The 115,343-nt window shown below is 35.5% G+C and carries 121 protein-coding genes, 1 tRNA gene, 2 pseudogenes and 1 other annotated feature (2 of these 125 cut by a window edge); of the genes and pseudogenes, 93 read left to right on the top strand and 31 right to left on the bottom strand.

What is annotated here, in order from left to right:
- A protein-coding gene (locus tag KGF86_RS09465; RefSeq protein WP_211741693.1) for a CotY/CotZ family spore coat protein crosses the window boundary here: on the bottom strand, positions 1–312 show its 5' portion. It extends 180 nt beyond the left edge of the window; 312 of the gene's 492 nt are visible here — the first part of the coding sequence; it begins with the start codon at positions 310–312; its stop codon lies off the left edge, out of view.
- Between the two features lie 225 nt (positions 313–537).
- On the opposite strand from KGF86_RS09465, the gene KGF86_RS09460 reads away from it, so the two are divergent.
- The 4 genes and pseudogenes from KGF86_RS09460 to KGF86_RS09445 all read left to right on the top strand — a co-directional run.
- The gene (locus tag KGF86_RS09460; RefSeq protein ID WP_211741692.1) at positions 538–753 is read left to right on the top strand and encodes a hypothetical protein; all 216 of its coding nucleotides are present in this window, start codon (positions 538–540) and stop codon (positions 751–753) included.
- A gap of 87 nt (positions 754–840) precedes the next feature.
- Positions 841–1,038 (top strand): hypothetical protein, encoded by a 198-nt coding sequence (locus tag KGF86_RS09455; protein ID WP_211741691.1) that lies wholly within the window; start codon positions 841–843, stop codon positions 1,036–1,038.
- A 72-nt stretch (positions 1,039–1,110) separates the two neighbouring features.
- Positions 1,111–1,383, top strand: coding sequence for a hypothetical protein (locus tag KGF86_RS09450; protein WP_211741690.1), 273 nt, complete (start codon positions 1,111–1,113; stop codon positions 1,381–1,383).
- A 181-nt stretch (positions 1,384–1,564) separates the two neighbouring features.
- A pseudogene (locus KGF86_RS09445) lies at positions 1,565–2,182 on the top strand (nucleoside deaminase); the annotation flags it as partial.
- Positions 2,183–2,472: 290 nt separating this feature from the next.
- Here the strand turns inward: KGF86_RS09445 and KGF86_RS09440 are convergent.
- The 6 genes from KGF86_RS09440 to KGF86_RS09415 all read right to left on the bottom strand — a co-directional run bounded on the left by KGF86_RS09440 (position 2,473) and on the right by KGF86_RS09415 (position 8,658).
- On the bottom strand, positions 2,473–3,174 hold the full coding sequence (locus KGF86_RS09440) for a YetF domain-containing protein (protein WP_425516481.1): 702 nt from the start codon (positions 3,172–3,174) through the stop codon (positions 2,473–2,475).
- 88 nt (positions 3,175–3,262) lie between these two features.
- Complete coding sequence (locus tag KGF86_RS09435; protein WP_211741689.1) at positions 3,263–3,688, bottom strand: GNAT family N-acetyltransferase; 426 nt, start codon at positions 3,686–3,688, stop codon at positions 3,263–3,265.
- On the bottom strand, positions 3,685–4,203 hold the full coding sequence (locus KGF86_RS09430; protein WP_211741688.1) for a YjcG family protein: 519 nt from the start codon (positions 4,201–4,203) through the stop codon (positions 3,685–3,687). Before KGF86_RS09430 ends, KGF86_RS09435 begins: the two co-directional genes overlap by 4 nt.
- Before the next feature lie 110 nt (positions 4,204–4,313).
- Positions 4,314–5,042 carry an alpha/beta hydrolase gene (locus tag KGF86_RS09425; RefSeq protein ID WP_211741687.1) on the bottom strand — a complete coding sequence of 243 codons (729 nt, stop codon included), beginning with the start codon at positions 5,040–5,042 and terminating at the stop codon, positions 4,314–4,316.
- 63 nt (positions 5,043–5,105) lie between these two features.
- Positions 5,106–6,938, bottom strand: a complete 1,833-nt coding sequence (locus KGF86_RS09420; RefSeq protein WP_211741686.1) for an ABC transporter ATP-binding protein — start codon at positions 6,936–6,938, stop codon at positions 5,106–5,108.
- Complete coding sequence (locus KGF86_RS09415; protein ID WP_211741685.1) at positions 6,928–8,658, bottom strand: ABC transporter ATP-binding protein; 1,731 nt, start codon at positions 8,656–8,658, stop codon at positions 6,928–6,930. Before KGF86_RS09415 ends, KGF86_RS09420 begins: the two co-directional genes overlap by 11 nt.
- A gap of 394 nt (positions 8,659–9,052) precedes the next feature.
- Here KGF86_RS09415 and KGF86_RS09410 point away from each other — a divergent pair, with 394 nt between their 5' ends.
- Positions 9,053–9,895 carry an N-acetylmuramoyl-L-alanine amidase gene (locus KGF86_RS09410; RefSeq protein ID WP_211741684.1) on the top strand — a complete coding sequence of 281 codons (843 nt, stop codon included), beginning with the start codon at positions 9,053–9,055 and terminating at the stop codon, positions 9,893–9,895.
- Positions 9,896–10,017: 122 nt separating this feature from the next.
- On the opposite strand, the gene KGF86_RS09405 is transcribed toward KGF86_RS09410, so the two are convergent.
- A tRNA-Val gene (locus tag KGF86_RS09405) sits at positions 10,018–10,090 on the bottom strand.
- Between the two features lie 419 nt (positions 10,091–10,509).
- Here KGF86_RS09405 and proC point away from each other — a divergent pair.
- The 9 genes from proC to KGF86_RS09360 all read left to right on the top strand — a co-directional run bounded on the left by proC (position 10,510) and on the right by KGF86_RS09360 (position 17,657).
- On the top strand, positions 10,510–11,304 hold the full coding sequence (gene proC, locus KGF86_RS09400) for a pyrroline-5-carboxylate reductase (protein ID WP_186869980.1): 795 nt from the start codon (positions 10,510–10,512) through the stop codon (positions 11,302–11,304).
- A gap of 450 nt (positions 11,305–11,754) precedes the next feature.
- Positions 11,755–12,063 carry a hypothetical protein gene (locus KGF86_RS09395; RefSeq protein ID WP_211741683.1) on the top strand — a complete coding sequence of 103 codons (309 nt, stop codon included), beginning with the start codon at positions 11,755–11,757 and terminating at the stop codon, positions 12,061–12,063.
- A 16-nt stretch (positions 12,064–12,079) separates the two neighbouring features.
- Positions 12,080–12,757, top strand: coding sequence for an MOSC domain-containing protein (locus KGF86_RS09390; protein WP_343221443.1), 678 nt, complete (start codon positions 12,080–12,082; stop codon positions 12,755–12,757).
- Positions 12,758–12,887: 130 nt separating this feature from the next.
- The gene (locus KGF86_RS09385) at positions 12,888–13,349 is read left to right on the top strand and encodes an NUDIX domain-containing protein (RefSeq protein WP_211741682.1); all 462 of its coding nucleotides are present in this window, start codon (positions 12,888–12,890) and stop codon (positions 13,347–13,349) included.
- Positions 13,350–13,691: 342 nt separating this feature from the next.
- A complete protein-coding gene (locus KGF86_RS09380; RefSeq protein ID WP_246521444.1) occupies positions 13,692–14,306 on the top strand; it encodes a class I SAM-dependent methyltransferase in 615 nt (204 codons plus the stop codon).
- A gap of 18 nt (positions 14,307–14,324) precedes the next feature.
- Positions 14,325–14,792 carry an NUDIX domain-containing protein gene (locus KGF86_RS09375; RefSeq protein WP_186869984.1) on the top strand — a complete coding sequence of 156 codons (468 nt, stop codon included), beginning with the start codon at positions 14,325–14,327 and terminating at the stop codon, positions 14,790–14,792.
- 695 nt (positions 14,793–15,487) lie between these two features.
- Complete coding sequence (locus KGF86_RS09370; protein ID WP_211741681.1) at positions 15,488–16,003, top strand: hypothetical protein; 516 nt, start codon at positions 15,488–15,490, stop codon at positions 16,001–16,003.
- Between the two features lie 60 nt (positions 16,004–16,063).
- Positions 16,064–16,798, top strand: a complete 735-nt coding sequence (locus KGF86_RS09365) for a DUF3784 domain-containing protein (RefSeq protein WP_211741680.1) — start codon at positions 16,064–16,066, stop codon at positions 16,796–16,798.
- 34 nt (positions 16,799–16,832) lie between these two features.
- Positions 16,833–17,657 carry an SDR family oxidoreductase gene (locus tag KGF86_RS09360; protein ID WP_211741679.1) on the top strand — a complete coding sequence of 275 codons (825 nt, stop codon included), beginning with the start codon at positions 16,833–16,835 and terminating at the stop codon, positions 17,655–17,657.
- 58 nt (positions 17,658–17,715) lie between these two features.
- On the opposite strand, the gene KGF86_RS09355 is transcribed toward KGF86_RS09360, so the two are convergent.
- Positions 17,716–19,185 (bottom strand): multicopper oxidase family protein, encoded by a 1,470-nt coding sequence (locus KGF86_RS09355; RefSeq protein WP_211741678.1) that lies wholly within the window; start codon positions 19,183–19,185, stop codon positions 17,716–17,718.
- 463 nt (positions 19,186–19,648) lie between these two features.
- Between KGF86_RS09355 and KGF86_RS09350 the strand changes: the two genes are divergently transcribed.
- Positions 19,649–20,050 carry a hypothetical protein gene (locus tag KGF86_RS09350; protein WP_211741677.1) on the top strand — a complete coding sequence of 134 codons (402 nt, stop codon included), beginning with the start codon at positions 19,649–19,651 and terminating at the stop codon, positions 20,048–20,050.
- A gap of 256 nt (positions 20,051–20,306) precedes the next feature.
- On the opposite strand, the gene KGF86_RS09345 is transcribed toward KGF86_RS09350, so the two are convergent.
- The 5 genes from KGF86_RS09345 to KGF86_RS09325 all read right to left on the bottom strand — a co-directional run bounded on the left by KGF86_RS09345 (position 20,307) and on the right by KGF86_RS09325 (position 25,343).
- On the bottom strand, positions 20,307–20,996 hold the full coding sequence (locus tag KGF86_RS09345) for a hypothetical protein (protein ID WP_211741676.1): 690 nt from the start codon (positions 20,994–20,996) through the stop codon (positions 20,307–20,309).
- A gap of 22 nt (positions 20,997–21,018) precedes the next feature.
- Positions 21,019–21,909 (bottom strand): ATP-binding cassette domain-containing protein, encoded by an 891-nt coding sequence (locus tag KGF86_RS09340; protein ID WP_211741675.1) that lies wholly within the window; start codon positions 21,907–21,909, stop codon positions 21,019–21,021.
- 52 nt (positions 21,910–21,961) lie between these two features.
- Entirely contained in the window at positions 21,962–23,122 is a 1,161-nt protein-coding gene (locus KGF86_RS09335) for a hypothetical protein (RefSeq protein WP_211741674.1), read from the bottom strand.
- Positions 23,123–23,149: 27 nt separating this feature from the next.
- On the bottom strand, positions 23,150–24,379 hold the full coding sequence (locus KGF86_RS09330) for an ABC transporter permease subunit (protein ID WP_211741673.1): 1,230 nt from the start codon (positions 24,377–24,379) through the stop codon (positions 23,150–23,152).
- A gap of 253 nt (positions 24,380–24,632) precedes the next feature.
- Complete coding sequence (locus tag KGF86_RS09325) at positions 24,633–25,343, bottom strand: Crp/Fnr family transcriptional regulator (RefSeq protein ID WP_246521494.1); 711 nt, start codon at positions 25,341–25,343, stop codon at positions 24,633–24,635.
- Between the two features lie 195 nt (positions 25,344–25,538).
- Between KGF86_RS09325 and KGF86_RS09320 the strand changes: the two genes are divergently transcribed.
- The 12 genes and pseudogenes from KGF86_RS09320 (at position 25,539) to KGF86_RS09265 (ending at position 33,679) form a co-directional block, all read left to right on the top strand.
- Complete coding sequence (locus KGF86_RS09320; RefSeq protein WP_186869995.1) at positions 25,539–26,093, top strand: histidine phosphatase family protein; 555 nt, start codon at positions 25,539–25,541, stop codon at positions 26,091–26,093.
- Positions 26,094–26,106: 13 nt separating this feature from the next.
- Positions 26,107–26,570 (top strand): annotated as a pseudogene (locus KGF86_RS09315) (P-loop NTPase family protein).
- A 1-nt stretch (position 26,571) separates the two neighbouring features.
- The gene (locus KGF86_RS09310; RefSeq protein ID WP_211741672.1) at positions 26,572–27,156 is read left to right on the top strand and encodes a GNAT family N-acetyltransferase; all 585 of its coding nucleotides are present in this window, start codon (positions 26,572–26,574) and stop codon (positions 27,154–27,156) included.
- Positions 27,157–27,185: 29 nt separating this feature from the next.
- Positions 27,186–27,674 (top strand): GNAT family N-acetyltransferase, encoded by a 489-nt coding sequence (locus KGF86_RS09305; RefSeq protein WP_211741671.1) that lies wholly within the window; start codon positions 27,186–27,188, stop codon positions 27,672–27,674.
- A gap of 14 nt (positions 27,675–27,688) precedes the next feature.
- Positions 27,689–28,090, top strand: a complete 402-nt coding sequence (locus KGF86_RS09300) for a VOC family protein (RefSeq protein WP_211741670.1) — start codon at positions 27,689–27,691, stop codon at positions 28,088–28,090.
- Between the two features lie 173 nt (positions 28,091–28,263).
- Positions 28,264–28,554, top strand: a complete 291-nt coding sequence (locus KGF86_RS09295; protein WP_211741669.1) for a HesB/YadR/YfhF family protein — start codon at positions 28,264–28,266, stop codon at positions 28,552–28,554.
- A 64-nt stretch (positions 28,555–28,618) separates the two neighbouring features.
- Entirely contained in the window at positions 28,619–28,792 is a 174-nt protein-coding gene (locus KGF86_RS09290; RefSeq protein WP_186870001.1) for a hypothetical protein, read from the top strand.
- A 129-nt stretch (positions 28,793–28,921) separates the two neighbouring features.
- Positions 28,922–30,094 (top strand): hydroxymethylglutaryl-CoA synthase, encoded by a 1,173-nt coding sequence (locus KGF86_RS09285; protein ID WP_211741668.1) that lies wholly within the window; start codon positions 28,922–28,924, stop codon positions 30,092–30,094.
- Between the two features lie 115 nt (positions 30,095–30,209).
- Complete coding sequence (locus KGF86_RS09280; RefSeq protein WP_211741667.1) at positions 30,210–30,866, top strand: ribonuclease H family protein; 657 nt, start codon at positions 30,210–30,212, stop codon at positions 30,864–30,866.
- A gap of 238 nt (positions 30,867–31,104) precedes the next feature.
- Entirely contained in the window at positions 31,105–31,926 is an 822-nt protein-coding gene (locus tag KGF86_RS09275) for an SDR family NAD(P)-dependent oxidoreductase (RefSeq protein WP_211741666.1), read from the top strand.
- 78 nt (positions 31,927–32,004) lie between these two features.
- Positions 32,005–32,745: a YkgJ family cysteine cluster protein gene (locus KGF86_RS09270; protein WP_211741665.1), complete on the top strand. Its 741-nt coding sequence runs from the start codon at positions 32,005–32,007 to the stop codon at positions 32,743–32,745.
- 70 nt (positions 32,746–32,815) lie between these two features.
- On the top strand, positions 32,816–33,679 hold the full coding sequence (locus KGF86_RS09265) for an AraC family transcriptional regulator (RefSeq protein ID WP_186870006.1): 864 nt from the start codon (positions 32,816–32,818) through the stop codon (positions 33,677–33,679).
- Between the two features lie 47 nt (positions 33,680–33,726).
- On the opposite strand, the gene helD is transcribed toward KGF86_RS09265, so the two are convergent.
- From helD to KGF86_RS09250, 3 genes are all read right to left on the bottom strand, one after another.
- On the bottom strand, positions 33,727–36,000 hold the full coding sequence (gene helD / locus KGF86_RS09260) for an RNA polymerase recycling motor HelD (RefSeq protein WP_211741664.1): 2,274 nt from the start codon (positions 35,998–36,000) through the stop codon (positions 33,727–33,729).
- 208 nt (positions 36,001–36,208) lie between these two features.
- A complete protein-coding gene (locus tag KGF86_RS09255; protein ID WP_211741663.1) occupies positions 36,209–36,586 on the bottom strand; it encodes an SLAP domain-containing protein in 378 nt (125 codons plus the stop codon).
- Positions 36,587–36,718: 132 nt separating this feature from the next.
- Positions 36,719–37,501, bottom strand: coding sequence for a nucleotidyltransferase domain-containing protein (locus tag KGF86_RS09250; RefSeq protein WP_211741662.1), 783 nt, complete (start codon positions 37,499–37,501; stop codon positions 36,719–36,721).
- Positions 37,502–37,606: 105 nt separating this feature from the next.
- On the opposite strand from KGF86_RS09250, the gene KGF86_RS09245 reads away from it, so the two are divergent.
- The gene (locus KGF86_RS09245) at positions 37,607–38,032 is read left to right on the top strand and encodes an OsmC family protein (protein WP_211741661.1); all 426 of its coding nucleotides are present in this window, start codon (positions 37,607–37,609) and stop codon (positions 38,030–38,032) included.
- Between the two features lie 240 nt (positions 38,033–38,272).
- Here KGF86_RS09245 and KGF86_RS09240 read toward each other — a convergent pair whose 3' ends face one another.
- Positions 38,273–38,740, bottom strand: coding sequence for a CBO0543 family protein (locus KGF86_RS09240; protein ID WP_211741660.1), 468 nt, complete (start codon positions 38,738–38,740; stop codon positions 38,273–38,275).
- Positions 38,741–38,963: 223 nt separating this feature from the next.
- Here KGF86_RS09240 and KGF86_RS09235 point away from each other — a divergent pair, with 223 nt between their 5' ends.
- From KGF86_RS09235 to KGF86_RS09215, 5 genes are all read left to right on the top strand, one after another.
- The gene (locus tag KGF86_RS09235) at positions 38,964–39,554 is read left to right on the top strand and encodes a TetR/AcrR family transcriptional regulator (protein WP_211741659.1); all 591 of its coding nucleotides are present in this window, start codon (positions 38,964–38,966) and stop codon (positions 39,552–39,554) included.
- A 140-nt stretch (positions 39,555–39,694) separates the two neighbouring features.
- Entirely contained in the window at positions 39,695–40,036 is a 342-nt protein-coding gene (locus KGF86_RS09230; RefSeq protein ID WP_211741658.1) for a DMT family transporter, read from the top strand.
- A complete protein-coding gene (locus KGF86_RS09225) occupies positions 40,036–40,347 on the top strand; it encodes a DMT family transporter (RefSeq protein ID WP_211741657.1) in 312 nt (103 codons plus the stop codon). The genes KGF86_RS09230 and KGF86_RS09225 overlap by 1 nt, the downstream gene beginning before the upstream one ends.
- A gap of 129 nt (positions 40,348–40,476) precedes the next feature.
- A complete protein-coding gene (locus KGF86_RS09220; protein ID WP_211741656.1) occupies positions 40,477–41,775 on the top strand; it encodes an IS91 family transposase in 1,299 nt (432 codons plus the stop codon).
- A 334-nt stretch (positions 41,776–42,109) separates the two neighbouring features.
- A complete protein-coding gene (locus KGF86_RS09215) occupies positions 42,110–43,060 on the top strand; it encodes an RNA polymerase sigma factor (RefSeq protein ID WP_211741655.1) in 951 nt (316 codons plus the stop codon).
- A gap of 137 nt (positions 43,061–43,197) precedes the next feature.
- Here the strand turns inward: KGF86_RS09215 and KGF86_RS09210 are convergent, their stop codons facing one another.
- The gene (locus tag KGF86_RS09210) at positions 43,198–43,788 is read right to left on the bottom strand and encodes a cell wall hydrolase (protein WP_211741654.1); all 591 of its coding nucleotides are present in this window, start codon (positions 43,786–43,788) and stop codon (positions 43,198–43,200) included.
- Positions 43,789–44,095: 307 nt separating this feature from the next.
- Between KGF86_RS09210 and KGF86_RS09205 the strand changes: the two genes are divergently transcribed.
- Positions 44,096–44,572 (top strand): hypothetical protein, encoded by a 477-nt coding sequence (locus KGF86_RS09205; protein WP_211741653.1) that lies wholly within the window; start codon positions 44,096–44,098, stop codon positions 44,570–44,572.
- Here KGF86_RS09205 and KGF86_RS09200 read toward each other — a convergent pair.
- Together KGF86_RS09200 and KGF86_RS09195 are read right to left on the bottom strand one after the other, a co-directional pair.
- Positions 44,557–44,781, bottom strand: a complete 225-nt coding sequence (locus tag KGF86_RS09200) for a hypothetical protein (protein ID WP_211741652.1) — start codon at positions 44,779–44,781, stop codon at positions 44,557–44,559. The genes KGF86_RS09205 and KGF86_RS09200 overlap by 16 nt on opposite strands.
- Positions 44,782–44,869: 88 nt before the next feature.
- The gene (locus KGF86_RS09195) at positions 44,870–46,141 is read right to left on the bottom strand and encodes an ATP-binding protein (protein ID WP_211741651.1); all 1,272 of its coding nucleotides are present in this window, start codon (positions 46,139–46,141) and stop codon (positions 44,870–44,872) included.
- A gap of 155 nt (positions 46,142–46,296) precedes the next feature.
- Positions 46,297–46,523, top strand: a binding site (T-box leader).
- 44 nt (positions 46,524–46,567) lie between these two features.
- Here KGF86_RS09195 and argS point away from each other — a divergent pair.
- The 12 genes from argS (at position 46,568) to KGF86_RS09135 (ending at position 57,649) form a co-directional block, all read left to right on the top strand.
- Entirely contained in the window at positions 46,568–48,250 is a 1,683-nt protein-coding gene (gene argS, locus KGF86_RS09190; RefSeq protein ID WP_211741650.1) for an arginine--tRNA ligase, read from the top strand.
- Between the two features lie 122 nt (positions 48,251–48,372).
- Entirely contained in the window at positions 48,373–49,011 is a 639-nt protein-coding gene (trhA, locus tag KGF86_RS09185; protein WP_186870020.1) for a PAQR family membrane homeostasis protein TrhA, read from the top strand.
- A gap of 322 nt (positions 49,012–49,333) precedes the next feature.
- Positions 49,334–50,317 (top strand): metal-binding protein ZinT, encoded by a 984-nt coding sequence (locus KGF86_RS09180; RefSeq protein ID WP_211741649.1) that lies wholly within the window; start codon positions 49,334–49,336, stop codon positions 50,315–50,317.
- Between the two features lie 108 nt (positions 50,318–50,425).
- Positions 50,426–51,442 (top strand): CobW family GTP-binding protein, encoded by a 1,017-nt coding sequence (locus tag KGF86_RS09175; RefSeq protein ID WP_186870022.1) that lies wholly within the window; start codon positions 50,426–50,428, stop codon positions 51,440–51,442.
- Between the two features lie 44 nt (positions 51,443–51,486).
- A complete protein-coding gene (locus KGF86_RS09170; RefSeq protein WP_186870023.1) occupies positions 51,487–52,686 on the top strand; it encodes a GTP-binding protein in 1,200 nt (399 codons plus the stop codon).
- 27 nt (positions 52,687–52,713) lie between these two features.
- Complete coding sequence (gene rpsN / locus KGF86_RS09165; RefSeq protein ID WP_211741648.1) at positions 52,714–52,983, top strand: 30S ribosomal protein S14; 270 nt, start codon at positions 52,714–52,716, stop codon at positions 52,981–52,983.
- 284 nt (positions 52,984–53,267) lie between these two features.
- On the top strand, positions 53,268–54,119 hold the full coding sequence (locus KGF86_RS09160; RefSeq protein ID WP_186870025.1) for a DUF72 domain-containing protein: 852 nt from the start codon (positions 53,268–53,270) through the stop codon (positions 54,117–54,119).
- Positions 54,120–54,286: 167 nt separating this feature from the next.
- Positions 54,287–54,787, top strand: a complete 501-nt coding sequence (locus tag KGF86_RS09155; protein WP_186870026.1) for an RNA polymerase sigma factor — start codon at positions 54,287–54,289, stop codon at positions 54,785–54,787.
- The gene (locus KGF86_RS09150; protein WP_211741647.1) at positions 54,777–55,940 is read left to right on the top strand and encodes an anti-sigma factor; all 1,164 of its coding nucleotides are present in this window, start codon (positions 54,777–54,779) and stop codon (positions 55,938–55,940) included. Before KGF86_RS09155 ends, KGF86_RS09150 begins: the two co-directional genes overlap by 11 nt.
- A 127-nt stretch (positions 55,941–56,067) precedes the next feature.
- Entirely contained in the window at positions 56,068–56,679 is a 612-nt protein-coding gene (locus tag KGF86_RS09145) for a class I SAM-dependent methyltransferase (RefSeq protein WP_211741646.1), read from the top strand.
- Between the two features lie 30 nt (positions 56,680–56,709).
- Positions 56,710–57,252 (top strand): GNAT family N-acetyltransferase, encoded by a 543-nt coding sequence (locus KGF86_RS09140; protein ID WP_211741645.1) that lies wholly within the window; start codon positions 56,710–56,712, stop codon positions 57,250–57,252.
- A 91-nt stretch (positions 57,253–57,343) separates the two neighbouring features.
- Positions 57,344–57,649 (top strand): MGMT family protein, encoded by a 306-nt coding sequence (locus tag KGF86_RS09135; RefSeq protein WP_186870030.1) that lies wholly within the window; start codon positions 57,344–57,346, stop codon positions 57,647–57,649.
- Between the two features lie 51 nt (positions 57,650–57,700).
- Here KGF86_RS09135 and KGF86_RS09130 read toward each other — a convergent pair whose 3' ends face one another.
- Entirely contained in the window at positions 57,701–59,257 is a 1,557-nt protein-coding gene (locus tag KGF86_RS09130) for an ABC-F family ATP-binding cassette domain-containing protein (RefSeq protein ID WP_211741644.1), read from the bottom strand.
- Positions 59,258–59,436: 179 nt separating this feature from the next.
- On the opposite strand from KGF86_RS09130, the gene KGF86_RS09125 reads away from it, so the two are divergent.
- The 3 genes from KGF86_RS09125 to KGF86_RS09115 all read left to right on the top strand — a co-directional run bounded on the left by KGF86_RS09125 (position 59,437) and on the right by KGF86_RS09115 (position 62,876).
- Entirely contained in the window at positions 59,437–60,285 is an 849-nt protein-coding gene (locus KGF86_RS09125) for a DegV family protein (RefSeq protein ID WP_211741643.1), read from the top strand.
- A gap of 248 nt (positions 60,286–60,533) precedes the next feature.
- The gene (locus KGF86_RS09120; RefSeq protein WP_211741642.1) at positions 60,534–61,994 is read left to right on the top strand and encodes a vWA domain-containing protein; all 1,461 of its coding nucleotides are present in this window, start codon (positions 60,534–60,536) and stop codon (positions 61,992–61,994) included.
- 54 nt (positions 61,995–62,048) lie between these two features.
- A complete protein-coding gene (locus KGF86_RS09115; protein WP_211741641.1) occupies positions 62,049–62,876 on the top strand; it encodes a hypothetical protein in 828 nt (275 codons plus the stop codon).
- A 111-nt stretch (positions 62,877–62,987) separates the two neighbouring features.
- Here KGF86_RS09115 and KGF86_RS09110 read toward each other — a convergent pair whose 3' ends face one another.
- Complete coding sequence (locus tag KGF86_RS09110; protein ID WP_186870036.1) at positions 62,988–63,302, bottom strand: hypothetical protein; 315 nt, start codon at positions 63,300–63,302, stop codon at positions 62,988–62,990.
- A 108-nt stretch (positions 63,303–63,410) separates the two neighbouring features.
- On the opposite strand from KGF86_RS09110, the gene KGF86_RS09105 reads away from it, so the two are divergent.
- From KGF86_RS09105 to KGF86_RS09095, 3 genes are all read left to right on the top strand, one after another.
- Positions 63,411–63,884: a DinB family protein gene (locus tag KGF86_RS09105; RefSeq protein ID WP_211741640.1), complete on the top strand. Its 474-nt coding sequence runs from the start codon at positions 63,411–63,413 to the stop codon at positions 63,882–63,884.
- A 277-nt stretch (positions 63,885–64,161) separates the two neighbouring features.
- Positions 64,162–64,539, top strand: a complete 378-nt coding sequence (locus tag KGF86_RS09100; RefSeq protein ID WP_211741639.1) for a CopG family transcriptional regulator — start codon at positions 64,162–64,164, stop codon at positions 64,537–64,539.
- An 8-nt stretch (positions 64,540–64,547) separates the two neighbouring features.
- Positions 64,548–65,309, top strand: coding sequence for a metallophosphoesterase family protein (locus KGF86_RS09095; protein WP_211741638.1), 762 nt, complete (start codon positions 64,548–64,550; stop codon positions 65,307–65,309).
- Positions 65,310–65,389: 80 nt separating this feature from the next.
- Here KGF86_RS09095 and KGF86_RS09090 read toward each other — a convergent pair whose 3' ends face one another.
- Positions 65,390–66,808, bottom strand: coding sequence for a TcaA 3rd/4th domain-containing protein (locus KGF86_RS09090; protein ID WP_211741637.1), 1,419 nt, complete (start codon positions 66,806–66,808; stop codon positions 65,390–65,392).
- Positions 66,809–67,349: 541 nt separating this feature from the next.
- Between KGF86_RS09090 and KGF86_RS09085 the strand changes: the two genes are divergently transcribed.
- The 20 genes from KGF86_RS09085 to KGF86_RS08990 all read left to right on the top strand — a co-directional run bounded on the left by KGF86_RS09085 (position 67,350) and on the right by KGF86_RS08990 (position 85,967).
- A complete protein-coding gene (locus KGF86_RS09085) occupies positions 67,350–68,477 on the top strand; it encodes an AAA family ATPase (protein WP_211741636.1) in 1,128 nt (375 codons plus the stop codon).
- 49 nt (positions 68,478–68,526) lie between these two features.
- Complete coding sequence (locus KGF86_RS09080; protein WP_211742013.1) at positions 68,527–69,702, top strand: TadA family conjugal transfer-associated ATPase; 1,176 nt, start codon at positions 68,527–68,529, stop codon at positions 69,700–69,702.
- Positions 69,703–70,671, top strand: coding sequence for a type II secretion system F family protein (locus KGF86_RS09075; RefSeq protein WP_246521442.1), 969 nt, complete (start codon positions 69,703–69,705; stop codon positions 70,669–70,671).
- Between the two features lie 94 nt (positions 70,672–70,765).
- Positions 70,766–71,542 (top strand): type II secretion system F family protein, encoded by a 777-nt coding sequence (locus KGF86_RS09070; protein WP_186870042.1) that lies wholly within the window; start codon positions 70,766–70,768, stop codon positions 71,540–71,542.
- Positions 71,543–71,587: 45 nt separating this feature from the next.
- Complete coding sequence (locus KGF86_RS09065; protein WP_186870043.1) at positions 71,588–71,782, top strand: Flp1 family type IVb pilin; 195 nt, start codon at positions 71,588–71,590, stop codon at positions 71,780–71,782.
- A gap of 13 nt (positions 71,783–71,795) precedes the next feature.
- Entirely contained in the window at positions 71,796–72,407 is a 612-nt protein-coding gene (locus tag KGF86_RS09060) for a TadE/TadG family type IV pilus assembly protein (RefSeq protein WP_186870044.1), read from the top strand.
- A gap of 29 nt (positions 72,408–72,436) precedes the next feature.
- Positions 72,437–74,653, top strand: a complete 2,217-nt coding sequence (locus KGF86_RS09055) for a DUF5702 domain-containing protein (RefSeq protein WP_211741635.1) — start codon at positions 72,437–72,439, stop codon at positions 74,651–74,653.
- A gap of 29 nt (positions 74,654–74,682) precedes the next feature.
- Positions 74,683–75,330 (top strand): DUF4352 domain-containing protein, encoded by a 648-nt coding sequence (locus KGF86_RS09050; RefSeq protein ID WP_186870046.1) that lies wholly within the window; start codon positions 74,683–74,685, stop codon positions 75,328–75,330.
- 99 nt (positions 75,331–75,429) lie between these two features.
- Positions 75,430–76,044: a DUF4352 domain-containing protein gene (locus KGF86_RS09045; protein WP_186870047.1), complete on the top strand. Its 615-nt coding sequence runs from the start codon at positions 75,430–75,432 to the stop codon at positions 76,042–76,044.
- 24 nt (positions 76,045–76,068) lie between these two features.
- Positions 76,069–76,659 (top strand): hypothetical protein, encoded by a 591-nt coding sequence (locus KGF86_RS09040; RefSeq protein WP_186870048.1) that lies wholly within the window; start codon positions 76,069–76,071, stop codon positions 76,657–76,659.
- A 24-nt stretch (positions 76,660–76,683) separates the two neighbouring features.
- Complete coding sequence (locus tag KGF86_RS09035) at positions 76,684–77,211, top strand: A24 family peptidase (protein ID WP_186870049.1); 528 nt, start codon at positions 76,684–76,686, stop codon at positions 77,209–77,211.
- 30 nt (positions 77,212–77,241) lie between these two features.
- On the top strand, positions 77,242–78,795 hold the full coding sequence (locus KGF86_RS09030; RefSeq protein WP_211741634.1) for a DUF6382 and FHA domain-containing protein: 1,554 nt from the start codon (positions 77,242–77,244) through the stop codon (positions 78,793–78,795).
- Positions 78,792–79,718, top strand: a complete 927-nt coding sequence (locus KGF86_RS09025) for a PP2C family protein-serine/threonine phosphatase (protein WP_186870051.1) — start codon at positions 78,792–78,794, stop codon at positions 79,716–79,718. The genes KGF86_RS09030 and KGF86_RS09025 overlap by 4 nt, the downstream gene beginning before the upstream one ends.
- Before the next feature lie 4 nt (positions 79,719–79,722).
- Positions 79,723–80,613, top strand: a complete 891-nt coding sequence (locus tag KGF86_RS09020) for a serine/threonine-protein kinase (RefSeq protein WP_211741633.1) — start codon at positions 79,723–79,725, stop codon at positions 80,611–80,613.
- A 23-nt stretch (positions 80,614–80,636) separates the two neighbouring features.
- Positions 80,637–82,034, top strand: coding sequence for a type VII secretion protein EssB/YukC (locus KGF86_RS09015; protein ID WP_211741632.1), 1,398 nt, complete (start codon positions 80,637–80,639; stop codon positions 82,032–82,034).
- A gap of 607 nt (positions 82,035–82,641) precedes the next feature.
- Positions 82,642–83,400, top strand: coding sequence for a MerR family transcriptional regulator (locus tag KGF86_RS09010; protein WP_186870054.1), 759 nt, complete (start codon positions 82,642–82,644; stop codon positions 83,398–83,400).
- Positions 83,401–83,624: 224 nt separating this feature from the next.
- Complete coding sequence (locus KGF86_RS09005) at positions 83,625–83,765, top strand: YpzI family protein (protein ID WP_064965382.1); 141 nt, start codon at positions 83,625–83,627, stop codon at positions 83,763–83,765.
- Positions 83,766–84,112: 347 nt separating this feature from the next.
- Positions 84,113–84,325, top strand: coding sequence for a PepSY domain-containing protein (locus tag KGF86_RS09000; RefSeq protein WP_186870055.1), 213 nt, complete (start codon positions 84,113–84,115; stop codon positions 84,323–84,325).
- A gap of 472 nt (positions 84,326–84,797) precedes the next feature.
- Positions 84,798–85,262, top strand: coding sequence for an NUDIX hydrolase (locus KGF86_RS08995; RefSeq protein ID WP_186870056.1), 465 nt, complete (start codon positions 84,798–84,800; stop codon positions 85,260–85,262).
- Between the two features lie 165 nt (positions 85,263–85,427).
- Positions 85,428–85,967, top strand: coding sequence for an STM3941 family protein (locus KGF86_RS08990; protein WP_186870057.1), 540 nt, complete (start codon positions 85,428–85,430; stop codon positions 85,965–85,967).
- A 27-nt stretch (positions 85,968–85,994) separates the two neighbouring features.
- Here the strand turns inward: KGF86_RS08990 and KGF86_RS08985 are convergent, their stop codons facing one another.
- Positions 85,995–86,912 (bottom strand): SDR family oxidoreductase, encoded by a 918-nt coding sequence (locus KGF86_RS08985; RefSeq protein WP_211741631.1) that lies wholly within the window; start codon positions 86,910–86,912, stop codon positions 85,995–85,997.
- Between the two features lie 139 nt (positions 86,913–87,051).
- Between KGF86_RS08985 and KGF86_RS08980 the strand changes: the two genes are divergently transcribed.
- The 8 genes from KGF86_RS08980 (at position 87,052) to KGF86_RS08950 (ending at position 93,195) form a co-directional block, all read left to right on the top strand.
- On the top strand, positions 87,052–87,219 hold the full coding sequence (locus KGF86_RS08980; protein WP_186870059.1) for a hypothetical protein: 168 nt from the start codon (positions 87,052–87,054) through the stop codon (positions 87,217–87,219).
- A 166-nt stretch (positions 87,220–87,385) separates the two neighbouring features.
- Positions 87,386–88,216 carry a mechanosensitive ion channel family protein gene (locus KGF86_RS08975; protein WP_211741630.1) on the top strand — a complete coding sequence of 277 codons (831 nt, stop codon included), beginning with the start codon at positions 87,386–87,388 and terminating at the stop codon, positions 88,214–88,216.
- 149 nt (positions 88,217–88,365) lie between these two features.
- Positions 88,366–89,565 (top strand): alanyl-tRNA editing protein, encoded by a 1,200-nt coding sequence (locus tag KGF86_RS08970; protein ID WP_211741629.1) that lies wholly within the window; start codon positions 88,366–88,368, stop codon positions 89,563–89,565.
- 469 nt (positions 89,566–90,034) lie between these two features.
- Positions 90,035–91,864, top strand: a complete 1,830-nt coding sequence (locus KGF86_RS08965; RefSeq protein ID WP_211741628.1) for a MotA/TolQ/ExbB proton channel family protein — start codon at positions 90,035–90,037, stop codon at positions 91,862–91,864.
- Positions 91,854–92,546, top strand: a complete 693-nt coding sequence (locus KGF86_RS08960) for an OmpA family protein (RefSeq protein WP_186870063.1) — start codon at positions 91,854–91,856, stop codon at positions 92,544–92,546. Before KGF86_RS08965 ends, KGF86_RS08960 begins: the two co-directional genes overlap by 11 nt.
- A gap of 96 nt (positions 92,547–92,642) precedes the next feature.
- Positions 92,643–92,792: a hypothetical protein gene (locus KGF86_RS08955; protein WP_211742040.1), complete on the top strand. Its 150-nt coding sequence runs from the start codon at positions 92,643–92,645 to the stop codon at positions 92,790–92,792.
- A 34-nt stretch (positions 92,793–92,826) separates the two neighbouring features.
- On the top strand, positions 92,827–92,955 hold the full coding sequence (locus KGF86_RS19310; protein WP_222619035.1) for a DUF6254 family protein: 129 nt from the start codon (positions 92,827–92,829) through the stop codon (positions 92,953–92,955).
- 27 nt (positions 92,956–92,982) lie between these two features.
- Positions 92,983–93,195: a hypothetical protein gene (locus tag KGF86_RS08950; protein ID WP_186870064.1), complete on the top strand. Its 213-nt coding sequence runs from the start codon at positions 92,983–92,985 to the stop codon at positions 93,193–93,195.
- 294 nt (positions 93,196–93,489) lie between these two features.
- Here the strand turns inward: KGF86_RS08950 and KGF86_RS08945 are convergent, their stop codons facing one another.
- Together KGF86_RS08945 and KGF86_RS08940 are read right to left on the bottom strand one after the other, a co-directional pair.
- On the bottom strand, positions 93,490–94,644 hold the full coding sequence (locus KGF86_RS08945) for a dicarboxylate/amino acid:cation symporter (protein WP_211741627.1): 1,155 nt from the start codon (positions 94,642–94,644) through the stop codon (positions 93,490–93,492).
- Between the two features lie 305 nt (positions 94,645–94,949).
- Positions 94,950–95,777, bottom strand: a complete 828-nt coding sequence (locus KGF86_RS08940) for an FtsZ/tubulin family protein (RefSeq protein ID WP_211741626.1) — start codon at positions 95,775–95,777, stop codon at positions 94,950–94,952.
- Positions 95,778–96,016: 239 nt separating this feature from the next.
- Between KGF86_RS08940 and KGF86_RS08935 the strand changes: the two genes are divergently transcribed.
- From KGF86_RS08935 to KGF86_RS08920, 4 genes are all read left to right on the top strand, one after another.
- The gene (locus tag KGF86_RS08935; RefSeq protein WP_186870067.1) at positions 96,017–96,418 is read left to right on the top strand and encodes a MarR family winged helix-turn-helix transcriptional regulator; all 402 of its coding nucleotides are present in this window, start codon (positions 96,017–96,019) and stop codon (positions 96,416–96,418) included.
- 17 nt (positions 96,419–96,435) lie between these two features.
- The gene (locus tag KGF86_RS08930; RefSeq protein ID WP_211741625.1) at positions 96,436–97,650 is read left to right on the top strand and encodes an MFS transporter; all 1,215 of its coding nucleotides are present in this window, start codon (positions 96,436–96,438) and stop codon (positions 97,648–97,650) included.
- A 137-nt stretch (positions 97,651–97,787) separates the two neighbouring features.
- On the top strand, positions 97,788–97,937 hold the full coding sequence (locus KGF86_RS08925) for a hypothetical protein (protein WP_186870069.1): 150 nt from the start codon (positions 97,788–97,790) through the stop codon (positions 97,935–97,937).
- A 268-nt stretch (positions 97,938–98,205) separates the two neighbouring features.
- On the top strand, positions 98,206–99,069 hold the full coding sequence (locus tag KGF86_RS08920) for an NAD-dependent epimerase/dehydratase family protein (protein ID WP_211741624.1): 864 nt from the start codon (positions 98,206–98,208) through the stop codon (positions 99,067–99,069).
- A gap of 476 nt (positions 99,070–99,545) precedes the next feature.
- Here the strand turns inward: KGF86_RS08920 and KGF86_RS08915 are convergent, their stop codons facing one another.
- A complete protein-coding gene (locus KGF86_RS08915; RefSeq protein ID WP_186870071.1) occupies positions 99,546–100,412 on the bottom strand; it encodes a proline iminopeptidase-family hydrolase in 867 nt (288 codons plus the stop codon).
- Between the two features lie 120 nt (positions 100,413–100,532).
- On the opposite strand from KGF86_RS08915, the gene KGF86_RS08910 reads away from it, so the two are divergent.
- Positions 100,533–101,285 carry a DUF4181 domain-containing protein gene (locus tag KGF86_RS08910; protein WP_211741623.1) on the top strand — a complete coding sequence of 251 codons (753 nt, stop codon included), beginning with the start codon at positions 100,533–100,535 and terminating at the stop codon, positions 101,283–101,285.
- 239 nt (positions 101,286–101,524) lie between these two features.
- Here the strand turns inward: KGF86_RS08910 and KGF86_RS08905 are convergent, their stop codons facing one another.
- The 3 genes from KGF86_RS08905 to KGF86_RS08895 all read right to left on the bottom strand — a co-directional run bounded on the left by KGF86_RS08905 (position 101,525) and on the right by KGF86_RS08895 (position 105,250).
- Positions 101,525–102,877 carry a TldD/PmbA family protein gene (locus tag KGF86_RS08905; RefSeq protein WP_211741622.1) on the bottom strand — a complete coding sequence of 451 codons (1,353 nt, stop codon included), beginning with the start codon at positions 102,875–102,877 and terminating at the stop codon, positions 101,525–101,527.
- Positions 102,878–104,272 (bottom strand): TldD/PmbA family protein, encoded by a 1,395-nt coding sequence (locus KGF86_RS08900; RefSeq protein WP_211741621.1) that lies wholly within the window; start codon positions 104,270–104,272, stop codon positions 102,878–102,880.
- A 150-nt stretch (positions 104,273–104,422) separates the two neighbouring features.
- A complete protein-coding gene (locus tag KGF86_RS08895; protein ID WP_211741620.1) occupies positions 104,423–105,250 on the bottom strand; it encodes a TetR/AcrR family transcriptional regulator in 828 nt (275 codons plus the stop codon).
- Between the two features lie 106 nt (positions 105,251–105,356).
- Between KGF86_RS08895 and KGF86_RS08890 the strand changes: the two genes are divergently transcribed.
- The 8 genes from KGF86_RS08890 to KGF86_RS08855 all read left to right on the top strand — a co-directional run.
- Entirely contained in the window at positions 105,357–108,437 is a 3,081-nt protein-coding gene (locus KGF86_RS08890) for an efflux RND transporter permease subunit (protein WP_186870076.1), read from the top strand.
- 158 nt (positions 108,438–108,595) lie between these two features.
- On the top strand, positions 108,596–109,816 hold the full coding sequence (locus KGF86_RS08885; protein WP_211741619.1) for a DUF819 family protein: 1,221 nt from the start codon (positions 108,596–108,598) through the stop codon (positions 109,814–109,816).
- A 696-nt stretch (positions 109,817–110,512) separates the two neighbouring features.
- The gene (locus tag KGF86_RS08880) at positions 110,513–111,079 is read left to right on the top strand and encodes an NADPH-dependent FMN reductase (protein ID WP_186870078.1); all 567 of its coding nucleotides are present in this window, start codon (positions 110,513–110,515) and stop codon (positions 111,077–111,079) included.
- Between the two features lie 108 nt (positions 111,080–111,187).
- The gene (locus KGF86_RS08875) at positions 111,188–113,140 is read left to right on the top strand and encodes a GTP-binding protein (RefSeq protein ID WP_211741618.1); all 1,953 of its coding nucleotides are present in this window, start codon (positions 111,188–111,190) and stop codon (positions 113,138–113,140) included.
- 16 nt (positions 113,141–113,156) lie between these two features.
- Positions 113,157–113,723, top strand: a complete 567-nt coding sequence (locus KGF86_RS08870) for a GNAT family N-acetyltransferase (RefSeq protein WP_211741617.1) — start codon at positions 113,157–113,159, stop codon at positions 113,721–113,723.
- Between the two features lie 52 nt (positions 113,724–113,775).
- Entirely contained in the window at positions 113,776–114,495 is a 720-nt protein-coding gene (locus KGF86_RS08865) for a DsbA family oxidoreductase (protein WP_211741616.1), read from the top strand.
- Positions 114,496–114,641: 146 nt separating this feature from the next.
- Positions 114,642–114,917 carry a hypothetical protein gene (locus tag KGF86_RS08860; RefSeq protein WP_211741615.1) on the top strand — a complete coding sequence of 92 codons (276 nt, stop codon included), beginning with the start codon at positions 114,642–114,644 and terminating at the stop codon, positions 114,915–114,917.
- 156 nt (positions 114,918–115,073) lie between these two features.
- Positions 115,074–115,343: the start of a DUF6612 family protein gene (locus tag KGF86_RS08855; RefSeq protein WP_186870083.1), read on the top strand. It continues 555 nt past the right edge of the window; only the first 270 of its 825 coding nucleotides appear in the window; it begins with the start codon at positions 115,074–115,076; the stop codon falls past the right edge of the window.

The raw sequence follows: 115,343 nt of genomic DNA, 5'->3' as shown, positions 1-115,343 counted from the left end.
GTCTGTTACAGTTTTCACACGGAAGATAAAGCTAGATTGAAGCTTACCGATAGTTCCTAATCCGTTCCCACGTCTTGCACCAAATCCTTTAAATGGCTTGCAATCACCTGCGCAGTATAAAATGACAGGTACCGTATCCAACCCATTACCTGGATCTGTTTCACCTAATAAATCATTGATTGATTGCTCACAACTAGTATCACAGCAATTTTCAATAACATCGTTTTGAGCATCTACAATATCACGAAGAATCTCACAAACGCAGTTTTCTTTTGCTGATACACCTTCTACTCTACCATGGCCACAACCCATGAAACATTTCTCCTTTCTAAAGCTAATTGACTATTGTCTCTAATAGAATATGTACATCGTGTTATATGGTGTGGGCGACTGTACGATAAATATTTTTAGGTATTTATCCATGTTTAATGAAGTAAAACAATCAAATAAATAGGAATAAAAAGGGCACTTGACCATACCCATTTTAAATAATGACATAGACTAATATCGAGCAAATATCATGGAGGAGTGACATTCATGTCAGAGAATAATAGAAGAGTAATTCGTGTTAAAGACCTTGTTATTGAAGCAGAAAATGTCATTATTAGACCGGAAAGAAAACGAGATCGTTTCTTTGGTGGATTCAGACAAGACGAAGGTAATGAAAGATATGAGTCAAGCAGCATAGATAACCGTGACCATGATGAATTAGACGATGAAAGAAAAGGTCGCGGACCATTTTCTTGGATTTAACGTATTAACATTAGTTTGCCACCATCCATAACTATAAGCAGCTTAATTGCTGCCTTTTTTTTGCTTATAAAGGAATGGAGGGAAGAAATGGATAGAGAAAAATTCATGAAAAATCTCGAAATTATAGAAAGACACCTTGAAAAGAATGAAAAATGGTTGCAAAGTCCGGAAAAGAAAAAGGTACTATTTGAAAAGGAAATGATTGCGTGGAATACACGTTTTATGAAGAATATGACAGATATTGAAAATTGGATAAAGGATTTTGAAAAAAGAATGGGGGAGTAAGTATTATAGAACAGACATAAACTAATAGAAAATTACGAATAACTTTACAAATAGGGTTGAGGAGGTAGAAATATGGGATATATATTACCAATTCAACAACATGAGTATTCCGATTATCAAAGAAGAATGGTAACGAATAAAAGAACAATTACGACCGTGGAAAAACCATATAAAGCTGGATTACAGGCAAAATATGAAGAATTACAGCATCAAGAAGAAATTAGGAATAATAAAGTAGACTTGATTCTAAATGAAGTGGAGCAATCTGTTTCCGAATTTAGTGAAGTCGATGCTATCTATACAGAGATTACAGGTTTAGGGCAATTTATTAATGAACGTATTTAGTAGGTTGGATGATGTGTATGGCGTGTAGCTTAACTTAGTTCAATGTAATTAAGCGCACTTTATATAGAAGTATTTTTCTTTTATTTCATTATGTTATAATTTTTATAAAATAATGAAAATAAAGAGGGATACGTATGAGATGGTGTGATTTGGAGAACCATGGAAAAGAAGTTTCTTACAAGCTTGGGAGGCATATTGTCATGGGTCTATCCCAATAGGTGCAGTACTTGTTAACCAGGATGGAGAAATTATGTTAGAAGGAAGAAATAGAATACATGAAAAAACTGCCCCAGCAAAGCAAATTTGTTCCAATCGTTTAGCACATGCTGAAATGAATGTATTACTACAATTAGAGCTAAGTGATTATAACCAACTCGAGGGGGCAGCAATTTATTCCACAATGGAACCATGTATTCAATGTTTCGGTGCCATTATCCTTTCCAAAATCAAACAGGTTTACTTTGCTGCTTTAGATGATAAGCTTGCAGGTGGTACAACGATTAAGGATCAACATGGTTTTATTGCGTCGAGAAATATCAAGGTAAATGGGCCACATCCTATTTTAAGTGAAATTCAAATGATATTAAGAACGGATTTCTTGTTGCGTTATGAAAATGCTCGTTCTGCAGAATTAATTGCTGCACATGCGATTGATTATCCAATAGGAGTTTCACTAGGAAGGGATTATTTTGCTTCTAATAAACTTTTGTACATAAAGGATGAACCGAACACATTTCCGAAGATGTTTGATGAAATGGTGGTTGATATTAGAAAAATGAAAGAAGAGGTTAGGACATAACTAATAGAATTAAATGTAAAACCGAATGATACACGATACTAGCTCCGAAAATATACGTAGACTCCTGCGGGAGGAAAGGGCAAGGTTGAGACCCCTAAAGAAGTAGCACGAGGAGGCTAAGGCAGCCGCCCGGCGGTAAAGAAGACACTGCGAGGTTCTCTCGAGCAGATGTCGCCCCTGTACTGGAAGCAACCGCAAGTATATTTCCGGAGCGTGGTCGTAGCTCATCATTCGGTTTTACTTTAAGATTCATCCTTTTGTCCCAGTCTCCTATCAACTTCGCCATCATGCTATTTCTTTTGTTTTCCTCGATTAATAAATGGTAACACTAATAATTCCTCATCCTTCATGTATTCAGCATAAAAAACATCCTTTACATTATCGTATCCTTGTTCTTTTAACTCATCCATTAGCCATTCCTCGGTCAAGTTTCTTTCCTGTAAGTTGTCATAAATGATTTCCCCATCATTAATTAACGTTACAGAAAGATTAGCAGGTTGAGGTGCTAGCTTCATATCCTTCCGTGTAGGCGTTTGGAAATCTGACTTTTTTAATACAGATAATGTACCATTCGTTTCTAATATAGCATACTCCACCTCTCGTAAAGTGAATACATCTTTACCACGGAGCATATGCTGCAATTGATTGATGTCTAATTTATTCTTTTTCATCACATCTCTAATTAATTTTCCTTTACGTATCACTATTTCTGGTGATCCCTCTAATAAAGGTCTTGTTGACTTGAATTTTTGGGTGATAATTTCTGTGACATATAATAAACTACCCCATAATAATAGAACATACCCAATTTGTAATATACCTGAGTTGTCATCAAATAAAGCATTCCCAACCAATTCACCAAGGATGATTGCTGAAATGAAGTCAAAGGCAGTTAGTTGTGATATTTGTGTTTTTCCTAGAATTTTTGTCAGGAGAAATAGAGCAAAGAAACCAAAAATAGTGTCCACTAGCATTTGAGAATATGAAGGCACAATTAACCGTCCCCTTTCCACTAATAGGGTTTCCCAATTGTGCTATGTAATGCGTGAAAATAAAAAAACAGCTCGCCCAGCGAACTGTTTATTGCAATTCTTTTATCATTGTCACATGTGGTATTCCAGCATCCATAAATTCACCTGAAACAGTGTGGTAGCCTAATTTTTTGTAAAATTCCTCAGCATGGGTTTGGGCATTTAATTTGGCTTTGAAATAACCTTTTTCTTTAATTGTCGCTTCCATGGCTTCCATCATGGCTCTTCCAAACGATTTGCCACGGTATTCTTTTAAGATACAAATCCGTTCCAGTTTACCGTATTCTTCAACAAATCGTAATCTGCTAGCAGCAATAGGGTGTTCATCCATGAATCCAACGAAATGAATCGCTGTTTCATCGAATTCATCCAGTTCTTCTTCTGGCGGAACCTGTTGCTCCTTCACAAATACGCTTGTACGCACGTCATATGCCTGTTTCTTTTCTTCAGCTGTTTTAGCTATTTTGATGTTCATACAAGTTCCTTCCCAAATACGAATGATTCATAAACCGTCCAAGAACCATTTTCTAATTGATAAAGAAGCTGGAAGCGATCAACTACTTCTTCGAACTGGAAGCTTTTCATTTTCAATTGACCCAAAATATCCGAGTATTCATCATCTAATAATTTTTGGCCAATCGTAATATGAGGTACAAATGTATAGCGCTCGTTTTGTGGGAATTTTCCCGTATGAAGATTTTCATATAACGCTGTAAGTTCTGGTGTAGGTTCTACTTTTAAGTATATGGTGTTCGTCACAGGAACAAAAGAACTCACTTTATTAATTCGAATAGTAAAGGCTTTTGTTTTGTTAGCAACACGTTTTAGTTCTGGTATTAATTCCTCAATCATATGATCATCTGCTTCAAAAGCTTCTTTTATCGTGATATGTGGTGGAATTAATGGATAATGCGGATCATAACGCTTCCGATACGAGTTAGCTTCATCTTGAATTTTTTTGGATGGAAAAATTGCGATACCGTATTTCATGTAAAAACCTCCTATTCATTTATCCGTATGAGTACATTTGTACATTTTAATTTATACCAAAAACTGCTGTAATGAAAGTGTTTTTTTACCTATTTACAACAACCCGTAAATTAGTCAGTAAAAATGGTTTTTAAAGCATGTTTCATATCTTGTTGCCAATATTTCCAGGTGTGTTCACCATTAGGAATTTCCTTATAGTGATAAGTTAATCCTTTCTGGTCTAACAGCTCTTTTAATTTTCTATTTGGTGTAAGAAAATCTACATCGTGCTCCCTCGTCGTTTGAACACTAGTTTCTGCTAATCCAATGGTGTGGTAAATATCTAATGCCTGAATGTTAGTAGCCTTATCAACTAATGATAGTACGATATCATCGACTAGAGGTGATTGGATAATCACTTTTCCAAACGTATTCGGATACTTAATCGCCAGCAGTAATGCAAAGGTACCAGCTAACGAATCTCCCATTAACGCTCGGGCGCCTCCCATATGATAGGTAGGGAGGAAGTCGTCTAATAATGGTACAACTTCTTTCATTATAAAATGACAGTAGCTATCATATTGTTCACCAGACGGATGGTATTTGTTTAACCGATCATAGCGGTCTTTATAATGAATACCGACAAAAATAGTATTTTCAATTTCCGCCTCATCGTGCAGTTGGTCACTAACTGTTGCTACTCTTCCTAACTGATAATAGTCATTGCCGTCTTGCATGATACAGATATGATATTTATACAATGGTGAAAAAGCCTCCGGCAAATAAATCTTCAGTGTCATGGTTTCACCGAGATAACTACTATTTATTTCTCTTTCTAGCATTTTACCTTTTCTTGCCAATATATTCACCCCATAAGCATTTAACATAGAACTAGTTTATCACGAATTGCTTGCATTGTAATCTTAACTGCCGACTACTTCACGAAGCTGTCCTTTGTATAGGTTATAATAGTTTTCTTTTAAGTCTAATAATTCATTGTGATTCCCTTTTTCTAAAATAGCTCCATGCTCCAACATCACAATTTGATCTGCTTCTTGAATGGTGTTTAAGCGGTGAGCAATAATGAAGCTAGTTCTACCCTTCATTAATTCTTTCAACGCTTCCTGGATTTTTAATTCGGTGATGGTGTCAATATTACTAGTTGCTTCGTCTAGAATAAGTATAGTAGGCTCAGCGATAAAGGCTCTAGCAATAGTAAGTAATTGCTTCTGTCCTTGACTAATTCCACTGCCTTCTTGGTCTAGTATGGTGTCGTAGCCATCAGGTAATTGGACAATAAAATCATGGGCATTTGCTTTCTTCGCTGCTTCAATGACATCATCGTCAGAAGCAGTTAATCGACCATATCGTATGTTTTCCCTAATCGTATTATGGAACAGGAAGGAATCCTGTAGTACAAATGCCATATGTGAACGAAGGCTAGAGCGTTTTATATCTTTTAAATCGATACCATCAAGTGTAATACGACCATGATCATAATTATAAAAGCGAGAGATTAGGTTAATGATGGTCGTTTTACCAGCACCAGTATGACCAACAAAAGCTACGGACTGGCCAGGTTTTGCTTCAAAGCTAACATTGTCAATGATAGTTTCTTCTTCATAGCCGAAAGACACATTCTCAAACTTGAAATGGCCATGAGTACGATGTAATTCAATTGCTTTGTCTTCATCTTGTTCTTCTTCCTCTTCGTCAATTACATTAAATACGCGCTCAGCACCCGCAACCGCAGAGAGAAGCAGGTTGAACTGGTTAGAGAGTTCATTTAACGGTCGAGTAAATTGGCGAGCATATTCGGTGAAAATGACAATAGTACCAACTGTTACTAGTGTAGTATTAATGGCAAGTATACCGCCAACAAGAGCAATCATCCCGAAGCTTAGAAAGTTCAACATGTTCATTACCTTTGGGATAAATCCAGAAATGGTTAATGCCCAAAATCCTGAGTGGTTCAAATCTTTATTTTTGACTTCAAACTCATTGATTACTCGTTCTTCCTGTGAATAGGTTTTAACGACGTGCTGTCCGGACACCGTTTCTTCTACATAGCCGTTTAGTTCACCAAGTCTTTTTTGCTGTAATTTATATAGTGGCCCAGTGCGTTTGGTAATCCAGCGGGTTGCAAAAAACATTACCGGAATAATGGTCATCGTAACGAGTGTTAATAATGGACTTAAGTAAAGCATGACCCCAACCGTACCTAGTAATGTTAATATACTAGAAAATACTTGAATAACAGATTGGTTTAATGTGTTATTAACATTATCGATGTCATTCGTAATACGGCTCATTAGTTCCCCATGCTGCCTTTTATCGAAGTAGGCGATTGGCAATCGGTGAAACTTATGGAACAGTTCAGATCGTAAATCATATACCGTATTTTGAGCGATACCAATCATCCAATAATTCTGCAGGAACACGGATGAAGAATGTAATAAATAGACGAAGAGAAGACCAATTATGAGCATGCCTAAGCCTGCTACTTCCCTATCTACTATGAAATCATCAATTGCCTTCCCGACCATAAATGGTCCAAGTAGACTCATGGCAGAACTAATTAGTACCATGAAGATAACGAACCATAGCTTCGCTTTCTCACGAGCAAGGTAGGACCATATTCGCTTAATTGTACCCCATGTATTCTTTGCCCTTTTTTTCGTTACTTCTTCGGAAATATTTTCGATCGGTATTTTCTCATATTGAAAAGGATCTTTAAGCTGCTGTTTAATGGACATTCAGATACTCCTTTCCAAATTGTGATTCCACAATTTTTCGATATAACTCAGACTTTATTAGAAGTTCTTCATGCGTACCAATGTGTAGCATTTTTCCTTCGTCTAATAGTAATATTCTATCGGCATTCATTGCCGTAGATACTTTTTGCGTGATAATGAATAGTGTATTAAGATCGTCTTGAATCGCATCTAGCAACTTAGCTTCTGTAGCTAAATCCAGTGCACTTGTACTATCATCAAGCATAAGGATTTTAGGCTTGCGAATTAGTGCTCTGGCAATCGATATACGCTGCTTTTGCCCACCAGATAGGTTTACCCCTTTTTGACCGATTTCTGTTTGGTATTGATTTGGAAGCTCCATAATCGTTTCATGAATTTGGGCATCCTGTGCTGCTTTGATAATTTGTTCTTGTGTTGCATTTTCTTTACCCCAGGATATATTGTCTATAATTGGCCCACTAAATAGTAATGGGCTTTGTGGTACATAGCCAATTGCCTTTCGTAGCGCATCTAATTTATAGGATGTGATTGGTTTATCATCAATGAAAATAGCGCCACCCGTCACGTCGTATAGTCTTGGAATCAGTTGAAATAAAGAAGATTTCCCAGAACCAGTAGCACCGATAATAGCAAGCTTTTCACCTGGTTGAACGGTAAAGGAAAGGTTGCGAATAACCGGTTCTCGTGAAGTAGGATAATGGAAGCTAACATCTTTAAATTCAACTTTTCCATTGGTTACACTTTGTATTTCTGTTGCATCTTCGGAATCAAGTAAGTCTACTTTTTCTTCTAGAACCTCACTGATTCTTTCTGCGGAAGCTTTCGTACGAGAGATAGCCATTATAATGAAAGAAAACATTGATATTGCCATCGCTACTCGCATCGCATAGTTTACAATTGCTACAACATCCCCGACCTCTGCTGTACCAGCAACAGACTGTACATTTCCAAACCAAAGAATGAAAATAATACTCAAGTTCATGACAAATAGTAAGATTGGTGTGGAAGCTTCTACAAAACGAAATGTTTTCCGGGTCGTATCGCGTAAGGTAGTATTCGAAGCTGTAAAACGATTTTCTTCATGGTCTCGTCTAAAGAAAGCTTTAATCAATCGCATGCCTGCAAGGTTTTCTTGCATGACACGGTTTACATGGTCAATACTGTTCTGTACGCGGTTAAACATTTTAGAAGCAATTTTTAGTACCCATACTAAAAATACAATCAGAAGTGGTACGGTGATTAAAAAAATAACTGCTAGCTTTGGATTAACAATAAACGCCATTATTACACCGCCGATAGTGATAAGTGGTGCTTTTGCCATAATCCGTAACCCCATGAAAATCGTATTCTGAATCTGCCGAACGTCGTTTGTGAACAGGGTCATGAGATGGGAGGTTGGAAAACGATTTAAATTAGCAAAGGAGAATTCCTGTATTTTCCGGAATAGTCTTTCACGAAGGTCGTGCGCAAACCCCCAACTCACATGGGAAGAATAAAAGGAATTAATGATTCCAGAAATAAATGAGAATAATGCAAGACCAATCATAATGCTGCCCCACATTACAATATTGTTTAAATCCTGGTTGATTACGCCATCGTTAATCATTTTTCCAAGGAAAAATGGTAGTAGTAATTCGACGACAAGTTCAACGAGCATGAGTAAAAAAGCAACAATTGCGGGTAATTTATATGGTTTTAAGAAGGAAAAAACTGTTTTCACGTGAAATATGCCCCCGTTGTCGAAATTATGAATTTTTTAAATTTAAAAATATAATGCTTTTTTATTATAAAGGATAATTTGATTTAGTTCCAAGAATTTATTTCGTGTTTTGAAATAAATGGCGGAGAAGGGAAGGGGAATGGTTGTTCCGTGAATTCCTAAAATGAGAGTTGCCCATCTATTAATATGGGTGAAAGGACACCATTTCCTAATTACTGAATCTAGTGTATTTTATCATGATGAATAATTTATCAGAAGCTAGATTGTTTCTTGATAGAATGCTGTTGGTTGAGTGTAATGCAGTTATAGAAATAAAACCAACTGATGTACTAGGTGGCTGGTCCAATCGGGCAAGCCACTCTTTTAATATAAAGATAGTAGGAGGGGATTTGAAATGTCTAAAATTTATTTAGATCCAGGTCATGGTGGAACAGACCCAGGAGCGGTAGGGAACGGATTGCAAGAAAAAAATGTCAATCTAGCAATCGCCCTAAAAGTTCGCGATATTCTTAATCGTGACTATGACGGCCATAGTATTCGCATGAGTCGTACTAGTGACACTTCACGCACGCTAGCTCAGCGTACAAATGATGCAAATAGCTGGGGAGCAGATTATTTTGTATCTATCCACATTAATGCTGGTGGGGGTACTGGTTACGAAGACTATATTTATAATGGCAGTGTTTCCAGTAATACAGTCACCTACCGTGATAGGCTTCATGCGGAGATCATGCGGCAAGTGGATTTTGTAAATCGTGGAAAGAAAAGAGCAAACTTCCATGTGTTACGTGAGACCAATATGCCAGCTGTACTAACTGAAAATGGCTTTATTGATAATGCAAGTGATGCAGCTAAGCTAAAATCTGATGCTTATTTAACCCGCATTGCCCTAGGCCATGCTAATGGTATTGCTCAAGCTCTAGGATTAAGACGAAAATCGAATGGCGGTGGTCCTGGTACGTACACCGTACAATCTGGTGACACACTGTGGAGTATCGCCCAAGCCCATAATATGACAGTGCAACAATTAAAAGATTTAAATGGATTAACAGACGACACAATCTACCCAGGTCAAGTGCTAATTGTTAGTGGTGGGACAGTATATTACACGGTTGTAGCTGGTGATACATTATGGAGTATTGCACAGCGCTATAATACTACTGTCAATGCCTTAAGGAGCTTGAATGGATTGACAAGTGATGTTATCCATCCGGGAGATCGATTGAGGGTTAGGTGAATGTGCTGTTGAAGTGAATGTGTATCAGCAAACAAAAAGATCCTGTGTAAAATTGTCTGTAAGTAAATAAATAAAAACAAAGCGATTCCTATACGAATTAGGAATCGCTTTGTTTGAAGTGATGATTCCGATTGGGCTCGAACCAACGACCTCCACCCTGTCAAGGTGGCGCTCTCCCAGCTGAGCTACGGAATCATAATCTTTATTGAATAATTATATGGATTCTATCTTTACATGTCAATAAGAAAATGGCTCGACTTAGGTTTGTTATCTTGATGTTAATTAAATCGCGCGACAAGAATGGATTTTCGCACGAGAAAAAGGAAATTCGCGCGTAATCTGATAGAATCGCGCCAGATTAATAGAAAATCGCGCTATAAATCAGGTGTGGCGCGATTTTTAATACATGTGGCGCGATTATTGTGATGTTCGCGCGATATGAAGTAAACCTGGCGCGATTTCTTACGTTTTCCGCGCGAATTTAGACATCTCTAAGCGACCGCATAATGTAAGAGCCTATAACTTAATAAATATATCTACTGCTCTCCCATTGCTATAAAACTAGCAATATACTAAAATATACCTTTATGACATCAGTGGAAAGGATTTTTTACGTGGAACGAAAAATAGGGTTTATTGGTAGTGGGAAAATGGCAGAGGCGATTATCGGGGGGATTGTGAATTCCGAGTTTGTGCTACCGGAGAATATTTATGCATCCAATCGTACTATGCCAAAATTATTAGATTTAAACGTAACGTATGGAATAAACGTTGCGGAAAATAACCAAGATGTTGTGAACAAGAGTGATATTGTTTTTCTTTCAGTTACACCTGATAAATATCCTCTAGTAATAGATGAAATAAAGGATGTCGTGCAAGAAGAGACAATTGTGATTATCATTGCTGCTGGACAATCGATAGCCCAAACTGAAGAACAATTTAATCGCAATATAAAGTTAGTTAAAGCAATGCCAAATACACCTGTACTAGTCGGCGAAGGGTTAACCGCTATTAGTTTTAACCAACTTGTTACACCTGAAGAGCAAATTGAGGTAACACGGTTATTTGAATGCTTTGGTAAAGCAGAGACTATAGATGAAAGTCTAATGGATACGGCTAGTGCGGTAGGTGGGTCATCTCCAGCGTTTGGATATATGTTTATCGAAGCATTAGCAGATGCGGCAGTTGTGAATGGGATGCCACGTGATAAGGCATACCGAATAGCTGCACAAGCACTTTTAGGATCAGCGAAAATGGTATTAGAAACAAATGAACACCCAGGTAAACTAAAAGATGATGTTTGTTCACCAGGTGGTACAACAATTCAGTCTGTAGCTGCTTTGGAAGAAAATGGGTTCCGTTCAGCTATCATAAAAGCGGTACAAGCCAATATAAATAAAATGAGATAAATGAAAAAGGAAGAATCCATGGAGTTGTATCCCTAACTATTAGTTGGTACCATCCATTTGGATTCTTCTCTTTTTTGCTAGTATATAGTTACTAGCAATTACAGGAATATCAACCCCTATTTTTTTCGGAGTAGTACTCGAATAATCCACTGCTACTTGCTTTCTAATATAAAATGATATAGAGTCATTAACCCTCAAACCACCAGATGAAATAAGTCCAATACACCATATTTTTCCATTACTAGCCAATTTTTTCCCAGTGAAATTCCATTCAATAAAACCTAAAATTTAGCTCGATTCTATATTTAAAGAAAGTGTTAAATAGTTGGTAATTACTTAAGCTATTTTGCAAACAAATTAATCCGAATCGATAAATGATTCTAAAAAATGTGGTAATATTATAGTGATTACTAATTAAACGTAGCATGTTCCGTAAAGGAGAGTAATGTAATGGTAAGAATGAGTCTAGAGTTAGTTCGGATAATTTTTCTTTTGGCCCTCTTTGGAGTGGTTGGTGGCTATATTATAGGAAGTGTTTATACAACATTTCAAATTTCATCAGATTATAGTCTATTTGGCTCAATAGGGATACTCTTTCTGTTTTTTGTATTGTATCGGAATAAGCTCCAATTTTCAGGTTGGTATAATGGGTTGAGAAGAAATAAGTTATCAAGAACGATAACCAATGGATTAATTATGGTTGCTGTTTTTTTAATGATCATTCCATTTATTTTATCTTGGTTAAATTATCATATTTAGCGAAAGGAGATGGAGAGTGAATACACCATATGTTCAAAATTTATTAGTAGGTAAAGTAAAGCAAGTCGCTGATCCGAATGCTATTAATCCATTAGAGAAAGCATGGGAGAGCGGCATGTTTAAAGAAAGCACAGAAATGCCTGTTTGGTTAAGTAAATCCGGGTTATATGGTGATGAAGTAGCGGATAAGAAAAATCATGGGGGCCAAGAGAAGGCGATCTTTGCATATCCAGTAAGTCACTATGATTATTGGCAAGATGAACAACATATAGAAGGTATCCATATAGGTGGTATGGGGGAAAATCTAGCAGTGGCTGATATGGATGAATACACCGTTTGTATTGGTGATACATATCAATTTGGTGAGGCGGTCATACAAGTTTCTCAACCTAGAAAACCTTGCTGGAAACCAGCACGTCGCCATCAAACAATGGACTTAGCAATGCGAATACAGAAAACGGGAAGGACAGGCTGGTATTTTCGCGTTTTGCAAGAGGGGTTCGTTAAAGCAGGAGCAGAACTAGCCTTGTTAGAACGACCTCATATAGAATGGTCCATTGCCAATTGTAATGAAGTCATGTATGAAAAAAAGAATGATCTGGAGCTAGCGAAAAAGTTAGTAAAATGCCATTTATTAGCTGATAGTTGGAAGCAGCCTTTAGTGAAGCGTTTGGAAGGAAAAGCTTCCTCTTGAATCGATTGATAAGTATAGTCAAATTCAAAAGAATAAATAGGTAGAACACTAAAAATGAAATCGTACAGAAATATAGTTGACTGTACGATTTTCTATTTATACCAATAGCCTGTTGCAGGGGAGTAGGAGAATGGGAATAAGAAATTCAGCAAAAGCAATTATTATGGAAGAAAATAAGCTATTAACCATAAAAAAAGAAGACAAAGATGGCTACTATTATTTACTTCCTGGTGGTGGACAAGAACATGGAGAAACACTTCATGAAGCTGTAAAACGAGAGTGTATGGAAGAAGTTAATGCAGATGTTGATGTCGGTAGCCTGTTATTTATTCGGGAATACATCGGGAAGAATCATGAACATGCCGAGTTTGATGCAGAGGTACATCAAATCGAGTATATGTTTTTATGTAGCGTGACTGGTAGTAGAGGTCTGGGGAATGGAATAGTGCCAGATGAGGGGCAAATTTCTGTGGAATGGTTGCCATTGGAAGAGTTAATGCATCATAGACTTTATCCGCAAACCATGAGAGAGAAACTCATAGACTATACAAAAGGAGTAGAATTTCCAGTTTATTTAGGAGATATAAATTAAGGGGAAAAGGAGTGTGTTATTCATTGGTTCGTGCTATCTTTTTTGACTTGTATGAAACGCTTATCACGGAATGGGAAAAATGATCAAAAGAAGGCCTCCTATTCTGTAGGAGGATTGGGAATTGATGAAGGGCTGGATTTTTTGGACCAATAAAAAACTATGGAGGATGATAGTAAGGTGATAAGATTACCTGATCCTACAAACCATCCGGACTGGATTAATCCTCATTCGCTTGAATGATATAAACAACTTGGTGAACAATATGGGGTTTATCATTATCCGTGGAAATCGTTAATAGAAGCTCCAAACGGTGAAACCATCTTTGATGAAGAAGTGTTACAGTTGGTGAAAAATAAGAAGGTACTGGATGTTGGCTGTGGTCATGGACATTTTACAAAGAAATGTAGTATGCATGCCAAGGAGATAATTGGATTTGATGTAACGGATCAATTTATTTCAGCTGGTAATTTACATAAGAAGCGTAATGTTTCATTTGTAGTTGGAAACACCAAGAATGGACTTCCATTCGATACGAATAGTTTTGATTGCGCATACATTCGTAAAGGGCCAACCTCCGCCTATACAAGATTAGCCGACATAGTAAAAAATGGTGGAAGAGTAGTAGGCCTACATCCTGGAGATTCGTCAGGGCAAGAGTTAATACAGTGGTTCCCGAACTTATTTAAGCAGGGGAAAGTAACTATTAAGGATGTTCTAGAAGAAAGATTAGCAAAAAGTAATTTTACAGAGGCAAGCATAGAAGAGATAAATACTATTGAATATATAGAATCACCTATAGATGTAATAAAAATGCGCTGCTTCGGTCAAAAGAACACTATATTTTTACAACTGAGCAATGAACATTTCGAGGAGATTAGTAGAATATTTGATGATAATGCTACTAGTAAAGGGCTACCTGTTACCTTCTCACGGTATATTGTTCGGGCAATAGTTTAATAGATAAGGGGGGAGAAGATGGAAAAGCCTTTTCATCATTTAGCTAGAGGTATCTTAATAAAAGATAATAAATTATTAGTTGGAAAAGCGAAAGGATATCAGAATACTTTTTTACCAGGAGGACATATTGAATTCGGAGAAAGTGCAAAGGATGCATTAGTAAGGGAGATAAGGGAAGAACTGGGGATGCGATGTACAGTGGGAGAATTCCTTGGTTTAGTAGAGCATAAGTGGATGAATCAAGGTATATTGAATTGTGAAATAAACCAGCTGTTTAACATTGAGATGGAGGACTTAGCAATGGAAAATCCTCAATCGATAGAAGAACATATTGAATTCTTTTGGGTATCGGTATATGAGCTAGAACGCTATCATTTACAGCCGTTTCTCTTACGTACCATGATTAAAGGGTATGTTGAAGGAAATAAAGTAATTAGGTGGGCAAGTTCTTTAAATAATGAAATTGACTCACTTAATAGGAATTAAGGTTTAGGAAAGAGGAGGATTGATATGTTATAACGGAGGGGTGGCTTATGAAGCAAGATCAACAACAATTTATCACCGATGTTTATCACTTTATGTGTGAAATGATTATAGTAAGTATCTTACTTCTCTTACCAATACATTATTATTACCATTGGGTTCCAGCTTGGAGTATGTTGGTAGTCATTGCCCTCCTTTGTATACTTTTCGTGGTTTTAGAAAAGCAAGATTTAAACCATAGCTATTATTATTTCACCTTACTTCTATTAATTCCAACTTTTCTATATTTTCGATATCCTCTTTTACTTAGCGTGTTCATTTCTTGTATCGTTTTATGGAGATACTTTCGTATACGTCACGTTTTAGTAATAGGGAGGGAAGCGGCTTATCTATTATTAACGCCTACACTTTCAATTGTAGTATTTCTAATTACGAATAACCTTTATTCCATTATGGGATTGTTTCTCCAGTTACTTGTAATAATCATTGGTTTTATGTGCAGTAACATATCGGTATTGGAGAGAAGCGAGAGGACTTTGCTTTATTATAAAGGGGTTATATATTTATTACTATTGATGAGTTGTGGAGGTATGATTGCATATTGGATTAGTTCGCAAACGTATCTAGTGAAAATTTGGGACTCTACTATATACTTCTTATTTTCCCTAATTGGCAGAGTTCTATTCCTTGTACCATTTATGGAAAACAATAATAATGAAGATGAAATCGACATAGGAACAGGTATAGAGTCATTAGAAAACGTGTCAACGGAGTTACCTATAGTTTCATTCATCTTAGGTGGATATATGGGTATTGGTGTCATTCTTGCGATTTTTGGGCTTATCATGATCATTCTAATATTTAAAGGAGATAAATCATCAAAAGCTGGTATAAAAGGAATTACCATTGCTTCAGGTAAACATCGTGGTGATGTACATTTTCCTGAAGAACAAAAAGGTTTACTAACTTGGTGGAAAATCAGTAAAAAACACCCAGTCCGAATCTTGGTTCATAAGTTTGAACGAAAAGCAATTAAGCATCAGCTGGGAAGAAAGACCACGGAAACAATTGATGAATGGTTGAAACGGATTGGTTTGAACGTTGATGTGCACGTGTATCAAAAAGTACGTTATGGAGAAATGGAAGTATCGAAACAAGAGGTGGAGGTATTACGACGTGAGATGGAAAGATTTAAAGAATTACTAAAAAAGTAGATGGAAAAGGTATTATATAATTGTTTAACGGTGTAAACATAGCTTATTGAGGTGGTAATGATGACTACTAGTATGTTAATCTTTATCGTGGTGATGGGTTGGATACTAATTATACATGGTGGAATGACCTATTTAATTGTTAAGAAGAAGGAATATAGTTTAATATCAGGTTTTTATAATCGTCCAAAGGAAGAACAGGAGTATTTAATAGAAAATGGTTATATAGAAAAACTTGGGAAGATATTCGTGTACTCGTTTTATATACTCCTATTAGCTATATTGCTAACGGTTTTTCGTGTTCCATATGGTCCATTAATTGGATTTAGTTTATTTACCGTTTTCTTACTAGGTGGGTTAATATATCTTCAAAAGTATGAGCTCCCCCATAAAAGGAAAAAATCGCTTTGGATTATTGTCGTTATATCAACTATAACGGTAGGAATTATCGCTGTAGGAGTATTTATCGGAAGTACAAATAACGATATCATCATAGAAAACGAAAAATTCATTATTTCCGGTATGTACGGAGATGAATGGGCTATTGATGACATTGCTAAGGTGGAATTACTAGATGAGCTTCCCGCGGTTTTGAAGCGGACAAACGGTTATTCTTCTGAAAATGTTCGGAAAGGACAGTTTAAGCTGGAGGATCCATATGGACAAGGGAAGTTATTCGTAGCCGGCAAGGAAGGTCCTTTCCTATATATTGCCTTTGATGATAGTTATGTTATTTTGAATCGGGAGAGTAAGCAAGAAACAGTAGATATTTATGAAAAACTAATACAGGAACAATAGGTTGTCAAGTTCATGCTAGAAATGGAGAAATGTCATGAAGGTAGCATTTGTAACAGGAGCCAATGGTGGCTTTGGAAAGCTTATCATTATAGAGCTATTAAAGGCAGGGTATCGTGTAATTGGAGCAATGAGAAATCAAGCTAATCAAAAAGAAATAATGGATATGGCTAGAGAAATTAATTTAAACCAACAGTTAGAAATAGTCGAGATGGACGTGACAGATGAGGAAAGAATTAAAGAAGTAAGCAAATGGATATCGGATCACTTCGGTCAGCTCGATGTTCTTATTAATAATGCAGGATACTCACAGGGCGGATTTACTTCTGATTTAACGATGGAGGAATGGGAAAATCAATATGATACGAATGTAATGGGTGTTATTCGAACGACATTCCACTTATTGCCCTTATTGAGAAAGTCAACACAAGGAAAAATAATTAATATGAGTAGTGTTAGTGGATATTTTGGATTTCCTGGAATGGGTCCTTATTGCTCTTCAAAATTCGCTTTAGAAGGTTATAGTGAAAGCTTGCGTATGGAACTTCTTCCAATGCGTATCTATGTATCTCTAGTAGAGCCTGCTTCATTTAAAACGGGTATTTGGGAGAAGGGATTAGAAGTAGGGGAGAGAATTGGTAATGATACGATAAAGAAAAATGCTTATGCATTTGCCAAACAATCCTATCAAAATGCAGGGGATCCAATAGAAGTAGCCAAGCTAGTACGGAGAATTTGTGAAGCAAATCGTCCAAAATTTCGCTACCAGGTTGGAAAAGGTGCAAAATCGCTATGGTTGATGAAGAAGTTTATTCCATGGACATGGATTGAGAAGACGGTAATGAGAAAGCTTAATAGATAAAAAGTCGCAGTGATGATGATATCCTGCGACTTTTGAATACGAAAAATTGCAAAGGGATCTATTTCACCTCATACTGTCCCATCATCCCAGCATCTTCATGTTCCAGAATGTGGCAATGGTACATAAATATCCCTTTGTGGTTGAAGGTTGTAATAATTCGCACCGTTTCACCTGGTTCTACCAAAATCGTGTCTTTCCAGCCGGTTTCATTTGCTGGAGGTGGGTTCCCATCACGGTCGATGACCTGGAATTGGACACCATGTAAATGGAATGGATGTGCCATTCCACCCTGTACTCCGGTACGTTTATTACTTACTTTCCAAATTTCCGTATCGTTTAAATTTACAACTTCATCAATGACGCCCATATCCATTGATTTATCATTAATGGTTAGGGTCGATCCTACACCAGCCATAACCATTTCCCTGGTCACTACTGCATCAGCAGGATCAATAGTATCAATCTCAGTTAATTGTTCTGGGATTGGATACGCTTCTGATTCTGTATTCGTTACGTGGAACTTCATAACTTCTACTTCATCTGCTGAAATCGTTTTTCCTAGTTCAGAGACCGTATCCATTAACGTAATTTCATCACCAGTCTCAAATGCAGAAAAATCTACTAATATTTCAGCACGCTCAGCAGGACTCAAGGTTAAGGAAGTCATTTCTACTGGCTTTTCTAAGAAACCACCATCACTAGCAATTTGGTAAAATTCTTGCCCATTATGAAACTCAAAATGATAGGTTCGACCATTGGAACCATTGAGAAGGCGTAAACGAACCATTCCTTTTGGAACCTCTAAGTAAGGAGATATTGTGCCATTGACAAGGTAAACATTTCCATATAGCCCCATCATCATGTCATTCATTCCAGGGTCATACTGCATATTGCCACTAGCATCTAATTGCTTATCTTGAATAATTATTGGAAAATCATTTACCCCATAATCTTTAGGGATTGGAAGACTGTCCGATACGGCATCTTCAATGATAAATAACCCTGCTAGTCCTTCATAAACTTGTTTTGCTGTTGCATGCATCATATGCGGATGATACCAGAGTGTTGCTGCTGGTTGTTCAATCGTGAATTCCGGTTCCCATGTCTCCCCAGGGTTAATCCCTGAATGTGGACCACCGTCATTTTCCCCATCCACACGGAGCCCGTGCCAGTGAAGCGTAGTTGCTTCTCGTAAGTCATTCTTCATGACTACTTTAACACGATCTCCTTCATGAACTTTAATAACAGGTCCAAGAATGTTTCCATTGTATCCTAAGGTTTCAGACTCAATCCCATCAAGGATTTCCGTCACACCGTGCTGTGCGGTTAGATGGAATTCCGCTAAGTTCGGATCTGGATTGACATCCTCCAATAATGGGGGGATAGGTAAAGGCTTCGATTCTACTAAATTAGATAAATCATTTGGATTAGATGAAGATGTATCATCTTTCGATAGGTACAGAAGAAGTAAGGTAACACCAATCACTACTATCACGATTGCTGCTATGTAAACATAAGCTTTTTTCATTACAAAAATTCTCCAATCTTATCTATTAATGGATAGAGTACATGAGATTCAAACGTTGGGCGAAATAATAAAAGATGCTCGATAAACATAAAAATACGCGCGATACATACTAGAAGTCGCTCGAAAATACGTAAAACAAGCGTGAACCAGAGTAATAGTCGCCCGAGCAGAACTAATGCGAGCGCCCCAAAAAGAAATCGTGCACCATCTATAGAAACGCTTTCTTATAATAATGTTGGATAGAACTTAAAAAGAAATCACCTTCTATTTTAACTGGTAGAAAGGTATTTTTCGACTATAATCGTAAAATTGATTACCAATTTCCTAAGTGAAAGAAGTAACGGTTTCTATTTTGTGACAAGTTCGTGAATTGGTGTTTAGCTGTGACATATGTCACAGCTAATAATAGATTGATTAGTTATGATAAGGGTGTAAGAAGAATTGCGCTTAGGAGGAATTAAAAATGAATAAAAGATTATTAATGGCATTACTATTTTCTTTGATCTTAGTTTTAACAGCATGTGGAGGAGGGGATACAGATTCTAAAGAAGATGATGCATCAACAGACTCATCCCAAAGTACGGAAGCAAATATTCCAGATGCAAATAATGAAGTAAATCTAGTAGCAACCAATTTTAGCCTAGGTCAAGATGTATACACTGTAAAAGCAGGTGAAGAAGTAAAGGTTACCCTTACAAATGAAGAAGGTCATCACGGAATTTCTATTGATGAATTTGACGTTGAAATCCAAGGTGATGGGGAAGCAACATTTACACCAACTGAACCAGGAGAATATAAAATATATTGTAATATTATGTGTGGAACCGGCCATGATGAGATGGTAGCAACATTAATCGTGCAATAATATCGTATTGTAGTTTTAGTAAAGAACACCCTAAACAGGATTAGAGTACCTGTATAGGGTGTTCCTTGTTCTTTTTCGATAAAACAAGTTAGAAGGGAAATTGTTTCGACATAACATGTTCACAGACTATGCTTCCTACGTAGATTCAATCATTAAGTATAGAATGTTAAGTCATTGATTGAAGTTGAAGATTAATAGAAAAATCAAACAAAAAAAGGTGAAATACTATCACAGTAGTTCCCACCTTTCCTCTTTCTTATTTTGCTTCAAATTGCAGTAGGGATAAGCCGCTTACGCGTAGCTTTTGTCCCTCTATTAATTGAATGTCAACCTTAGAAGAAGCGTCTAGAAACTCAAAAACTCTTGGTGACTTTCCTTCCTCATAAACATGTAAATCTCCAAACCCATACTCGGGGGCATAAACGGAATATTCTCCTGCTTCAATATCTTTTCCAACTTCCCAAATACCTGCGGAAAGCTGATTCGAAAATTGTGTATCGACAGGGGTGATTATTGCCTCATTTATGCCATCTAGATGAACCGAATGCGAGCCATTTAAGTCTACCGTAACACTCTCAACCCCATACCAGGAATCAAAAACTTCACTAACCAAAAGTACATTGTCTTGATCATAAACCAGTACCCTTCCAGATTGAGGAGCCATCACTTCCGACCATAATGGAGCAATCGAATATCTTCCTTCCTTAGGAATAATGTCTGGCATATCTTTTAGGACCGGGCTAATGATAATTTCTTCTGCTTCAGCATTACTACGGTCAATTGTATCGTAGATAGTATCACTAACTTCTCCAATAATTTCATCTTTTTCTTTGTCGATGATTTCATTATTTTCTTGATATCGTAATACCTTCTCCGAGGGTTGTTCACTACACCCTATTAAAACGAATAAACAAGTTATAAAACAGAGGAAAAGCATTCGTTTCATTATTTATTTCCCTCCTAAAAATCTAAAATTCATGATAGTATTTTTCATAGTATTCAGCGGTTCCAAGTGGTCCTATTGTAAGTTCTTTTCCTTTATAGGCAGACAGTTTTATAACCCATTCCTTCTGTTCTTCTTCCGTCATATTTTTAATCGGAATACAACATAGATGATTCGCGATAAAAAGATGATCCTCGGGTAATGTATAAGCTAAATTTTCATATTGATCAGGTGTTAAGTCAACCTTCAAGTACTCATCTGTAGTATCAGTTAAGACTTGTTGATGAATGATATCGCCACCCTTTAAATATAGGACACGGTCCGCATATAAATCGAGATTCGAAAGTAAATGGGAGGCAACAAAAATCAGCTTACCTTCTTGCTTCATATGCATTAATTTTTTGGATATGAGTGATACATTCGCCACGTCCAGCCCGTTCATCACCTCATCCATAAGCATAACTGGGGTATCCGCTGCAGCAATCATGGCAAAGCATAATCGTTGTCTCATTCCTAAAGAATAGGTTTTTACTTTCTTTTTAACATACCTCTCCATTTGTAGTTGTTCATAAATCTCTTTGACATGCTTCGTTGTACCTTTCCACATATTGGCATACAGCTTCATGTGATCAACACCAGATAATTCTTCAAATAAATCTCCCTGGTCCGGAAATGTAGCCAATTGTTTATGAATAGCTATTTCTTTTCCTTCCGTCTTGTATTGGAGATCTCCGTTAAACGTAACATTCCCTTTATTTGGTTTTAAGAAGTTTGATATGACGTTAAATAGGGTTGTTTTACCCGTACCGTTTGGAGCAACAAGTCCAATAATTTCTCCACTCTTGGCTTCTAGTGAAAGGTTCTCTAATACTACTTTGTCTTTATATTTAACTGTGATATTTTCCAGTTTTAACATGTCAATCCTCTTTTCTATTGCCATTTTTAAGGCGATCTTTTTAAATAAATGATTAGAATGCTTTTTCTAAAGGCATGTTTTTTGGCACGCGATGATAGGCAAACTTATTAATAGCATAAATAATGCTAATGATTACGATTGTTATGATTCCTAAGATGGCCATTGCATTCCAGTAATCAATGAAACTATTACCTAATTCCGTGGCAAGGTCACCGGAGAGAACCTTGTACATATCGATGAATTTTATCGGATGTAAAAAGCTTGCTTTCAATCCCGCCGCCATTGCAATATCAGGGAGGATAAATATCCCTAAACCAATGAGTATATTAGCGAATGCATTCTTAAATAGCATATTTAGTAAAATGGATAGTGATAATAGTAACAATGTAATTAGAGCAAGGCCTAAAAACATATACAGGAGATATTGACCAGTAGATAAAGCGATATAATTCCCATTCTTATAAACTAATATCGGAAAAGAAAAATCTCCTGCTTCAAATTTTCTAAACACATAGATTGCTCCGAAAGAAAATCCTACTAGTAAAAACGTATAAATATGAACGAAATGGATTACGATTTTACTTGTAACTTTACCTATAAACGATAAAGGAAAACCTTTCATCACGGATTGATGATTTCTTTCATATAGGAGCATTTCACTTCCGCTGATTAGAACAATTACAAGAAATAATAATCCCGAGAACATAGAAAGGACATTTGTAATATAATGATTCGTTGAATAAGAGTCAGGCTCAATAGGTAGATCATTGTCTTTAATATAATGTAATAATGCATCCTCTTTTAAAATATCTTCCTTAGGTACAATTAAATGATTAGGAATTCCAGCATTCCCTAGATCATGTACTGCAAGCCGTAACTGGTTAATTTCTAATCCATTTTCTATATATTGTTCACTATCATGACCGCTCCCAATAAACCACACTTGCATACCTAATAGTGATTGGATTTGCGTGTGATAATTGTACACTTCTGCAACCTCAGGCAGATCATGACGCAAAAGATCAAGGTGCTCGAAGACTGCATAGGATGTTTGTGTTTCTATTCTTTTCTGATCATCTAATGCTTCTGGCTGATCTTGACTATAGTACATAAAGAATAAAACGAAAAAGGCAAGAAGGAATGCAGCTATAAACCAACTTTTTCGGTTCTGTAATAATAATTTTGTTTCAAAGAGGGTAAACTTCCAAAACATATCGACTATCCTTTCTGACTAATGACATCATGCCGCTTTGCGGTAAAAACGACGTTTGCTTACCATTCGAGATACTACAAAAAGACTAATTTCTAAGAATAGAATTGTACATAGTAACACTAGAATACCTTTTTCATACGTAATGGATTCCAAATGTACTAAATAGTATTTTTCACCTGAGATGACTCTACCAAAGTCAAAATACGTCAGTGGCAGATTACTTATTTCAATGCCAAAAAGCTCTGTTAATGTTCTAGAGTAATAGATTCTTTCAGAGAACAAGATGAGCGTACTAACCATTAAAACAATCCATGCATTTTTAAAAAGTAGACTAAGTAGTGCATTTAACCGGATAAATAGGTATATAAGTATCGGTATAATTCCAAGTGCTAGTAGTAGGAACTTGGCAATTGAAATCGAATCAAACTCGCTAAACCGATAACCGAAGTATTCATCCGGTTCAGAACTAGGTAGCGTAATTGGAACAGATAATTTAAAAGAGCCAAATCCACTTTGAATAGAAATTATCACTGCTGCTAAAAGTAATAATCCGAATAAAATTAATAATGTATAACCAAACGCTACAGCTGATTTAACATTGATTAAACGATACCAACCAATAGGTAAACCTTGCAGTATAGTTCGGTGCTGCCTATCCTTCGCTAACATGTCACTACTAAAATAGATAGCACAAAATAGCACAATAAATGCGGTTGTACCAAGAAGAAAATTGGTAATGGTTTGTAATGCGGTCTTTTGCTCAATCATCTCATAGGTAATCGGAATATTTGCATCTAGATAACCTTGGTAACGAAGGTCTGTTAAACTATAATTGCGGCTATCATCTAGTCCTGGATAAGGGGCATCCCCGATTAACATCCAATCTCTGCTAGCACTAGTGGTATTATAATCAAAGCCTTTCATTCTTAATTGGGTAAAGCGATTAAAGTTCTTATCTTCAAAGGCATTTACCATTCTGGATTGGACTTTTAAGGAATACATATAGCTTGCAAACGGGGATCCTGTCCTTTCACCATAGCCGGTACCTCCCCGATTAATCATTCCTTGGGTTATGGCTTCTAAGTTACTAATCTCCTTCTTCATTTCCTCTGCATTAAAAGAATCAGGAGTTTCTTGCGTTGGTAGAATTAAAAGTGCGTAGGTCAATATTAAACTGACAAGCGCGATTATAAATAATATGTTCTTTTTGTTTCTCAACATCATTTTGAATTCGTGAATCATCATTGATTTAGTCATTATTGATTACTCCTTTTAATGCGCTAAACATCGGATTGTTCTATTTTTGTGTAGAATTAGAATTTTATAAAAATTATTCTTGAATCTAATATTAAAAGTAATTGTTTGAAAATGCAAATAAAAATTTAATAAGCTTGTAATATTATAGGAATATTATGTAAGTAATTGTATTGGTATTCATAAAATCTAGGAGAAATAAAAAAGCCTACCTTTAAAATGGTAGACATCTCTATATTTGATGGCGACTAATTATTTAATTAATATTACATATTTCAAGTGGACAGTTTTCGCAGCCGATCTCCATTTTAAGGTAGTCCATATCTTTAATGAAGATTTTTCCTGACTTATCCATAGAAATAACATTTAGCTGTCGTAGCTTAACAAGCATTCTATTAATACTTTCACGTGTAGCGGCACAGAAGTTAGCTAATTCTTGGTTAGTAAGTACGACATCAATTAATATTCCGTCATCGTGCTTTAATCCATAGCTGTTTGCTAAGCGAATTAAAGTAGAATATAGTGCCCCCTTTTTCCCATTTAATAGCAGGTCTCTCAATTTGGATTGAAACTTACGCATTTGTGTGCTTGACCACTTCATATACTCAAGGGTTAGTTCGCTATTAGATAATAAAGCATTTTCTAATTCGTCTTTTCTAATTACTTCTACTTCACCTGTAGTTAGTACCTTACCACTTAGTAAATATTTAGGATCGTCACTAAAAAGGGATAGTTCACCGACCATATCACCATGATTACAAATACGCAGAATTAGTTCCTTCCCATCAGTAGTTAGTTTAGAAACCTGTAATAGTCCAGATTTAATAATAAATATTTCATTTGCTTGTAACCCTTCATGGAATAAAAAAGTGTCTTTATATATTTTTTTCGTCGTACTAATAGAGTCTAATAGATTTCTTAAATCTATTGAAATGGACAAATGTTTACCGCTTTTTGAATCCAACATGAGACTAGAAATCATCAAAAACATCCCCTTGATAAAGATGTGGTAAATTACATCTTTAGTGTAACACTAAATTTACTGCTGCTATTCCGAGACTCGTTACGATATTGTGAAAAAGCACATCGTGTTTTAAGGTATATCCATTATTATTTGTTTATTATCAGAATTCTGTTACTATTTTACTGTAGGGGTGAGGGAATGAACCATAATATATACTTAGTTAGACATGCACATTCAGTTTATACGCCAGATGAATTACATAGACCATTATCAGAAAGAGGGGAAACTGACACAAAAAGGGTTACACAAATACTAAAGGAAGAACATATCGATTATGTTTATTCCAGTCCGTATAAAAGAGCAATTCAAACGGTACAAGGAGTTGCTGATTTTTTACGTGTAAACGTATTGATAGAAGACCGTTTTAAAGAACGAAGGTTAGCAAAAAAACCAGTAGCTGATTTTACACATGCAATAACAAAGGTTTGGGAGAATGATAGCTTCTTTTTTAAAGGCGGTGAGTCAAATAAAATGGCTCAGCAAAGAGGGATACAAGGATTAATGAAGGTGATAGAAGATCATCCGGGAAAAAATATCGTAATTGGTACACATGGCAATATAATGGTATTGATGATGAATTATTTTAATGAAGCATATGGTTTTCAATTTTGGCAAGAGCTGGACATGCCTGATATATACAAACTAACATTTACTAATTCTAGGTTAATAGAGGTAACAAGATTATGGAAATAGGGCAGGTGTTAAGGTGAATCGAATAGTCGTTATCGGTTCTGGTGGATCAGGAAAATCGACATTAGCCCGTCGGTTAGGGCAGGTTCTTGATTTAAAGGTTTACCACTTAGATACGCTTTTTTGGAGACCTGGCTGGACTGGTACTTCAAAAGAGGAACAAAGAGAAGTGGAACATTGGACATAAGGTTCAACAGGGCTGACACGATCATTTTCCTAAATATTTCAAGATATATTTGTATGCTTCGTGTGCTTAAAAGAAGACTACAATATGCTAAGACATCACGTCCTGATATGGCAGAAGGATGTGAAGAAAAGTTAAGCATCGATTTTCTGAAATGGGTTTGGAAATATCCAAAGGATAAACGGCTAATGATCTTGGATAAATTAAACATATTATCCGGAGAGAAACAAGTCATCATTCTCAACTCAACAAAGAATGTAAAGAATTTTATAAATCAAGTGGAAATGGAGAAGTGAAATGGAAATAAGAAATTATCAATCCTCCGATGAACAAGGGTGGGTGAGGTGTCGTGTGCTTTCATTCTTGGACACCGCCTATTTTGATAATGTATTAAAGGAAAAAGAACAGTATGAAAATCCTGCTATTGAGCTAGTAGCAATAGAAGACGGTCAAATAGTCGGATTATTAGATATCGAATACGAATTGCAAGAGGGGACAGTTTGTTCCCGGGGGACCGGATTAGGAGGGATGATATGGCATATTGCTGTTCATCCAGATTATCGTAGAAGGGCGATTGCTTCCGAGCTTCTACGGAAAGGAGAAGAATTAGCAAGGAAGGAGAAGTTAAATCGATTGGAGGCCTGGACAAGGGATGATCAGTGGGTCCATACCTGGTACGAGAAGAATGGGTTCCAACAAGTTGATTCCTATTTACATGTATATCTAGAAGGAGAGACAGAGTTAAAAGGGAACATTTCGAGTACCCTTCCGAAGTTATACCCAGTTCTTAGCTTCGCACATTATGGAGGCAATCAAAAGGATAATATAAAAAAGCGCTTCAAGCGGGTCCATGACTGTATCTGCTTTGAAAAAATATTGTAATAAAATTGGGAGGTTAATTTCTGTAAGCTATGATCCAAATAAAAAAAGCAAATACAACCCATGTTTCAGGAATTGTAAAAGTATGTACGGAAGCTAATTGGGCTACCTATCATAACATATATTCGAAGGAATATATCGAGTCAATCATTGCTACGTATTATCATAATGAACGGATTTTAGAAGAAGTTTCGAGCTCATCTAAGGATTGGGGCGGATATTTTGTTGCCTTAGATCAAGATGAAGTAGTTGGTGTTACTGGTGGAGGTATGATTAGTGATTTGGATGCAGAGGTTTATGTATTGTACTTAGACCCTCATCGAAGGAATGAGGGTATTGGAAGTCTGCTACTAAATGCTGTTACAGAACAACAAAAAGAGTTTGGCGCGAGAGTTCAGTGGGTGTCTGTCCAAAAGGGGAATATGAAAGCAATACCTTTCTATGAAGCAAAAGGATTTAAAGTAATAACAGAAGAAGAGTCGGATGGATACCAATCACTACGTTATTCACGACAAATATAATGAGGAGAAATTAAATGGATCATTTTATTAAACGAGTTGGAACAACATATATACCAGTCCGGGATCCAGAACAGGCTTCAAAATGGTATCAAGCTAAACTTGGTGCAAAAGAAAACTATTGTGATGAAAATAAGTCAATATTAGACTTTGCAAATCAAAGTTTTTTCCTTGTGAAATCTATAAAAGGGGAAAAGGTTGGGTTTCAGGATTGGAATGGGAGAGAGCATTTCTCTTTAACCTTTGAAGTAGATGGACTGGAACAATTAAACGCGTTTCATGCCTTCTTAAAAGCAAATGGAGTAAAAGTTGGAGAAATAGAGGACCGAGGACACCCAGGAAATAACTTTGTGTTTTTTGATCAAGATGATAATATATTTGATGTATGGAGTGAACTTAGTCCGAGTTATAAAAAATAATAGATATCCAGACCTCTCTATACGTATTTGGGGAGGTTTTTCTATACGGTAAGATAAGCTTTACAGACAAATTGTCATGTTATTTTCATATCGACCAAGTCATATACTCCATATTTTGAGTTAAGCTATAGTAGAATAAGAATTGTAAGAAATATAAGGATTGAGGTGTACCAATGGGGTTACAAGTAACAGAAGATGCAGCGAAATGGTATATAGACGAAATGGGCTTAGAAGAAGGTGATTATGTTCAATTTTTCCTTAAAATCTACGGTGGTATTAAAACGGAACATCCTAATTACTTTCTAGGAATATCGGTTGGATTAGATGGCGAAATAGCAGCGAAGCAAGAGGTAACTGGGATTACCTTCTATTTCGGTGAGAAAGATGCCTGGTTTTTAGATGAATTTGATATGAAGGTAGTCATGGGCGAAGATGAAGTAGAATATCAATTCACAGCAAGGTAGACAAGAAATAAGTTAATCTTTCATGGACATAATAATTCTTGACCATATTTTGAGGAGGATTAGGATGTCAGAAGAAAATAAGAATAAAAACCGAGATACAGGTAGACAGAAGAACCATGGTATTAAATATAATACGGAACCAGAACGAAACGGAAAACAGGATGTCGAAATAGCTAGTGATAGTGAATTCTTAACTCTAGATGGGAAGAAAAACAAACGTAAAAGAGATAATGGCTAGTTTCCAAATGGAGCTTGTTCCAATGTTACCCGGACAAGCTCCATTACTAATTTCAGAAATTATATTTGTGTGATTATTCACAAACAGATATAATGGGGGAAGAGAAACTGTTTCAAAGGAGAAAAAAACATGAAAATTGGTATAGACAAAATTGGTTTTTACGCACCACATATTTATGTAGATATGGAGAAATTAGCTGAAGCAAGAAACATAGAGCCAGCTAAGTTTACGATTGGAATTGGACAAAGTCAAATGGCTGTAGCGCCAATTACTCAAGATTCTGTTACACTAGCTGCAAATGCAGCACTTGAAATAATAGATGACGAGGATAGAGAGAAAATAGATTTTGTTATTTTTGGATCTGAGTCAGGGATTGATCATTCTAAATCTGGTGCAGTGTATGTCCACCAGTTATTAGGACTACAACCTCAAGCCCGTGCAGTAGAAGTGAAGCAAGCTTGCTATGGAGCTACTGCTGGGATTCAAATGGCCAAAGGGCACATTGCCTTAAATCCAGAAAGTAAAGTGTTAGTATTAGGTTCTGATATTGCACGATATGGTTTAAATACGGCAGGAGAATCCACACAAGGTGCTGGCGCCGTAGCGATGATTATTAGTGCTAACCCTCGTATTATGGAACTTGAGAATCATAATGTGTATTTAACAAATGATATTATGGATTTCTGGAGACCTATATATTCAGATAAGGCATTTGTAGATGGGAAATTCTCCAATGAACAGTATATTTTGTTCTTTAATAAAGTATGGGAAGCGTTTAAATCAAAATCAGGTTTGAATCTTTCTGATATGGAAGCAATTTGCTATCATTTACCATATACAAAAATGGGCTTAAAGGCGTTACGAACTGTTATTGATGAAGCCCCTGAAGAAGTAAGAGAACGTTTATTAGAAAACTACCAAATAAGCACACAGTATAACCGTAATGTTGGAAACATTTATACTGGATCATTATATTTAAGCTTACTTTCTTTACTGGAAAATAAGGAAGATTTAAAAGAAGGCGTACGGATTGGAATGTTTAGCTATGGTTCAGGTGCAGTAGGAGAATTTTTCACTGGTGTTCTTCAACCAAATTATCGAGAGCACCTTCACATTGAAAGCCATCAACGTATATTCGATACACGTAAGGAAGTTACTATTGAGGAGTATGAGGCTATATTTGAGGAAACATTACCGCGAGATGGAGCAGATATCGAATTAAATATTGAACAGGATCCTGCTAGCATCGTGTTAAGTGGAACAGTTGATAATAAAAGGCAGTATGTAAATAAAAATAGTTAAAAAGAAAAAGAACTCTAGCATTGCCTGGAGTTCTTTTATAATGTGCAAAATGGTATGATGTATTTGTTTCAGTGGAAAATATAATTATTAAAATTATAAAGAGGATGATTTTTTCATGAAAATCAAAATGGAAATGATTTATAAGACGCCAACGGGAACAGAGACTTGCTTTTACTCGGATGAAATGAATCCTGAAAAAGCGCTCTTACTAGCAAAGGACCTTGAAAAAACAGGTCGGGTAAAGGAGCTAATTTTCTATGATAATTATGATACCACGTGGATGTATAAAGAATTGAAGAAATATGTAGAGAGTGTTGATTCTGAACCACATAACGTGGTGGTCTTTTTTGATGGCGGGTTTGATTTGGAAACCAAAAAATCTGGTTTAGGTTGTGTCATATATTATGAACAAGACGGGAAACAATATCGTATTAGAAAAAATGCTTTAGTAGAAGAGCTGAATACAAATGGTGAAGCAGAATATGCCTCGCTTTATTTTGCAATTGGAGAATTAGAGTTGCTTGGTGTTCATCACTTACCAGTAACATTTACAGGAGATTCACAAGGCGTTATGAATCAATTAAAAGATGAATGGCCGTGCTATGAGGAAGAATTATTACGCTGGATAGAACGAATCGAGAAAAAGCTTGAACAGTTGGGGATTACACCTGACTACAAGTTAATTCCTAGGAAAAAGAACCGTGAAGCAGACCATTTAGCCACGCAAGCAATGAATGGAATTGAAATAGCAAGCAACAGTGAACTGACTTAACCTATTCCATTAGCAGGATTAGCATTTTAAAATAAGCATCTGATTAGATGTTTATTTTAAAAATTTATAAAAGTGACAATACAATGAATGTTATCAGAATGATAGTTCATTTCTTGAACATTATATTATAATAAAATGGAAAGCTCCCATTCGTAAACTACTCAAGTCAATCATGATTAACCCTAAAAATGTAAGCGCTTAAAACGAAGGGGATAAATAAAAAAATGGAGGGGTAGTCATGAGTTCGAATAAGATGGTTGCTATTGTTACGGGTGGTGCATCAGGAATAGGAAAGGCAATTTGTATGGAACTAGTAGAAAATGATGTGTATGTGATTATCGTAGATATTAATGAATCGGAAGGGAATAAATTAGAAAAGGAACTGAACGAAGATAGGAATCGATCCAGATTTGTAAAGGTTGATGTAACCAGCTATTCCAGTGTTCACGAATGTATTCATGCAGTATATGCAGAATTTGGAAGGTTAGATTATTTATTTAACAATGCAGGTATTGCAATGTACGGTGAACTAGATGAAATGTCTATTACCGATTGGGAAGATATCATAGATATTAATGTGTGGGGAGTGGTATATGGAACACAGATTGGCTATTCTATTATGAAAAAGCAAGGATTCGGCTACCTTGTTAATACTGCTTCTGCTGCGGGACTTGGCCCATCCCCAATCTCATCCGCTTATGCTACTACAAAACATGCTATTGTAGGGCTTACTACATCCCTCCATTATGAAGCCAAAGAATTTGGTGTTAACGTTACTACTCTTTGTCCTACCTTTGTTGATACTCCAATCTTTGATAAAGCTAAATCCTTTAATATTAATAAATCTATCATGAAGAAACAGTTAGATAAGCAGAAATTGATGTCACCGAATAAGTTGGCGAAGATCACATTGAACGGAGTTCATAAAAATAAGCCAGTCGTGTGTCCAATGCCACTTCGGAATACAATGGATATCATTTTTACGATTTTCCCACCATTACACAATAGGTTAATGGATGCTGTATGTAAAGTGAGTAGGAAGGCTAAAGCCACAGAATAAAACAGTTTACAATTAACGGATAGTAATTGAGAGTGGTTTAAGGTAGAATGTATGGTAGAAATTTATGGGAGATTAGTTATGACAAATCAATATTTAGCTCTTGAAGAAATTCAAGAAAAATGTAATCAGTTAACAAATGAATATGAAGTAGATGAAGAAAAGTTTTATTCTATTGTGGAGAAATGGGCAGAAAAGGACGTTCAATTAGAACAAAAGCTTCTATCTAGTTTTACTGAATTACTAGATGTTGTAAGTTCTGAGATTACTAATATGGAGAAGCATGTTGGATTAGCCCCTACATGTCGATTAGGCTGTTCATTTTGTTGTTATTTTCCAATTATTATTAATGAAATGGAAGCCAAATTTATGAAGCAGGCAATAGAGAATTTTCCAGCAGAGCGAAAAAAAGCAATTCGCAATCATCTCATCCATTATTATGACAAATATGGGGACCAAATAAGTGAAAATAATAAGCTTGATTTTGCGAATGATGCTGATTTTAAATTGAAGTATCGTAAATCACTAACACCATGTCCAATGTTGAATACGGAAACTAATCAATGTATAGCCTATGAAATTAGACCGATTCCTTGTCGGACATATATGAATTATACTAACCCTACTGTATGTAAAACGAATCTTATGCCGAAAGAAACCATTAGTTTTGAGTTCCTCTATTCTGAATACATGGGGGCCTTAAATGAATTCCTCCAGTTCTTGTATGAAGAAGGGGATACAGGCTTTGTTCAGTATCCAGATGATTTATATAAGCAGGATTATTTGACGAATTGGATGAAGGATCTTATCAATCTGTCTTAAGTGAGCATGGGTAGACAGGAAGCGACTATTCCAAGCTGATAGACTACTAGTAGTGAAGGGAGTAGGGATTATGGAGAGGCTACAAAGAATGGTTGAAAGTATTGCGTATATAGAGGATAATCTTGAAGCCGAACTAGTCATGGAAGATATCGCAAGGATAGCTTATATGTCTAAGTTTCATTTTCAGCGCATGTTTACAATGCTGACTGGATTTACTGTAAGTGAATATATTCGAAATAGACGTATTACGAAAGCGGCTCAAGAGCTTATAAATTCTAATGCTAGAGTGATTGATATTGCTTTGAAGTACGGGTATGAAAGTCCTGAAGCTTTTACAAAAGCATTCCGAGGTATACATGGTATTAGTCCCTCTATGGCTAAGAAGAATAGCCATTCTTTAAAGGCCTATCCTAAGCTTTCTTTCCATATTCAGATAAAGGGAGATGTCGAGATGGAGTATAAGATTGTTGAAAAAGAGGCATTTACGGTAGTGGGAAAAAGTATTAATACAACGACAATAGGAGGAGATAATCATCGTGCTATTGCTGCATTTTGGGAAGAATCAAATTCAAATGGATTTTCCGAGGAGCTTGCAAAAAACTGTGGAGAGTTAGGTTTGTTAGGCATTTGTCTCGACTTCGATCATCAATTGGAAAACATGACCTACTTGATAGCTGCTGAAAAGAATATTGAGGTGGTTCCAACTGATTGGATAGAAAGAGAGATTTCAAGTGCAACTTGGGCAGTGTTCCCCGTTCATGGTGCGATGCCAGATGCAATGCCAAAAGTTTGGCAAAGAATATTTACAGAATGGTTCCCTTCAACAGGTTATGAACATTCCGGTGGACCGGAGATGGAAGTTTATCTAAGTAATGGGGACCCATCCTCAGACAAGTATTATAGTGAAATATGGATTCCGATTAAAAAGAAATAAATGAAAAGAGTATGTCACCAAGTAAAGTTTGGTGACATACTCCTTGTTTAATTTAATGCTTCTTGTATGAAGATACATGGTGTTCCCTTTGTTAAAATGGTTAACGAATGCATTGCTCTGGTGCAAGCAGTGTAAAACAGTGTTCTATCCAATTCCTGGTCATAATGCTCCTTTGAAGCATCCGGAATAATTACAGCATCAAATTCTATTCCTTTTGCTAAATAAACCGGTACTACTACGATACCTTTTTCGAACGAATAAGTATCTTCTTTAATTTGTTTCAGTGAGACTTTATCCTTTAACATCTCATATAATTCATTACTTTCTTTTAGCGTTTTACAGATGACAGCAATGGTCTCATAGTTTTTTGCCTTCAAGTCTTGTATGAGTTTTTTCAAATTTGTTGATACATCACCTTGACTTTCTATGATCTGAGGTGGTTCTCCATCTCTTTCAAATGGCTCAATCATATCGCCGCCAGGAGCGAATTTTTTCGTGAACTCAACAATTTGCTTAGTGGAACGATAGCTTTTCGTAAGGACAATCCGTTCGTGATTTTCGGAGATATACTCTGGAACTAAAGGATTTTCTGTCGAAGCATAAGTGTATATAGCTTGATTAATATCTCCTAATAGGGTCATTCGCGTATATGGGAAAATTTCTTTCATGTACGAGAACTGGAAAGCGGAGTAATCTTGTGCCTCATCAATAAATAAGTGGCGGATTGACCTATTTTCCTTATCTCCTAACAGCTTTCCTCGGAAATAACGATATGGTGTAGCATCCTCCCACGTTAAATGTTTATTCGTTAGGTATTGCTTTGTTAATTCCTTTATTTTGTCCCAATTATCTGGAAGAAAGCTTGTTGTCCAATTCATAAACAGCTGCTGGTATGTTGTTAGTGTATTAACAAAAGCATACTTTTTAATTTGCTTTTTCACTCCTGCAAATTGCTTCTTCACAACAATATTTCGTAATATATCCTCTTCTATGCTAGGATCATCTTCATCAACGCGTTGATTCCCATAGTAAGCTTGTAGGTATTCTTCCTTATCCAGTAACTCAATTTGTTCTAATACCCAATCCTTCGATTTTTCTTTCTGTTGATGAATTTTGATCTCTTGAAGGAGCCATTTAGCTACTAGTTCCATTTTATTCGGAATGGATATCGATTCATCTAGTGAATAAAAGTAGTCTGCTATAGACTCTTTAGAGATTAAAATGTCACCACGAAATGTTATATTCCGGAATTGAATCCCCCTGGATGTTAGGGAAGAAAGATATTCATCTATTAATGTCTTATATGCGATACTCGATTTGAGTTTCATATTGACCTGTCTGATGGATAATTCTGCTGTATCTTTATCCGTTAGCATAAATTCCATTTGTTCAAAAGGCGATTCAATCTTAATATCTTTTTCGATACCATCACGTAAAAAGTCATAAAAAGTAGTCTGACTAATATTGGTTTCACCTAATTCTGGTAATACATTGGCAATGTAACTTGAGAAGAGGGGGTTTGGTGAAAATAATAATAAGTTCTCGTTATTAAGACTGTCCCTAAACCGATATAATAGGTAAGCAATACGCTGTAGGACAGCAGAAGTTTTTCCACTTCCTGCTACACCTTGCACAATTAGTAATTTACTATGCTCATTCCGAATGATTTTATTTTGTTCTCTTTGGATCGTAGCAACGATGCTTTTCATTGTGGTACTTGCATTGTTACCTAAAGCTGCTTGAAGTAAGCTATCCCCAATTGTTACCCCTGTATCAAACATTCCTTTAATCTTACTCTGCCTTATGATGAATTGCCGCTTTAACGATATTTCTCCTTCAATCGTATCATCCATTGTCTCATAATAAGCTGCACCAGGTGAGAAATCATAATATAGACTAGAAATAGGGGCACGCCAATCGTAAATAAGGAACTCTTCATCATCCAGGTCCATGAGGGAAGCGATACCGATATATATTTTCTCCTTTTTACCTCCTGGCTTTTCAGAGAAATCAATTCGTCCAAAATATGGCGATTCTTTGAGTAACCTTAACGTCTTAAGTTCTTTACCGATAGAGCCATGGGATCTTTCTCGTTCAGCTAATAACTCAGCTTGTTGTTTTAAACTGGCTTGCGTTTCAATTACATCGTCCGGCTCATCTAAATTCACGGTTACATCTTCCCAGAAGTTCTTCCGTAAATCAACGATGCTTTCTTTAAGACCACCCGCTTTGGAAAATAACTTTTCTTCCTTGATGTTGATTTCTTGAACGACCTTATCTACCCGATTTTGCTCTTTCTGTCTTTCTGCGTCGTGACTCATTCCATCAACCCCATTTCTTCTTTTTTTTATTATTGTTGACTTTCCATAATTGTGATGTTATAATATAATTGGATATATATTTAACTAAATATGGAAAAATAGACACTTTTTTAGTATAGCACATGTATATTACTTAATCAACGCTTTTTCCTAATGGAAGGACTGGATTCATATTCTTTCCTTTCATTAGGAAAAAGCGTTTTTGCTTTTACCGAGTTATTTCTAATCTTCCGTCCTTAATGTTACTGTTTTCTTGATAACTACCGACAGGAAATATAAATGTCCATGGCATACTGGTTTTAGCTTTCACTAGCAGATTAGGTATAGTAAACGTATGCTCCGCTAATGTTCTATCTTGTAGCTTTAGGGATAGCTTTTCTTGATTAAAGGTATAATCGGATTCTGTAGTATTATGCACAATTACGATGACAAGTAATTCTCTTTTATAATTCCAATCAATCCTTAAGGGTGTGAACTGAATTGGATCGGCTGTCAATGCTGCTTTTTTAAAGGTTTCCTCAACTAAGGTTCTGTCCTGTTGAGAAATTGTTTTGTTCCACGCTGACTCATATTGAAGTGTCTGCATCTATTTATTCTCCTTTTTATCGGTATATTCATCCAGGGTAATTTGCTTGATCATAACCTTATTCATTTATCTTATAGAAAAGGATGAAGTTTGAAAAGAAGAAAGGTAGTTTAGTTTTCATACTGAACAATATTATGTATATTCCAGTTCGTTTAATGTTTCTCGAAAAATTTGGTTTAATCGCTCGGTTACATCTATACGATTAACATTTAAAGATGCTTTTGTTGATTCTATTCGGCTCATTTCATTTTGTGTGAATTGTAGGATAACCGTAGTTTGTAACGTTTCATCTAAATTGCCTTGCCTTTTATTGTTTAGCAATGTCTGTATCAGGATTTTTATGTCATCCTCTATAATGAACTCATCAACTAGTTGTTGAAAGTTAACAGGAGGGAAGACTTGATACTTCTCTATCCATTTCATGGCAAGTATGGGGCGTACTATATTCAGGAGGTTCTTTATATTCACTTCGGTTTCTTTGTTTGCTTTAGAATAATTTTTTCTTGCCATATTAAAGTAATGTAGAATACAAGATTTTGGATTAAAAGCTAAAGGTAAAATATCTCTAACGGGATTAATGGTGGGATAAAATTGAAAGTAACGAATTGGAGAATATATCCATTCGTAGAGAGTAGGGTTTGATTTGCGAATCAGTCTTAATGCCTTTGTAAGCTCCCAACCACTCAATTCTATATTATGTACTTTTCCCTCCAAGACATCACGTTTCTTTCCAGTTCCAATTGGGTCAATACTTAAGTAGTAGTTAGTTGGATGGACATATATAAAGCGGACATCATAATCACTCATTTCTGACTCTATTCCCCATGCACGACTTCCTCCTTCGCATGCATATATGGTTTTTATTTGGTGCTCTTCTTCTAGCTGTTTCAGTAGTGTCCATATTTTTTCTTGCATATTTAATCCTCCATCTAAGAAATTGGTACAATCAAAATGGTTGTAAATATAGTAGAAACTAGGCAAACTAAGTTAGAAGATATTTTAATTAATGGAGGGTTTACTATGGAAATGAACATTAAATGGAATGATAAAATGTCCTTCACAGGATTTACTCCATCTGGTCACGAGATTCAAATGGATGCTGCAGAAACTGTCGGTGGAGAAAATAAAGGTCCAAGGCCAACTGAGTTATTATTAAGCGCTGTTGCTGGGTGTACAGGAATTGATATTATTTCCATTTTGAATAAAATGCGATTAAATCCAACTTCCTTTCAAATGAATGTTACGGGAGACCGTGCAGAGGAGCATCCGAAAAAATTTACTAAAGTAAATATTCACTATTCACTGGAAGGTGATCTTCCTGAGGATAAAGTAATAAGAGCAATAGAATTATCAAAAGATAAATATTGTTCGGTGTCTCATTCCTTAAGTGCAGAAATCACGGTTAGTTATTCTATTAATGGTGTACAAGGAGAGAAAATTATATAAATATTCGTTGGTTGGGACCAACTGTTTCAAGCAATGAATCATCTGTACTAGTGTTTATAGATCTAGGGTGCTCCGGATATATTTGGTATGGTTTCGCCCCGTAACAGGAATAGAAAGTCATCGAGGGCGATAATTTGTTTTAGGTAGCTAGTTGATTCCGTGAGAGGGTCCAATACTATCCTAAAGTGAGGAATCTAATGTACATCCGGAGCTCTTTAGCATTCGATGTGTTTATTCTGTTTATACGTTTTTTTCTTTATATAACCGTATTAATTTACGAATAATGATAAAATTATAATAGATAACCAAATATACAATAGGATAAGTTAGCGCAGAATACAGGAGCTTCCAAGAATTATAATAAAACGTTCCTACTTGTACACTTATATATTCGTATATAAGTGCAAAAATCGTCCATGCTACGATATAACTCACTTTTACGCTTTTCCGTTTATCATATGGAAAGTAATTAAGGAATATTATCGTAAATAAAGGATATATACCAAAAACAATCCATAATGTACGATATTCTACCCCCTCATTAAAATAACCATATAAGTTATAGTTGAATTCCAACAAGATATCAGTTAATAATTGAAAAACGATAGAAAACAATGATGCCGTATACATTTCGATATAGGATATTTTTTTAGGCATGAGAATGAATATTCCTAGTGCAATAATGATAGAAGTAATGATAAATACCATGTTTGAACTCCTTAGTTGAAGTTAATGTTATTGTGATTCGATAGAGCATATTTATACTTATATCCATATAATAGTTAATGACTGTAACGGAAATTTAAAATAACACATTCCGATTTAAAAAGTTTGTCAAACGAAAAATCGCCCTTTACACGCTACTCGTATTGACTTTTTTGAAAATTACTGTATAATGAATGACAATCAGTCATTTTCGTGGAGGAAGTCAATGGATAATAAGAAAGAGCGAATTATACATGCAGCAATGGACGTTTTTACAGAAAAAGGATTAGAAAAAACGAAAGTATCCGATATTGTTAAAAAAGCCGGTATTGCTCAAGGTACCTTCTACATTTATTTTTCTTCCAAATTATCTGTTGTCCCATCTATTGCAGAAGTTATGGTGGAAAAAACGCTGAGTGAAATTATTAAAAAGGTAAATAAAAATGATCCTTTCTCTGAGCAAATGAAAGATGTAATTGATGTTGCCTTTTCTGTTACGAAAGAATATCGACAAATATTCGCACTCGTATATGCTGGTTTAGCTTCGACGGACTATCTACAAGAGTGGGAAGCACTATATTCACAGTACTATTCCTGGATGAGTAGATTTCTTGGAGAAGCGAAAGAGGCAGGAACCTTACGTCAAAATTTAGATCCAGACCAAACGGCGGTATTACTTATCGATCTTATCGAATCTGCTGCTGAGCAAACATTTCTTTATTCACATGGGGATAAGGATATGGAAGCAATTAAGAAAAAAGAAGTGTGGGAGTTTTCTATGTATGGTCTAGGAGTAAAGGTTGAACAGAACAATTAAATGCCAACATGACGCCAATGAAGTATGATGCTAGTTGATGGTTTGATGGAAAGCTTATAGATTATTTCCTTTTATGAAGGAAATTTTCTTTTAAAGAAAAATGACTGAATGTCAGTCACGGGATGATGGAGAGTGTTAAAATGAATAAATCTTGGATTTATGTTGGATTAACGAGCTTAGCTGAGTTGGTTTGGATTTATGGGTTTAATACGGCATCCACTTGGTGGCATTGGACATTGATTGTTGCATTTATATTATTAGATTTACACTTTTTGGCAAAAGCATGTGAAGGACTACCTACGGGTACGGTTTATGCAATTTTTGCAGGATTTGGGACGGTTGGAACATTTTTGATGGACATTTTCATCTTTGAGGAACAGATTAGTTTATCGAAAGTCTTCTTTATTCTACTCATTATTGCAGGGGTTATAGGCTTAAAATTATCGGATGATAAAAACGATACGAAGGGAGTGCTAGAATAATGGGTTGGATATATATTATATTAGCTGCAGTGAATGAGTTAATTGGTGTTTGGGGATTGAATCGATTCAGTCAAAAAAGAAATGTCGCCAATGCAGTTCTTTATGCAGGTGGTCTTGGTCTCTCTTTCGCATTCATTTATGCTTCTTTTAACTATCTTCCTACCAGTATTGCTTATGCAACTTGGACTGGTGTTGGAACGGGTGGCGTCGTTTTAATGAATATGCTTTTTTTTGGAGAATCTAAAAGCTTGATACGAATCGTAAGCTTACTGGCGATTATCATCGGTGTTACGGGCTTAAAGGTCGTTTAGAAAAAGGATGCCTGTCATATCCCATGTTCAGCATGAATATGAGATGTGACAGGCATCTTTTTTCAAAGATAAGAAAGTATAAAAATTTTGGCTCTACCACAGTGTTTCACGCTGTGGTATTTTTAGTATATGGAGAAAAACATCTTAAAACGAATCTTTTTTGATGAGCATCAACATTGGGAAGCATTTAAGAATAAATATGGAGAACGAATCCGTCCAATTGTCATCAAAGAGGTGGAAAAGTTTCGTGACTGTGGGGACCCTAAAAAAGGATTCAAACTCTATGTTTGTGAAGGATGCAATGACGTGCGACATGTCCCTTTTCGATGTAAAGGACGTTTTTGTACGACCTGTTCTGTAGGAGAAAGCGAAGAATGGAGTCGTATCCTTACAGAAGATGTGTTACAAGTAAACCATCGCCATGTAATTTTTACAATAGATGAAAATTTACGGGATATCTTTCTATGGCACCGGGAGCTTTTGAAACCGCTCATGGATGAGGCTGCAAGGTTAATTACGGGATATTTTCAAAAGAAGGCAAAAGTGAAACCAGGAATAATAGCTGGCTTACATACGTTTGGGTCAAAAGTGAATTTCAACCCACATGTCCATATGTTAGTGACAATGGGTGGAATTACGGACAAAGGAGAGTGGAAGACGTATGACTTTATTCCATTTGCGATGCTTCGGAAACAATGGCAGACGGTGGTGTTGAAGTTCATTCGTAAACACTTACCGAATAGAGAAAAGAAAAGAATCCAACCAAGACTCCAAAAGGCTTTTTCCAATAATGGGGAAGGCTTCTATGTGTATGCCCCAAAACAAAGAGGAAAGGTGAAGGATCAACTACGTTATATTGGCCGTTATATTCGTCGACCAGCGATTGGGATCAATCGTATCGAAGAATATGATGGTCAACATGTGACTTTCAACTATATTGATAAAGTAGATGGTAAGGAAAAACCTGAAACGGTAACAGTGGAAGAATTTATTATTCGGTTAACCCGCCATATTCCTGATGAACAATTCAAGACAATTCGTCACTATGGTATGTATTCTAGAAGAAGTAAGAGCTTAAGCAAAAAGCTGTTAGCTACATGGCAACAAGGAACAAGACGCTGGATATTAAAAGTAAAGAAGACAATACGCCGTCAAACATGGAGAGAGCGTATTATTTCTAGTGGTCAAAAGGATCCACTTGTGTGTCCACATTGTGATAACTACTATGAATACAAGGGAGAAGTGTGTCTTGAGGATGGAAAATTAGAAATAAAGATTGCATTAACGAAAGAAGCAAAGAATTATTTAGAAAGGGTGATTCACTATCGCGCAGACCAACAAACGCAAAAAAGGGAAGAAGAAAAAAGGAACCGACCACTTACGCCCGAAGAAGACATACGTCAACTATCATTGTTTAACGTGTCATGAAGAAGAAAAGATTCCGTATAACGTAGTAGAAGAGTTTGATTTGATGGATGGTGGAGATCCAACCACTCCACCAAGATTCAGCTGTGAACAATGTGAAGGAGAAATGTATCCGGAGTATTATAAAGGAATACATGGACAGGAATATAAATTATCCGATGTCCTCTAGTCATGGCAAACAGAAAGGACCGGGCTGGTTTATGCCCGGTTTTTCTTAAGTATAATCCTAATGGTATGGGAGACTATTGAACTATTTTATAAGTATGTAAATTTTTTTGGTTCGCCTAGTATAATTTTTTGCTTGTTATTCGTTGAAATAATAAATAGGGGGGATGAGATGTCTTCAATAGAAGAACGAACATTACAATTTACGAAAAAATCAAGAGAATTAAGAGAGGAATTTAGTGAACTTATTATTAGCTTTCGGGAGGATTTATGGAATTATTGCCGGTATATAACAGGCTCTCCTTGGGATGGAGAGGATTTATTTCAGGAGACATTGATTAAAGCATTTGGTGGATTTTATCAGGTGTGGCATCCAGAAAATCCTAAATCCTATTTATTTAGGATAGCAACTAATACGTGGATAGATCAATGTCGTAGAGAAAAGCGGATTGTCGGGACATTGGAGGATGTAGCAGATCCAACCGAAGAATTTTCGGATAATCTAGAGATAGAGGCCGCATTAAATTATTTAGTAAACTTATTTACTCCTAGACAGGTTGCGGTATTTTTACTTGTAAAAGTATTTCAATTTAAAGCGGAAGAAGTTGCTAGTATTGTCAAGACAACAAAGGGTGCTATATACTCCGCTATTAGAAGAATGGAAGCTAGAATAGGGAAGGAAGATTTTTCGGCAAAAGGAGAGGAAAAGAATAAAAATCAAGTTATAAAACACAATCCAGTTATTAGCGCTTATATTAACGCCTTAAATAACGGTGACTTAGAAGCAATGTTTAACTTAGTAAGTGATGATTTGCATCACGAAGCATCCTTAGGGTTTCAAGAGTTCAATAAGGATACGATGCGAAAAGGTTCGATGCTACATGGCCTACCACCATACAGAGCAGAGGAGCGTTGGTTATGGGGAAAGCGGGTTATTGTAAAGATTGTAGAGGATGATAATGGGCCCTTCATTCATGACATTCAATATCATGAAATAGAAAATGATACGATTGTTTATCATCGTAGTTATTATTTCAGAATAGAATTTATTGTGGCAGCAGCAAAGGAGCTCGGTATGAAACCACAATTAGAAAAGTTCCCAATTGGATGGGATAAAAAATAGCGTTGACTTTGGTAACGGATATGGTACGTGGTCATTACGTTGTATGGAAGGATTTAGATGGAAATATAGTAGTGGCTTATCAGTATAATAAAATCAGGTATTTGTGAAGGAAGAAATCACAGAATACCTGATTTTGTTTATTTTGCAAAACGGTGGTTACCTATCGTAATCGTAGTTTCGCGGGTTGTAATCCAATTACTGGTAGATGTTTTAGGATTGTAAAAATAAATGGAACCATCACCTTGTCCACGGAATGCGATAGCTTCATTTACAGCTTTCATGTCTTCTGATGTGTAGCTTGTGTTAATCTGACCGTTTTGCACAGGGGTAAATGCATAATGTCCGCCTGCAGAGCGCTCATAAATAACATCTCTTATTGAGTTCGGAAATTCTTGATGGTCAACACGGTTCAAAATAACAGTTGCTACGGCTACTTTTCCTGCATATGGCTCACCCTTTGCCTCTGCATGAACTAGCTTGGCCATCAGTTCTTTGTCAGCTTGAGCTATTGTATCCGGGACTTGGATGATGTCCCCAATGAATAATGGATTACCAGATTGATTGTTTGCTATTTGCAAATTGGCTATAGTGGTACCATGTTTTTGGGCAATAGACCAAAAGGAGTCTCCTTTTTGTACTGTGTATGGAGCAGCACCAGCTAGTGTAGGAAATGCTATTATAGAAAGCGATAAAGTCGCTGTAATTAGAAGCTTTTTCAGTTTATTCATCATGTGAACCTCCTAGTTGTATTGGCTATCTACGAGATTACTAGATGTAACATCATTTATCAGTAGTAAAAAATGGTAATCGTATTTATGGATGGTTAAAGTTAGAAGGGAAAAGGTATTGCGACACTAGTGGAATTATTTACCTAATGTGTAATGTTTCTAGAAAGTGGTATGTTTACCATTAGAAGGGGGGAACATTACAGTTGTTTCAAAATGATGACGGTGTTCGTTAGTTATGCAAGGTGGGGACAAAGTTTGCTATGCTAATAGAGGTCTATGAGTTTTTTCTAAGGAAGGAAAATAAATCGTGAGTAAATGGTTTCTAGTAAATAGCATATTTTTTATGGTAGTGGTATGGAAGGTACTTGGCCACTATTCATACCCTAATATAGGGGTACATATTTGGTTCGGAATAATAGGGGCTATTCTTATTCTCTATAATTGGACAAGACATGCTGTGTTTCAAACGATTCGAAATGTCCTAAGTAGAAGGACAAAAATATGGCTAGCGAATATTTCTAAACGAGTCGTCACAATCCATCGATGGACAGGAAATATTGCATTTGGTCTGTTATCAATCCATGCCTTCTTGGTTATTTCTCGTTATGGATTTTCATTACAGCATACTAAAATGGTTGTCGGTTTGATCGCATTGGCTATCTTGGCTATTCAAGTTTTAACTGGATGGTTACGCTTGTTTAAACCAACTATTCGACTTAGATTTTTTCACTTATATACAGGCATGGTTCTTTTTTTCCTTATATGGATTCACATCCTCCTATAAATAGTACTTAAAACAAAATAAAAAGAACCGTTTTCCCATTGCTTTGGATTTCGGTTCTTGTGTTTGGTGCGGTATAGGTAGTCTTTTTTTGTCTTTGTTTTTCTTGTTCTTAAATCTAGATGCACAAAAGGGCTGCGGTTAATTTCAGGATTGAGTCTTCCTTCGCGAATTTGTTTTTCGCGTTTTTTTAATGCTTTTGACTTACCCATTTTATCACTCCTAATATAGTAGTAAGTAAATTATATAGGAAATAATACAAATAAGAAATAAAAAAGTAGGAAGCTTTTATCCTTCCTACTAAAAACCAACTCGGCCCGTGCTTGGTTCTGATATCCAATCTTGTTTTTGTGCTTTTCTAGTATTTTCTTGTAAATCATTGATTATTTTATCAATGTTTACATGTTTATTATAATGCGATTCTAAGGCAATCGACATATAAATTTCATTCAATTGTGAAATAGACAGACCTTTTGTCTTTTGTACTAATTCTTCGATAGCGGAATTAGTAAGAAATTCGTCAATTCCTTTTTTATTTACAATGTACTCTCTTCTTAGTACCTCATCTGGTTGCTTTATTTCATATGCCCGGTCGAACCGTCCTGCACGATTAATTAATGCAGGGTCTATTTTCTCAGGGTAGTTAGTGGTTCCGATTAAAAATATCCCTTCCTTAGTCGTTGCTCCATCTAATGTATTCAAAAAGACCGAACGAGCTTCAGTTGGCATAGAATCGATATCCTCAATTACGAGAACCATAGGTGCAAGCCTTAACACTTTAGAGAAAATTTCTCTTATAGAATAACTCGAGGTGTATTCGGTAATTTGCCAATACACAATTGGAGCTGACACACTTCCAGCAATAGACTTCACTAGAGTTGTCTTTCCATTTCCTGGACTACCATATAATAAAATGCCTCTTTTATAAGGTATGTTATATTGTTTAAAGAATTGGCCACTATTGAGGAAAAATTCATCAATGGAGCGGAATATATCGGATTTAAGACTCTCCTCTAATAAAACATCCTCTCGATTAATTTGATGTGTAATTTTTTCCTTAGAACGGATAAGGCCATCTTCTGTATCGGTAAAAATCGTAATTCCATTTAACATATAATTCTTTTCCATATTTTCAAAATAAGAAACAAATTCTAGAATTTGATCATCACTTTTGGCAAATAATAAATTTTCATTATATTGATGATGGAATGTGTAGATTGGAATGGTTACTAATGCAACTTCAAACTGTGAAAAGTAAAAAATATTATTTAATGTAGAGTACCTCACTGTATGTTTGCCTCTTTCCTTCATAACGAGGTCAGATAATCCAACAGAATCATAAACATGCGCAATGATTTCAATATCATTAGGATGGTTATGGAGGATTTCTTGAATAACATCACTTGAATCGGCAAATCTCTCAGAATCCGTATTATAAAGCATAAATCCGTCACCTTTATGTAAGGTTAGATAATCAATTATCTTATTAATTACACTCGCGTATGTAAAATAATTCGTGTTTTCTTTACTATGCTCATCTAAATAATGAATTAGTGTGTTAATTTTATTCATTGACAAATCCTTTCTATCATTAAGTTATGGTGAAATTATACTATAGTGCCATTATTATTACTATCAAAATTAGTAAGATAATTTCGAGTTTTGCTATAGACAAAATGTTCGTGACAATGATTAGCTTAATCTGTTATACTATTTTCAATTATTAGCGAAAATCGATGAAAAAGAGAGTAGTTGTTTGTGAGGCTTAGCGAGCTAGGGTTTGGTGGGAGCCTAGTGCTTGTACAGACAATGAACCGGACTTTGGAGATGCTTACCTGAAATAATAGTAGGGATGGCCGGGGGAGAACCTCGTTAACAATACTTGAGTGGTTTTTAATGATGTTAAAAACAAATGGAGTGGTACCGCGGGATCATGATAGCTCTCGCCTCTTAAAATTCATAAGAGGCGAGGGCTTTTTTATATAGGAGGGAAAAGACATGATATTTAAACAAGTGTTTGCAGAACAAGTAACCAAATTAGTAGAGGGAATAATTCCGTATGAAACTGTTTTGAAGATGATTGAAAAACCGAAGTATGAGTCCCATGGAGACTTTGCTTTCCCTTGTTTTGAGCTAGCCAAGCATTACGCGAAATCTCCGAGCCTCATTTCAGCAGAGCTAGCAGGAAAGATTGATGCACCTTTATTTGAAAAAGTAGAATCAGTCGGTGGTTATATTAATGTCTTCTTACAGAAAGAAAAGGTAGCATCACAGACTATCCAATCAATTCTAGAAAAGAAAAATCATTATGGTGATGAAATGATTGGAAACAATAAAACGATCACGATTGATTTTTCTTCGCCAAATATTGCTAAACCATTTTCAATGGGACACTTGAGATCAACGGTTATTGGGAATGCATTATCCCTTATTGCGGAGAAAAGTGGTTATCAGGTTATTCGTCTCAATCACCTTGGTGACTGGGGAACACAATTTGGTAAGCTTATCGTAGCTTATACGAAATGGGGGATAGAAGAGGAGGTTCGAAAAAGTCCGATAAAAGAATTGCTAGCACTATATGTGAAATTTCATCAAGAGGCGGAGAAGGACCCTTCCTTAAATGATTTAGGTCGAGCTGCATTTAAGAAACTGGAGCATGGGGATGAGGAAACCATTCAATTATGGCGATGGTTCCGTGATGAGTCACTAAAGGAATTTATGAAAATATACAATCAACTAGGAATATCATTTGATTCCTTTGATGGAGAAGCGTTCTATAATGAGAAAATGGAGAAAGTAGTCAAGCAATTATCCGCTAAAGGTTTATTAGTAGAGTCACAAGGTGCTTATGTAGTGGAATTAGAAGGGTTCCCCCCTAGCCTTATTAAAAAAAGTGATGGAACGACATTATATGCTACCCGTGATCTAGCAGCAGCTATCTATCGTCAGGAGACTTACCAGTTTACAAAGTCGTTATATGTAGTAGGTTATGAACAGACACTACACTTCAAACAGCTGTTTGCAGTACTAGAAAAAATGGGATATTACTGGCAAAAAGGAATGGCACATATTCCGTTTGGTATGATATTAAAAGAAGGAAAGAAAATGTCTACCAGAAAAGGGAAACTAGTTTTATTGGAAGAGGTTATTGAAGAAGCGATACAATTAGCTTTACGTAATATTGAAGAAAAGAATCCTAATTTATCAAATAAAGAAGAGGTAGCGAAACAAGTCGGGGTAGGGGCAATTATATTCCATGATTTAAAGAACTTTCGTTTACATGATATTGAGTTCTCATTAGAAGATATGCTGCGTTTTGAAGGGGAAACAGGACCATATGTTCAATATACACATGCACGTGCAGCATCTTTATTGAGGAAGGGGAAGTATGTAGAGCAATCGAATGATGGGAGTACATTTATAGATCCAGAAGCATGGCCGATTATTAAGCTACTTATGGATTTTCCACAAACCATTACGAGAGCATTGGATGATTATGATCCATCACAAATTGCAAAAATCTTACTGGATATCTCCAAATCCTTTAATAAGTATTACGCGGTTGTCAAAATATTAGATGAGCCACATAAACAAGCAAGACTTTCATTAGTATATGCCGTTAACATTGTTTTAAAAGAAGGTTTACGTTTATTGGGAATTAAAGCTCCAGAAGAAATGTAACTTCATGCTATAATGAAGTATATGGATTAACAGTTTTGCAGTACGAAGAGTTATTAAAATTGTTTTATTTAGTCATACTGGATTAATGTTAACGAATCATAATGAAGTAAAGGATGATGGGATTGGCAGAAACACATACCTTTTCGAAGGGTGAGGAAATCGCTAATGCGATAACACATGGCATAGGGGTTGTACTTAGTATTGCTGGGTTAGTATTACTTATCGTATTCGCTGCATTGAATGGAACTGCTTTACATGTAGTTAGCTTTACTATCTTTGGTGCAACAATGGTTATATTGTACACATCTTCTACATTAGTGCATGCACTACCACAGGGTAAAGCAAAAGATTTATTCGAGATATTTGATCATTCATCTATTTACTTATTTATTGCTGGAACATATACTCCATTTACATTGCTAGTGATTAAAGGTTCTCTAGGTTGGTCAATGTTTGGAATTATTTGGGGCCTAGCAATAGCGGGAATAGTATTTAAAGCTTACTTTGTAAAGAAGTTCCTTTTTACTTCCACGCTATTATATTTGTTAATGGGGTGGATGGTAGTATTAGGATGGAACCGAATTGTTGAAAATTTAGCACATGCAGGGGTTGTGTTACTCGTTGTTGGTGGATTATGCTACACCATTGGAACGGTATTCTATATGTGGCGAGCATTTAAATATCATCATATGGTCTGGCATCTTTTCGTGCTTGCCGGTACTATTTGTCATTTCTTTTGTGTGCTATTGTACCTTGTGTAAGGAATTTAAGTATATGCTTATTAGAGAGTTAGGTGTCGTCCTAACTCTTTTTTTTGTTTTTCTTTTATAGTCTTTGTTGTTCCTGCATCTTCAGAAGGAAAATGTACAATCTAGGAATGCTAGAATTTTAGTATTTACTAAATACCAAGTATAAAAATATTAATAGATCTTTTGTCTACAGAATATTAGTTTTTTAAGCTATTCTACTATTGTTGAATATGAAGCGATTAAAAATACAGATAAGATTACTTGACGTTAAAAGGTTAAGCGTGTATGCTATAAATCGTAATCATTACGATTTAGGAGAGGGGAGTTATTTAATATGAAGGTCATTTTGTTGAAAGGGTTAGGTGCACTAGTTCTAATTATGATACTAGTTGGATGTCAAGATTCATCTTCGAATGAAAAGGAGCCAATAAATTCCAAGGACGAGGTACCGTCTGAGTCAAACAAGGATGCAACAGAAATTAATGTAACTATAGATGGATTAGCTGATCATTATCATACTGGTAGTACAATTCAATTAACGGCTACTACGGATAAAGAAGTAGATCATCCACATTGGCATTGGTTTATGCTAGATCCAGGAGCTTCTGAGTGGGAAGTAATTGAAGGACAAACTACGGAAAAATACGAGGGAGAAGCTAAATTGGATGGTGTACAGCTTAAAGCAGTTCTTTATGATGATAATCATGAAGTTTTGGGTGAATCTGAGCCTGTTACAATTACCATAGACGATCATCATGGACTTGGTCATGATGAAGAAGCTAAAAAAATATATGCTGGGTACTTTGAAGATAGTCAAATAAAAGATCGTACATTATCGGATTGGGAAGGTGACTGGCAGTCTGTCTATCCATATTTATTAGATGGTACACTAGATGAGGTGTTTGCTCACAAAGCAGAGGAAGATGACAGCAAAACAGTTGAAGAATACAAAGAGTATTATGATAGAGGCTATAAAACAGATGTTAATCGAATCGTAATTGAGGAAGATATTGTAACATTCTATGAAAATGGAAATGAATATTCGGGTAAATTTACGTACGATGGATATGAAATATTAGAGTATGATGCAGGAAACAGGGGAGTACGTTATATCTTTAAACATGAGGATGGAGTGGAAGGAGTTCCAACGTACATTCAATTTAGTGATCATAGTATTTATCCTACTGATTCTTATCATTTTCACCTTTATTGGGGTGATGACCGAGATGTGTTATTGAATGAATTGGATCACTGGCCTACATACTACCCATCTGAATTGGATGGAGATGGTATTGTAACAGAAATGATTGCTCATTAATTTCGATGACAATTTGAATCATATCATATTTAACACAAGGAGGGGACTGTCCCTTCTTGTGTTAGGTTTTCTTATAATAGTCGATAACACACTTAAAGGAGGTTCTAAATGCTCAAACAACATAAAATTCCTGTCACCATTTTAACCGGATTTTTAGGTGCTGGGAAAACAACGCTGTTAAACCGATTATTAAGAGATGAGCAAAATCGACGTGCGGCAGTCATTATTAATGAATACGGTGATACCGGAATTGACTCAGAGCTTGTCATAAAGACACACGAGGAAATAATAGAAATCAACAAAGGATGCATTTGTTGTAATGTACGTGGAGATTTGATTAAGGTTCTGAAAAATTTAATCGTTAAAATGGCCAAAAGGGAGATCCATTTAAGTCGAATTATTATTGAAACAACTGGACTAGCAAACCCAGCACCTGTTATTCAAACCTTTCTAATGGATGAAGTAATGGCATATTGGTTTGACATAGACAGTGTTTGTACGGTTGTAGATTCGAAGCATTTGCCCCTACATTTAGAGCAGGAAATCGCCCAGGAACAAATTGCTTTTGCGGATTTAATCATTATGAATAAAGCGGATTTAGTTTCTCAGGAGGAATTAGCAGATTTAAAGCTTCGGATTAAAAAGATGAACATGACAGCGGAAGTAATCACTACGACAAATAGTGAAGTACCCATTAATAAGCTAATAGGTGTTCAATCATTTGATTTAAGTGCGAAGCTTAAGATTCAATCGAACTTACTTACAGAATCCCATCATCATCACCATGATGACAATGTACATTCTATTATTCTAAAGTCAGACAAACCATTGTTCCTCGACCGTGTCAATAAATGGTTTACTTACCTTGTTCAAATGAAAGGAGAGTCGCTTTATCGATACAAAGGAATATTAAATGTAAAGGATATTGATAATCGAGTTGTTTATCAAGGGGTTCACATGCTATTTGCTAGTACAGAAGACCGGAAATGGAAACAAGATGAACCGAGAAAAAGTGAACTAATATTTATTGGAACAAAATTAGATGAAGAAGAGCTCAAGAAAGGATTTCGCTATTGTATAGATGAAAAATTCAAACTTCAAACTGAAGGATATTTTTTTAGATAGTTTATCGTAATGATTACGATTAACTATTGAAAGGGAGAATGTATATGACACAGAAGATACCAGTTACCGTATTAAGTGGTTACTTAGGGGCAGGGAAAACAACCTTATTAAATCATGTTTTACACAACAGAGATGGGATGAAGGTAGCAGTTATTGTAAATGACATGAGTGAGATAAATATTGATGCAGGACTTGTGGAGAATGAAGGAACATTATCTAGAGTGGATGAGCAACTGGTCGAAATGTCCAATGGGTGCATATGTTGTACACTACGAGAAGATTTATTAATTGAAGTAGAAAAGTTAGCGAAGGATGGTAGGTTTGATTATATCTTAATTGAATCAACAGGAATTAGTGAGCCTATACCTGTGGCCCAGACATTTTCATATTTGGATGATCAATTAGGGATAGACCTTAACAAATATTGTCAATTAGATACGATGGTTACAGTAGTCGATGCTAGCCGTTTCTGGCATGACTTTGGATCAGGTGAAAGTTTGTTAGATCGGAAAGAAGCGATTTCGGAGGAGGATGAACGTGAAATAGCAGATTTATTAATTGACCAAATTGAATTCTGTGATGTGCTAGTTTTAAATAAGTGTGATCTAGTGGATGAAGCTGATTTAGAGAAACTCGAACAAGTTCTAAGAAAATTACAGCCAGAAGCGAAGTTCATTAGAACGACACATGGAGTAGTAGACCCAAAAGAAATTCTTCATACGAACTCTTTTGAATTTGAGAAAGCAAGTAGTTCTGCAGGATGGCTAAAAGAGCTGACCAATGGACCTCAAGGGCATGTACCGGAGACAGAGGAGTATGGGATTGCTTCATTTGTCTATGAACGCAGGCTACCTTTTCATTCGGTACGTCTATTAAGGTTTATCGAGACTATGCCTGAAAATATCGTACGGGCAAAAGGAATTATGTGGTTAGCAACAAGAAATGATTTTTCTGTTCTACTTTCGCAAGCAGGGTTATCTGCAAACATTGAGCCACTTGCATATTGGGTAGTGGCACTTCCTCCTAGTAGAAGAGAAGCCCTTTTACAAGAAAACCCAGAAGTCATGGAAACATGGGATTTGGAATTTGGTGATCGAAAGACACAGTTAGTTTTTATTGGACTTGATTTAGATAAAGAATATATTACGAAAGAATTGGATAACTGTTTATTAACGCCAGAGGAAATGGATAGTGACTGGAGTAAACTACCAGATCCGTTTCAATGGAATATCCAAACAGTATAAGCATAATAGTGAGGAGAATAATTTAAAATGGCTAAAAAATCAAAAGTAGTAAAAGCGATGAAACAACAAAGAATGATAGAAAAGTATGCTGAAATAAGAAGAGAGTTAAAGGAGAAGGGAGATTATGAAGCGCTTCGTAAACTACCGCGTGATTCCTCGCCAACAAGACTTAAAAACCGCTGCGCTGTGACTGGGCGTCCAAGAGGGTATATGCGCAAGTTTGGAATGTCAAGAATTGCTTTCCGCGAATATGCTCATAAAGGACAAGTACCAGGTGTAAAAAAATCTAGCTGGTAGAATAATCCGCCTTATATAAGGTATTAAAAAAGTAGTCAGGAAGGTTATGTTTACAAGAAGCATAGGGGTCTTAGCTAAAATGCTAATTCTTCATATGCTTCTTTTTATATGCACGTGGATCCCTCCGTATGGACAGGACTGGAACTGCTATTTATTTATGGTTCGTGTTACTACTTTCCTACTATACTATCTAGCAGAATAGGTGTTTACGATATAGTAGTGGTATATGATAGTATAGAGGATAATGTAACCTATTAGTTTATTATCACATAGGAGGAATCGGTATGATTTATATCGGACTAACTGGTTGGGGTGATCATGATTTATTATATACTGATGATATTAGACCAAGGGATAAATTAGCCGAGTACAGTAGTCACTTCCCTGTGGTTGAATTAGACGCCTCCTTTTATGCAATACAACCAGTTCGTAATGCATTAAAGTGGGTGAAGGATACTCCAGATACTTTTCGTTTTGTTGTTAAAGCTTATCAAGGAATGACCGGACATCAACGAAAGGAGATTCCTTTTGAAAATAAAGAGATTATGTTTCAGGCCTTTATTGATTCCTTGACGCCTTTTCAAGAGGCCAATAAATTAGCGATGGTATTATTTCAGTTTCCACCGTGGTTTGGCTGTAATAGGGAAAATGTAAACTACTTAAGATATTGTAAGAGAATGATGGGGGAGATTCCGGTCGCCCTAGAATTTCGAAATCAATCCTGGTTTTACGATAAGTATCGTGAAAGCACCTTAACCTTTATGAAACAAAATGGCTGGATTCATTCGATTGCGGACGAACCACAAGCGGGAGAAGGTTCGATTCCTATTGTACCTGTAGCGACTACATCTGACGTTACATTGATTCGTATGCATGGACGGAATTTTCATGGCTGGACTAAACCTAAAAACGCGGATACAAATTGGCGTGATGTTCGCTATTTATATAAATATAATGAGAAGGAATTATTGGATTGGAAGAATCGAGTCTTGGAAATCTCGAAGGAAACGAAGGACATTATCGTATTATTTAACAATAATTCTGGCGGTGATGCTGCAAATAATGCAAAAGAATTTCAACATATGCTTGGAATAGAGTACGAAGGGTTAGCACCTAAGCAGCTCGGGTTGTTTTAACAACGTATATACAATAGAGCTAACTTGATTACGAACAAGATAACCTTTGATAGGGTATCTTGTTTTTTTGGGATATATTCGCTCTTGTAAATATGCTAAAAGATAAAAATTCGAAATTCCTGTTACTAATTTGCTTCTTAATCGTTACATAAGTGAAAGGGGGAGCCATGAAAGATAATCTGGATTACATTTATCACACATATTTTCTTGATATATATCGTTTCCTCCTAATGCTTAGTCGAAACCATCATACAGCAGAAGACCTGGTTCAAGAAACGTTTATTAGAGCCCATCTATATATCGAGAATTATAAGGGGGAGAGTGTTAAAGCCTGGCTATTTACAATTGCACATCATGTTTTTATTGATTATTACCGTAAGCATAAAAAGATGATGATAAAAGAAGATACTTTCTTCACTACTTTTATGGATAAGAAGAATTTGTTTGAAGAAGATGTAGTTAGAAAAGAAGAGATTCAAGAAATCATATATTTACTCAATGATTTACCAGAAAAACAAAGATATGCTGTATTATTGCATGATGTCCATGGACTTACTCAAGCTGAAGCATCGAGTGTAATGGGGGTTAAACAATCGTATTTTAAGGTTTTGTTATTTCGCGGCAGACAATATGTAAGACAGAGGAGGGAACAATCGGATGAAAGATGATTTTAAGAAGAAATTAGATGCCTATGAAAAAGGAGAACTTTCCGAAGCGGAAAAAGAAAAGGTCGAGCAGGAGTTAGAAAAATTAGAAAAATATTATGAGTTCATAGACGAAAAAGAAGATAAAGACCGAATAGTTAATCCTATGAATGATGAAAAGCAAATAAAAATACTGAGACGAAGTAAATGGAAAGCTAGGTTTCAGACTGCTATTATGGTAATCAGTATTCTCTTCTTTGTTACGATTTTATCAACTATCCTAACAGCTGTTTATTATTCATGGGGAAAACCAGACCGAGTCGATACCTTTCGAAATATAATTGATTATACATTAACAGTCACGAATCCATATGGTTATTATGGAGGAACAAGTACGAATACAAAACCATTCTTTTCTATGGAAGCTAGTAGAGATTTAATAAAGAGGGTTGGGGATGAAACATTAGTAGTTGGCGAAATGAAAGTTAACTTCTTGTTCTCTCTGATGGGATTCCCAATGGAAGATTTCTACGGGAGAATGAAGCAAGAGCAACCAGGATTTATTCTTCCTGGAGCAGAAAGCGAAATGGCTGATTGGAACCAATTAGAACAATTATCCGAGGGAACGGTTGTATCTGCATATGTGTCTTTTTCCGAGCTACTAAGTACAAATGACGTATTCCAATTATTTAATGGTAGAAATCTAGATATTATCTGGTTTGCCGTTTATACGGGGCAAGAAGGAGAATCAAGATATGCCGGTACTATTTTCGAGCCAATTGGCTTTCCTGATTATCCGATCTGGCATGATAATGATATGATATTAGATTCTAGGGAGGAAGAAAAGGGTTTATTTGGTAGTAAGGTAGTCTCTGAATCACATTATTCTCCGGTATATGAAGAAGGGGATTATGAACTGCTTCACACACAATTTATGAAGACACTAGCTTTTCTTTCCAAATATGAAAGTAAGGCAAATAAGCTAACCTTTGAACCGTTAAATATAGATAATAGAATACAGTATTTAAAAGAGCATGGAATCGAACATTACGGTGCTGTCATTACGGGTCCAACAAAGGAAATCTTAAAACTTCAGGAAGAACCAATGATTAGTGATCTAGAAGTAGATGAAGTGTCATTCTGGAATTGGGAATGGGACAGAAGTGAGGAAGAATAAGGTGTAATATTAAAGGAGATTAAGAAGCTTAAAATTATCTTAATCTCCTTCTTATGTTACGATTACTTTATCAAGAATAGACACCATAAGTTAATACTTGCCATGACGAACTTATGAGGAGTTATATATGAAGAAGGAAAAATTAATAAAAAAGTATGACAGTCAGGTTTCCATGTATGAAAATAATCGTAATAATCCAACTGTAGCAGGATGGCGGGAGAAACTTATTAAGTCAGCTTATGGTAAAGTGTTAGAAGTCGGAGTAGGTGTAGGAGCTAATTTTCCACATTATGACAAACAAAAGGTCAGTGAGATTATCGGAGTGGATTTTAGTAAAGAGATGATTAAAAGTGCTGAGCAGCAAGCTATAACAAATCAGTTACATGTGCATTTTATCCATCAGGATGTTGATACACTTTCTTTGCAATCCAATTCTTTTAATAGTATTGTTTCGACTCTGACACTATGTAGTTATCCAGATCCAGTGAAAACCTTAAATAAATATAATGATTGGTGTCAGGAAGATGGCGCTGTATTGTTTTTAGAACACGGGTTAAGTTCCAATATATTGTTGTCTATGACACAAAAGGTGGTTGATCCACTTTATAGAAGGTTTTCAGGTTGTCATTGCGATCGAGATATTCTGAAGATTATGGAGGCATCTAAACTACAAGTCAAACACTTCGAACAATACTGGTCTGGCATGGTTTCATTAATATGGGCAAAACCTAATAAATAGAAACCTTTTGGGAAAGGGAGGCAACCAACCATGTATTACCAAGGTAAATCGGTATATTTAAGACCCTTAACAAAAGAAGATAACAAAAGCATACTAAATGCAGTTCATGATGAAGAAATTCGTTATATGACTGGAACGAGAAACACGTTTACTATGGAACAAATAAATGCTCAAATAGATCGAATATTAGAAGATGATTCTCGTTATGATTTTGCAATTTGTTTAGTTGAAGCTGATGGTATCATCGGTGATTTAACCATATTAGACATCGACAAAATGAATAGAAAAGCTGGATTTCGAATTGCACTGCATGATAAGAAGTATTTTAATAAGGGTTATGGTACGGAGGCGGTGGAACTTGCATTAGCTTTTACGTTTAAGGAGTTAAAGTTAAACCGACTGCAACTAGAGGTCTATTCGCATAATAAGCGAGGGATAAAGGCTTATGAGAAGGTAGGCTTTAAAGTGGAGGGCGTACTAAGGGATTCGCTATTTTATAATGAAACATATTCTGATGAAATCATAATGGGGATACTAGCAGAGGATTACTTTAGAAGACAAAAAACCAGCTAGTATACGGGAGAGAGTATATTGAGTAGATAATTTGAACCAGTATAAACAATACCTTGATATTCTATTAGGAAGCATTTGCTGGAGGATAATGATGACACCATTTACAGAGAACGTAATTAAATTGATAAAGCAAATACCAGAGGGGAGAGTAATGACTTATGGCCAGATTGCTAGACTAGCTGGTAGTCCAAGGGCTGCTCGTCAGGTTGTTCGTATTTTACATTCTATGAGTAAAAAATACCGGCTTCCCTGGCATCGAGTTGTGAATGCAGAAGGTAAAATAGTAATAAAGGATGAAGCATCCTATCATGAACAGATTCTGAAATTAGAAGCTGAAGGAGTAGCATTGGGGAGCCTTAATGAAGTTAATTTAGAAACATATCGATGGCTTCCATAAATACTAAAAAAGAATGCCACATTGCTAGGGCATTCTTTTTGCATGATAATCTTAAAATACTTTTGTTGTCCAATCTTCACAATTCCAAATATCTGTTACCAGACCATCATAAAATTCAGGTTCGTGGGAAATAAGGAGAACACTTCCTTTATATTCCTTTAGTGCTCGTTTCAACTCAACCTTTGCATCATGATCTAAGTGGTTAGTTGGCTCATCTAGTACAAGTATATTTGTCTCGCGATTCATTAATTTACATAACCGTACCTTCGCCTTCTCTCCACCACTTAATACTTGTACCTTACTCTCGATATGTTTCGTTGTTAATCCACATTTTGCAAGTGCTGCACGAACTTCGTATTGGGTAAAGTGAGGGAATTCATCCCATACTTCTTCAATACAAGTATTGGTATTTGCCGTTTTGATTTCTTGCTCAAAATAGCCGATATGCAAATTCTCCCCGCGTTCAACATCCCCCGATACAGGAGGGATTTCTCCTAATAAACTTCTTAACAGTGTGGTCTTTCCAATTCCGTTTGCTCCATAAAGTGCTATCTTTTGTCCACGTTCCATTGATAAGTTTAATGGGCGAGACAATGGTTCACCATAACCGATAACGAGATCCTTTGTCTCGAATAAATATTTACTTGGTGTACGTGCTTCTTTAAATTGAAACTCAGGTTTTGGCTTTTCAGCGTCGAGTTCAATAACGTCCATTTTATCTAATTTTTTCTGGCGGGATTGTGCCATCCTCGCCGTTGCTGCATTTGCCTTATTACGAGCAACAAAGTCTTTTAAATGGGCAATTTCTTTTTGTTGTTTCTTATATGCTGCTAACTGTTGCTGTTTCTTCAAATCATGTAATCGTAGGAATTCATCGTAGTCCCCAGGATAACGAGTTAGCTCTAAATTTTCCATATGATAAATCAAGTTCACGACACTGTTTAAAAAAGGAATATCGTGAGAAATGAGTATAAAGGCATTGTCGTAATTCTGTAAATACGTTTTTAACCATTCTATATGTTCCACATCAAGATAGTTTGTCGGCTCATCGAGAAGTAGAATTTCAGGTTTTTCTAGGAGTAGTTTAGCTAATAATACTTTCGTACGCTGACCACCACTCAAATCATGGACATCGCGGTCTAGTCCAAAGTCATTTAACCCAAGTCCGTTCGCAACTTCTTCGACCTTTGCATCAATTGTATAGAAGTCATTATTGGTCAGAGAATCCTGCATACGACCGGTTTCTTCTAATAGTTTTTCTAGCTCTTCAGGTGATGCTTCTCCCATTTTGGCAAAAAGCTGATTCATTTCTTCTTCCATATCATACAAATACTGAAAAGCGGTTCGTAATACATCACGAATAGACAAACCTTGCTTTAATACAGCATGCTGATCTAAATAACCTACTCGGACATGCTTGGCCCAAGTTATCGTTCCAGCATCTGGTTGTAATTTTCCTGTAATTATATTCATGAAAGTTGACTTTCCTTCACCATTTGCTCCGATTAGTCCAATATGTTCACCTTGTAATAACCGGAATGATACATTTTCGAGTATCGCACGATCACCAAAGCCATGACTTAAATTTTTAACTGTTAGTAAACTCATATTCGGTAACACCTTATCCTTCCTAGGTACATTCTTTTTTATTATAAGGGTCATGATCAAAAAGTGATAGGGGTAAATAATGAAAAATATAATTATTACCAGATATTAATACTTGGTATAATTTACACTTAGCTGTATTATTATTTTAATAAGTATAGGTGAAATGGAGAGGGAGAGTCATGAGTAAACGTAAAATTGCTTTTGTAACGGATAGTACGGCTTTTTTGACAGAGGAGCTAATAGCACATCCAGATGTGTATGTTGTCCCAATTGTTATCATTTCAAATGGGAAGGAGTACGAGGATGGTATTGACCTATCTAGTGCACAGTTATATGAAATGATTCGGACAGAAAAGGAAGTCCCTAAAACTTCCCAGCCCAATGTGGAGAAATTTAAGCAGTTATATAAGCATTTAAAAGAAGAATATGAACATGTTATCGCTATTCATGTATCGTCAAAATTAAGTGGAACTATTTCGAGCTCGAAGGCGGGAATGGAGCAAGTAGGATTACAAGTTAAAATCATTGACTCGGGATCACTCTCTTTTGCCATAACCTTCCTAATAGAAAAAGGAATAGAGCTAGTCGAACAAGGTATCGATGTAGAAGGGATTGTTCTACAGTTGGATCAGATGGCAAATCAGCATAAGAATCTAATTCTATTAGATACATTAGAACAGCTATTTAAAGGAGGGAGATTATCAAGTGCGCAATTTGTGCTAGGAAATCTCCTTAAGATTAAACCAATTTTGGCTATAGGGGACAAGGGAGAACTAGGGGTGGTGGAACGAATTCGTTCTGAGAAAAAAGCTACGCGTAGAATGATAGATTTAATAAGGGCATCTTGTAAGGAGCATGCTGTGACAAAAATCGGTATTGCAAATGCCAATGCTCTTGAAAAAGCTGAAGCAATACGCAAAGAAATCCTTTTACAATTTCCAGATATAGAAGTTGTTATTGGTGAAGTAAGTTCATCTCTAGCTGTTCATGCAGGAGAAGGAGCGATTGCAGTGTTCTGGAGTATATAAAGTATGGAAGCTATGCTGGTGGGGTAGTAATATTGTACCCTACCAGCATATTTTTTCTTGATGTTCTCCATTAAAACGAAGAAATAAAAGAGTCTAAATGGGTAATAGTTACTATTTTTTGAAATTTTGATTTTTTATGGTATGAAATTTAGTACTATTTATAATATAAGATTTTAAACGCATAGAGTCTTGCCAATAAAAACTGGATGATTCGATAACTTTTCATATTCTAGGAGGGAGTTAATAGGTTGTTATACATAAATCACCGTAAAGTAATTTTCGTTTTGGTTCTATTTTTCTCTTTGGTTTCTATTCAAGCTTGTTCTCATGATTCGAACGATACAGAGAATAGGGATGAAGTGAAAAATGATGTGAGTGAAGAAGTGGTTGATGAACAAGAAAATGTACCAGAAGATAAAAATGAAAGAGATGATGTTGACCTATCAGAAGAACCAACAAATAACCCCGAAGATTTACTTGAAATAGCACCCAATGAACCAACGAATCTAGACGAAATTATTAACTATCCAACAGGTCCTCTTGCAGGGAATGGATTGCATACCGGAAAAGAACCATTACTAAGTGCTGAGCAAATGGCAGATTATGTTAAAGAAGTCCTCCCGCCTATTAAAGAAGATGTCAGTGAAGAATACTTAGACAAATGGTGGCGAGCCTATCGCTATCTTTTTGCAGAGGATTATCAAGATCCGAGACAACTCATTACAAAAATGAAGTTTGATAACTTTGGTCATCCAGGATTAGAGGATGAACAGTTTACCTTCAAAGAGCAGTTAAATGTACTAGTAATTCTTGATGTTAGTGGAAGTATGGCAAATGAAATCAATGGAAAATCGATGATGGATATTGCGAAGGATTCGATTCGCGAATTTACCTCTAGTCTACCAAATGAAGCAAATGTTGGTCTTCGAGTCTATGGTCATGAAGGCGCACGAACTGGTAAAACCCCAGAACAGTCTTGTGAAGTTAGTGAGTTAGTTTATGAAATCCAACCAATCAATGCTTCCGAATTTAATAGTGTAATAGATCCTTTTATCCCAACTGGATGGACGCCTATTGGTTTAAGCTTAGAACAGGCAAAAGAGGATTTCGCTAACCTTCCAGGAGATACGAATACCAATCTCGTATACATCGTCAGTGATGGTGCCGAAACATGTGGAGGAGACCCAGCTGGTGCTGCAAAAGAACTTGCTGAATCTGATATTCAATCTATTGTTAATGTAATCGGTTTTAATGTAGATATCGAGGGCCAAAGTCATTTACGCGAAATAGCAGAAGCTGGTGGAGGAATTTATACGAATGCAGGGGATGAGGAACAATTAAATGAGGTCTTTGAACAGGCAAAGAGAATGGTTGAGATGTGGAAAGAATGGAAGACTGGAGCAAAGAAAGATGTTATGGAACAAAAAAGGGATCAAACGATTGACCTTTTGAAATTTTCAAGTAATTGGATTCAAAAAAGTGCGGATGAAAGCCATAATTTAAATGGTGTGTCAACTATATTGCGACAGGATAATTATATAACGAGTGAGGCAAGTAGATATTTTCGAAGGAAAAATAGTGATCTATATAGTTTATTTAATGACATTGAACGTACATCGTTTGAAGAGTTAATGGATGAGTTAGAGGAAAATTATAGAGAAATCCAGATACAAATTGATGAATTTTATCAAGATAACGTAGGTGATTAGTAACCATACGAGAGGATTTTTGAGATTTCATAAAACAATATTAGGATGATTCAAATGAACCAAATTGATGGAAATCAAATTCTTAAGTTAGGTAAGAAGCATAAAAAATGGAATGAGGACGTGACAATAGAAGGGTTCCCGTATTTAATTAATAATAATAGGTATTTTTTAGCAAATTATCTTGGGAAGCTCTCAAAAGATGTAAAGAATATAGCCATAATAACACCTGATACTATGCGAAAGGAAGATGCATTAAAGGCTTTAAAGCCACTAGTTTATTTTTCTATAGCTTTTGATAGATTAGAGAACAATACAAAAGGAAGAGCAGAGTTAGACTTCAGTGTATATGAGGAAATAAGAGACTATTTAAGGAATATTTTAAACTCAGGAGTATTAAAGACCGACTTATTAGCAATCTATGAACGTTCACTCAAGATAATAGAAAAGAATCTGCACTTACAAGAAGAAATGTTAGCTTTAAGGGGGGGAGTTACTTCAATTGCTAAAAGAATACTAGCCAGAAGTTATTTTGTGGATAGTGAAATTGAGGAAATTCTAAATATGGTGCCAGCTCCGGGATGGATTCAATATGAGCAATTATATGATAGTTATAAGTATAGACATGATTTTGATGTGGTATATGAAAACCAAAATAATGTAGAGTTAAAGCCCTTTTTTAATTTTCGAGATCCAAAGACTCTATATAATATGACTAGTAAGATTGCTGAACATCAACTAAGAAATTCTTTAGATAACTTAACAGATAGCATAGATATGTCTGCATATACTAAAGAGGAGTACTTTAATTATTGGACTACTAAGTTTAAAAAAGGTTTATCAGATCGTTATATATATTTAAGTAATATAATTCGATATCCTTGATGAAAATGTTGTAAAGGAGAAGTAAGCCAGGATTTTGATATTTATGTTATTGTATATAAACAATAAGTAGCCAAACCAAAAAAACAAGGACCGGGCTAATCACCCGGTCTATTAATCTTTATCATATTGTAAGTACTGGTAGTTATCAGTTGGAATACGACTTATTATATTACCTTCAGTATCTTTATGAACTTCGTATTCACGGTAAGTCTCTATTATTTTTCCATTCCTTTCATTCATATCTTCAAGCATAAATTCAAATGAACTTGAGGCACTACGTTCAGTAGGCTGTGTATCTGCATCTACTGATTCATCTTCTTGCATTTCATAATAGATGGTTTGTTCATTAGAAGTTGGCGGAGAATCTAATATTGCAGACAATATAATGACCATTAGGGCGCCGAATAAAGCTAACTTTGTTTTCATAATGAAACTCCTTTCTTGAAACTCTGTTATATTTATATGCATGTCCCATGTAATTAATCGTAAAAAACATTAAAATAATAGTGTATGTATTTGAAAGGAGTGGAAATGATGTATCGAACAAAAGAAGATTTTCTGCTTGATTGGGATCAAGCAGTTAATGGAACTGTGAACGTTCTTGAAGCACTAACAGATGATAAGTTAAATCAAGCAATTGTGGAGGGCCATAATACGTTAGGTTGGTTAGGCTGGCATCTTGCAACAGCTCTTGGGTTTTTCGGTGGACAAATTGGATTACAAGTTGAGCCAGTAGGGGGACCAAATGATGTCCCAACAACTGCAGCAGAAATCGTAACTGCCTATAAAAAGTCAGCAGCAGATGTTAAAGAAAGTGTAGCGGCTTTAACGGATGAACAATTACTTGAAACAGTTGAGAGCTTTGGAAGTCAAGTTCCTAGAGGAGCATTATTGCGTTCCATGATTGATCATCAAACACATCACCGTGGTCAAATGACTGTACTCTTGAGACAAGCTGGATTGAAAGTGCCTGGTGTAATGGGACCTACAATAGAAGATCAAGCGTAATTTAAAAAAGAGCAAAATCTTTTTAAAAAAGGATTTTGCTCTTTTTGCTTTTTAGATAATTTATTAAAAGCGAAGATACATCATACTTGAATTAAAATATAGAAAAAGATGAGGTTAATAATAGAATGTAAAATCGTCGAGGGCGCATGCTACGGTTGTTGAAAGAAATGATGTGTGTTAATAATTTTTATAAAAATCAAATTATTTTACTCGTCTGTATAGATGGGTAAGGGAGTGCGTGGTATACTTATAAAAACAAATTCTAGGAGTGGTGAAATTGGCTGATACTGAAAAAGTGACCGTCAATTTAAATGTAGTGGACCTTGGGAAGATTGACTTACTAGTGGAACAAGGCTTTTATTCTAACAGGACGGATTTCATTAAAAGCTCTATACGAAATCAGTTATCTGAACATGCTGAAGAGGTAAATAAGTTGACAACCGATAAGGTATTAGGTGCCCTCTATTATTCACGTAAAGATTTAGAAGAAGTAGTTGCCAATGGAAAAGTACTTGATATAAAAGTAATTGGCATGTTAGCTTTTGCCGATGACGTGGATGAGGAATTAGTTCGGAAGTCTATTAGATCATTAAAGGTTTTGGGAGTATTACGAGCATCGAAGGAAGTCCGGAAAGCATTAGATAGGATAAAGTAGGGGATAAAATGGGAGAGAAGTTTGCTATTATAACAGATATCCACGGAAATAGTGCAGCACTAAAGGCGGTATTAGAAGATATTAAAAGAGACAAAGATATCGGCCGGATTTATTGCTTAGGTGATATGATTGCAATTGGGCATGAGACGAATCAGGTGTTGGAGCTATTATTTTCTGAGAAAAATATTTCTTTTGTTACGGGAAATCATGAGCAATCCGTTCTTAATATCATTTTAGGTAAACCTTCACATAGTCAAGAAATTGTCCAAAAGCACCACGAATGGATTGCCAAAAATCTCGATAAAGCGTATATGGAACGCTTAGCAAATATTCCGAAGCAAATAACAACAGAAATTGCTGGTAAGAAGGTATTGTTTTTACACTACCATTTAGATTGTAATAATCAGTTCTTACCATTGGATACGGATCCTACAGGTCCTAGCTTGGAGAAAATCTATGAAGTTACAGATGTTGATCTTGTATGTTTTGGACATCATCATACGATCCATCATTTTAGTTCGAAAAGTCGGATGTATTTAAATCCAGGTCCACTTGGGTGCGGTCATAAGCCCTTAGCACCGTACGGAACGATAGAAATAGGAGAAAATGGTCAAGTGAATGTTCACATTAAGGAAGTTCCCTATGATAATCGAGCATTTCTTAAGTCAATTTTTGAGACTAAGTATCCGGCTTATGAGACTGTATTAGAAGTCTTTCATGGTAATCAACATATTCCTTTAGTTGAAGAAGAGGAAGTTAATAGTAAGTAGTTAAAGTGGTATTTTTATGCTTTTCAATGGGCTAAATAAGAGAAAACAATTCCTTAAATGGAATTGCTTTCTCTTTTCATTTAATTAAATTCATATATAATGTCGTCCTCATAGGTGAAGAAATGGGAAAATTCATAGTCATAAACTAACCATTGCTGAATATCCTCATCAAATAATAATTCAACTGTAGCACCACGCAAGTATTCGTGTGGGTTCTCCCCTTCAAATATTCTCCCTAAATGTCCATTAGGCTCATAATAATGTAGCATAACATCCATCTTTAATTTGTATGCTTCTAACTCATTGTCGTATAGTGGATCCTGGTACCAGTTGACTTTATATTGAGTGCTTAATAATGTTCCCTCGTAGTCTGGGATATGTGACTCCACATGAGATATTGTCTCATTTACTTTTTCAACCATTATATCAGAAACATTATCTTCCAGAACGGATGCATCACGTGCATTAACAGAATCGGTGTAGGTCAAAAAAACGTTATTAATTACGTTTATAATTTTTTCCTCTTCCTCTTTGGATATGGCTGGTGTTTTACTGAAGTTATACTCTAATTCACTGCTATCAATGATTAAAGGTTCACTTACAACCGTTTCCCAAGGCATTTTTTTCTCTAAATGAATGGATATGTTCTCATTTAATGGAAAGGGCCCGATACTTTGAGTACCTTTATTTATTATAAAATCTGTTTCTCTCTCATTAATAAATAATGTTGCTTCATCTTCAAATGTAGAAACAATCTGAATCATACCTATATCTAAATTAAATTCGAGCTTTGTACTATCTGTATCCAAGTTAAATAGTGTAACCTGATTAGTTTGTTCAGTTGATACATAATTATTATCAAACTTTGCCTTTACTTCATAAATTCCCGGCATGTACGGACCGTATGTTTCCCTGTGAGTACCTTTGTCTACAATTGTATCAACTACCTTGTTATTTATTAATAGGTCAATTTCGGCATCTGAAGTCAAAATATCAATAAATGCAGGAATTACGACTAAATCATAATCTTTATCTTCCTCATTTTTCAATAAGGTAATTGTCGCATGTGATTTTGTAGAAACGGGTTCCTCTTCTGAAGAATATGCTGTTGCTTTATCCTCTAGACTATTCAGTATAGTGTTATAGTATTCTGGATTTTCCTGAAAGAAAGAAATTAATTCCATCGCGTCTTCACGATTAATTTCAAATGAGTTTTCATAGGGAGTTAATAATTCAACAAGTGCTTCAGAGTCCTCATTAATGACTGTCTCTTTAAATGACTGTACCTTTTCCATTGGATCAACTAGGTCCATTTGCTTGTTATTATTTAATATAAAATAAGCTATAGGAACCCCTAATAACAATATAATTAATGGAATAGCTATGTATAACTTCTTAGAAAGTCTCTTTTTCTGCTGATTTTCTATCTCCCGTCCACATTCTGGACAAGACTCTAATTTTGAATTTGGAAACTTATGCTTACAATATTTACACTTCAATAAAATTCACCTCAAAAAAGTCAAATTATTCATACTTCAAATCCTAACATACATGTCAAGATTTTATATGAAACTTTTTAACTAAAATTATAAAAAATTTTACTTTATTAATTGTAAATTTAATGTTGATTTATAAGGACGAGCGTACAATTTTGTTTCATTTATATTACGGATTTGTTAAGAGAGAGTAACGAAAAAAGAAAATCATGTCTTTAGTTCTAGTAAAATAATCCTTACTCTTGGCGGATTAGAATATTATTTATCTTCGTTAGTAGAGAGGTAAGGTAATCTTTAGACATCCTTTAATAGATGCTAAACCTTAGTACACTCAATAGTTTAGCTTATTCAGTGATCTACTTTGGAGGGCTTGTAAAACGAAAAGTAAATGATAGGTAAAAAGGGAAAACGTAAATACAGAATTTTGCAATCTGGGTAATAAATACCGTTTTTAGAATTTTGTATTTTTTTTACAATAAAATTTAGTAAAATTTATACAAGTAGTTGTAAGACTTTATTATCAATTAAATGGTGGTGTTAGTCGTTGAAGAAGATTCGGATTGTTATTACAGACACAAATGTTGATTATCTACAATCATTAGCATCGTTTATCCGTAATGAAGGTGGTAATAATCAATTTTTAGTTACTTACTTTTCAAAAGAAGAAACTCTAAGTTCGTATCTGAAACAAGGTGAAATGGTTGATATATTATTAGTAAGTTCTGAAATAAGTATTCCTAGGATCCAACGAGATATGTTTGTCATTTTATTAGAAGATGACCTACTAAAGGTTAAGAATACATCAATGCCTTCTGTATATCGTTACCAGAGGCTTGATCAGCTAGTATCTAACATTCTTGGATTGTACTATGAAAAAAACGAGGAAGCAGGGAGGTTATTACAAAGAAATAATCAAACGAAAATTTTTTCCTTTTATTCTCCGAATGGAGGAGTTGGCAAAACAACTACTGCAGTAAACTTTTCAAAACAATTAGCTTTGAATGATGCAAAAGTATTTTATTTAAATCTAGAAACTTTTAATACAACAAAGTTATTTTTATCAGATGATAATGAGAATCCCTCGTTACAAATCTTTTATTACGCAAAAACAGCATCGGGGCAACTACTTTCCAAAATTGAGAAATTACGAAGGCATGATCCGCATGCAATGGTGGATTTTTTTGATATTGAGATAAATGCTCAAGAATTGCTGGAGTTGTCAGGAAATGAAATTGAGAGAATAGTAAATGGCTTATTAGAAACAGATGCTTATGATTACATAATTTTAGATTTAGATAGTTCGATACATGAGAGAAATTTAATGGCAATGAAAGAAAGTGATACGATATTTTGGATTTTGGCTAATGATTCCGTGGGACCTTTAAAAACAAAATCATTTTTAGAGGAAGAAGAGAAGTTTTTTGGTAGAGAGAATGTTATGAAAGATAAAATGTCGTTAATTATTAATAAATTTAACGGAAACCTACTAAATGATTTTGATGAACTAGAGTTACCAATAGATGGTTATCTTCCATTTATACCAAACTGGACTCACCCTCAATCAAGGGCAGAGCTATTAGGTAATGACTTATTTAATCAAGAAATCCAGTCAATCATAAGGAAGGTTATTTTGACAAATCAGGAAGGAGGAGTATTAAATAGTGGATTTTGATCAGGTAGTGAAGACCTTAATTAAACAATTACGTGAGACACTTGATTTGATGCATTCAATGTCGAACGATGAGCTGATAGAGTACATAGAAGCTGCTGTCTTTGATTATGCTAAAGAAGAAAAATTGAAATCGAATGAGATAAAATATTTAGTTGATCGGATATTTAATGCATTTAGGGGTTATGATGTCTTACAACCATTAATAGATGACAAATCTATTACTGAAATTATGGTTAATAATCATCAAGAGATTTTTATTGAACGAGATGGTGCTACTACCCAGGTCGACATTCAGTTTGAAAGTGAACAAAAGCTAGAGGATATTATTCAGGCAATAGTTTCTCGAGTGAATAGAGTAGTTAACGAATCTTCCCCAATAGTTGATGCGCGGTTAAGTGATGGTTCTAGGGTGAATGTAGTATTACCACCTATTGCGTTAAAAGGACCAGTTATGACTATTCGGAAATTCCCTGCTAATCCACTAACGATAAATGATTTAATTGCATTTCAATCTATTTCTAAGGACGCAGCTAAGTTTTTACAAAAGCTTGTTGTATCTAAATACAACATTTTTATAAGTGGTGGAACTGGTTCTGGTAAAACAACATTCTTAAATGTCCTATCTAATTTTATTCCTAGACATGAAAGGATAATTACTATAGAGGACTCAGCAGAACTTCAAATTAAAAATGTTCCGAACTTAGTTAGTTTGGAAACCAGAAATGCCAACACAGAAGGGAAAGGAGAAATTGCAATTCGTGAATTAATTCGTACTTCATTACGTATGAGACCAGATCGCATCATCGTGGGTGAGGTTCGTGGTGCAGAAGCACTGGATATGTTACAGGCGATGAACACAGGCCATGACGGTTCACTATCAACAGGCCATGCTAACTCTACGAAAGATATGCTGAGTCGACTAGAAACGATGGTACTAAATGGAGCAGAGCTTCCTGTAGGGGTAATTCGGAATCAGATTAGTTCTGCTGTTGATATTATGATCCACCTAATGCGCTTACGTGATAATACTAGAAAAGTAGTTGAAATAAGTGAAGTATTACATGTTGAAGATGGGGAGGTTGTTTTAAACCCATTATATGAATTTATAGAAGAAGGGGAGACAGAAACAGGCAAAATTATTGGAGAATTGAAATCAACAGGAAATCAAATTCTTAATAAATCAAAAGCTCAATTGGCTGGTATAACAGTAGGAGGTATGGAATAGATGGGGGAGAATATGACCGATATAGTTATTTTAATATTTTTAATATGCCTCATCATTACATATATTATCGTAGTTATTAATAGGAAAAAGAAAGAAAAGGAAATGTCAGTTGAACCAGCTGTAATCGAAAAACTTAAAGCGGAAACAGAATTGGAAATCTTAAAGAAGCAACACTTCATAGATAAGATGAAGGAAAAAACAAACAGAGATGTTGAGTCACACTTGGTTGATTATTCTGTTTATCGTTTAACGTTTAAAGAATACTTGTTTTATGCCGTAATTGCGGGAATGGTCTTCTTTCTAATCGGATATTTATTTTATGAGAGTATTATTTTTTCCTTTATCATATCGGGATTAGGTCTGATATTCCCAAAATTTCAAAAGAAGAAATTACTTGAACAACGCAAGGAGAAATTAACAGTTCAATTCAAAGAGGCTATAGGTTCACTGTCTTCTTCATTAGCTGCTGGTAGATCGATTGAGAATAGTTTAAAAGAAGTAGTGACGGACTTGTATTTACTGTATCCTGATCCAAATACATATATCATCAGAGAATTTGAAATTATTAATCGAAGAATTGAAAATGGGGATACAGTAGAAAATGCTATTCGTGATTTCAGTGTACGCTCCGATATAGACGACATTATTAATTTTGCTAATGTATTTATTACATGTAAGCGTACAGGTGGAAACCTGGTAGAAGTTATCAGAAGAACTTCTGATATTATTAGTGAAAAAATAGATATACAACAAGAGGTTTCTGTTATGATGGCACAGAAAAAGTTTGAGTCTAGGATTTTAAGTGTCGCACCTCTAGGGATGATATTACTACTTAAGTATGCAGCAGGGGACTATCTCTCACCAATGTATCAGTGGTCATCCAATGGTCCAATTGTTATGACAGTTTGTTTAGTTATACTGGTCTTTTCATACTGGCTAAGCCAGAAAATAATGAACATTAAGGTGTGAATAGGTAATGATTTATTTTTTAATACCTGCTCTAGTAATAATTGTTTTTTTACTTGTCATATTCATACGAGTGGGGAAGAGCTATGAAGTTATAATGGAACAATTTAAAGGGCAATATCCTTTGATGTTTCTAGCTCCAGTGTCTTTATTTATTGTAGATAAATTGAAAATAATGGAAAGGTTTTATAGTCAGATAGCAAAAATTCAGCAAAAAATGATTAGTTTATATGGAAATAGAACTGCATTACAACATACTAGGATATATCTGGCTCAACTTATCTCCATCGTACTAATTACGATAATAGGAGCTTTGTTATTTACCGCTTTAGCTGAAGGTGATATGGCAATTTTTGTAACGGGAATATTTTTTGCAATACTTCTTCCATATGCGATGATAAAAAAACTAGCAAGTCAAGAAAAAGAGAGAAAAGATAAGATTCTTTTGGAATTACCTGAAGTGGTAAATAAGCTAATCTTATTGATTAATGCAGGAGAAACTGTACAGCAAGCATTGGTTAGATGTGTGACAACTGCTAATGATCATAATTCACCGTTAATTGTTGAACTTACCGATGCCGTTAATAAAATGGTTAGTAATGAACCTTTTCACCAAGTTCTAAATGACTTAAGTAAAAAGTGTGGAATTCAAGAAATTTCAATTTTTACCACAACTATCTTACTTAATTACCGCAAGGGTGGGAATGATCTTATACTGGCATTGCGGGAATTATCACGTGATTTATGGGAAAAGAGAAAGAATATTTCTAAAACTAAAGGTGAAGAAGCATCATCTAAGTTAGTATTTCCACTTATATTAATATTTGTGGCAGTAATGATTATTGTTGGTTACCCTGCAATTACTATAATGTAAGCAGGTTATCATATAAAATTAAGAATCATTTTAGGAGGAAAAAAAATGGGGAAAATCAAAGAATTTATGACAAGGTTTTGGAAGGATGAAGAGGGATTACAAACGCTTGAAATATTATTGATCATTGCAGTAATTGTAGCGATTGCCTTATTATTCAGAAAAACTATTATGGATTGGATTAATAAATTACTAGGTTTTGGAAATCAAAATATTGATAACTTTAATCCAGGAGGACAATAGGAGAAGCTCCGTAATGAGAAAAATCATAAAAAAAATCAGGAGAGAGAATGATGGTAGTTTTACATTAGAAGCTACAATGTTATTTCCGATTCTTCTTATCATTGTACTGCTATTCGTCTTCTTTAGTCTCGTAATCTATGAGAAAGTGACACTCCAGTACAAAGCGAATCAGATTGCATCACGTATGGCCCAAACCTGGGGAAGTAGTACGATGGATATTGTCACTGGTGAGTTGGGTAGATCTGATTATGTTACTCAAAATGGTGATGGGTTGTATTGGAGAATAACTTCTAATAATGGGTTCAATAAGTTTGGCTTAAGTTTGAGTGATAATGGTGTTGTGACAAAAAAGAAACAGAGAGTCGGAGAGTATGCTGGAAATGTAACTTTTGATAATGGACTCTTTTTACAAGAGATTGTAGTATCGCTGGATAAGGACCTTGCCCTTCCAAGTTCATTAGCGGATATATTTGGCGTAAATAAAGTAGGAGCAACAGCAAGACATCCAGTTGTAGATCAAACCGAAATCATTCGAAATACTGATTTTATGGTTTATGGCTTTCAGAAGTTTACTACTTACGCATCAAAGTATATTCCATTTTTCAATAGAAATGAGGAAAATTGAACGTATTGAAAATGGAAGGGGGAGGTATGTTGAAAAGAATTACAAAGAAAATATGGCATAAGTTTTTTATTAATGAGAATGGTGCAGTTTCCGTATATCTAATTATTATTGCATTGCTTCTGTTATTATTTAATGCGGTTTTAATTGATTATGCTCGAATTCTAATTGCAGAAAGGCAAACTGAAGAAGCAGCTAAAGCTGCTCTACGTTCTACTATGTCTGCCTATAATACCTCACTTCAAGATAAAGGGCTTTTTGCGCTTGATGGAAATCAAGGGGAAGCCGAGACGATATTTAGAGAAGTATTTCAAAAGAATCTTTCCACTGGCGAAGGAGAACATTTTGATTTCCTAGGCTTAAAGCCAGTCGATAGCGAGATATCATTAAATATAAATTTGGAAAGAAGTTTAGCTAACAAAGATATATTGAAGTATCAAATTTTAGAAGAAATGAAATACAAAGCCCCGGTTGAAGTAGGAGAAGCTGTGATAAAGAATTTTTTATCAGTGGCAGAGCAAGTAGAGCAAGCTTCTGATTATGCCAAACTTGCAAAGAAATTAAATGACTATGCCAAAGATCGAGAAAAGGAATTAGATGAAGCTGAAAAACTACTTAAAGAAGCTAAAGAAATCTTAGATAATATGAGTGGTAGAGTTCAACCAGAATCCGTAAGGTCCAATTATCCAAAAGTATCGGTAACATATGATATTTTTTATTATCATGATAGGTATAAAAGGGAAATGGAGTTAATTGAGGAAGCGGAAAGGGATAACGGAAATACAGATGGTGATGACGAGGGCAATGATGACGAGGTTGATGTTGAGGAATTAAGAAGGGATACAACACAATTTAAACGAGAATCACTAAGCTTATTAGAAGATTTAATTAACGAAACCACTGTAGTTGTAAGTAAATTACAAGATGCTTTAGATCTAATAGAAAGTGCTGAGCGTACAAATAATGAAATGAGAGAAACCATTAATAATCATGAATCGAGTAGTGACTATGATAACGCGAAAAGCATTAGTGAAGATTTGGAAGAAAGTACAATAGGTGATAATACGGATGGAAGTCTAGAGGATTATATATATCCAGAGGAAATGTTTACAAATTTAAAAGAAACAGTAGAACAAGCTCTAAGAAAAATAACGAATGGAAGTAATATTGAAAACAATGCCTTACTAAATAAGCTATCTAGAGAATTTAGGCCAGATGTACAATCAGATTTTGAAACCAGAGCGAAAAGAAATATATTGGGGCATGTCGAGGATGTCAAGGAATATCATGGTGATGGTCTTTCTAAGGTAGAGAAAGCTCTGGAAATTTTAGCTGATGGCCGTAAAGACTATATCGACAATAAAGATGCAATAGAGGAAGAAGAAGATAAAGCAGACGAAGGCATGGAGGATACTAAAAACCAATTAGATGATATACAAGACCAAATTGAGAGTTTAGAAGGTGCTATGTCTGACACGCAATTATTAGCAGAGCTTGGACAAATAGCGAGTGAATATGGTGAAGCAATTGCAGCAAATAATAAAGAGTTTTCCATGGAGGACCGAAATGACACTGCCGAAGAAGCACTAACTTTCATCGATATATTATTTAAGAATTTAGGTGATTTGCTTCTAACAGCGCGGGATGAAGTCTATATTAACGAATATATTCTAATGAGGTTTAAAAGTCATGATTTTTCCGTGAATGGTAGTGCAGCTTATGCTTATGAAAATAATCAGGTGGAATATATTATATACGGCCTAGAATCCTATGGTGCGAATTATTTTGCCGCTCTATCAGAAATATTTGCTGTACGATTTGCTATTAACTTAGCGGCAGGTTTTATGCGACCAGAGGCTCGTGGTTTTGGTCCGTTTATTTGGGCATATGCTTTGGGATACGCATTCACTAGAACCTCAACTGACTTAGGAAATATTACAAGAGGAAGAGCGATTGAATTATTTCCTGGAAAATCTTTACCAACCATGGATTACAAAGATCATTTAAGGTTATTTTTATTTGCACACCTTGAAGGTGGAAAGTTTCAGAGATTAATGGCTGTACTTGATAATGAAACTGGTAAGGATTTAAGAGAAAGTCCAACATATGTAACAGCAGAAGCTACAGCTACTGTAAAACTATGGTTCCTCCCTCAAGTTATCAATATGCTTGAGTCTACTAATGTAATTAATGGTAGAGTTGAAGGCAATGAGTTTTTTATAGAAAAAGAAGTTAATTTTTCTTATTAACAAAATTACGATTTTAGAGGTGGAAATATATGAAGAAAATGATAACACTTATCATGTTGACGTTTGTAATGATGATTTGTTTAGTCGCTTGTGGGGATGATGATACTCAAGATGTAGACAAAAATAATGAGCAAGAAGAATCTAATTTAGAGGGTGAAGGTCAAAAAGATGATGATATAGATGAGAAATCTGAAACAACAGATGATGAGGAAACTTCGAATGTAGGATTCGATGTTGAGTCTGATGATCAACTAGATTTAGGAATTGGTGATACCGGAACATTTGATACTACATTAGGAACATATGAGGTTACGTTAGTATCAGCGAAGCTAGAAGATAATATTGATGGCGCATCCTCAGAATTAGATAGATTCATCCTGTTAGATTTGACTGTTAAAAACACAAGTGATGAAGAACAGAAAGTTGAAGATTTATTGCATTCACTTGAAGTAACAGATTATCTAGATGGTAGTGGTTTCTCAGATGCTTCGGAGCATTTTGATAGTATAGAAAAAATGTCAGGAGTAATTGCTCCTGGAGAAGAAATGTCAGGTCAATTTGTTACATTTGTTTATGACGCTGATGAGTATTATTTTAGAAAAGACCCGGGTAATGTTGCGGCAGGAAGCAGTAATCAAGTTATTTGGTTGATTAAAGCGAGCGAAATTGAAAATTAAACAGAATCATTTATAGAATTTAAACTGTAAAGTCACTTAAACAGTGACTTTACAGTGATTCATATTACTAAAACAGTTATAAAGGGTGTTAAATATTTTATGGAAAGAAAATTTTTAATCTTCCCCCTCTTGATATTTATTTTATGTTTATTAGCGAGTTGTGGTAGTGGTAGTGCTCCAGTTCCAGAGGAATTAATAGAAAATCCAGATTCTGAGCCTATCGAAATTAAAGACCAATACGAATTATCAATCGGAGAAACTGGATATACAGTGGATTTAGGTAACAAAAACATATTAGAGATAACCTTAAATTCTGTGGGGATCGTTGATGAAATCAATGGGGAAACAGCTGCAAGTAATTCGCATCCTGAGCGAGTCTATGTTGTCGCAAACTTCACTGTTAAAAACCATGGTGAAATTGGGATTTCTAAATCTGGACTCGAGTACCCAGTACTAGTTGATGGTAATAACTTAGCTCATATCCAAAATAATCAAGTTACCCATCGAAATGATTTAATCGGTATTGGAGATAGAATAAAACTTTTTGAGGATGCATTCTTTGATTTAGGGCCGATTGAACCAGGAGAAGAATTAACAGGAAACATGCTCATAGTCGCAGATAGGCGTGCGGATAGTTATATTCTATATTTCGGATATGATAGGGATTATTTAAATAAACTGACTTGGCATTTTACTGCAGAAGAAGCAGAATAGTTTAGCTTTAGAAGAGAGGTGATTGTGATAAAACATCTCATTAGAAAAGATAATGGTAGTATTACGTTAGAAGCTGCTATGATCTTGCCGTTTTTCTTATTTTTTATATTGTTTTTAACTATGTTTATAAGACTTTCAGTTGCAGATATGGCCTTATATAAATCTGCTTCAGAAACCGCTGAACTAGTTGTCGCTTATGCATATCCTGTAGCAGTAACGAAACAAGGTGCTAGTAATTATATCGACAAGAAGCTTAAAGGATTAGAGGAAAGTACAGACCTTGATATAACTGGAGCAATTCAGTGGATTAGTGAGGGGTTGGACTTTTTTGGTATAGATGTTCAAGGATCAATTGAAAATTTATTTAATGATGGGGTAAGGCAAATTATCGAACCTACTATACAGAAAAAGTTTAAAGAAGCTACTGGCGGTTGGAATTTCTTTGATGAATCTAGTTTGAAAGTAACCAGTGTTGAAATCCCCAGCCTAGTAGGAGGAAGTAATGACTATTTAGCAATTAATGTAGAATATAGGTTTAATTTATCAATTCCATTTGTTGACAAGGATATTGTATTAAAAAAAACAGCTTATGAAAGAATATGGAACGGAAAATAAATTGGTCTAGACCGGAGGACGAGAATGCTCCAATTGAACGATTATATATTGTTTTTATATTTGATTATTGCGTTTGTAATTGATGTGAGATTTCATAAAATCCCCAATTGGTTATCAGCAGGTGCTATGCTTATAGGTATACTTTATCATCTAGTTATGGGTGGAATAGACGGATTAATCTTTTCCTTTCTGGGATTATTAGTAGCCGGGGGGATATTTTTACTACTTTACGTATTTAAGGCGCTTGGCGCGGGTGATGTTAAGCTCTTTGCGGGGATTGGTGCTATTGTCGGAGTTCAGATGGTTTTGTACATGATGATGTACTCTATTATAGTGGCAGGAATAATTGCAATCATCATTCTATTATTTACTAAAACGTTCTTACAGAAGATGACAAGCGCATTATTTGCTTTTGTAGGTTCCATCATTTCAAAGGACCTTAGGAGTTTAGAAGAGTTTAAAACAACAAAAAGCACGCGATTTCCCTTTATGTATGCAGTAATACCTGCAGTGATAATGACCTACTATTATGTATTTACCACATATAGTTAAGAAGAACAAGGAAACTATAGGAGGAAAACAATGGGCACTATCTATAACTTAGGATTTGAATATATCCACCAAAATGGTAAATCGATAGTTTTTAAAGAGAAAGATGGAGAGAAGCTATCTAGTAATCATCTACATAATGTTCAATTAAAAATGATGCAGTCCAATCGAATACCACATCTATTAGTTATGAGTGTGGAAAATATTGATTTTAGTACAAAGCTACACTACAACATAAATTCCAAAAATAAAGTTGTATCTTTTTTTCGGAATAATAATACTAATATGAACGATTATTACCAATTGTTTCTTTCTATTATTAAAACATTGGAGAATAGTAGCTCATATATGCTAAATCAAGATAATTTTATTCTTCGTTCTGACTTTATTTATGTTGGAGAAAATGCAAGCGATGTGTATTTAGCATATTTACCAATTAAGGACTTGAATAAACAAACAACAATCAATGAAGACATGAAGCAATTGTTAACAGATATTGCAGGAGAAGTGGAAGGGTTACAAGGGAATGAATTTAAGAGTATCTTAACCTATATTAAAAATTCTTCCTTTAGTTTATCAGGATTAAAAAAGTTATTATTAGAATTAATTTCGCTTAGGACAAATGTAAATCAGTTTCAACCAGTTGATAACTATACTGCTCAATCGTATGGTAATGACACTAGTACCTCCAATTCTTCTGGCTATAAAACTAATGATAACCGACAAAAACCTAGTATGGATAATATAGATGAAGTGGTTCCAATAAGTCAAAGAAAGCGCAAAATGAAAAAGCAATTACCACCATTATCTTCTAGACATAAGGTTTATATCTTTGCCATATCGGTGATTTTAATAGCATTGACGTGGAAGTTGTTTGATATGTATCCTATACCTTCAATTCTCTGGACATGTATAGGTCTAACTATTTTGGTTTTAGCTGCTGTAGTAATATATACAAAATTTTGGAGACCTGGAGTTACTCCTATCGATATACCTTTAGAAGAGAAACCGCAAGAAGATAGAAAACAGAACTATCACGTTAAACATGCGAACTCAAATAATGATAGGACGAATTTTCAACCTAACATAGGACATAGTTCCAATCCATTTCAACAACAAATAGAAGAACACTCACCTAACTTTAGTGAAATTACAACCCATCAGTCTGTCGCTGCTTCATCTATAGATATGAGTTTTCTAACACCACCACATACTGATGATACTGTCTTATTGGAAGATGAATCAACTGTAGCAATCCATCCGGAAGAAACAGTTATAGCCCTTTTATATAGGACTGGGGAGGATGGCCAAAGAAAAACTATTGTAATTAATAATAAGAATTTCTTAATAGGTAGAAATAATAGTTCGGTTCACTACACGGAGGAATCTACTGGAGTTTCCAGAATCCATGCAGAGATACTTCAAATTGATCCAACTAGTTATGGATTAAAGGATTTAGGGTCAAAAAACGGAACGAAGTTGAATGGAAATGCATTGGTACCATACAAAGTGTATGCATTAAATGATGGAGATGAATTTATAATAGGTAAAGCAAGATATTCTTTTAAATGGAGTTCAACTGAATGAGATTGAACTGGAAGACAGGAATAGCAACGCATCAAGGTACCAAAAAGAAGAAGAATGAAGACTCTTACTTAATACGATTTCAAACGGATAGTAAAGAAAATGAGTTAGGAATATTTGTAGTTGCGGATGGCATGGGAGGATATCAGGTTGGTGATACTGCTAGTCGTCTTGCAATTGAAACAATAGAACAATGGTGGGATAGAAGAATTGATAAGATTTTAAAAAGAAAAAATGTTGTAACACAAATAACCAAAGAACTCACTAAATTATTCAATCAAATTAATCGTGTCATAATAGAAACGAGTAAAAATAGTGGTAAGAAGATGGGAACCACGGTAACTTTCTTAGCACTCTATAAGGGACAATATGGAATTGTTCATATTGGAGATAGTAGAGTATATCAACTGAAGGAAACAATTGGTGGTTTAGATTATCATCTAAAGCAAGTGCCACATGGGAATTTACATGAGCAAACAGAAGTGTTAGAGGCGGAACCAGAATTCATTCAAATAACAGAAGATCATTCATGGGTTGAGAAACAAGTTTTAGTTGGCAAACTAACAGAGGAAGAGGCAAGAAATCACCCTAAACGAAATGTCTTATTACAATGCCTTGGAATTGAAGAGGATATTAATCCTTATACTAAGATAGGTAACTATAATTCTAGTGATTTATTTTTACTTTGTAGTGATGGTTTTTACTCACTATATTCAAATAAAGAAATTAAAGATATGCTTTTAAATTTAGAAAAAGAATATAGTAATTACCAATCTGTATGTGAGTATTTAATAAATTTCTCTAATTTTTCTAATGCCCACGATAATATTACCCTTATTCTAACTAAACACCTTTATTATGAGCAGGAAAATAGAAATAATAACTCTTCTTGGTTTTCATTTATGAAACATCTAAATAGGGAGTAGTGGTATGAGTAAACATGGGATCAAAATTAATAATGAGCAGATATTGCAAGATAAATACCGTGTTGTAACCCATATCGCTTCCGGTGGGATGTCGGAGGTTTATTTGGTAGAAGATATCCACGATTCACAACAACAATGGGCGATGAAGATTGTAAATAAGGAAAGTAAACTCTCTAAAAAGATAGTGGATGAAACAAAAATATTAAGTGAATTAGATCATCCTAATATATCAAAAATGATTGATTTTTTTACATCTGAAAAGTACATATTTCTTGTAATGGAATATGCTGAGGGGACAGTTCTTTCGGAATTTTTGCTAGAGAAACAATTTGACCTTCCGATTAATAAAGTGATTGAAATTGGAATCCAGATAAGTGATATTTTACATTATTTACATACCCGTTCAATACCAATCATATATCGAGATATCAAGCCCGGTAATATTATTTTGAGCAATAATGGGAGTATAAAATTAATTGACTTTGGAATTTCAAGGAAATACCAAGATGATAAAATGAAAGATACTTTGAAGATAGGAACAGTTGGCTTCGCTGCACCGGAACAATTTGAGCAAAAGCAAAGTGATTTTCGTACAGATTTATTTTCCTTAGGAGCGTTACTATATTTCATACTTTCAAAAGGAAAATACGTTTACGTTGCACAAAAACCAATCTCCTATTTTGTAGATGACATTCCTAGGAAACTAGAGAAATGTATTAATCAACTAGTAGAATTAAAACCCGAAAAGAGAATTCAAAATGCTCAAGAGGTTAAAGTGCTTCTTACGAGTTCCTTAGAAGAGAAACAAGTCAAGAAATCAAGATTTGCAAGAAATATGGTAGTAATTGCACTATTCATTGTTATATTTATAACTGTTTTCTTTGTACTAAAGTAATTCGTTTACAGGGGGCTAACATTATGAATGGAGAAATAAGTGAGGATTTTGGAACCATAAGGGATAATGGAGAAATAATAGTATATGAAATTCCGAGTAAATTAACAAAACTAAAGGAAGCAGAGCAATTAGAAGAGCTAAAAAGACCGGATGATATGTTCTTTGAATGTCAGCATTTTATTGTTGATGGGGAATGGGTAAGAATCTACTTTAAGCGTAATAGTCATTATCACAATATAAGCGAATATTTACAAGTTTCTACTGAAAAAAAACGTGTCATTGTTATGAATTTAATTGAGTTATCCAGGCTTATTGGAACACAATATACTACTACTTTACATCCAAACAATGTTTACGTGAATGAACAAGGCGATGTGAAATTAGTACATCGCGGTATTCGTCATGTTTTGCCTCCTGTTGAGTTTAATGAAAAACAATTACTAGAAGAAATGAAGGAAATTATCAATTATCTCTTCGTAGGTTTCTCTCGTTATCTTATAGAAAATCCAACTTTAAATAAGGAAACAGAAAGCTTTATTTCCACTATAAACAATTCTAAATCCATTAAGGAATTACTCGATAATATTGAAGATAGTGAACAAGTAAAAAGAGATGATACTTCTGAAGATAGTAAGTCTAATCTAGGGTTGAATAAATGGAAAAGTCCTGTTGTTGGCAATAGAAAGGTTAAGCTATCTCTGCTATCTGGAACATTAATTGGTTTCCTGTTTGGGCTATTGTTTTTGTATATTACACAAGTGGCACCGTTAAATGAAGCAACAGTTGCTACTAGAGAAGAATTTCAAGAAGAACACAAAAAATTAGCAGATGAAAACGGTGCGTTGCAACAATCATTACTCCAATCAGAAAAGGTTAATCAGGCTTATAAGTTATATATTGATGGGAACTTGGAGGAGGCTATTTCAGTCTTAGAATCTGATAATATAGGTTCTGAAAGTAGAAAGGAATTTTTAAGTCAATTATATTTAGAATCTAGTAACCCTGAACACTTAATGAAGTCGGTAGAACTTAGCGCAGATAACCTAGATTTAGTGGTAGAAAAGCTAATAAAATTAAATAACGAAGAGGCCAATAGCAAAATACTGACTCTCCAGTCTGATAATCCAGTATTAACAATAGAGCAAGCATGGATAAATCAAGAATTCCATGAAGTAATTGAAATTTATGAGGAAATTAAAGAAAGAGATAGAGCAAAAACATTAGCTGCTAGAAGTTTTTTGGAATTAGATATGCCTGAAGATGCAATAGAATTAGGAGAGCAGCTAGGTGATGTATCCATTCAAATTAGTGGTCTTGAAAAACAGATAGAATTAATAGAAGCAGATAAAGATCTTGATGAGGATGAGAAAAAAGAGAGGATTGAAGAATTGGAGGAAAGGGTAGAGGAATTAGTAGGGTAATAATAAAACGTATCATACAGTTTTTGTGATACGTTCTTTTTACATATGTAATGTATTGGTTGACGTTTTAAGTGTTGCCTATAAATCTGTGAGTATTAACAGATTAGTAAGGGAATTCAGTACTATAAAAACAAAGAATCGGGTGAACTAAGTGAATCAAATAGAACTGTTTCCAATACCGGGGTGGATTCAATTCAAACAGTTTGAAGATAGATATAGGTATAGACATGACTTTGATATTATTTATGAAAATAGGAATAATACAGAATTGGTAGCTTTGATAAAATTAAAGACCCCAAAACGCTTTAGAATATGACTAGTAAAATGGCTGAAAGCTCTCTAAAGGAATCACTAGATATTGTTACAGACAGCAAGGATATGTCCAGTTTTTCAAAAGAAGAGTATTGTAATTATTGGATTACTAAATATAAAAAGAGTTTATCAGACCGGTATGAGGAACTTCGCAACAAAATACTTTTTCCATAATATTATATAAGCTTAATTATAACAAAAAGTTTGGCTACTTAGGTGGGAGGATATTATGAATTTCCCTTGACCTTAACGTTGCGTAAAGGTTTATGATGAGGATGTCGGGAGGGTAATCATTATGGAGTATACAGTAAATAAACTTGCTCGTATTTCTGGAGTAAGCGGCCGCACGCTCCGTTATTATGACCAGATTGGATTATTGAAGCCGGCAAGAATTAATTCATCTGGCTATCGTATTTATGGGCAAGAAGAAGTGGATCTACTTCAGCAAATTTTGTTTTACAGAGAGTTAGATGTAAGTCTGGAGGATATTATGGAAATAATCCAACAACCAGATTTCAATCGAAAAGAAGCACTGAAGAATCATCATGCGAAATTAAAGCAAAAGAGAGCCCGCCTTGACCAGATTATGGCAACCGTCGAAAAAACAATTGCCAGTATGGAAGGAGGAGTACCCATGCAGGATAATGAAAAATTTGCAGGATTAAAAGAAAAGTTGATTGAGGAGAATGAGAAGAAGTATGGCAAAGAAATCCGTGAAAAATACGGTAATGATATCGTTGAGGCAAGTAATACAAAATTAAGAGGGATGACACAAGCGGATTATCAAGCGATGACAGAGCTTGGTGAAGAAATAATGAATTTATTAAAAGAAGCTTATAAAACGGGCGATCCAGCATCAGAAAAAGCACAACAACTAGCTGAGAAACATAAGCAATGGCTACTGTATTCATGGACGAATTATTCAAAAGAAGCACATGCGGGCCTAGCTGAAATGTATGTGGCAGATGAACGGTTTACTGCTTATTATGACACTGCTATAAAAGGCGGTACAAAATTTTTACGAGATGCTATTATGATTTATTTAGATAGCTAATTAGAACATACCATGCATCAACATACTTGGTGCATGGTATGTTGCAATCTAGGTTAACTAATTTCATAGCTCCTTTTCATACTTCCATAATACCACTTTTATTTTTCCACTCCTTTATAGTAGTTGAATAGCTTATATGAGCTTAATAAGAAGATTTGTCTAAAGAATTTTATTAAGGAATAATTCCAAACAAAAAAACCATCTTAGTAGTAGGAGGTGCTAAGATGGGAAAAGACCGTCAAGAAAAAAAGTTAAAGAAAAGTAAGCGCGTAGAATCTGATCGTGATGTAGGATTGCGTTATAAGGGTTCAACCATTATGTCTAGTCCTGAGGAAGCGATGGAATTAAATGATGGGAAGAAGTAGTAGGAAAAAAAGGGAAGTCTCTGTTTTAGAGATATTCTCTTTTTTGTTTTATAAACTTTTTTATGGGAAGAAAAAACTAAACGTTAAAAATATGATGCCTGCACTAATAGTTTTGATACGTATCGAATATGATGTCTAAGGAATGAATTAATATGATTCTAATCAAATTTTAATTTAACTGTTATTTTTCTTTAAGGATTTATGGCTATATTAAAGAAGAAGAGTAAAGGATCATGAACAATTACTATTCTCTGCAATTGAATATACACATAAGACACTTAAAAATTAGACATAACAATCAACGTACAGATGAACTTAACGATAATGAAGATTGGTAGGAGGAAAATATGGAACAAGCTACTTTCCCAAATTTAATCACAGAGCTTCAAGCAATTGAACTTGCAGAAAGTGTTATAGAAGGCACCGTTGTTCAAATGGTATTAGATGTAAACAAGGGCATATATATATACGAGCTAGAATTAAAAACAAAGAATGGAAACACTGCAATTGAATTAAATGCTATTACCGGTGAAGTAATACGATCATTAGATTCAAGGTAGGAATTAACAATGATTTCTTACTGATAGATAAAGGCATCATGAGGGTGTTTTTAGCAGATAGGAAAGTATTTAAACTTTTCCTCCCTGTATAAGAAAAAACACATTCGCTCTTCTTTTAGCGAATGTGTTTTTTCTTATGGTGGAATATTGGTGGTGATTACTTTTCGAATATCATGCTAGCACTTATAATGAAGGAATAGTCTGTCAAATATATTATTACTCAATGTAGCTTAAAGGATAAGGAAAGTACCGAAAAAGTAATAAGAATAGGCAAGTTCATTGGTAGTACTAACAACCATATCATTTCTAGTAATCATGAATATAGTTAAAATGAAGGATATTTTTAGCTTGCTTGTTTACCTTGTAACTGTACAAGTACTAGTCGAAAAAAACTACTTTATGGAGTAGGGAAGCTGTTCAGTAATTATCATCATCAAGTCCGATAGATAACTTTAGATAAAGGAGCAAATAGATGGGATATGTAGAGGATTTGAGGAAAATAGTAGGCCATAGACCGTTAATCTTTGTTGGTGCTGTGGCAATCATTACGAATACTGAAGGGAGTATTCTACTGCAACAACGAAGGTTTCCAAATGGGGTCTGGGGAATTCCTGGTGGGTTAATGGAACTTGGCGAATCAACGGAAGATGTAGCAAGAAGAGAAGTTAAGGAAGAAACCGGACTGACCATTGGTAGGCTTCACTTAATTAATGTCTATTCTGGCAAGGACCATTTTATTATTGCCGAAAATGGGGATCAATTTTACGTTGTGACAGTTGCTTATTATACTAATGAATATGAAGGTGAAATACAGGTGGACGAAGCAGAATCATTAACGTTTGAATTCTTTCCACCAACAGAATTACCAGAAAGAATGGTCGGAAGTCATCGAGAGATTATTAGGGAATATCTAAAGAAGCATAGGGGGAGAGTCTGATGTTCTATGACTCTCCTTAAGCCTACCAACTCCTGCTTTGTTTAATTTAAACTTTAATAGATAGTAAAATCTGACTAAAGTCCTGGTTTTTAGAGGGGACTTTTGCCCCTTGAAGCAATTAGAACAAAGGGTATACTCGGTAAAGTAACGGAAGGAGGGAGAATGATGAATGAATTAGTAATTTACCCTAAAAAAGGGAAGATGATCTTATATGGAATCGGTTGCTTTATTTTTGTAGCTATTGGGGCAATACTTTTTTTGGTAGGACTAATCGATAACGGTAGTGATCGTCTAAAGTTTATTCTTATCGGTGGAGTTGTTTTTGTCTTCTTTGGCCTTTGCATGGTTTATTGGGTAAAAACAATGGCAAAAAGAAAACCTGCTATTATAATTAATCATGAAGGAATAACAGATCAATCTACATATATTGCGGCTGGGTTAATTAGATGGGAAGAGATAGAAGATATCGATTTCATTCAATTTGGTGGGCAAACATACCTCGGGATTTTTACAAAAGATCCTGATTTAATTGTCAATCGAAGTAGCTCGGTTAAAAGAATGTTAAATCGGATGAACAAGGGAATATTACCTTCTCAAGTTAATATTCCGGTGAAAATATTGGATTGTTCGGTTGAAGAGCTTATTGATAGGATAAATAAAGAGTGGGAAAATCAAATGAGTCAAAATGAACCATCCACAATATAAAAATCGGGATACTAGTATCCCGATTTTTTATCCGAAGATCTCTCCGCCATTGACATGTAACACCTGGCCAGTTACAAAGCGTGAATCATCTGAGGCAAGATAAACAAAGGTTGGTGCTACTTCAAAAGGCTGGGCTTGACGGTCCATTAGGTTATTCACTTGTGTTACTTCATCCGCTGAGAAGCTTGCTGGGATTAACGGAGTCCAAATTCTACCAGGAGCAATGGCATTAACGCGAATTCCTTTATCGGCTAAATTTCTTGCAAGTGCACGGGTGAAGCCGATGTTTGCTCCTTTTGTTGCGGTATAATCGATTAATTGATCGTTGCCAAAAAATGTAACAACAGAGGCAGTATTTATAATGGAACTACCGGCCTTCAAGTATTTTAATGCTTCACGAGTAGTATAAAAGTGAGAATATATATTGACTTTAAACGTTTCATCGAATTGTTCATCGGATATATCTAATAAACTTAATTGTTGAAACTGGATGCCAACATGATTACAAAGGATATGCAGTTCGCCGAATGTTTCCAATGTCTGTTTGACAATATCAATACATTGTTGCTTTTCTCTGAGATCACCAGGTAAAAGCAGACATTGTCTACCAAACGCTTCTACTCTATTCTTAGTTCTATGGGCATCCTCGTGCTCATCCAAATAGGAAATCGCTACGTCAGCGCCTTCTTTGGCAAAAGCAATAGCGGCAGCTGCTCCCATACCACTGTCACCACCAGTTATTAATGCGACTTTTCCTTTTAATTTTCCACTACCTTTGTAATTGGGGTTCTCAATGATTGGTTGCGGCACCATGAGACTTTCGATTCCAGGCTGGCGGTATTGCCGTTGTTCGGGTACTGTTATCGGAACTTCCTGGTATTTGGTGATTTTTCCATAGTTAGGATACATTGGATAGGATTGATACTTAGAGTTATCTTTTGCCATACGAACGATTCCTCCTTCATGTTAATAATTACTTTATTCGATATGGGCGAATGGTGTGCCTGGTTGGAGTAGTACAGTCTCATTTATGCACGATGTCGAATAAAATAGCTAGAAATTAAGAATGGGAGGCTTCGGTATCATGAATTATTACTATAATCCAGAGGTTCAACTGCTGTTATTGAATCAATCCGATAGTAAGGTAATTGTATCTTATTTGCCTGGAATCCAATTTCGTTTGCCGTTGATAGCAAAAAGACCACCATATTTTAAGCATCCTAGATATGAACCGTATTATACGGTTATTTAATATCCGTGCTAGGGAATTTGGTTTAGGGGTTCCCTAGCACGTTTCTACATAAAGGAGTATTGGTTTATCGTTTGACGAAAGATGTTTAATTTTGATAGATTAAGGGAATACTTTATTTGTAATCTGTAAATAGATTACTAGATTTTTATAGGTTGAGGGTGAAATTATGTTAGATTGGATAGATGATATTAATTGGACAGATTTATTACTTCAAGTTGGAAATATTGCCATTCGAGTAATTGCCATTGTCATTTTGTATTTTATTGTGAAGTCTATAGGGACTCGTGCAATAAGGAAGGTATTTAATCGGAAACAAGATGAGATGAATTTAGGTAGAGCGAAGACATTAGAATCTATTACGCAAAATATATTTACATATTTCTTATTGTTTATTTTTGCCGGGTTTATTTTTTCTATCTTTCAATTTGATATTACTACTTTATTAGCGGGTGCCGGTATTGTGGGTCTAGCCATCGGTTTCGGTGCACAAGGTCTAGTCAGTGATGTGGTTACTGGGTTCTTTATTTTATTGGAGCAACAAATTGATGTTGGAGATTATGTGACAGTAGCAGGTAAAGATGGGGTAGTCGAGGAAGTTGGTCTTCGTACTACGAAATTAAGAGGAATGGATGGTACATTACACTTTGTACCCAACCGTGAAATTACGAATGTTAGTAATCATTCCCGAGGAAATATGCGAGCGCTTGTGGATATAGGTATATCCTATGATGATGATATTGATAAAGCGACACAAATTTTGCAGCAAGTATGTGAGCGGATTGCAGTAGAGGATGAGAACATCGTCGAAGGCCCAGATGTGATTGGTGTACAAGCTTTTGGTGCATCTGAGGTAGTACTTCGTGTGATTGCTAAAACAAAGAATGGAGAACAGTGGGCTGTCGAGCGGAATTTACGCAAAGCAATGAAAGAAGCGTTTGATCAAAACGGTATAGAAATACCTTTCCCACATCAAGTCCATATCAATAAGAATGCTTAAATATGAAGAGTAGCCGAGTAATGTTGGTTACTCTTCTTTACTTAGGATAAGTGTATGAGAATCCTATCTTCTATACTAAAACTTCCTTTCCTTTATTAAGAGGGGTATAGTAATAATCAAAAACTATCGTAATAAGAGGTGAAGAAAGCGTGAAGACAGAAAAGCTATATTATCAAGATCCATATTTGGGACGATTTACAGCAAGCATTTTACATAAAGGTAAAGATGAACAAGGACAGTTTTATGTTGTGTTAGACCAAACAGCATTTTATCCTACAGGTGGTGGACAACCTCATGATACAGGTACACTAGATGATATAGAGGTCTATAATGTAGTGGAAATAGATGGTAAAATTCGTCATTACCTAAATGGAACTCTGGACAAAGATCAGGAGTGTGTGGGTGAAATTGATTGGGAAAGACGTCTAGATCACATGCAACAGCATGCTGGACAACACATTCTTTCCGCTGCGTTTGAAGAAGAACATGGATATAAAACAGTTAGCTTTCACCTAGGTAAGGAACTTTGCTCGATTGATTTAGCAACAGACCTCCTTACGAAAGAAGAAGCATTAGCGGTAGAGAATATCGCTAATATCATAATTATAGAAAATCGACCAATTGAAACAAGATGGGTAACGAAGGATGAATTAATCCATTATCGTTTGAGAAAGAAAGTATCTGTATCGCAAAATATCCGACTAGTCATCATTCCGGACTTTGATTATAACGGTTGTGGTGGAACACATCCTAATTCAACTGGCCAAGTAGGGTCGATTGAAATTTTACATTGGGAAAACCATAAAAAACATACCCGTCTATATTTTGTCTGTGGAAAAAGAGTACGTCATCAATTACACGAAAAACACCAAGTTATTCAAGGTTTAACAGCAATACTAAGTACACCTCAAGAACAGTTGATAGAAGCTACAAAACGAGTAATAGAACAAACAAGGGAACTTGAAAATACGGTTAAAGATTTAAAGCTACAATTAATCGATTATGAAGCTGCTTCTTTAATGGAAAAGTATACCAATCAGATTGGTTTCCGATTAATTGAGCAGGTATTTGAAAATAGGACTATGCCTGAGATTCAACAATTAGCTAAAAATATTACTGCTAAATCAACTAATACATTAGTATTCTTTGTTAACGAAACTATTGATAAACTTCAAATCGTTTGTGCTTGCGGTTCTGATGTACCTATGAAAATGAACCAAGTGCTAAAGCAAGTATTACCACGGATTAATGGTAAAGGTGGAGGAACAGATACAATTGCACAAGGTGGTGGAGAAAAGCTAGTTACTGGTAAAGAATTAATGGCTGAGTTAGTGAAAGAATTAGATTAATGTAATACCTATTATTTTCAAAGATGCCAACTGTGTGTGGCATCTTTTTTGGATAAATTGTATTGGGCTTTCTAAATGGGATGGAAGGGAGGTAACGAAACGTCCTCGTCAGTGCCCAAAATGAGGAGGAACTGTCGACCAAGGTAACAGAGAGCACTCTTCAGTGCCCAAAATGAGGGGGAAACGCCGACTAAGGTAACAGAGAGCCTTCCTCAGTGCCCAAAATGAGGAGGAATCGCTGACCAAGGCAACAGATCGCCCTTGTCTGTTCCTTAAATAGGGAAGGACTACAAAAAAAGGTAACGTAAAATACCTAACATTACCCCAAGTAGAAAGCATTATCCCTGCAATATAACCCATTACATAATTTTCGCTATATTGTTCTGACAAGCATTCATGATTTATCTGGCTCCCGAATAGGATGTACTAATAAGCGTACAAGAATCTTATTTGGCGGGAGAGGTAAGTTGTGGTGCAAATTATATTAGAAATCTTTACAAGTAAGGAAAAGGCGGAAGCAATATTGTCAAGTCCTCTAATAGAGTTGATTTTTTTGATGCTTATACTAGGGTTTATTATTTCTGTTTTAGTTCATCTCATCGTATTTAATAAACTAAAAAAGCTACGAAATTACTTTAAAGAAACAAACAGAATGGATATTGAACCACTGGCATCATTTTACCAAGAGTTTGAAAGAAGGAGTCAAATTGAATCTGTTGCAGCAGAGACGTTTGTCCAGGAGAGGTTTTCAAGCTGGAGAATCTTTGGGATTCCTGTCGTGAATTTAATTAAAATGATACAAATGACAGTTTCGGTGTTTATATTGCTTGGTGTTCTTGGAACCTTTATTGGTTTAACTATTTCACTTGGAACCATTAATGCTACAGGAGAACAACTAGTAGAAAATATTGCAGCAGTATTAGCAGGAATTGACGTTGCCTTTTACACGAGTATTGCAGGTATGGGATTTTCTTTAATTATGACGATTTTGGTAAAAGCGTTTAATACAGAGCATATGCTTACCGACATTATGCTGAAAGTAGAATCAAGTCTAGAAGGAAATGATGAAAATAGCATGGGGCGTTTGATTCAAGTCTCAGAAATGATTAATCAGTCCATCGTTCAATTACAAGAATCGAATCAACAATCTCTAGGTAATATTGAACGAGCTTTTGAAGGATTTCAAGAATATACAACAGGTTTACAACAATCAGCAAAGGATTTAGCAGCCTTCAATGATGGATTATCAAAGAACCTAGGCGAATTTCATCAACTTTTTAATCAAATGAAAGAGGTAACAGCTGGATTTAGTGAAGGGACTGCTCGATTAAACGCGAACTTTGATTCACTATTTGCTTACTTTAATAAAGTAGAGGAAAAGAATGAGCGTATTGTTAAAACGGTTGAGGGGACATATGAACAAATTAAAGAAGCATCTGATACGCAAAAAGAATCCTTACTTCATATGAAAAATGTCGTATCTGATTTGAAGGACTTCACATCATCAATCTTACAAGGACAAAAAACAGTAGGGGATTCGATCGGTCAAATTGTAAATCAAAGTAATCAATTAGTTAAACGAATGGATAGTCATAATAAAGAGTTTAAACAAATTTTCGGAAATGATTTATCGTCTAGATTGGCAGGGATTACAACTTATTTAGGGGAGCTTTCAAGGGAATTCGATCGACTAGGGGAATCGATTTCTGGCCTGCCAGAAGCACTAGATGTTATTAATCATACACAAGCAGAATATAAACAACTTTTAACGGATCGGTTTGAGGAATTGAAGCATTTTAATCGAACCTTTAGTAATCATTTGAAAGAGCATACGACAGAATCGGTAGCATTTGAAAGGCATCTACGTGAAGTAACGAAAACATTTGAACAAGTAAGCATGAAAAATAACCAACTGATGCAGGAAATCGATTCGAAAATATCTCAGATGAACCAATCCTATAATCATCGAGAGAATCAAATGGAAGCGAGTGTAACAGTTTTAAAGGATGCTCTTACTAACTATATCAATAACTTTGAAGGCTCATTTGGTAATCGTATAGACCAGGTAGTTCGTAACATATCACACTCCATGGATAATACGAATGAACATATTAAACGTGAATTTATGGAAATCCGCAGATTAAACGAGCAAATACAACAAACGAATGGACAGAATTTACAACACATACTCCAAGAATTAGGAAGAGAGATGCAAGCATTAATTAGGCAACTTAGTGTTGTCAGTCAACAAGGGCCATCAAGACCTCCGGGAATAGGAATGAATCAAAATGGATACTAAATACCAGCGATTATTTAAGCGAGAAAATGATGAGGGACAGTTTTGGCCATCCTTCACTGATGTACTGACGATTATTTTGTTATGCTTTATCTTAATTTTCATTGTTATGATGGTCATCAAATCATTACAAATAGAAGAGATGAAGCGGACGATTGATCAAATTATGGGGGTTAGAGTACATTTAGTGAATGAGCTTAAGGCTGAATTTAATGATTCTACCACAGGAATCACAGTGGATGATAAAACCGGTGCCATTCTATTTGATACGGATATTCTGTTTGAATTTGATCGAGCGGATTTAAGGCCCGAGTCGTATCAATTCCTAGACGAGTTTGTGCCAAAATATCTAGATGTGTTATTAGAGAGTGGTTATGAAGATTATGTGGCTGAAATTATTATTGAAGGGCATACAGACCGAAGTGGTGGATATCTATACAACTTAGAGCTTGCCCAGGGCAGGGCATTTAGTGTTGCCTCCTATATATTAGGAGAAGAATTCCCCTATAAAAATATCCAAGAACATTTGGAACAAAAATTAACGGTCAATAGTAAATCCTATACAGATTACCGAACGGATGAAAATGGCGAATATAGTGCAGAAGCGTCGAGGCGAGTAGAATTTAAGTTTCGTTTAAAGGATGAAGAAATATTGAACCGCACAAGAGAGATACTAGGTGAATAAAAATCACCAAAGTAGTATGATCCGCCTTATTTCTTTGGTTAATAGCATATTTCTAAATTTGCTGTTCCATACTATAAGAAAAAGGAGGATAAGGCAATGGCGAAGAATACAAAGAAAAATCGTCCTGACCAAAAAAATAAACAAGGCTTCGACTCAAGTGTTCAAGATACAGAATTTTCGACAGAGTTTGGAGCGCCAAAACTAATCAAGCACATAAAGCTAAAGCAAAAAAGCAAGACAAAATAAACAAGGATAAATGACATGGTAAGGAGAATTCTGCATGACTGATTCAAAAAGAGAAAAAGATAGACAATGGCAAGCGAGAAAGAATGCTAAAAATCCGCATGGTAAGGTAAAATCTATGGACCAGTTAGCAGATGAAGCAATGAAAAATGAAAAAAGATCTTAATATAATATGAAGCTAAGGAGTATCAGGATGAAAAACCTTTCACATGATCAAATAATTAAAGAGCTAAATGAGCTATTAAATGAGGATGTCACCAACGTTTTTGAAGAACAGCTAAAAGCTGCTGGAGAACATGGAATACCGAGCTTTATCATTTCCAATCAGGAAGGGAAGGAAATCGAAGTTGCGGTGGAATGGGATAAAGAAGCAGATCAACTTTATTACAAGATTATAAAGGATTAAGGAGAATCTAGCTTTTATTAAAAAAATCATACGAGTGACCCAACCTATTAGTACCCAATTGGAGATCCTGATGTGCTATATGTATCTATTGATGAGACTATAAAAGGAAGTATAGTTCCTAAAAGGCGAAAAAAATGGCAATGAAATGTGATTGCTTCTCTTGGTCTATGGATTATCTAAATAAAGTTCGCTTGTTGGGCTGTGACATAATTCTAATTTAAGGTGACTATTTATATCACCAAAAAACAGACAGCCTCTCGCAATCGTTATTTTTCGAGAACTGTCTGTTTTTAGTTACCTTTTAAAGATAGTATTGACAATCGATGTGATCGCACCATCACCAGTGACATTACACGCTGTTCCTAAACTGTCTTGGGCAAGATATAGGGCTATCATCAACGATACCATTGCTTGATTAAAACCAAGCATAGTTTCTAAGAGTCCAATAGCTGCCATAACAGCTCCACCAGGAACACCAGGTGCTGCCACCATTGTAATTCCTAACATTAAAATAAATGGAAGGTAGGACTGCATAGTAGCTGGTTCACCATTAAGAAATAATACTGCTAGTGAACAACTTATAAGTGTAATAGTACTACCCGATAAATGGATATTAGCATATAAAGGAATAGTAAAATCCGCAATGGATTCCTTTACGCCTAAGGATTTCGTTTGCTTTAAGGTTACTGGTATTGTTGCAGCTGAAGACTGTGTACCTAAAGCAGTAAAATAGGCTGGGGACATTTTTTTTAACATTACAAAAGGATTTTGTCGACTTAGCGTACCTGCAATAGAATATTGCAACACTAGGTATAATAGATGCAGAATAAGAATCATCAACATTACTTTTGCAAAAACAGTAATAATGGTTGCCACTTGCCCCGTATACGTCATATTTGCAAAGATCCCTAAGATGTGAAAAGGAAGTAATGGAATAATAACTTTTTCTATTACTAATTGAACAATGGCACGTAGGTCTAAAAAGATACCAAGTAATTTTTCACTGTGAATAGAAGCTAGACCAATTCCTAGCACAAACGAAATAATTAACGCAGTCACAACCTCGAACGGTGGTGTCATAGGAACGGTAAAGAAAGGCTCTGTTAATCCTTCTGTTGGATCTGTCACCGAATGTAAGGATTGTCCATTTAGTAAAGAAGGATAAAGGGACTTTGCTACGAGAAATGCAATAATTCCAGCTAATATAGTAGATGCATAAGCAAAAAAAGCACTTATACCGAGAAGTTTTCCAGCTCCACGGCCAATTTCTCCTATTCCTGGTGTTATAAATCCTAAAATAATGAACGGGATAATAAAGCTAATAAAATTACCAAAGATGCTATTAAAAGTAGCAAGCAGCTGAATAAACCACTCATTGACAAATGAACCAATAATAATTCCTACTATAATGGCAATAATAATTTTTGTTAGTAATCCGAAATTCTTCAAGATTCCCCCTCTTTTCTAATTATGATTAAATATCTGTATTTTACTATATAATCGTAGGAAATTTAAGAGAAAATGTATTCTGAAAGTTGAAAGGGATTACGTTATAGGTATGGGGGATAGTCCTATTAGGTTTCGGACTACCCTCCATACATTATTGTCTATTCTTAGGATAGCGTTCCTTCCCCTTCATATCATTTAATTCTTCTTTACTTTTATTTTTTTTCTTCTTATTTTTAGCCATGTTAATCCCTCCTTATGGCTTAGTTTGAACGATTCATTTAATTTAATGTAAGTATAAATATTTGTTACTTGGGTTCTGCTAGCCATTTTCGTATCACTTTCTTATATTTAGAGAACGTATTTTTGTTGGATTTTAATGGGGCAGCAACGGGATCCTGTATACCATTTACTAGTAATGAAATGTTGAAAAGGTGGCCAGGCTTATCAATTAAATAAGAACCAATTTTAAATAAATCAGCTTTATCAAACAAGTCATTAAGGCGGAGATTAATTTGTCTAAAGGCTTCCATATCTACATCTCTTGTGTAGCCGATGTTAATAATTAACTGCTTTGCTTCGGTAAAATCCTTCGGCAGATAGGGAGTTGAAATTAGGTATTTAAGTGGTTCGTCAAAACTTCTGCCTTCAATCGTATGTATAAAAAGGGGGCCACGGTTCAGAGCAATAAAAGCTTTAACATCATGATAATCAATATTCACCTTTCCTGTATCCTCTACCATCTCCCGTATAGTACCGATTGCCCTCTCTTCAATTGCATCAAAGGCTTGATGTGCCTCATGGATAGGAATTGATGGATCTATCGTTTTCATTAGTTCATCACTGTGGAAGAAGATGATAGCATCACAATAATCTTTCATGATGAAGTATTGTTCACGGGCAGTCAATTTTCTACGTTTTCCTTCAAATCGAAATGGGAAGCGGAAGAGACCGATAAGTAATGGTTTACTCTTTTTTAAATTCTGTAGTTTATGGCTTAATGCCTCCGTCTCGCCGGGATTACCACCAATAAAACGATAAAAGCAGATATTATCTTCCTGAAGTTCTATAATAGTCGCTTGTTTTTGATCCGAAACGTCCGTTTTCCTCTTAAATGGTTCAAAAATTCTCTCCATGTCGCCTCTCCCAACTCTATTATTTCATTATTTTCACCATAATATCAGATAAATCTAGTAAAGTTTGTCGTTTTCTGTTAAGAATAAAGACTTATTTTGTTGAAATAAGAAGTAAGGTATAGTAGCAATAGATAATTGTTCTAATATTACTTTTAAAGTAAGGCCTATACAGAAGTGAAAAATAGGTGTAAGATTAGCATGATAGAAATACTTACCTAGGTAAGTAATGGAGGTCCGTGATGAAAAACCGTGATATCATTCATTTATTCAATCAACGTGTTCGTTCTATAAATAAACAATTGAATGATCGATTACAGTCACATGATTTATATCATGCTCAATGGTCGATTATGTACTACTTGTACGAGAATGGTCCCAAAACGCAAACAGAGATCACAAACTATCTTCATGTGAATCCACCTACGATTACTAGAACGGTTAAGCGAATGGAAGAGAATGGCTGGGTCAATCGCGTAGTAGGAAAAGACAGGCGACAGCATTATATTAAATTAACAAATGAGGCGATAGAACGGTATAAGGAAATTGAAAAGATCGTAGCGGACCATGAGGAGGAGATTCTTTCCCGATTGTCGGAAGAAGAAAAGGAATTATTTCATAACATATTATTGAAACTAGAATAAGGAGAATTTATTACAGCATGTATAATCATAAGGCTAAGATTTGGACAAAAGATTTTATAAACATTTCATTGACACAATTTATCGTATTTATAGGTTTTTACACGTTGCTTACTACGCTTCCTTTGTATGTGTTGAATGATTTAGGTGGTTCGGAAGCGGAAGGTGGACTTGTTGTAACGATTATGTTAATTGCAGCTATTGCCATGAGACCTATATCAGGTAATCTTTTAGATAAATTTGGTAAGAAAAAGACGTTATTATGGAGCACGGGCTTGTTTACAGGTACCATGTTTTTTTATTTTTTTATAGATAGTTTCGTAGGATTAATGTTTTTAAGATTTATTCATGGTCTTTCTTTTGGGGTTGTGACAACTGCTGCTAGTGCAATTGCGGCAGACATCGTGCCAAATGAAAGAAAGGGTGCGGGTTTAGGGTATTTTGCAATGGCTACTAATATTGCAATGGTTGTTGGGCCTTTTATTGGATTAACGCTTATCCAGTTTATATCGTATAAGGTGCTATTTGTCTTGATCAGTATTATTGCTGTGGTAGGTGTTATTTGTGCCATGCAAGTAAACATTCCACAGGAAATATATAAAAGCAGAGATCAGAAAGATAAGAAATTAACTTTAGATGCCCTAATTGAGGTCAAAGCGCTTTCGATTGCGGCTATTAGTTTGCTAGTTGGATTAGCATACTCTAGTATTCTTTCCTATGTCAGTGTCTTTGCTGATGCGAATGGATTATCTCATGTAGCAAATTATTTCTTTGTCGTCTTTGCTGCTGTTATGATCATAGCTCGGCCGTCATTTGGACAATTATTTGATGTAAAAGGACCAAAATATGTAATTATTCCATCCTTAGTCATATTCAGTGTTGGATTAGTCATGTTAAGTTATGTGGAATCAGCTTGGATGTTTCTAATAACAGCGGGGATTATTGGCCTTGGAAGTGGGTCTTTGCTACCGAGCTTTCAAACGATGTGCATTCAAGCAGGTAGTCCAGGGAGAAGTGGACATGCTACGGCTACATTTTATATTTTCTGGGATATAGGAATCGCAACAGGTTCTTATGTACTTGGAATGATTGTAGCGAGATATAATTTTCACGTAATGTATATAACTTGTGCTGTATTACTTATAGTAGTTCTAGCTTTATTTATGATTCAGCAAACCCAACATGGGAGACGTATTAAAGTAGAACAATCTGCCGCTACTCAAAATCTACAATAGCTTGGTTTCAGCCTTTAGACCGAAAATCCCTACTGATAAAGTAGGGATTTTTTGTGGTTATAAATCGGTCGCTGTTCCGAGTTTAAAAAACGTCAGAGTGTGTATGATAGAAGTATGAAAACTAAGGAGGAATTCAAATGAATTATGATATAAATAGACTTATAGCAGAAGGAAGAATAAAAGAAATGAGGGATTACGCTTATCAAAATAATTTAGTTGTAAGTCTTAAAAAAGTAAAGCAACTAAATTCACAAAAAGTAAAACCCATTAATAAAGAAGTAGTGTAGAAGCACAACTCCGATAGTTAGATAGATATAGGGGAGCCCCGGAAGTGTAAACTTCCGGGAAAGGAGTACATAGCTTTTTTGAGCAGTTCTAGCTCTTGTACTGAAAGTAACCGATATAGACAGTTCGATGTATGTCTTATAAGTGTTCAAATTAATTGTAACTGCCACTAATTTTATGAATTTTTAACTAATGTGAATGTATCTTTCTTGTTATTTTTCTATTCCTATCCCATAATGGACTCACGAGATTGAGAAAGGGGATGGCTAGATGAAATCTGCTTTAGTATTTGGGGGAACTAGATTCTTTGGTGTGAATTTAATAGAAAAATTATTAGATAATGGTGTGAAGGTTACAGTGGCTACTAGACAATCGAGCGAAGATTCGTTTGGGGATAAGGTAGAACGGTTGAAGGTAGATCGCTTTGACGAAGCATCTGTTCGGGAAGCCGTACAAGGGAAAAAATGGGACGTTGTGTTCGATCAGCTTTGTTTTTCTTCCAATGATGCAGAAATTATTGCCAATGCCATGGAGGGGAAAATAAAGCGTTATGTATTTACATCCACATTGTCTGTTTACGATTATGGGATGAACATGGATGAAAAAGTCTATGATCCATATACTTACGAGTTGAAAATGGTAGATAGGCAAGAAGTGACGTATCAAGAAGGAAAACGTCAGGCAGAAGCTTATTTATTTCAAAAAGTCTCCTTTCCAGTTGTAGCAATGCGAATCCCAATTGTACTGGGTGAACAGGATTATACAAAACGATTAGTACATTATGTGGAAAGTGCAAAAGAGGGAAGGGAAGTCTATTTCCCAAATCCTAAAGCAGAAATGTGCTTTGTTCATCAAAAAGAAGCTGGGGAATTTTTAGCTTGGATTGCTGAAACAAACTTTACTGGACCAATTAATGTTAGTGCCAATGGCTTTATTACCATGGAGAATCTAATGCAACTTATTTCTGAAAAGACTGGAAAAGAAGTAATCATTACTACCAACAAGGAGTTGGAATCTCCTTATGCTATTCAAGAAACATGGACATTAAGCAATGAAAAAGCAAAAGCGCTTGGTTATAACTTTACAAACCTAAATGATTGGTTACCAGCTTTAATTAGGGAATTATCGAAATAACCTTAAATTGTTTGAGGCTGGGACATAACTAAAAGCTAAATGTAAAACCGAATGATACACGGTACTAGATCCGGAAATATACGTAGACTCCTGCGGGAGGATAGGCTTAGGTGAGACCCCTAAAGAAGTAGCACGAGGAGGCTAAGGCAGCCGCCCGGCGGCATGGTAGACACTGCGATGGTCTTTTCGAGCAGATGTCGCCCCTGTACCGGAAGCAACCGCAAGTATATTTCCGGAGCGTGGTCATTGTTCATCATTCGGTTTTTCCTTTAAGATAAATTGTTTTTACCCAGCCTCTATTAATTTAAAAAATGTCTGAATGTTTCTTACTCTCAGATGGCGATATGTATACGATGAATGTATATGAAACTAGCTGAGGAAAGCAGTGATAAGAGGAGAGGGAATCGTAGAGACTATCTTTTCAGTTTTAATTCATCAATATAAGAGACTGGACTAGTCCAATCTCTTATATAATTTTAAGTTAAGAATGCTTTTGTTACGCGAAAAAATTCATCAGGTTCTTCGATATAAGGCATGTGAGCACTATTTTCAAAGACATGAAACTTGCTGTTCGGTGTTAGACTACTAAAATACTCCGTTGACTCAGGAGTTGCTTCATCGAACCGACCACATGTAAATAAGGTTGGGACGGCTATTTTATGTAATTCCTTTGTACAGTCATAGGTCTTTAGATTACCAGCAACATGAAATTCAGATGCACCCCACATGATATTGTAAATTTTGGAGTTTCTATATTTAGCTCCTTCTTTAAGAAATTCAGGTCGTTCTGATTCCGGTAACCTACATACAAAATAATCATTAAATACTTTAGTTGCCTTTTTATATTCTTCTGAGTCAATCATCCCATTTTCTTCACATTCTTTTATAGTGGTCTGTATTTCTAATGGTAGCTTTTGAAGATTTCGCTGTTGATCTTTAGCCCATATCGGAGCACTTAAGCATGGACTGGAAAAGATAATACTTGCGACATCCTCAGGATAAGATAAATAATATGCAGCAGCCAAAGTTGTTCCCCAAGAGTGTCCAAGAATATGTAATGTTTTCAAGCCCAGACCATCTTTTAACTGTTTCACTTCATGGACAAATCTATCAATATTCCATAATGAATCATCTTCTGGTCGGTCTGACTTCCCACAACCTAACTGATCATATAGTATTACAGGTCGTACACTTGCTAGTTCTTTTAACCCTTGTAAGGACCAATGAGAAGAACCAGGTCCACCATGTAAGATAAGAACAGGGGCATTATCCGTTTGCTGGTCATGGATTTGATACCAAACTTTCCCACCAGATACTTCTATATATCCCTCATTAATTGGCATCAACATTATCTCCTTTTTCTATGCTTATTATTTTATACTATCATTACTTTAGAAAATTTAACAAATAAAGGTTAATATGATATATTATTGTTAATATTCTGTATATGAAAGAAGGGAAGAATGATAAGAGATATTATTATATTTGTAATTATAGTAAGTGTAATTTTAAATGTTGTTAAATTTATCATCCGTAAACTATTTGCAATACCATCTGATTGGGGGGGATATCAACCAATTAATAATACGCATAAATGGGGGAGGCGTATTTTTTCTCTGCTTTTTGTTCTCTCAATCTTTGCATTTATATTTGAAATTGGTTATGGATTTATCTATATCATTATAGGATCATTGTTCGCTTTATCTATTTTCGAAGCCTGTATGGAATGGATATATGAGCCAGAAGAAAAGCAATATATCATTTCTATTATAGAATCAAGTGCATTTGCTGTAATGTTTATTGGTATTCTAATTATCTCCTTGCAAACATTAACGTTTGAAGAGGCGTTAAAAGAATATGGTTATATCGACATTGATTCCGTTGAACAGATAGAAGTTCAAAATGTAGCTTGGAACGAGGAAGAAAAGGAGTTATGGAATAAAACAACGGTGAAAAGAGAAGTAATGATAGATGATCCTAAGTTGATTCGTGAAATATTCCATGAGTTACATGAACTAAAATATCGGGAGCGACCAATTCATCATGAAAATCGGGATAATTACTATCGGTTAAGCATAAAAGGGAAGAGCAATTTCGATATCACGGTTTATGATAAATGTATAGCATTTTATTTAGCGGATTATCAGTCCTATCGGATTCTTGATGAAAATAGTATGTATGAGTTCCTAGAAGAGATGGAACTAGGTTGGGAATAGTTTAGGTTTAACTTGCGTGTATGAATTTCAAAAGATAATCAGAGCTCAACAATGTATTTTGGTTAATAGCTCCGGAAATAAGAGTGACACTAGGGATTAAACCATAATGGTTCTGTTACACCGATAGTTTTTTTCCCGTTAGGTATTCTTGGGGAAGTGGGTCTTTTCGAGAGGTTTATTCTTGAAGTGGCCCGTCAAATATTTCCGGAGCTTCTTTTATACTTTCTCTTTACTTTATTTTAATCTACGGTAACTGCTAACCCTTTTATTTTTAATGACGGAGATCCAATATAGCCATAATAATCCATTGGAGAGAATTCTAAGTCATTACCCACTTTTTCAATATCCATTAATAGCTCAAAGAAATTACCGGCAATCGTCATTTGATTAGTCGGCCCTACGATTTTACCATCTTTCACATATAGTCCATTTGCTGCAAGCGAAAAGTCACCTGAAATTTGATTCGCGCCGGAATGTAGACCGGAAAGGCTTGTAATGATGATACCTTCCTTCATAGTACTCATTAGCTCATCAAATGATTCTTCCCCTGGAACGACATAAAAATTCGATGGACTAACCCCAATTGAATCTTTATAGGAGGATTTATAACCATGGCCAGTAGATGCTACTCCGTCTTTTTTCGCTGTTTTTAAATTATGAAAATAATTTCTTAATATACCGTTTTGAACAAGGGTTAATTCTCTAGTAGGGACCCCTTCAGAATCAAACGTGCCACTACGTGTACCATCTTCTAAGAATGGGTTATCAATTAGTGTTAGAACTTCTGATGCAATTAAGGAATCTAGTTTTCCTTTTAAGCGAGATTGGTTATCCTGTACTGATTTTGCTGAAAATGACGGAGAAAAGGTTGCAAATAATGGAGCTGCGGCATCGCCTTGTAGAATCACTGGATATGTCTTATTTGGATAAGATTTTCCGTTTAAATATCTCAAGCTCTTTTCTACCGCTGCTTTTGCAACTTTAGCTGGATCTAGTGAATAAAAGTCTTTAGTTAGCTTGAAGTGCATACCTGTTTTAACTTCATCATTTTCTTTAACGACGACAGAGAAAGCGACATAGAAAAAGTTATTACGATTTTCTAAGGCAAGCCCTTTATTGTTATACAAAGCCTTTTCCATTAGTTGATCCTGTATCATAGCATAATTAGTTTGAACAACTCTCGGATCAAATTCATAGATTTCTTTCTCTACTGCTTTTAAAAAGGAGATTTTTTCCTTAGTAGATATTCCAGATAGTGAAGGAGAATAAAAGTCTTTTTCTTCATAAGGGGCATCTCCTGAAAACAATTCTTCTGGATCATCCTCTAGCAAGATTGCATTTTCTTTCATATGTTCTAATAAAAAGGAGACGGATTCTTTATCTATCTTTTCAGTATAGGCATAGCCCATTTTACCATTGAATAGACCACGTACAGCTAATCCAAACGTGTTGGATGAATCGTAGTCATCAATTTCTCCTTTAAATATGGAGCAACCAAAGCTAGAATGTTTCTCATAATAAAGCTCCAAGTCGGTGAAACCTAACTTTTTTCCCTCAACGAATAATTGGTCACGAAATTCGATTACATTCATTTAAATTGTCTCCTTTCCGCCAACTGTTATTTCACTTACCCGTAATGTTGGTTGGCCAACATTGACTGGTACACTACCACTGGAAGCACCGCACATGCCGGCACCATGACCAAGATTATTACCAACCATGTCAACTTTCTGAATGGTTTTTGCTCCATTTCCTATTAAGGTTGCCCCGCGTAATGGCTTGTCGATTTTACCATTTTTTACTAGATACGCTTCATTTATAGCAAAGTTGTAATCGCCTGTTGCAGGGTTGACTTGTCCGCCACCCATATATTTAGCGTAAATGCCATATTCCGTGTTGGCGATAATTTCTTCTGGACTTGATTTTCCAGGTGCTATATAGGTGTTGGTCATTCTTGAAGTAGGTGCAAATTTATAGGATTCCCGTCTACCAGATCCAGTTGATTTTGCATTCATTCTGCGAGCATTGAATTTATCAATCATATACCCTTTTAAAATTCCATTTTCGATCAATATGTTTTTACGAGTTTTTTCGCCTTCATCGTCAATATTAATTGATCCCCATTCATTGGTTAGAGTACCGTCATCAATATAGGTTACGAGTTCTGAAGCAACTTTTTCCCCGATTTTATTAGCAAAAACGGAGTTATTCTTGGCAACTGAATAAGCCTCTAGTCCGTGTCCACATGCTTCGTGGAATATTACACCACCAAATTCATTATCAATGATGACCGGGAATTTTCCACTTGGAGCTGGATCTGCATGAAGCATCGTTACTGCAATTCGTGCTGCTTCCTTAGCATAATGGTCTAAATCTAGTCCCTCTATGTATTCAAATCCTTGAAATCTACCAGGACCATAAAAACCTGTTTGCATATCGTGCTCATTTGATGCAATTGCATTTATGACGAGCCTACTTCTTACTCGTCTATCCTCCACATAGGTGCCCTCTGAATTGGCAATTAGAACATTCTGCTCTTCTTCAACTAGACCAATGGTTGCCTGTGAAATGGAAGAATGATAATTTCGAACAATTTGATCTGCGTTCCGTAAAATGGCTAGTTTGCGGGATTTATCTACACTGTTTGGCATTAATTCTATCGGGTGAATGGATTCAACAATTTGTTTGAATTGTGGTAGTATGATAGAATTTTGCCCACGAGTACTTTGTATAGCTTGTGCAGCTTCATTCGCAGCTTTCATTAATCCTTCTCTTGAAAAATCATTGGTTATCGCATAAGCACTCTTTAATCCATTTAATACCCGGATTCCAACCCCGAAGTCACGACCAGATAGACTGTCTTCAAGTCTACTACTTTGTAATTTCATTCTACTAGTAAAACGATCTTCTATGAATATTTCTGAAAAATCGCCACCTGTACTTAGTGCGGCTGTAAGTACGTCTTCAATAAGCGCCTTGTTTAACATATAATCCTCCCCCTTAATATATTTTCACTTGTCAGAATTTATTTTACAATAAATTAACTATTAATACATATATCTAGAGTCGGTTTTTCACTCAGACTTAAGACGGAGGCAAAGGAAAAAGCACTGTAATGGAACAGTACTTTTAAATATTTAACGGATATATCGCCTTAATAAATAGGATAGCCATTTACAATCTGGGTGGTTACGAATGTTTTCAATTAATCCATTAATAATCGCTCGATTATAGCTTGGTTCTATAAGGTGTTGTTTTAATGTCACTAAGGATTCTTTTTCAATAGATTCTTCTATTTCCTTAAGGGATGTGTCTATCATAGAGATGAGTTTTTCTTTTGATATTTCTTCTATTAAAAAATCTTGAAACATTTCTCCCGTTTCTAACGTAATAAAAGGCGTGGTTATATTTTTAGCGAGGATATCTACTTTTTCAACTAGTGATGTTGCAATTAAATCAAGGTCAAGCTTACCATTATTAAATATGACAATATCGGCATAGCCGTTAATTAGTCCCTTTATTGCATAGATTAAATCATATTTGATTTCGTTTATGCTCTCGCCATATATCCTTTCTAGCATTTCTAGAAAAGTCTTATCAGCTATTTTATGATAATACTGCATTCTAGTTAGCAATTCTTTATTAAGGGAGTGATTCTGTTCTATCATGAGAAACTTCGCCAAGTCTCGATGCTGTAAAAATGCTTTAAAGATCTTATGGAAAATTTGATATAGAATATCCTTAGTATGATTAGTTCTGACCACGTGGTCAATGTCGGCAGTGATTTGTTGCATGAAATGGTCGATAATCGCTAGAATAAGTTCGTCTTTCGACTTAAATGATAAGTAGAAGGCACCTTTCGATATACCACAGTATTCGGTTATTTGTTGTACGGAAGTTTTTTTGATTCCTTGATTTGCAAAAAGCTCTATTGATTTCTCCATAATTAATTGTTTTTTATTCATTTGTAAAAACTCTCCTAAATTACATAGCATATGGTTGACAAACTGACTGAACAGTCATTAGTATAGGGGAGTGAGTTTATAAAGTCAATTTAGGGTAGGTGTAAGCGTGAAGAATTTTGTCAACTTTGTAATAAAAAATAAGCTAGCAGTTTGGCTTTTGACAATTATTATTATTGTATCAGGAATATATTCTGGTTCTCGTATGAAGACAGAAATGATTCCAGATATCTCTATTCCTTACTTAATGGTGTCAGGAGTATATCCTGGTGCAACACCTGAACAGGTAATGGAAGAAGTCTCGATTCCAATTGAAAAAACAGTTGAGAATTTAGAAGACGTAAAGGCGGTTTATTCTAATTCCTATGCCAATATGGCTAGTATTCAAATCGAATATGATTATGGGATAGATATGAATGAGGCAAAACGGGCATTAGATTCTGCACTAGATAATGTAACATTGCCAGATGATGCTCAAGAACCAACTGTTACAGCTATTAGTATGGATATGATGCCTGTAGTTGCATTAAGTATTAGTAGTGATACGGAAGATATTGTGGAGTTAACTTCTACAGTAGAAGATATTATTCTACCAAAGCTTGAAAAGTTAGATGGTGTCGCTTCTGCTACCATCACTGGTCAACATATTGAAGAAATTGAATTACGATATGATGACGAAAAAATGGCTAGTCTTGGCATTACAGAAGATGATGTTGAGCAAATGATTCAAGCAAGTGATATGGCTATATCACTAGGACTCTATGAATTCGAAGAAGGGGAGCAAGCTGTAGCCCTTGATGGAAAGTTCATGTCTGAGGATGAATTAAAGGACATGTTAATTCCGGTAACACCTTCTGAAACACAACCACTTCCTTTTGTGAAATTAAGTGATATTGCATCAGTTGAAGTAGTAGGTAAAGTTCAATCTATTTCCCGTACAAACGGTGAAAACGCAATTGCCATACAGGTAGTAAAAGGGCAAAATGCTAATACAGTTGATGTTGTAAATAGTGTAAAGGATTTAATGGAAGAAGAAGAGTCTAATATTTCAGGGCTATTGGTTGATGTTTCCTTGGATCAAGGTAAACCGATTGAGGATTCTGTCGCTACAATGGTAGAAAAAGCAGTATTTGGTGGATTAATTGCGATTCTAATCATTCTACTGTTTTTACGTGATTTCAAATCAACCATTATTTCGATTATTTCTATTCCGGTATCTATCTTTATTGCATTAATGCTATTAAATTGGATGAATATTACGCTTAATATAATGACACTTGGGGCGATTACGGTTGCCATTGGACGTGTTATAGATGACTCTATCGTAGTTGTAGAGAATATATTCAGGCGATTACATTTAAAAGAGGAGAAACTGAATGGTCGTGCACTGGTTCGTGAAGCAACACTTGAGATGTTCAAACCAATCGCGTCCTCGACATTAGTTACAGTAGCGGTATTTGCGCCACTTATCTTTGTAGGCGGTATGGTTGGTGAGTTATTCATGCCGTTTGCACTAACCATGACATTTGCTCTAGGTGGTTCGCTACTTGTTGCGGTAACTATTGTACCAGCACTATCTCATTTCTTATTTAAGAAAAAACTATATGGTGAGAAAACAGAAATTAAACATAAAGAAGTTGGTAAGTTAGGAAACTGGTATAAAGGTATCCTGCGTTGGACATTAAATCATAAGTTTATTACATCAGCAGTAGCTGTAATTATGTTAGTTGGTAGTTTAGCATTAACACCACTAATTGGCTTTAGCTTCTTAGGAAGTGAAGAGGAAAAGGTCATGTACCTAACCTACACTCCTGCTACTGGGGAACTAAAGGATGAAACAGTCGCGAATGTAACGGCAGTTGAAGAAGCAATGCTTGACCGTGATGATATCGAAATTGTTCAATTATCAATTGACGACAGCGGCTCGGAATCTGCTATGCTGACGGGGGGCGGAGGTGCATTAATGTACCTCATCTTTGATGAAGATATGAAGAACTTCCCTGAAGTACGCGAAGAAATAGAAGAATATGTCTTTAATATTGATCAGTCAGGGGAATGGAAGAGCCAGAACTTCTCTGCTATGGCTTTTTCTTCCAATGAAATTAGCTACACCTTATATAGCGAAGATTTAAATAATCTAAATGAAGCTGTATCTATGGTAGAAGAGGTAATGCTAGAAAATGATGGATTAAAAGACGTAAGCTCAAGTAAAGAAGAATCCTATGTAGAGTACACGTTTAAAGTAGATCAGGAGGAGCTTCTCCAATATGGTTTAACAACGGGTCAAATCTTTATGGCGTTAAACCCTAACCGAACAGACAATATTTTAACAACTATTGAAAAAGACGGTACTAACCTTAATGTTATCGTGAAACATGATGAAGAAATTCAACAGCCAGAATCAATTGACGAAATGTTAAATATCGAAATTGAAACGGCTCTTGGTACTACGATGCCTCTATCTGAGTTAGTAACCGTTGAGGAAGGTACAACATTAAATACGCTTGCACGTAGTGAAGGTCAATATTATGCAACCGTTGATGGTACCATTATTTATGATGATATATCGAAGGTTTCTTCTGAGGTGGATGAAAAGATAAGTGAATTAGAGCTGCCTAAAGGTGTTACAACTGGTGTTGCTGGTGTTACAGCGGATATGGAAGAGACCTTTACACAGTTAGGCTTTGCAATGCTTGCAGCGATATTAATTGTATACTTCATCCTTGTGGTAACATTTGGTGAAGGACTTGCACCATTCGCAATCCTATTCTCATTACCATTTGCAGTTATTGGCTCATTTGTTGGGTTATTAATCGCAGGTGAAACTATCTCTGTAACAGTAATGATGGGATTACTAATGTTAATTGGTATAGTCGTAACAAATGCTATTGTACTGGTTGATCGTATCATTCATATGGAACGTGAGGGAATGGGAATGCGAGATGCAATACTCGAAGCTGGTGCAACTCGACTTCGACCAATTCTAATGACAGCAATAGCAACCATTGGAGCACTGATTCCTATGTTATTTGGAAGTGCTGGTGGAGGATTAATCTCTAAAGGACTTGCGATTACAGTAATTGGTGGTTTAGCAAGCTCAACCCTATTAACTCTAATCATTGTTCCAATTGTTTATGAAGTATTATCGAAGATATTTAAAAAGAATCGTAAAGAAGTAATTGAAAACTAATTAGAAAAGAAGAGGTTGTCACATGATGAAAAATAGTGTGGCAGCCTTTTTTATTTGCTACTCCACATGAAACTATCATAATAGTTTCATAGTTAGCGAGCTCGTTCTGAATACGGTATAATTTATTCATATTATAAGGACTAAAAGGAGTAGTTAACATGATTTATTCATTAATTCAACCGGATGATTCGTGGATATTATGGGCATTTTTAGCAGGTTGGGCAGGGATTAGTATTTATTTAGAGCAGAAATATGAATGGGCTTCAAAAGTATCTGGAGCAATAATCGCATTAGTTGGAGCTATGTTATTAGCTAATTTAAACATAATACCAACCGATTCACCGGTATATGATACGGTTTGGGCTTATGTTGTTCCATTAGCTATTCCATTATTACTTTTCCAAACAAATATATTAAAAATATGGAATGAAAGTGGCAGATTATTAGTTATATTTCTTATAAGTTCAATAGGAACAGTCATAGGGGCCATAGTAGGGTTCTTTCTATTAAAAGACTTCATTCCAGATTTATATAAAGTAGTAGGGATGATGACAGGCTCGTATATTGGGGGAAGTGTTAACTTAGCAGGACTTTCCGCACGATTTGAGACTCCAGGAGATTTATTATCCTCTACGGTTGTTGCTGATAACCTGATGATGGCATTATATTTCTTGATTTTGATGGTAATTCCGACTTTAGCGTTCTTTCGTAAACGTTACCATGCTCCATACCAAGAAATGATAGAAAAGTCAGCAGATAAAGATGAGAAAAATTTAGCAGCTTCTTATTGGAAAAGAAAAGAGATTTCATTAAAGGATATCGGTCTTGCGGTAGGTTCTGCGTTTACATTAGTTGCTGTATCATTTAAACTAGCTGAGTTATTTGATTCCCTTATTCCTTCTGGAGAGAATGCAAACCTTGCTTATCATGCCTTAAACGGATTTTTAGGTGATAAATATTTAATGTTAACAACGGTAACGTTAATTACAGTAACGCTATTCTCACGTTTCTTTGAAAATATTAAAGGTGCCCAAGAGATAGGTACGTATTTAATTTATATATTCTTTGTTGTTATTGGGGTACCAGCGTCACTTCCAGTTATTTTACAAAATGCGCCTTTATTATTTGTATTAGTATTCATTATGGTTGCGCTAAATATGATAATCTCCTTTATATTTGGTAAACTATTTAAATTTAATCTCGAGGAAATTGTCCTAGCAAGCAATGCTAATATCGGTGGCCCGACAACTGCAGCTGCAATGGCTATTTCTAAAGGGTGGACGAAGCTTGTTGCTCCAATATTAATTATTGGTACATTGGGATATGTTATTGGTAATTATATCGGTGCAGCAATTGGATATTGGTTTGGGTTATATTAAATGGGAAAAAGAGGCTGGAACAAAACTATTTCTAACATAGGATAAACCGAACATGAAAGTTAGCGCATCAAACCCGCCCCGGAAATATACTTGCGGTTGCTTCCAGTACAGGGGCGACATCTGCTCGAGAGAACCTCGCAGTGTCTTCTTTATACTTTATCACAGCATAAGTGCGACATCTGCTCGAGAGAACCTCGCAGTGTCTTCTTTATACTTTATCACAGCATAAGTGCGACATCTGCTCGAGAGAACCTCGCAGTGTCTTCTTTATACTTTATCACAGTATAAGTGCGACATCTGCTCGAAAAGACCTCGCAGTGTCTTCTTTACCGTCGGGCGGCTGGTGAGCCTCCTAAGAGCTAACGCTCCCCTGGGGTCTCACCGATGCCTTTCCTCCCACAGGAGTCTCCGTATATTTCCGGGCCTAATGTGGTGATGGTTCGTTTTAATACCTTTGTTTTAGTTTTGTCCCAGGCTCTTTTTGAATTTGTAGAATAAAGTAGTTTTATAGCTATGTTTTGCCTTTCTTTGTTATTAAGATGGATTTTAAGCAGTTTATTAGCTATCATTTTCTGGTTTGGTGTACTATGACTATAGTAAGTGAGAAATAATCTCACTTGTGATAAATGAACCATAACAAAGTAACGTTACAATAAAACGATTATATAGTTGTACCGGAATAAGGAGGAAGCTAGTTTGAAAATTGTCGGGTTATCCGGTTCTATCACTGGTTCGAAAACACGAACTGCTATGGATTGTACGATAAAAAGAATGATAGATAACAATCCTAATGCAGAGGTTACATTATTAGATTTAAAAGATTATGATATTCAATTCAGTGATGGTCGGAATTATTTAGAGTATGATGGGGATACCGGGTATGTTGTCGAAACAATTATGGCTGCGGATATAGTGATCATAGGAACTCCCATTTTCCAAGCTTCCATTCCAGCCCCTTTAAAGAATATCTTTGATTTACTACCTGAAAACGCTTTTCTAAATAAAATTGTCGGGCTGATTGTCACTGCTGGTTCAGCGAAGCATTTCTTAGTGGCTGAGCAACAAATAAAACCTATCTTGTCCTATATGAAAGCTCATATTGTTCAGACCTATGTATTTATAGAAGAACAGGATTTCTATCAAAAGAAAATTACAAATGACGATGTATTACTACGAATTGATCGATTAGTAGAAGATATCGTTGTATTAGCGGAAGCTTTCCATACGATTCGTGAAGAAAAAGAAGCGGAATATGGATTTTAACAGAACTTGGAAGCCAAGGCCCAATGTTTTTTCTTTGAAATAGAAGAGCTGGTTACTTCTAGGTAGGTTGGTATAATATGCTGCGAGTAGCTTAAAAGGAGTATTCAAATGAATAAAACGATTGGGATCCTTGCTCATGTTGATGCTGGTAAGACCACCTTTTCAGAACAAATACTATACCATACGAAGGCGATCAAGAATAGGGGAAGAGTGGATCATCAAAGTTCTTTTCTGGATAGTCATGAGATAGAGAAACTACGGGGAATTACAGTTTTTGCTGGTCAAGGCTATTTCTCTTATATGGGTTCTAGCTATTACCTTATTGATACACCTGGACACGTTGATTTTTCTCCAGAAATGGAGCGGGCTGTACAAGTGATGGATTATGCCATCATCATAATTAGTGCAGTTGAGGGGATAGAAGGACATACAGAGACGATTTGGAAGCTTTTACAAAAACATCAAGTTCCCGTCTTTTTCTTTATTAATAAACTAGACAGAACTGGGGCAGATGTTAATCGGGTAATAGCAGATATGAAGCTATATTTTTCAGAAGATATAATCGAATTACCTTCACTTGCAGAAGGAATGGTATTAGATGAGGAAGTTATCGAGTTTATAGCAGAACGTGATGAATCGTTATTAGAGTATTATCTGGAGAATGGCTATCACGCAGAAAAATGGCTTGAAAAGATACAACAAATGATAATTGATGGTACGATTTTCCCTGTATTTTCTGGCTCTGCTTTACAAGATATTGGTATGAAGGAATTTTTAGATGCGTTTCACTTATTGACATCGACAGCATATAAAAGTGAAGGTGAGTTTTCAGGAAGAGCCTATAAAATACGCTATGATAATTCAGGTACAAGGGTAACATTTATCAAAGCGTTAAGTGGAAGACTGAAGGTGCGCGATGAAGCGACCTATAAAATTCAAGAGCAAATCATTTCGGAGAAAATAACCCAAATACGAAAGTTAAATGGAAGTAATTTTGAAATTGTTCCTGAAGTTAAAGCAGGAGAGCTATTTGCGGTAACTGGTCTAACTAGGGCGAATATAGGGGACGGCATTGGGGCAATAACGGATAGAAACACGTATGAATTAGTACCTACTCTTCGTTCCAACGTTGTATTTGAACCACATGTCAATGTGAAAGAAGCCTTAGCGTATTTTAATATGTTAGATGCCGAAGATCCTTCCCTAAAAGTAACTTGGGAAGAGCGACTTCAACAAATTCATATCCATGTAATGGGTACTATTCAGCTTGAAGTATTGGAACAAGTTGTTATGGAACGTTTTGGTTTAAAGGTTCTATTTGAAAAACCAGAAATCATATATAAAGAAACCATAAAATCTGAGGTTATTGGTTATGGTCACTTTGAACCGCTGCGCCATTATGCTGAGGTGCACTTGAAGTTAGAGCCTGGAGAACGGAATAGTGGTATCCTGTATGATAGTAAATGTCACACCGATCACTTATCGGTTGGATTACAGAACTTAGTTAAACAACATGTGTTTGAGAGTGAACATCATGGATTGTTAACTGGATCGGCATTAACAGATGTAAAGATTACGCTGTTAACTGGTAAATCTCATCCGAAACATACTCATGGAGGAGATTTTCGAGAAGCAACCTTTAGAGCAATTAGACAAGGGTTAGAGAAGGCGGAGAATGTATTATTAGAACCGTATTATCACTTTAAAATCAAGGTGGATATAGACCAAATGGGAAGGGTTTTATCAGATGTCCAGGCCGCACATGGTCGTTTTGAAGCACCGGTGACTGAGGGAGAGAAAGCTGTTATCATTGGTCAGGTACCAGTAGCTACGTTTATGGACTATCCGATGAAACTTGCTTCTTTTACAAAGGGGAGGGGGAGTATGACACTAACTTTTTCCGGGTATGACCAATGTCATAATGAGGAAGAAATTATCAAGCGAATAGCTTATGATAAAGGTGCCGATCCAGAATATACGTCATCCTCGGTATTTTGTGCTAAAGGAGCAGGTTTTAGTGTGAACTGGGATGAAGCGGAGAAAATGATGCATTTATTATAAAACGGAGGGGAAATTGATGAAACAAGTCCACACAAGGTTTCCAGTAATGGAGACAGAACGATTACAACTTAGGAAAATAGAAGTGCAGGATGCAGAGAATATGCTAACCTATTTGCAAGATCCAGATGTTATGGAATATTATGGCTTACCACCCTTCGTTTCGACGGAACAAGTACTTGATGAAATAGCTTGGTATAATAAGATATTCACTCAACAAACAGGTATCAGATGGGGAATCACACTAAAAGATGAAGATAAGATTATTGGCAGCTTGGGCTTTCTTAATTGGGTGCCAATGCATCATCGCGTGGATATTGGTTATGAGTTAAACCAGGAATACTGGGGGAAGGGTATAGCAAGTGAAGCATTGCAGGCGGTATTAGCATACGGTTTTGAAACAATGGAGCTGGAACGGGTGCAAGCACTAATTGAACCAGCTAACTTGGCATCTATCCACTTAGTAGAAAAACATGGATTTCTTCGCGAAGGATTGTTACGAAATTATGAATATGGTAATGGTAAATTTGATGACTTACTGATGTATGCCATTTTAAAAAAGGATTTCTTAGCTAGTTCTAAATAGAAGAGCTAGTCAATTAAATAATAAAAGGTAAATAATATTAAGGAGTTTTATAATGAAAATTGAAGTATGGTCCGACTTTGTTTGTCCATTTTGTTATATAGGGAAACGTAGATTAGAAAGTGCACTTGAACAATTTCCTAATCGTGATCAAGTAGAAATTGAATATAAAAGCTTTGAACTTGATCCTAACGCACAAAACTATGCAGGGGTTTCGATTCATGAAGCTTTAGCAAAAAAATATGGAATGAGTGTAGAAGAGGCTAAACAAGCTAATCATGGGATTGGAGAGCAAGCGAAGAGTGTTGGATTAGAGTATAATTTTGATACAATGAAGCCTACTAATACGTTCGATGCCCACCGGTTAACAAAATATGCAGAGACAATTGGAAAAGGGAAAGAACTGACAGAACAATTGCTTCACGCATATTTTGTAAGAGGTAAATTAATTAGTGACCATGATACGTTAGTAGAGATAGCTAATTCTGTAGGTATAACTAAAGAAGAGGTCGTAACTGTTTTGCAGGATCAGGAGAGATTTGCTAGTGAGGTACGTAATGAAGAAATGTTAGCACAACAATATGGTGCAACTGGTGTACCATTCTTTGTTATCAATCAAAAATACTCCATTTCAGGTGCACAACCGACAGAGTTATTCTTAAGTGCAATTAATCAAGTTTGGGAAGAAGAAGCGCCAAAGCCTAAATTGAAAAAATTAGGAGAGGAATCAGCAACTGTTTGTACAGATGAGGGCTGTGTAATTCCTGAGAAATAGGCCCTTAAATTGCTTGTCCCTAGTTACTTCTTGTCTTTGTCTGTTAAAAATAAGTATCCAGATTGCTTACACATATTTGCAGTAATGTTTGGAACACTATATAAAGGAAGTTTTAGCTAGTTCAAGCATAATGGAGGGTACTTATTTTGGCACAGGTAAATATGCATGAGAAACTACAGCAGGCAAGTAAAATGTTAAAAGATGCCCAGGCTTCAGTCTTACAAGCTCAAGGGCAAGATTTACAACAATTAGAGCAAGCAGAACAATTACTGAACCAAACAGAAAATGAGCTAAGAAGCTTACAAAACCAAGCTGGAACAGAAGCAACAGACAATTCGCAGTTTCAGCAGGCTTTTGAGGATTTACATGATATTAGACAGCAAGTCCAAGAAGCACAACAAAATATTCATGATATACCGTAATGAAAAAAGGAAACTTCCATTCTTATAATTGGAGTTTCCTTTTTGTTTATAGGCCTTTTGAATCAAATAGGAGCATTTACTGTTTTTCGTGAAACCTTTATAGATATTTGTCGTATGATTAGACGTAATAAATATTTATAAAGGGGATGTAACATTTTGAAAAAGTGGATAGTAACGGTTTTTCTAGTAATGGTTTCTATCGGGCTAGCTGCCTGTGGAGAAAACGCAGAAAATGTATTTAACAAGGCACTGGAAGCATCTGAAAACATGGAAAGTGCGGAAGTAAGTATTAAGTTGGATCAAGAGCTTTCTGTGGGGGATGAAGGGAAGATAACGATTACTAGTGATTTGCAAGGTTCCGTCATAAATGATCCGATCGCAATGCATCAAAAGGGAATTATGTCCATGTCGATGGATATTCCAGGT

It is taken from the genome of Ornithinibacillus massiliensis, from assembly GCF_018310345.1.
Classification (GTDB): domain Bacteria; phylum Bacillota; class Bacilli; order Bacillales; family Amphibacillaceae; genus Ornithinibacillus; species Ornithinibacillus massiliensis.
Note: the sequence above shows the minus strand (reverse complement) of the source record. Positions and strands in the feature narration are given on the sequence as shown.

What these genes read in the sequence shown, in the direction of transcription:
- KGF86_RS09300 (WP_211741670.1), top strand. Translation starts at nt 27,689, where the DNA reads ATGGATCATTTTATTAAACGAGTTGGAACAACATATATACCAGTCCGG.
- KGF86_RS08960 (WP_186870063.1), top strand. Translation starts at nt 91,854, where the DNA reads ATGGATACTAAATACCAGCGATTATTTAAGCGAGAAAATGATGAGGGA.
- KGF86_RS09305 (WP_211741671.1), top strand. Translation starts at nt 27,186, where the DNA reads ATGATCCAAATAAAAAAAGCAAATACAACCCATGTTTCAGGAATTGTA.
- KGF86_RS09455 (WP_211741691.1), top strand. Translation starts at nt 841, where the DNA reads ATGGATAGAGAAAAATTCATGAAAAATCTCGAAATTATAGAAAGACAC.
- KGF86_RS09215 (WP_211741655.1), top strand. Translation starts at nt 42,110, where the DNA reads ATGTCTTCAATAGAAGAACGAACATTACAATTTACGAAAAAATCAAGA.
- KGF86_RS09175 (WP_186870022.1), top strand. Translation starts at nt 50,426, where the DNA reads ATGCTCAAACAACATAAAATTCCTGTCACCATTTTAACCGGATTTTTA.
- KGF86_RS09450 (WP_211741690.1), top strand. Translation starts at nt 1,111, where the DNA reads ATGGGATATATATTACCAATTCAACAACATGAGTATTCCGATTATCAA.
- KGF86_RS09310 (WP_211741672.1), top strand. Translation starts at nt 26,572, where the DNA reads ATGGAAATAAGAAATTATCAATCCTCCGATGAACAAGGGTGGGTGAGG.
- KGF86_RS09350 (WP_211741677.1), top strand. Translation starts at nt 19,649, where the DNA reads ATGAATAAAAGATTATTAATGGCATTACTATTTTCTTTGATCTTAGTT.
- KGF86_RS08875 (WP_211741618.1), top strand. Translation starts at nt 111,188, where the DNA reads ATGAATAAAACGATTGGGATCCTTGCTCATGTTGATGCTGGTAAGACC.
- KGF86_RS09245 (WP_211741661.1), top strand. Translation starts at nt 37,607, where the DNA reads ATGGAAATGAACATTAAATGGAATGATAAAATGTCCTTCACAGGATTT.
- KGF86_RS08990 (WP_186870057.1), top strand. Translation starts at nt 85,428, where the DNA reads ATGAATGAATTAGTAATTTACCCTAAAAAAGGGAAGATGATCTTATAT.
- KGF86_RS09140 (WP_211741645.1), top strand. Translation starts at nt 56,710, where the DNA reads ATGTATTACCAAGGTAAATCGGTATATTTAAGACCCTTAACAAAAGAA.
- KGF86_RS08940 (WP_211741626.1), bottom strand. Translation starts at nt 95,777, where the DNA reads ATGGAGAGAATTTTTGAACCATTTAAGAGGAAAACGGACGTTTCGGAT.
- KGF86_RS09000 (WP_186870055.1), top strand. Translation starts at nt 84,113, where the DNA reads ATGGAACAAGCTACTTTCCCAAATTTAATCACAGAGCTTCAAGCAATT.
- argS (WP_211741650.1), top strand. Translation starts at nt 46,568, where the DNA reads ATGATATTTAAACAAGTGTTTGCAGAACAAGTAACCAAATTAGTAGAG.
- KGF86_RS09070 (WP_186870042.1), top strand. Translation starts at nt 70,766, where the DNA reads ATGGAACAATTTAAAGGGCAATATCCTTTGATGTTTCTAGCTCCAGTG.
- KGF86_RS09325 (WP_246521494.1), bottom strand. Translation starts at nt 25,343, where the DNA reads ATGTTGGATTCAAAAAGCGGTAAACATTTGTCCATTTCAATAGATTTA.
- KGF86_RS09370 (WP_211741681.1), top strand. Translation starts at nt 15,488, where the DNA reads ATGGAAAACAATAATAATGAAGATGAAATCGACATAGGAACAGGTATA.
- KGF86_RS09290 (WP_186870001.1), top strand. Translation starts at nt 28,619, where the DNA reads ATGTCAGAAGAAAATAAGAATAAAAACCGAGATACAGGTAGACAGAAG.
- KGF86_RS09065 (WP_186870043.1), top strand. Translation starts at nt 71,588, where the DNA reads ATGGGGAAAATCAAAGAATTTATGACAAGGTTTTGGAAGGATGAAGAG.
- KGF86_RS09345 (WP_211741676.1), bottom strand. Translation starts at nt 20,996, where the DNA reads ATGAAACGAATGCTTTTCCTCTGTTTTATAACTTGTTTATTCGTTTTA.
- KGF86_RS09035 (WP_186870049.1), top strand. Translation starts at nt 76,684, where the DNA reads ATGCTCCAATTGAACGATTATATATTGTTTTTATATTTGATTATTGCG.
- KGF86_RS09420 (WP_211741686.1), bottom strand. Translation starts at nt 6,938, where the DNA reads ATGTCCATTAAACAGCAGCTTAAAGATCCTTTTCAATATGAGAAAATA.
- KGF86_RS09210 (WP_211741654.1), bottom strand. Translation starts at nt 43,788, where the DNA reads ATGAATAAACTGAAAAAGCTTCTAATTACAGCGACTTTATCGCTTTCT.
- KGF86_RS08950 (WP_186870064.1), top strand. Translation starts at nt 92,983, where the DNA reads ATGAAAAACCTTTCACATGATCAAATAATTAAAGAGCTAAATGAGCTA.
- KGF86_RS09250 (WP_211741662.1), bottom strand. Translation starts at nt 37,501, where the DNA reads ATGCAAGAAAAAATATGGACACTACTGAAACAGCTAGAAGAAGAGCAC.
- KGF86_RS09355 (WP_211741678.1), bottom strand. Translation starts at nt 19,185, where the DNA reads ATGAAAAAAGCTTATGTTTACATAGCAGCAATCGTGATAGTAGTGATT.
- KGF86_RS08920 (WP_211741624.1), top strand. Translation starts at nt 98,206, where the DNA reads ATGAAATCTGCTTTAGTATTTGGGGGAACTAGATTCTTTGGTGTGAAT.
- KGF86_RS09160 (WP_186870025.1), top strand. Translation starts at nt 53,268, where the DNA reads ATGATTTATATCGGACTAACTGGTTGGGGTGATCATGATTTATTATAT.
- KGF86_RS09180 (WP_211741649.1), top strand. Translation starts at nt 49,334, where the DNA reads ATGAAGGTCATTTTGTTGAAAGGGTTAGGTGCACTAGTTCTAATTATG.
- KGF86_RS09275 (WP_211741666.1), top strand. Translation starts at nt 31,105, where the DNA reads ATGAGTTCGAATAAGATGGTTGCTATTGTTACGGGTGGTGCATCAGGA.
- KGF86_RS08915 (WP_186870071.1), bottom strand. Translation starts at nt 100,412, where the DNA reads ATGCCAATTAATGAGGGATATATAGAAGTATCTGGTGGGAAAGTTTGG.
- KGF86_RS09220 (WP_211741656.1), top strand. Translation starts at nt 40,477, where the DNA reads ATGGAGAAAAACATCTTAAAACGAATCTTTTTTGATGAGCATCAACAT.
- KGF86_RS09030 (WP_211741634.1), top strand. Translation starts at nt 77,242, where the DNA reads ATGGGCACTATCTATAACTTAGGATTTGAATATATCCACCAAAATGGT.
- KGF86_RS09240 (WP_211741660.1), bottom strand. Translation starts at nt 38,740, where the DNA reads ATGGTATTTATCATTACTTCTATCATTATTGCACTAGGAATATTCATT.
- KGF86_RS09375 (WP_186869984.1), top strand. Translation starts at nt 14,325, where the DNA reads ATGGAAAAGCCTTTTCATCATTTAGCTAGAGGTATCTTAATAAAAGAT.
- KGF86_RS09115 (WP_211741641.1), top strand. Translation starts at nt 62,049, where the DNA reads ATGAACCAAATTGATGGAAATCAAATTCTTAAGTTAGGTAAGAAGCAT.
- KGF86_RS19310 (WP_222619035.1), top strand. Translation starts at nt 92,827, where the DNA reads ATGACTGATTCAAAAAGAGAAAAAGATAGACAATGGCAAGCGAGAAAG.
- KGF86_RS09015 (WP_211741632.1), top strand. Translation starts at nt 80,637, where the DNA reads ATGAATGGAGAAATAAGTGAGGATTTTGGAACCATAAGGGATAATGGA.
- helD (WP_211741664.1), bottom strand. Translation starts at nt 36,000, where the DNA reads ATGAGTCACGACGCAGAAAGACAGAAAGAGCAAAATCGGGTAGATAAG.
- KGF86_RS08925 (WP_186870069.1), top strand. Translation starts at nt 97,788, where the DNA reads ATGAATTATGATATAAATAGACTTATAGCAGAAGGAAGAATAAAAGAA.
- KGF86_RS09155 (WP_186870026.1), top strand. Translation starts at nt 54,287, where the DNA reads ATGAAAGATAATCTGGATTACATTTATCACACATATTTTCTTGATATA.
- KGF86_RS09225 (WP_211741657.1), top strand. Translation starts at nt 40,036, where the DNA reads ATGGGTTGGATATATATTATATTAGCTGCAGTGAATGAGTTAATTGGT.
- KGF86_RS09020 (WP_211741633.1), top strand. Translation starts at nt 79,723, where the DNA reads ATGAGTAAACATGGGATCAAAATTAATAATGAGCAGATATTGCAAGAT.
- KGF86_RS09230 (WP_211741658.1), top strand. Translation starts at nt 39,695, where the DNA reads ATGAATAAATCTTGGATTTATGTTGGATTAACGAGCTTAGCTGAGTTG.
- KGF86_RS09095 (WP_211741638.1), top strand. Translation starts at nt 64,548, where the DNA reads ATGGGAGAGAAGTTTGCTATTATAACAGATATCCACGGAAATAGTGCA.
- KGF86_RS09295 (WP_211741669.1), top strand. Translation starts at nt 28,264, where the DNA reads ATGGGGTTACAAGTAACAGAAGATGCAGCGAAATGGTATATAGACGAA.
- KGF86_RS09430 (WP_211741688.1), bottom strand. Translation starts at nt 4,203, where the DNA reads ATGAAATACGGTATCGCAATTTTTCCATCCAAAAAAATTCAAGATGAA.
- KGF86_RS09150 (WP_211741647.1), top strand. Translation starts at nt 54,777, where the DNA reads ATGAAAGATGATTTTAAGAAGAAATTAGATGCCTATGAAAAAGGAGAA.
- KGF86_RS09265 (WP_186870006.1), top strand. Translation starts at nt 32,816, where the DNA reads ATGGAGAGGCTACAAAGAATGGTTGAAAGTATTGCGTATATAGAGGAT.
- KGF86_RS09385 (WP_211741682.1), top strand. Translation starts at nt 12,888, where the DNA reads ATGGGAATAAGAAATTCAGCAAAAGCAATTATTATGGAAGAAAATAAG.
- KGF86_RS09170 (WP_186870023.1), top strand. Translation starts at nt 51,487, where the DNA reads ATGACACAGAAGATACCAGTTACCGTATTAAGTGGTTACTTAGGGGCA.
- KGF86_RS09195 (WP_211741651.1), bottom strand. Translation starts at nt 46,141, where the DNA reads ATGAATAAAATTAACACACTAATTCATTATTTAGATGAGCATAGTAAA.
- KGF86_RS09395 (WP_211741683.1), top strand. Translation starts at nt 11,755, where the DNA reads ATGGTAAGAATGAGTCTAGAGTTAGTTCGGATAATTTTTCTTTTGGCC.
- KGF86_RS09125 (WP_211741643.1), top strand. Translation starts at nt 59,437, where the DNA reads ATGAGTAAACGTAAAATTGCTTTTGTAACGGATAGTACGGCTTTTTTG.
- KGF86_RS09010 (WP_186870054.1), top strand. Translation starts at nt 82,642, where the DNA reads ATGGAGTATACAGTAAATAAACTTGCTCGTATTTCTGGAGTAAGCGGC.
- KGF86_RS09060 (WP_186870044.1), top strand. Translation starts at nt 71,796, where the DNA reads ATGAGAAAAATCATAAAAAAAATCAGGAGAGAGAATGATGGTAGTTTT.
- KGF86_RS09320 (WP_186869995.1), top strand. Translation starts at nt 25,539, where the DNA reads ATGAACCATAATATATACTTAGTTAGACATGCACATTCAGTTTATACG.
- KGF86_RS08955 (WP_211742040.1), top strand. Translation starts at nt 92,643, where the DNA reads ATGGCGAAGAATACAAAGAAAAATCGTCCTGACCAAAAAAATAAACAA.
- KGF86_RS08885 (WP_211741619.1), top strand. Translation starts at nt 108,596, where the DNA reads ATGATTTATTCATTAATTCAACCGGATGATTCGTGGATATTATGGGCA.
- rpsN (WP_211741648.1), top strand. Translation starts at nt 52,714, where the DNA reads ATGGCTAAAAAATCAAAAGTAGTAAAAGCGATGAAACAACAAAGAATG.
- KGF86_RS09235 (WP_211741659.1), top strand. Translation starts at nt 38,964, where the DNA reads ATGGATAATAAGAAAGAGCGAATTATACATGCAGCAATGGACGTTTTT.
- KGF86_RS09110 (WP_186870036.1), bottom strand. Translation starts at nt 63,302, where the DNA reads ATGAAAACAAAGTTAGCTTTATTCGGCGCCCTAATGGTCATTATATTG.
- KGF86_RS09335 (WP_211741674.1), bottom strand. Translation starts at nt 23,122, where the DNA reads ATGTTTTGGAAGTTTACCCTCTTTGAAACAAAATTATTATTACAGAAC.
- KGF86_RS09255 (WP_211741663.1), bottom strand. Translation starts at nt 36,586, where the DNA reads ATGCAGACACTTCAATATGAGTCAGCGTGGAACAAAACAATTTCTCAA.
- KGF86_RS09025 (WP_186870051.1), top strand. Translation starts at nt 78,792, where the DNA reads ATGAGATTGAACTGGAAGACAGGAATAGCAACGCATCAAGGTACCAAA.
- KGF86_RS09280 (WP_211741667.1), top strand. Translation starts at nt 30,210, where the DNA reads ATGAAAATCAAAATGGAAATGATTTATAAGACGCCAACGGGAACAGAG.
- KGF86_RS08900 (WP_211741621.1), bottom strand. Translation starts at nt 104,272, where the DNA reads ATGTTAAACAAGGCGCTTATTGAAGACGTACTTACAGCCGCACTAAGT.
- KGF86_RS09360 (WP_211741679.1), top strand. Translation starts at nt 16,833, where the DNA reads ATGAAGGTAGCATTTGTAACAGGAGCCAATGGTGGCTTTGGAAAGCTT.
- KGF86_RS09285 (WP_211741668.1), top strand. Translation starts at nt 28,922, where the DNA reads ATGAAAATTGGTATAGACAAAATTGGTTTTTACGCACCACATATTTAT.
- KGF86_RS08995 (WP_186870056.1), top strand. Translation starts at nt 84,798, where the DNA reads ATGGGATATGTAGAGGATTTGAGGAAAATAGTAGGCCATAGACCGTTA.
- KGF86_RS08985 (WP_211741631.1), bottom strand. Translation starts at nt 86,912, where the DNA reads ATGGCAAAAGATAACTCTAAGTATCAATCCTATCCAATGTATCCTAAC.
- KGF86_RS08980 (WP_186870059.1), top strand. Translation starts at nt 87,052, where the DNA reads ATGAATTATTACTATAATCCAGAGGTTCAACTGCTGTTATTGAATCAA.
- KGF86_RS09105 (WP_211741640.1), top strand. Translation starts at nt 63,411, where the DNA reads ATGTATCGAACAAAAGAAGATTTTCTGCTTGATTGGGATCAAGCAGTT.
- KGF86_RS08870 (WP_211741617.1), top strand. Translation starts at nt 113,157, where the DNA reads ATGAAACAAGTCCACACAAGGTTTCCAGTAATGGAGACAGAACGATTA.
- KGF86_RS08930 (WP_211741625.1), top strand. Translation starts at nt 96,436, where the DNA reads ATGTATAATCATAAGGCTAAGATTTGGACAAAAGATTTTATAAACATT.
- KGF86_RS09050 (WP_186870046.1), top strand. Translation starts at nt 74,683, where the DNA reads ATGAAGAAAATGATAACACTTATCATGTTGACGTTTGTAATGATGATT.
- KGF86_RS09135 (WP_186870030.1), top strand. Translation starts at nt 57,344, where the DNA reads ATGACACCATTTACAGAGAACGTAATTAAATTGATAAAGCAAATACCA.
- KGF86_RS08905 (WP_211741622.1), bottom strand. Translation starts at nt 102,877, where the DNA reads ATGAATGTAATCGAATTTCGTGACCAATTATTCGTTGAGGGAAAAAAG.
- KGF86_RS09270 (WP_211741665.1), top strand. Translation starts at nt 32,005, where the DNA reads ATGACAAATCAATATTTAGCTCTTGAAGAAATTCAAGAAAAATGTAAT.
- KGF86_RS09330 (WP_211741673.1), bottom strand. Translation starts at nt 24,379, where the DNA reads ATGACTAAATCAATGATGATTCACGAATTCAAAATGATGTTGAGAAAC.
- KGF86_RS09365 (WP_211741680.1), top strand. Translation starts at nt 16,064, where the DNA reads ATGACTACTAGTATGTTAATCTTTATCGTGGTGATGGGTTGGATACTA.
- KGF86_RS09410 (WP_211741684.1), top strand. Translation starts at nt 9,053, where the DNA reads ATGTCTAAAATTTATTTAGATCCAGGTCATGGTGGAACAGACCCAGGA.
- KGF86_RS09145 (WP_211741646.1), top strand. Translation starts at nt 56,068, where the DNA reads ATGAAGAAGGAAAAATTAATAAAAAAGTATGACAGTCAGGTTTCCATG.
- KGF86_RS08935 (WP_186870067.1), top strand. Translation starts at nt 96,017, where the DNA reads ATGAAAAACCGTGATATCATTCATTTATTCAATCAACGTGTTCGTTCT.
- KGF86_RS09075 (WP_246521442.1), top strand. Translation starts at nt 69,703, where the DNA reads ATGGGGGAGAATATGACCGATATAGTTATTTTAATATTTTTAATATGC.
- KGF86_RS09005 (WP_064965382.1), top strand. Translation starts at nt 83,625, where the DNA reads ATGGGAAAAGACCGTCAAGAAAAAAAGTTAAAGAAAAGTAAGCGCGTA.
- KGF86_RS08975 (WP_211741630.1), top strand. Translation starts at nt 87,386, where the DNA reads ATGTTAGATTGGATAGATGATATTAATTGGACAGATTTATTACTTCAA.
- KGF86_RS09045 (WP_186870047.1), top strand. Translation starts at nt 75,430, where the DNA reads ATGGAAAGAAAATTTTTAATCTTCCCCCTCTTGATATTTATTTTATGT.
- KGF86_RS08865 (WP_211741616.1), top strand. Translation starts at nt 113,776, where the DNA reads ATGAAAATTGAAGTATGGTCCGACTTTGTTTGTCCATTTTGTTATATA.
- KGF86_RS09130 (WP_211741644.1), bottom strand. Translation starts at nt 59,257, where the DNA reads ATGAGTTTACTAACAGTTAAAAATTTAAGTCATGGCTTTGGTGATCGT.
- KGF86_RS09340 (WP_211741675.1), bottom strand. Translation starts at nt 21,909, where the DNA reads ATGTTAAAACTGGAAAATATCACAGTTAAATATAAAGACAAAGTAGTA.
- KGF86_RS08910 (WP_211741623.1), top strand. Translation starts at nt 100,533, where the DNA reads ATGATAAGAGATATTATTATATTTGTAATTATAGTAAGTGTAATTTTA.
- KGF86_RS09080 (WP_211742013.1), top strand. Translation starts at nt 68,527, where the DNA reads ATGCATTCAATGTCGAACGATGAGCTGATAGAGTACATAGAAGCTGCT.
- KGF86_RS09200 (WP_211741652.1), bottom strand. Translation starts at nt 44,781, where the DNA reads ATGGGTAAGTCAAAAGCATTAAAAAAACGCGAAAAACAAATTCGCGAA.
- KGF86_RS08895 (WP_211741620.1), bottom strand. Translation starts at nt 105,250, where the DNA reads ATGAATAAAAAACAATTAATTATGGAGAAATCAATAGAGCTTTTTGCA.
- KGF86_RS09435 (WP_211741689.1), bottom strand. Translation starts at nt 3,688, where the DNA reads ATGAACATCAAAATAGCTAAAACAGCTGAAGAAAAGAAACAGGCATAT.
- KGF86_RS09460 (WP_211741692.1), top strand. Translation starts at nt 538, where the DNA reads ATGTCAGAGAATAATAGAAGAGTAATTCGTGTTAAAGACCTTGTTATT.